The sequence below is a fragment of the Bacillus capparidis genome (assembly GCF_017832095.1).
In the GTDB taxonomy this organism is placed as follows: Bacteria; Bacillota; Bacilli; order Bacillales; family Bacillaceae; genus Bacillus; species Bacillus gobiensis.
The window spans coordinates 57,672-173,014 of sequence record NZ_JAFDST010000004.1; the positions used below are offsets into that span (position 1 = coordinate 57,672).

General features: G+C 39.9%; 103 protein-coding genes, 9 pseudogenes and 1 riboswitch (1 of these 113 only partly in view). Of the genes and pseudogenes, 53 read left to right on the forward strand and 59 right to left on the reverse strand.

The window, feature by feature from the left end; all coding sequences use genetic code 11:
- From JOC74_RS15985 to JOC74_RS24345, 6 genes and pseudogenes are all read left to right on the forward strand, one after another.
- Positions 1-668: the 3' portion of an ROK family transcriptional regulator gene (locus JOC74_RS15985; RefSeq protein ID WP_053601920.1), read on the forward strand. It extends 328 nt beyond the left edge of the window; 668 of the gene's 996 nt are visible here — the last part of the coding sequence; its start codon lies off the left edge, out of view; it ends in the stop codon at positions 666-668.
- Between the two features lie 21 nt (positions 669-689).
- Positions 690-1,895 (forward strand): MFS transporter, encoded by a 1,206-nt coding sequence (locus JOC74_RS15990; RefSeq protein ID WP_053601919.1) that lies wholly within the window; start codon positions 690-692, stop codon positions 1,893-1,895.
- 154 nt (positions 1,896-2,049) lie between these two features.
- Positions 2,050-2,333, forward strand: a pseudogene (locus tag JOC74_RS15995) (IS1595 family transposase); the annotation flags it as partial.
- Between the two features lie 138 nt (positions 2,334-2,471).
- Entirely contained in the window at positions 2,472-2,654 is a 183-nt protein-coding gene (locus JOC74_RS23635) for a hypothetical protein (RefSeq protein ID WP_053601918.1), read from the forward strand.
- A 565-nt stretch (positions 2,655-3,219) separates the two neighbouring features.
- Entirely contained in the window at positions 3,220-3,939 is a 720-nt protein-coding gene (locus JOC74_RS16000) for a glucosaminidase domain-containing protein (RefSeq protein WP_053601917.1), read from the forward strand.
- A gap of 27 nt (positions 3,940-3,966) precedes the next feature.
- On the forward strand, positions 3,967-4,188 hold the full coding sequence (locus JOC74_RS24345; protein ID WP_082363624.1) for an NlpC/P60 family protein: 222 nt from the start codon (positions 3,967-3,969) through the stop codon (positions 4,186-4,188).
- Positions 4,189-4,272: 84 nt separating this feature from the next.
- On the opposite strand, the gene JOC74_RS16010 is transcribed toward JOC74_RS24345, so the two are convergent.
- Both JOC74_RS16010 and JOC74_RS16015 read right to left on the reverse strand, forming a co-directional pair.
- Entirely contained in the window at positions 4,273-4,980 is a 708-nt protein-coding gene (locus JOC74_RS16010) for a hypothetical protein (RefSeq protein ID WP_053601916.1), read from the reverse strand.
- A 546-nt stretch (positions 4,981-5,526) separates the two neighbouring features.
- Positions 5,527-6,568, reverse strand: a pseudogene (locus tag JOC74_RS16015) (polysaccharide pyruvyl transferase family protein).
- Positions 6,569-6,809: 241 nt separating this feature from the next.
- Here JOC74_RS16015 and JOC74_RS16020 point away from each other — a divergent pair.
- From JOC74_RS16020 to JOC74_RS16045, 6 genes are all read left to right on the forward strand, one after another.
- Entirely contained in the window at positions 6,810-7,385 is a 576-nt protein-coding gene (locus JOC74_RS16020; RefSeq protein ID WP_053601914.1) for a TetR/AcrR family transcriptional regulator, read from the forward strand.
- Positions 7,386-7,554: 169 nt separating this feature from the next.
- Positions 7,555-8,034: a purine/pyrimidine permease gene (locus tag JOC74_RS23980; protein ID WP_280882699.1), complete on the forward strand. Its 480-nt coding sequence runs from the start codon at positions 7,555-7,557 to the stop codon at positions 8,032-8,034.
- A gap of 46 nt (positions 8,035-8,080) precedes the next feature.
- Positions 8,081-8,818, forward strand: coding sequence for a purine/pyrimidine permease (locus JOC74_RS23985; protein WP_312883831.1), 738 nt, complete (start codon positions 8,081-8,083; stop codon positions 8,816-8,818).
- Between the two features lie 56 nt (positions 8,819-8,874).
- The gene (locus JOC74_RS16035) at positions 8,875-9,045 is read left to right on the forward strand and encodes a hypothetical protein (protein ID WP_158320278.1); all 171 of its coding nucleotides are present in this window, start codon (positions 8,875-8,877) and stop codon (positions 9,043-9,045) included.
- A gap of 189 nt (positions 9,046-9,234) precedes the next feature.
- The gene (locus JOC74_RS16040) at positions 9,235-10,221 is read left to right on the forward strand and encodes an alpha/beta fold hydrolase (RefSeq protein ID WP_211086222.1); all 987 of its coding nucleotides are present in this window, start codon (positions 9,235-9,237) and stop codon (positions 10,219-10,221) included.
- Positions 10,222-10,230: 9 nt separating this feature from the next.
- The gene (locus JOC74_RS16045) at positions 10,231-10,431 is read left to right on the forward strand and encodes a hypothetical protein (protein WP_148564293.1); all 201 of its coding nucleotides are present in this window, start codon (positions 10,231-10,233) and stop codon (positions 10,429-10,431) included.
- Between the two features lie 156 nt (positions 10,432-10,587).
- On the opposite strand, the gene JOC74_RS16050 is transcribed toward JOC74_RS16045, so the two are convergent.
- The 4 genes from JOC74_RS16050 to JOC74_RS16065 form a co-directional block, all read right to left on the reverse strand.
- Positions 10,588-10,977 (reverse strand): hypothetical protein, encoded by a 390-nt coding sequence (locus JOC74_RS16050; protein ID WP_053601910.1) that lies wholly within the window; start codon positions 10,975-10,977, stop codon positions 10,588-10,590.
- A 226-nt stretch (positions 10,978-11,203) separates the two neighbouring features.
- A complete protein-coding gene (locus JOC74_RS16055; protein WP_053601909.1) occupies positions 11,204-11,824 on the reverse strand; it encodes a hypothetical protein in 621 nt (206 codons plus the stop codon).
- Between the two features lie 838 nt (positions 11,825-12,662).
- Positions 12,663-15,155: a DEAD/DEAH box helicase gene (locus tag JOC74_RS16060; RefSeq protein ID WP_053601907.1), complete on the reverse strand. Its 2,493-nt coding sequence runs from the start codon at positions 15,153-15,155 to the stop codon at positions 12,663-12,665.
- Positions 15,156-15,389: 234 nt separating this feature from the next.
- On the reverse strand, positions 15,390-17,759 hold the full coding sequence (locus JOC74_RS16065) for a polyprenyl synthetase family protein (RefSeq protein WP_053601906.1): 2,370 nt from the start codon (positions 17,757-17,759) through the stop codon (positions 15,390-15,392).
- Between the two features lie 665 nt (positions 17,760-18,424).
- On the opposite strand from JOC74_RS16065, the gene JOC74_RS16070 reads away from it, so the two are divergent.
- From JOC74_RS16070 to JOC74_RS16085, 4 genes are all read left to right on the forward strand, one after another.
- Positions 18,425-18,796: a VOC family protein gene (locus JOC74_RS16070; RefSeq protein WP_225970305.1), complete on the forward strand. Its 372-nt coding sequence runs from the start codon at positions 18,425-18,427 to the stop codon at positions 18,794-18,796.
- Positions 18,797-19,004: 208 nt separating this feature from the next.
- Positions 19,005-19,499, forward strand: a complete 495-nt coding sequence (locus tag JOC74_RS16075; RefSeq protein WP_053601904.1) for a DinB family protein — start codon at positions 19,005-19,007, stop codon at positions 19,497-19,499.
- 563 nt (positions 19,500-20,062) lie between these two features.
- Positions 20,063-20,521, forward strand: a complete 459-nt coding sequence (locus tag JOC74_RS16080) for a MarR family winged helix-turn-helix transcriptional regulator (RefSeq protein ID WP_053601903.1) — start codon at positions 20,063-20,065, stop codon at positions 20,519-20,521.
- 272 nt (positions 20,522-20,793) lie between these two features.
- A complete protein-coding gene (locus tag JOC74_RS16085) occupies positions 20,794-21,225 on the forward strand; it encodes a DoxX family protein (protein WP_512699298.1) in 432 nt (143 codons plus the stop codon).
- Between the two features lie 163 nt (positions 21,226-21,388).
- On the opposite strand, the gene JOC74_RS16090 is transcribed toward JOC74_RS16085, so the two are convergent.
- On the reverse strand, positions 21,389-22,891 hold the full coding sequence (locus JOC74_RS16090) for a malate:quinone oxidoreductase (protein WP_053601902.1): 1,503 nt from the start codon (positions 22,889-22,891) through the stop codon (positions 21,389-21,391).
- A gap of 492 nt (positions 22,892-23,383) precedes the next feature.
- Positions 23,384-23,593: a DUF8606 domain-containing protein gene (locus JOC74_RS24470; RefSeq protein ID WP_488168326.1), complete on the reverse strand. Its 210-nt coding sequence runs from the start codon at positions 23,591-23,593 to the stop codon at positions 23,384-23,386.
- Positions 23,594-23,734: 141 nt separating this feature from the next.
- Here JOC74_RS24470 and JOC74_RS16095 point away from each other — a divergent pair, with 141 nt between their 5' ends.
- Entirely contained in the window at positions 23,735-23,983 is a 249-nt protein-coding gene (locus tag JOC74_RS16095; protein ID WP_053601900.1) for a hypothetical protein, read from the forward strand.
- 25 nt (positions 23,984-24,008) lie between these two features.
- Here the strand turns inward: JOC74_RS16095 and rlmD are convergent, their stop codons facing one another.
- Entirely contained in the window at positions 24,009-25,409 is a 1,401-nt protein-coding gene (gene rlmD, locus JOC74_RS16100; RefSeq protein WP_053601899.1) for a 23S rRNA (uracil(1939)-C(5))-methyltransferase RlmD, read from the reverse strand.
- A gap of 16 nt (positions 25,410-25,425) precedes the next feature.
- Positions 25,426-26,295: a DNA-3-methyladenine glycosylase family protein gene (locus JOC74_RS16105; RefSeq protein WP_053601898.1), complete on the reverse strand. Its 870-nt coding sequence runs from the start codon at positions 26,293-26,295 to the stop codon at positions 25,426-25,428.
- A 224-nt stretch (positions 26,296-26,519) separates the two neighbouring features.
- Between JOC74_RS16105 and JOC74_RS16110 the strand changes: the two genes are divergently transcribed.
- Positions 26,520-27,965, forward strand: coding sequence for an MDR family MFS transporter (locus tag JOC74_RS16110; RefSeq protein ID WP_053601897.1), 1,446 nt, complete (start codon positions 26,520-26,522; stop codon positions 27,963-27,965).
- Between the two features lie 84 nt (positions 27,966-28,049).
- Positions 28,050-28,994, forward strand: coding sequence for a magnesium/cobalt transporter CorA (gene corA, locus JOC74_RS16115; protein WP_053601896.1), 945 nt, complete (start codon positions 28,050-28,052; stop codon positions 28,992-28,994).
- Here corA and JOC74_RS16120 read toward each other — a convergent pair.
- A complete protein-coding gene (locus JOC74_RS16120; protein WP_053601895.1) occupies positions 28,987-29,343 on the reverse strand; it encodes a nuclear transport factor 2 family protein in 357 nt (118 codons plus the stop codon). The genes corA and JOC74_RS16120 overlap by 8 nt on opposite strands.
- 132 nt (positions 29,344-29,475) lie before the next feature.
- On the opposite strand from JOC74_RS16120, the gene comJ reads away from it, so the two are divergent.
- Complete coding sequence (gene comJ, locus JOC74_RS16125) at positions 29,476-29,889, forward strand: competence protein ComJ (protein ID WP_053601894.1); 414 nt, start codon at positions 29,476-29,478, stop codon at positions 29,887-29,889.
- Positions 29,890-29,906: 17 nt separating this feature from the next.
- Here comJ and pdaA read toward each other — a convergent pair whose 3' ends face one another.
- Positions 29,907-30,662, reverse strand: a complete 756-nt coding sequence (gene pdaA, locus JOC74_RS16130) for a delta-lactam-biosynthetic de-N-acetylase (protein WP_053605926.1) — start codon at positions 30,660-30,662, stop codon at positions 29,907-29,909.
- 126 nt (positions 30,663-30,788) lie between these two features.
- Positions 30,789-30,974, reverse strand: a complete 186-nt coding sequence (locus JOC74_RS16135) for an SE1561 family protein (protein WP_053601893.1) — start codon at positions 30,972-30,974, stop codon at positions 30,789-30,791.
- A gap of 95 nt (positions 30,975-31,069) precedes the next feature.
- On the opposite strand from JOC74_RS16135, the gene yfkAB reads away from it, so the two are divergent.
- Positions 31,070-32,188 (forward strand): radical SAM/CxCxxxxC motif protein YfkAB, encoded by a 1,119-nt coding sequence (gene yfkAB, locus JOC74_RS16140; protein ID WP_053601892.1) that lies wholly within the window; start codon positions 31,070-31,072, stop codon positions 32,186-32,188.
- 4 nt (positions 32,189-32,192) lie between these two features.
- A complete protein-coding gene (locus JOC74_RS16145) occupies positions 32,193-33,026 on the forward strand; it encodes a mechanosensitive ion channel family protein (RefSeq protein WP_053601891.1) in 834 nt (277 codons plus the stop codon).
- Between the two features lie 342 nt (positions 33,027-33,368).
- Here JOC74_RS16145 and JOC74_RS16150 read toward each other — a convergent pair whose 3' ends face one another.
- Together JOC74_RS16150 and cax are read right to left on the reverse strand one after the other, a co-directional pair.
- Positions 33,369-34,154 (reverse strand): YfkD famly protein, encoded by a 786-nt coding sequence (locus tag JOC74_RS16150; protein WP_053601890.1) that lies wholly within the window; start codon positions 34,152-34,154, stop codon positions 33,369-33,371.
- 62 nt (positions 34,155-34,216) lie between these two features.
- Positions 34,217-35,275, reverse strand: a complete 1,059-nt coding sequence (cax, locus tag JOC74_RS16155) for a calcium/proton exchanger (protein ID WP_053601889.1) — start codon at positions 35,273-35,275, stop codon at positions 34,217-34,219.
- Positions 35,276-35,406: 131 nt separating this feature from the next.
- Here cax and JOC74_RS16160 point away from each other — a divergent pair, with 131 nt between their 5' ends.
- On the forward strand, positions 35,407-36,585 hold the full coding sequence (locus tag JOC74_RS16160; RefSeq protein WP_053601888.1) for an MFS transporter: 1,179 nt from the start codon (positions 35,407-35,409) through the stop codon (positions 36,583-36,585).
- 222 nt (positions 36,586-36,807) lie between these two features.
- On the opposite strand, the gene JOC74_RS16165 is transcribed toward JOC74_RS16160, so the two are convergent.
- The 3 genes from JOC74_RS16165 to JOC74_RS16175 are packed head-to-tail and all read right to left on the reverse strand — an operon-like array spanning position 36,808 to position 38,445.
- The gene (locus JOC74_RS16165; protein ID WP_053601887.1) at positions 36,808-37,620 is read right to left on the reverse strand and encodes a YihY/virulence factor BrkB family protein; all 813 of its coding nucleotides are present in this window, start codon (positions 37,618-37,620) and stop codon (positions 36,808-36,810) included.
- 5 nt (positions 37,621-37,625) lie between these two features.
- Positions 37,626-37,958, reverse strand: a complete 333-nt coding sequence (locus tag JOC74_RS16170; RefSeq protein WP_053601886.1) for a YtxH domain-containing protein — start codon at positions 37,956-37,958, stop codon at positions 37,626-37,628.
- Between the two features lie 16 nt (positions 37,959-37,974).
- A complete protein-coding gene (locus JOC74_RS16175) occupies positions 37,975-38,445 on the reverse strand; it encodes a low molecular weight protein-tyrosine-phosphatase (RefSeq protein ID WP_053601885.1) in 471 nt (156 codons plus the stop codon).
- A 176-nt stretch (positions 38,446-38,621) separates the two neighbouring features.
- Here JOC74_RS16175 and JOC74_RS16180 point away from each other — a divergent pair, with 176 nt between their 5' ends.
- Positions 38,622-38,840 (forward strand): DUF1128 domain-containing protein, encoded by a 219-nt coding sequence (locus JOC74_RS16180; RefSeq protein WP_082363622.1) that lies wholly within the window; start codon positions 38,622-38,624, stop codon positions 38,838-38,840.
- 38 nt (positions 38,841-38,878) lie between these two features.
- On the opposite strand, the gene JOC74_RS16185 is transcribed toward JOC74_RS16180, so the two are convergent.
- Positions 38,879-39,394, reverse strand: coding sequence for a type 1 glutamine amidotransferase domain-containing protein (locus JOC74_RS16185; RefSeq protein WP_053601884.1), 516 nt, complete (start codon positions 39,392-39,394; stop codon positions 38,879-38,881).
- 282 nt (positions 39,395-39,676) lie between these two features.
- Here JOC74_RS16185 and JOC74_RS16190 point away from each other — a divergent pair, with 282 nt between their 5' ends.
- Positions 39,677-43,993, forward strand: a complete 4,317-nt coding sequence (locus JOC74_RS16190) for a bifunctional 2',3'-cyclic-nucleotide 2'-phosphodiesterase/3'-nucleotidase (RefSeq protein ID WP_211086224.1) — start codon at positions 39,677-39,679, stop codon at positions 43,991-43,993.
- Positions 43,994-44,016: 23 nt separating this feature from the next.
- On the opposite strand, the gene JOC74_RS16195 is transcribed toward JOC74_RS16190, so the two are convergent.
- From JOC74_RS16195 to JOC74_RS16225, 7 genes are all read right to left on the reverse strand, one after another.
- The gene (locus JOC74_RS16195) at positions 44,017-44,931 is read right to left on the reverse strand and encodes an alpha/beta hydrolase (protein WP_053601883.1); all 915 of its coding nucleotides are present in this window, start codon (positions 44,929-44,931) and stop codon (positions 44,017-44,019) included.
- Positions 44,932-45,330: 399 nt separating this feature from the next.
- The gene (locus tag JOC74_RS16200; protein WP_225970304.1) at positions 45,331-45,696 is read right to left on the reverse strand and encodes a DUF2500 domain-containing protein; all 366 of its coding nucleotides are present in this window, start codon (positions 45,694-45,696) and stop codon (positions 45,331-45,333) included.
- 131 nt (positions 45,697-45,827) lie between these two features.
- Positions 45,828-46,544: a trehalose operon repressor gene (treR, locus tag JOC74_RS16205; protein ID WP_053601881.1), complete on the reverse strand. Its 717-nt coding sequence runs from the start codon at positions 46,542-46,544 to the stop codon at positions 45,828-45,830.
- Entirely contained in the window at positions 46,531-48,249 is a 1,719-nt protein-coding gene (gene treC, locus JOC74_RS16210; protein WP_053601880.1) for an alpha,alpha-phosphotrehalase, read from the reverse strand. Before treC ends, treR begins: the two co-directional genes overlap by 14 nt.
- 23 nt (positions 48,250-48,272) lie before the next feature.
- Positions 48,273-49,703 (reverse strand): PTS system trehalose-specific EIIBC component, encoded by a 1,431-nt coding sequence (treP, locus tag JOC74_RS16215; RefSeq protein WP_053601879.1) that lies wholly within the window; start codon positions 49,701-49,703, stop codon positions 48,273-48,275.
- A gap of 156 nt (positions 49,704-49,859) precedes the next feature.
- Positions 49,860-51,164 (reverse strand): FAD-binding domain-containing protein, encoded by a 1,305-nt coding sequence (locus JOC74_RS16220; RefSeq protein ID WP_053601878.1) that lies wholly within the window; start codon positions 51,162-51,164, stop codon positions 49,860-49,862.
- 62 nt (positions 51,165-51,226) lie between these two features.
- Positions 51,227-51,601, reverse strand: a complete 375-nt coding sequence (locus JOC74_RS16225) for a DnaJ family domain-containing protein (protein ID WP_053601877.1) — start codon at positions 51,599-51,601, stop codon at positions 51,227-51,229.
- Positions 51,602-51,797: 196 nt separating this feature from the next.
- Between JOC74_RS16225 and ltaS the strand changes: the two genes are divergently transcribed.
- The 3 genes from ltaS (at position 51,798) to bamE (ending at position 55,041) form a co-directional block, all read left to right on the forward strand.
- Positions 51,798-53,738, forward strand: coding sequence for a lipoteichoic acid synthase (ltaS, locus tag JOC74_RS16230; protein ID WP_053601876.1), 1,941 nt, complete (start codon positions 51,798-51,800; stop codon positions 53,736-53,738).
- 274 nt (positions 53,739-54,012) lie between these two features.
- Entirely contained in the window at positions 54,013-54,249 is a 237-nt protein-coding gene (locus JOC74_RS16235) for a hypothetical protein (protein WP_211086225.1), read from the forward strand.
- A gap of 234 nt (positions 54,250-54,483) precedes the next feature.
- A complete protein-coding gene (gene bamE, locus JOC74_RS16240) occupies positions 54,484-55,041 on the forward strand; it encodes an outer membrane protein assembly factor BamE domain-containing protein (protein WP_053605923.1) in 558 nt (185 codons plus the stop codon).
- Positions 55,042-55,089: 48 nt separating this feature from the next.
- On the opposite strand, the gene JOC74_RS16245 is transcribed toward bamE, so the two are convergent.
- The 5 genes from JOC74_RS16245 to nagE form a co-directional block, all read right to left on the reverse strand.
- The gene (locus JOC74_RS16245; RefSeq protein WP_053605922.1) at positions 55,090-56,397 is read right to left on the reverse strand and encodes a CitMHS family transporter; all 1,308 of its coding nucleotides are present in this window, start codon (positions 56,395-56,397) and stop codon (positions 55,090-55,092) included.
- 232 nt (positions 56,398-56,629) lie between these two features.
- Positions 56,630-57,589, reverse strand: a complete 960-nt coding sequence (locus tag JOC74_RS16250; protein WP_053605921.1) for a tripartite tricarboxylate transporter substrate-binding protein — start codon at positions 57,587-57,589, stop codon at positions 56,630-56,632.
- 20 nt (positions 57,590-57,609) lie between these two features.
- Positions 57,610-58,281, reverse strand: coding sequence for a response regulator (locus JOC74_RS16255; protein WP_053605920.1), 672 nt, complete (start codon positions 58,279-58,281; stop codon positions 57,610-57,612).
- Positions 58,259-59,875, reverse strand: a complete 1,617-nt coding sequence (locus JOC74_RS16260) for an ATP-binding protein (RefSeq protein ID WP_053606228.1) — start codon at positions 59,873-59,875, stop codon at positions 58,259-58,261. Before JOC74_RS16260 ends, JOC74_RS16255 begins: the two co-directional genes overlap by 23 nt.
- 153 nt (positions 59,876-60,028) lie before the next feature.
- Positions 60,029-61,396 carry an N-acetylglucosamine-specific PTS transporter subunit IIBC gene (nagE, locus tag JOC74_RS16265; RefSeq protein ID WP_053605919.1) on the reverse strand — a complete coding sequence of 456 codons (1,368 nt, stop codon included), beginning with the start codon at positions 61,394-61,396 and terminating at the stop codon, positions 60,029-60,031.
- Positions 61,397-61,602: 206 nt separating this feature from the next.
- Between nagE and map the strand changes: the two genes are divergently transcribed.
- Positions 61,603-62,352: a type I methionyl aminopeptidase gene (gene map / locus JOC74_RS16270; RefSeq protein ID WP_053605918.1), complete on the forward strand. Its 750-nt coding sequence runs from the start codon at positions 61,603-61,605 to the stop codon at positions 62,350-62,352.
- A 165-nt stretch (positions 62,353-62,517) separates the two neighbouring features.
- On the forward strand, positions 62,518-62,646 hold the full coding sequence (locus JOC74_RS16275) for a DUF2639 domain-containing protein (RefSeq protein ID WP_082364314.1): 129 nt from the start codon (positions 62,518-62,520) through the stop codon (positions 62,644-62,646).
- Between the two features lie 54 nt (positions 62,647-62,700).
- Here the strand turns inward: JOC74_RS16275 and JOC74_RS16280 are convergent, their stop codons facing one another.
- Positions 62,701-63,354: an MOSC domain-containing protein gene (locus JOC74_RS16280; protein WP_211086226.1), complete on the reverse strand. Its 654-nt coding sequence runs from the start codon at positions 63,352-63,354 to the stop codon at positions 62,701-62,703.
- Between the two features lie 110 nt (positions 63,355-63,464).
- On the opposite strand from JOC74_RS16280, the gene JOC74_RS16285 reads away from it, so the two are divergent.
- The gene (locus tag JOC74_RS16285; protein ID WP_053605916.1) at positions 63,465-63,737 is read left to right on the forward strand and encodes an acylphosphatase; all 273 of its coding nucleotides are present in this window, start codon (positions 63,465-63,467) and stop codon (positions 63,735-63,737) included.
- A gap of 76 nt (positions 63,738-63,813) precedes the next feature.
- Here the strand turns inward: JOC74_RS16285 and JOC74_RS16290 are convergent, their stop codons facing one another.
- Positions 63,814-64,878 carry a nitric oxide synthase oxygenase gene (locus tag JOC74_RS16290; RefSeq protein WP_053605915.1) on the reverse strand — a complete coding sequence of 355 codons (1,065 nt, stop codon included), beginning with the start codon at positions 64,876-64,878 and terminating at the stop codon, positions 63,814-63,816.
- Positions 64,879-64,980: 102 nt separating this feature from the next.
- Here JOC74_RS16290 and JOC74_RS16295 point away from each other — a divergent pair, with 102 nt between their 5' ends.
- A complete protein-coding gene (locus tag JOC74_RS16295) occupies positions 64,981-65,595 on the forward strand; it encodes an SGNH/GDSL hydrolase family protein (protein ID WP_053605914.1) in 615 nt (204 codons plus the stop codon).
- Positions 65,596-65,728: 133 nt separating this feature from the next.
- Here the strand turns inward: JOC74_RS16295 and JOC74_RS16300 are convergent, their stop codons facing one another.
- Positions 65,729-66,358 (reverse strand): homoserine/threonine efflux transporter, encoded by a 630-nt coding sequence (locus tag JOC74_RS16300; RefSeq protein ID WP_053605913.1) that lies wholly within the window; start codon positions 66,356-66,358, stop codon positions 65,729-65,731.
- A gap of 141 nt (positions 66,359-66,499) precedes the next feature.
- On the opposite strand from JOC74_RS16300, the gene JOC74_RS16305 reads away from it, so the two are divergent.
- Positions 66,500-67,327 (forward strand): TrmB family transcriptional regulator, encoded by an 828-nt coding sequence (locus JOC74_RS16305; RefSeq protein ID WP_211086227.1) that lies wholly within the window; start codon positions 66,500-66,502, stop codon positions 67,325-67,327.
- Between the two features lie 49 nt (positions 67,328-67,376).
- On the opposite strand, the pseudogene JOC74_RS16310 reads toward JOC74_RS16305, so the two are convergent.
- The 8 genes and pseudogenes from JOC74_RS16310 to JOC74_RS16345 all read right to left on the reverse strand — a co-directional run.
- Positions 67,377-67,606: pseudogene (locus JOC74_RS16310) on the reverse strand (IS256 family transposase); the annotation flags it as partial.
- A gap of 235 nt (positions 67,607-67,841) precedes the next feature.
- Entirely contained in the window at positions 67,842-68,870 is a 1,029-nt protein-coding gene (gene splB / locus JOC74_RS16315; protein ID WP_053605911.1) for a spore photoproduct lyase, read from the reverse strand.
- A 17-nt stretch (positions 68,871-68,887) separates the two neighbouring features.
- A complete protein-coding gene (locus JOC74_RS16320) occupies positions 68,888-69,133 on the reverse strand; it encodes a transcriptional regulator SplA domain-containing protein (RefSeq protein ID WP_053605910.1) in 246 nt (81 codons plus the stop codon).
- A 137-nt stretch (positions 69,134-69,270) separates the two neighbouring features.
- A pseudogene (helD, locus tag JOC74_RS16325) lies at positions 69,271-71,519 on the reverse strand (RNA polymerase recycling motor HelD).
- Between the two features lie 177 nt (positions 71,520-71,696).
- Positions 71,697-73,337: a M14 family metallopeptidase gene (locus JOC74_RS16330; protein WP_053605909.1), complete on the reverse strand. Its 1,641-nt coding sequence runs from the start codon at positions 73,335-73,337 to the stop codon at positions 71,697-71,699.
- Positions 73,338-73,518: 181 nt separating this feature from the next.
- Entirely contained in the window at positions 73,519-73,866 is a 348-nt protein-coding gene (locus JOC74_RS16335) for a YflT domain-containing protein (RefSeq protein ID WP_053605908.1), read from the reverse strand.
- 117 nt (positions 73,867-73,983) lie between these two features.
- Positions 73,984-74,334: a VOC family protein gene (locus JOC74_RS16340; RefSeq protein WP_053605907.1), complete on the reverse strand. Its 351-nt coding sequence runs from the start codon at positions 74,332-74,334 to the stop codon at positions 73,984-73,986.
- Between the two features lie 589 nt (positions 74,335-74,923).
- A pseudogene (locus tag JOC74_RS16345) lies at positions 74,924-75,100 on the reverse strand (KGG domain-containing protein); the annotation flags it as partial.
- A 370-nt stretch (positions 75,101-75,470) separates the two neighbouring features.
- Between JOC74_RS16345 and JOC74_RS16350 the strand changes: the two are divergent.
- From JOC74_RS16350 to JOC74_RS23650, 4 genes and pseudogenes are all read left to right on the forward strand, one after another.
- A complete protein-coding gene (locus JOC74_RS16350; protein WP_053606227.1) occupies positions 75,471-76,319 on the forward strand; it encodes an MBL fold metallo-hydrolase in 849 nt (282 codons plus the stop codon).
- Between the two features lie 447 nt (positions 76,320-76,766).
- Positions 76,767-78,026 carry a bacillibactin exporter BcbE gene (gene bcbE, locus JOC74_RS16355; RefSeq protein ID WP_053605905.1) on the forward strand — a complete coding sequence of 420 codons (1,260 nt, stop codon included), beginning with the start codon at positions 76,767-76,769 and terminating at the stop codon, positions 78,024-78,026.
- A 169-nt stretch (positions 78,027-78,195) separates the two neighbouring features.
- Complete coding sequence (locus JOC74_RS16360) at positions 78,196-78,693, forward strand: spore coat protein (RefSeq protein ID WP_053605904.1); 498 nt, start codon at positions 78,196-78,198, stop codon at positions 78,691-78,693.
- 372 nt (positions 78,694-79,065) lie between these two features.
- Positions 79,066-79,408, forward strand: a pseudogene (locus tag JOC74_RS23650) (VOC family protein); the annotation flags it as partial.
- 71 nt (positions 79,409-79,479) lie between these two features.
- Here JOC74_RS23650 and JOC74_RS16365 read toward each other — a convergent pair.
- Positions 79,480-80,604 carry a DEAD/DEAH box helicase gene (locus JOC74_RS16365; RefSeq protein ID WP_053605903.1) on the reverse strand — a complete coding sequence of 375 codons (1,125 nt, stop codon included), beginning with the start codon at positions 80,602-80,604 and terminating at the stop codon, positions 79,480-79,482.
- Between the two features lie 167 nt (positions 80,605-80,771).
- Here JOC74_RS16365 and JOC74_RS16370 point away from each other — a divergent pair, with 167 nt between their 5' ends.
- A complete protein-coding gene (locus JOC74_RS16370; RefSeq protein ID WP_053605902.1) occupies positions 80,772-82,328 on the forward strand; it encodes an ABC-F family ATP-binding cassette domain-containing protein in 1,557 nt (518 codons plus the stop codon).
- A gap of 213 nt (positions 82,329-82,541) precedes the next feature.
- Here JOC74_RS16370 and JOC74_RS16375 read toward each other — a convergent pair whose 3' ends face one another.
- Together JOC74_RS16375 and JOC74_RS16380 are read right to left on the reverse strand one after the other, a co-directional pair.
- Entirely contained in the window at positions 82,542-83,327 is a 786-nt protein-coding gene (locus JOC74_RS16375; RefSeq protein WP_053605901.1) for an alpha/beta fold hydrolase, read from the reverse strand.
- A 296-nt stretch (positions 83,328-83,623) separates the two neighbouring features.
- The gene (locus JOC74_RS16380) at positions 83,624-85,513 is read right to left on the reverse strand and encodes an ABC-F family ATP-binding cassette domain-containing protein (protein WP_053605900.1); all 1,890 of its coding nucleotides are present in this window, start codon (positions 85,511-85,513) and stop codon (positions 83,624-83,626) included.
- Positions 85,514-85,738: 225 nt separating this feature from the next.
- Here JOC74_RS16380 and bcaP point away from each other — a divergent pair, with 225 nt between their 5' ends.
- From bcaP to JOC74_RS23655, 4 genes and pseudogenes are all read left to right on the forward strand, one after another.
- Positions 85,739-87,136, forward strand: a complete 1,398-nt coding sequence (gene bcaP, locus JOC74_RS16385; protein ID WP_053605899.1) for a branched-chain amino acid transporter BcaP — start codon at positions 85,739-85,741, stop codon at positions 87,134-87,136.
- Positions 87,137-87,325: 189 nt separating this feature from the next.
- On the forward strand, positions 87,326-88,240 hold the full coding sequence (locus tag JOC74_RS16390) for a class I SAM-dependent methyltransferase (protein ID WP_053605898.1): 915 nt from the start codon (positions 87,326-87,328) through the stop codon (positions 88,238-88,240).
- Positions 88,241-88,423: 183 nt separating this feature from the next.
- Complete coding sequence (locus JOC74_RS16395) at positions 88,424-89,659, forward strand: MFS transporter (RefSeq protein WP_053605897.1); 1,236 nt, start codon at positions 88,424-88,426, stop codon at positions 89,657-89,659.
- 2 nt (positions 89,660-89,661) lie between these two features.
- A pseudogene (locus tag JOC74_RS23655) lies at positions 89,662-90,078 on the forward strand (transposase); the annotation flags it as partial.
- Between the two features lie 87 nt (positions 90,079-90,165).
- Here JOC74_RS23655 and JOC74_RS16400 read toward each other — a convergent pair.
- The 3 genes from JOC74_RS16400 to JOC74_RS16410 all read right to left on the reverse strand — a co-directional run bounded on the left by JOC74_RS16400 (position 90,166) and on the right by JOC74_RS16410 (position 92,362).
- Positions 90,166-90,522 carry a DUF2606 family protein gene (locus JOC74_RS16400; RefSeq protein ID WP_053605896.1) on the reverse strand — a complete coding sequence of 119 codons (357 nt, stop codon included), beginning with the start codon at positions 90,520-90,522 and terminating at the stop codon, positions 90,166-90,168.
- The gene (locus JOC74_RS16405) at positions 90,522-91,478 is read right to left on the reverse strand and encodes a trypsin-like serine peptidase (protein ID WP_053605895.1); all 957 of its coding nucleotides are present in this window, start codon (positions 91,476-91,478) and stop codon (positions 90,522-90,524) included. The genes JOC74_RS16400 and JOC74_RS16405 overlap by 1 nt, the downstream gene beginning before the upstream one ends.
- Before the next feature lie 266 nt (positions 91,479-91,744).
- A complete protein-coding gene (locus tag JOC74_RS16410; RefSeq protein WP_053605894.1) occupies positions 91,745-92,362 on the reverse strand; it encodes a YitT family protein in 618 nt (205 codons plus the stop codon).
- Between the two features lie 152 nt (positions 92,363-92,514).
- Between JOC74_RS16410 and JOC74_RS16415 the strand changes: the two genes are divergently transcribed.
- A complete protein-coding gene (locus JOC74_RS16415; protein WP_053606226.1) occupies positions 92,515-92,955 on the forward strand; it encodes an Lrp/AsnC family transcriptional regulator in 441 nt (146 codons plus the stop codon).
- Positions 92,956-93,082: 127 nt separating this feature from the next.
- Here JOC74_RS16415 and JOC74_RS16420 read toward each other — a convergent pair whose 3' ends face one another.
- The 4 genes and pseudogenes from JOC74_RS16420 to zwf form a co-directional block, all read right to left on the reverse strand.
- Positions 93,083-94,420 (reverse strand): ATP-binding protein, encoded by a 1,338-nt coding sequence (locus JOC74_RS16420; protein ID WP_158320338.1) that lies wholly within the window; start codon positions 94,418-94,420, stop codon positions 93,083-93,085.
- A gap of 173 nt (positions 94,421-94,593) precedes the next feature.
- A pseudogene (locus JOC74_RS16425) lies at positions 94,594-94,944 on the reverse strand (D-lyxose/D-mannose family sugar isomerase); the annotation flags it as partial.
- Between the two features lie 163 nt (positions 94,945-95,107).
- On the reverse strand, positions 95,108-96,010 hold the full coding sequence (gene gnd, locus JOC74_RS16430) for a phosphogluconate dehydrogenase (NAD(+)-dependent, decarboxylating) (protein ID WP_053605891.1): 903 nt from the start codon (positions 96,008-96,010) through the stop codon (positions 95,108-95,110).
- Positions 96,011-96,146: 136 nt separating this feature from the next.
- Entirely contained in the window at positions 96,147-97,598 is a 1,452-nt protein-coding gene (gene zwf / locus JOC74_RS16435) for a glucose-6-phosphate dehydrogenase (RefSeq protein WP_053606225.1), read from the reverse strand.
- A 201-nt stretch (positions 97,599-97,799) separates the two neighbouring features.
- Here zwf and JOC74_RS16440 point away from each other — a divergent pair, with 201 nt between their 5' ends.
- On the forward strand, positions 97,800-98,162 hold the full coding sequence (locus JOC74_RS16440) for a winged helix-turn-helix transcriptional regulator (protein ID WP_053605890.1): 363 nt from the start codon (positions 97,800-97,802) through the stop codon (positions 98,160-98,162).
- Between the two features lie 482 nt (positions 98,163-98,644).
- Here JOC74_RS16440 and JOC74_RS16445 read toward each other — a convergent pair whose 3' ends face one another.
- Positions 98,645-99,313 carry a GNAT family N-acetyltransferase gene (locus tag JOC74_RS16445; RefSeq protein ID WP_053605889.1) on the reverse strand — a complete coding sequence of 223 codons (669 nt, stop codon included), beginning with the start codon at positions 99,311-99,313 and terminating at the stop codon, positions 98,645-98,647.
- 9 nt (positions 99,314-99,322) lie between these two features.
- Positions 99,323-100,201: a carbon-nitrogen hydrolase family protein gene (locus tag JOC74_RS16450; RefSeq protein ID WP_053605888.1), complete on the reverse strand. Its 879-nt coding sequence runs from the start codon at positions 100,199-100,201 to the stop codon at positions 99,323-99,325.
- A gap of 511 nt (positions 100,202-100,712) precedes the next feature.
- Positions 100,713-100,819, forward strand: a riboswitch (glycine riboswitch).
- Positions 100,820-100,987: 168 nt separating this feature from the next.
- Here JOC74_RS16450 and glyA point away from each other — a divergent pair.
- The 9 genes from glyA to JOC74_RS16495 all read left to right on the forward strand — a co-directional run bounded on the left by glyA (position 100,988) and on the right by JOC74_RS16495 (position 109,651).
- Positions 100,988-102,238, forward strand: a complete 1,251-nt coding sequence (gene glyA, locus JOC74_RS16455) for a serine hydroxymethyltransferase (RefSeq protein WP_053605887.1) — start codon at positions 100,988-100,990, stop codon at positions 102,236-102,238.
- 15 nt (positions 102,239-102,253) lie between these two features.
- Positions 102,254-102,766, forward strand: a complete 513-nt coding sequence (locus JOC74_RS16460; protein ID WP_211086228.1) for a serine dehydratase beta chain — start codon at positions 102,254-102,256, stop codon at positions 102,764-102,766.
- Entirely contained in the window at positions 102,766-103,647 is an 882-nt protein-coding gene (sdaAA, locus tag JOC74_RS16465; RefSeq protein ID WP_053605885.1) for an L-serine ammonia-lyase, iron-sulfur-dependent, subunit alpha, read from the forward strand. The genes JOC74_RS16460 and sdaAA overlap by 1 nt, the downstream gene beginning before the upstream one ends.
- A gap of 14 nt (positions 103,648-103,661) precedes the next feature.
- Positions 103,662-104,777, forward strand: a complete 1,116-nt coding sequence (gene gcvT, locus JOC74_RS16470) for a glycine cleavage system aminomethyltransferase GcvT (RefSeq protein WP_053605884.1) — start codon at positions 103,662-103,664, stop codon at positions 104,775-104,777.
- A gap of 256 nt (positions 104,778-105,033) precedes the next feature.
- Positions 105,034-105,429: a glycine cleavage system protein GcvH gene (gcvH, locus tag JOC74_RS16475; RefSeq protein WP_053605883.1), complete on the forward strand. Its 396-nt coding sequence runs from the start codon at positions 105,034-105,036 to the stop codon at positions 105,427-105,429.
- A gap of 1 nt (position 105,430) precedes the next feature.
- Positions 105,431-106,783, forward strand: a complete 1,353-nt coding sequence (gene gcvPA / locus JOC74_RS16480) for an aminomethyl-transferring glycine dehydrogenase subunit GcvPA (protein WP_053605882.1) — start codon at positions 105,431-105,433, stop codon at positions 106,781-106,783.
- The gene (gene gcvPB / locus JOC74_RS16485) at positions 106,776-108,260 is read left to right on the forward strand and encodes an aminomethyl-transferring glycine dehydrogenase subunit GcvPB (RefSeq protein WP_053605881.1); all 1,485 of its coding nucleotides are present in this window, start codon (positions 106,776-106,778) and stop codon (positions 108,258-108,260) included. The genes gcvPA and gcvPB overlap by 8 nt, the downstream gene beginning before the upstream one ends.
- 170 nt (positions 108,261-108,430) lie before the next feature.
- Entirely contained in the window at positions 108,431-109,309 is an 879-nt protein-coding gene (lipA, locus tag JOC74_RS16490) for a lipoyl synthase (RefSeq protein ID WP_053605880.1), read from the forward strand.
- 39 nt (positions 109,310-109,348) lie between these two features.
- A complete protein-coding gene (locus JOC74_RS16495; protein WP_053605879.1) occupies positions 109,349-109,651 on the forward strand; it encodes an iron-sulfur cluster biosynthesis family protein in 303 nt (100 codons plus the stop codon).
- Between the two features lie 465 nt (positions 109,652-110,116).
- Here the strand turns inward: JOC74_RS16495 and JOC74_RS16500 are convergent.
- From JOC74_RS16500 to JOC74_RS16520, 5 genes and pseudogenes are all read right to left on the reverse strand, one after another.
- A pseudogene (locus JOC74_RS16500) lies at positions 110,117-110,607 on the reverse strand (redoxin domain-containing protein).
- A gap of 57 nt (positions 110,608-110,664) precedes the next feature.
- Positions 110,665-111,588: a glycine betaine ABC transporter substrate-binding protein gene (locus JOC74_RS16505; RefSeq protein ID WP_053605878.1), complete on the reverse strand. Its 924-nt coding sequence runs from the start codon at positions 111,586-111,588 to the stop codon at positions 110,665-110,667.
- A gap of 31 nt (positions 111,589-111,619) precedes the next feature.
- Positions 111,620-112,483, reverse strand: a complete 864-nt coding sequence (locus JOC74_RS16510) for an ABC transporter permease (protein ID WP_053605877.1) — start codon at positions 112,481-112,483, stop codon at positions 111,620-111,622.
- Positions 112,480-113,739: a quaternary amine ABC transporter ATP-binding protein gene (locus JOC74_RS16515; protein ID WP_053605876.1), complete on the reverse strand. Its 1,260-nt coding sequence runs from the start codon at positions 113,737-113,739 to the stop codon at positions 112,480-112,482. Before JOC74_RS16515 ends, JOC74_RS16510 begins: the two co-directional genes overlap by 4 nt.
- A 152-nt stretch (positions 113,740-113,891) precedes the next feature.
- Positions 113,892-115,259 (reverse strand): MFS transporter, encoded by a 1,368-nt coding sequence (locus tag JOC74_RS16520; protein WP_225970303.1) that lies wholly within the window; start codon positions 115,257-115,259, stop codon positions 113,892-113,894.
- Positions 115,260-115,343: the final 84 nt, after the last annotated feature.

Sequence of the window (115,343 nt, forward strand, 5' to 3'; positions counted from 1 at the left end):
CCCGGAAAAGTGTGTTACGGGAAGGTCTTCCTTCATTGACAAAGATCATCAAAGATGTCCTATCAAAGTTTCCAAACATTGGTGCGATCGCCTTTGGAGTCCCCGGATCAGTTGAAAACGGACGGATATTTCATATCCCCGATTATGATACTTTTCAAAATCTAGACCTACAAACTCATTATGAAAAGCTGTTTTCCATACCGGTAATCGTTGAAAACGACATGAACGCTGCCGTCATCGGCTTTTACAACACAAGCAAAACGGATAATCAGTCACTGGTATATTTGTATTTTGGAAAAAATGGTCCCGGAGCAGGTATCTTGATTAACGGCGATGTCGTACGTGGAAGCACGTTCTTTACGGGAGAAATTTCATTTCTGCCGCTTTATAACGATATGAATTTTTTTCAGGCACTGCAAAAGACGAACGACTTGAACGCGCACGATGCCACCGCGCGATTAATTGCTTCTTTTGCTGCAATTATTAACCCTTCAGCCGTTATTTTTTCCAAAGATGAGATTCATGAAGAAATTCTGGCTGAAATCAAATCAGAAAGTGCTACGTATATCCCGGAAAAGCATCTGCCGGATTTTGTTTTGAGTGATTGGAAGCAAGACTATCTGCATGGCCTAAATCATCTGGCGCTGGACCGAATGATAGAAGGATAATTAGAAAAGGAGATCTGCAATATGGCTGTCTTTTTTTTAATCATTATATACTTGGCTTTTATTAGTTTAGGTTTGCCTGATTCCTTGCTGGGTGCGGCATGGCCAGTCATGCATATGGATTATGGAGAGTCTCTCGAAACAGCCGGCTTGCTCTATATGGTGATTGCAGGAGGCACCATCGTTTCAAGTCTGATAAGCGGGATACTTATTAAACGTTTCGGTACGGGCAACGTTACGTTTATCAGCTGCATTCTGACTGCATCTGCCCTCATAGGGTTTACGTTTGCCCCGTCAATGATTTGGCTGGTAATTTGCTGCGTTCCATTAGGATTAGGGGCAGGAGCAGTAGATTCAGCCTTAAACAACTATGTCGCAGCACATTACAAAGCCCATCACATGAGCTGGCTGCATTGTTTTTGGGGAGTCGGTGCTACCGCTGGCCCGATCATTATGTCCCAATTCATTACAGGCCACGGTTCTTGGAGAAATGGCTATTTAACCGTTGCCATCATTCAATTTGCTTTGGTCATTATCCTTTTGTTTACCCTTCCTTTATGGAATCGTTTTTCCAAGACCAATCAGGAAACAAACAAGGATATGGTTTTACCGGAACAACCGCGCCAGCAGGTTAACCCTTTGAAAATAAAAGGCGTCAAATTGACTCTTATAGCATTCTTGTTTTATTGCGGTGTGGAAATAACGATGGGATTGTGGGGCAGCAGCTTTCTTGTCAACAGCAAAGGCCTTGCGCCAGGAGATGCCGCTCTATGGGTATCCCTCTTTTACGCAGGCATTACAGTTGGACGTTTGATAACAGGATTTATCACGATGAAAGTATCGAACAAACTACTCATTCGTTCTGGACAAATCATGACAGTGAGCGGCGCATTGCTGTTGATCTTGCCTTTTCCTATTGGTTTTTCCCTGGTGGGTTTCATGATCGTCGGTTTAGGATTAGCTCCGATCTATCCGTGCATGCTCCATGAAACTCCTGCCCGATTTGGCAAGGAAAACTCCCAGACGCTCATGGGTTATCAAATGGCTGTTGCTTACTCAGGGACTACTTTTTTGCCTCCTTTTCTTGGTTGGGTTGCATCGTATTTTTCAATAGGGATTTTCCCGTTATTTATTTTGGTCTATGCGATTACGATGCTTTTGTGTTCTGAAAGGGTGAATTTGCTTACGCAGCTGCAGGTTTATGCGAAAGCTCAAGATACTAGGGTTTAAAGGAAATACTTTTTCAAGAGGGGTTTCACTTCCCTCTTAGCCTAAAAAACCTCAAATCCAAAATAAAAGTATTATCCAATTTTATTAAACGGAAATCTTCCCTGTAACCCAGCCTTTAACAAACTCTTCTTACGAAGGAGAAATCCAATTTCTGCTAGAGCATTACCGAATTAAATCAGACGGTGGCAAACACGAAATTAAAGGCTTGTATCACATTCAAAATGTCAATGGTCTCCATTCTCCTTTGAAACAATGGATAGACCGCTTTAAAGGTGTGGCTCCGAAATATCTTGATAATTACCTTGCTTGGTTCTTATTTGTCGATAGTCGTAGTAACGAGAGCACTAATCAGCATATTAAGAATTTCTTTTAACATCATTTGTATTTGAGATGACGGACACATATGACAGTTTACGACTATCAAAATTTAACTTGTAGTCCTTATTCAACTAAAAGAGACAAAATGAAACTTTAATTTTTCCAAATCGTATATAAGGGTATAGAGATTAATACAACTGGCGCGATAACGGAATAAAGTAAAATTCACATAAAATATAAATTAAGGGGGTGTCAAATATGTCTACAGATGTTATTACCATAGTAGCTATAGTTTCCATTGTTATTTGGATTGCGGTGTCCAGAGAACTTGTAAAATCTTCAAAAGAGACGAACAGACGGAAAATAATCACTTTAATGTTTGCTGGTTCCTTATCAACATTAATACTTACCATTTCACTTTTTCAAAATATCCAATTTTAAAAAATTATGGTATAAAGCAGATTAATGCTTAGAAGAAAGTATGTCGAAAGTTTTTGTAAACCTCCATACTCAAGTGCGTTAGTTGGACAAGAATGAAGGAAACCCTATTAAATTGGGTTTCCTTTTATTTTTACGCAAATTATCAACATCAAATTTTAACAGAGCCTTCTATAAAAAAGTGCGATGTCCCTAAAAGCGTCGCTCCCCATTGTTTATTTTGATCTATGCAATTTCAATGTTTTTGTGTTCCGAAAGGGTAAATTTATCGATCCTTTTTCGATTCAAGTAATTCTTTTATCAGCCTAGTTTCTCGGATGCTATTAATTGGAAAACTATTGGGAAACTATTCATCTTTCGCAATTCCATCTTTATTTGATAGAATAGTGAGGATGAACTCCTATTCTTAATTTTTATTCTAGCTATTTATGTGACCCCAATGGTAAAATATTTAACTCTAGTGGAAGTCATGTTCAATAGTCTTCTATCCACTGAAGGTTATAGGAAAGAGCATCGCAGGATTTGGACGTGTTAAATAAGTAGAAATAGGTGAAATAAAATTAGTAAAATGAAAATACTCCTCCCATTAATCGTAAATATAGCTGTTATTGTCATTCTTCTGCTAATTGATCTTTCGACAGTAAACGACATAAAAAAAGATCGTGATGAAGCACAAGAAAAATTTAACGAGCTATTAAAAGAAAATAACACAAAAATTGTTACGCAAGATGAAAATACTGTTTTACCTTTAACGAACGTTGTTGCTTTACTTGCAGAATCTGAACAGGAAAATAATAAAGGCGGTTTAGCTACTTGCTCAATAGATGAGAACATAGAAGAAGATTTATGGAACAAACAGTTTTCAAGAGCAGGTGTTTTGTCTGAAAAATCGGATGTATTTATTGAAGTCGCTAACCAACATGACATTGATCCAGTCCTATTCGCAGCGATTGCTTTTCATGAGACAGCATGGGGAAAGTCAAGAGCAGTTGTTGAAAAAAATAATCCCGGTGGATTAATGGGATCTAACGGCTTAATGACTTTCCCAACTCTTGAAGATGGAATTGAATCCATGGGACAAACCCTTCACAATCGCATCATAGGTGATGGTTTAACTACCATAAAGGATTTAGGAGGCGTATATGCGCCCGTAGGAGCAGATAATGACCCTAATAATCTTAATAAGAATTGGGTTCCTACTATTACTGATCTTACAAAAAAACTTGGTGGATTAACCATGAATTGTAAAGAAAATGCGATTGGTGATATTGTGACAACGGCAGCATAGATTGCTTGATAGCGTCAATTATAAGCAATATCCTATGTTTTTGGCGGAGATTTTACGGGATTTGATTGTTCAGGTTTGTTGCAATGGTCTGTTTTGACAGCAAAGATCATTCTCCCAAGAACTGCAAATAAACAATACCCTAAATCCACTAAAATCTTATTGGTTTACGTACCATCCAAATCTAAGCAACCATCTAGTGTAGTGATAGGCATGTCACCAAATTTTAAACCAAGCGATAATTTTATATAATTAAATCTGGAAAGATCATTTAGCAGCCTTTAGGCTGCTTTTTTGTCGACAATATCCCTTCCACTACAGAATAAATTTATCCTTTTATCTTTTAACTAACTTCCATAAAAGGTTTTCTTTGATTTCCTTTTCGAGGAAGGTTAATTGAAATATTTCTTTATGGTCCTTATCGGCAAATTCTACTTTATGATTTTGTTTCCAAGATAAAATACCCCAATCTTCAAATAAGTATTGTTCGTACGTATCACTAACTGAAAAAATTTTTTCTGGGTTGATAATACTTCCGTTTTTCTTCTTTATTTCCATGTAAACATCAATTTGAAAAACCCCATGGTCACAAATGATGTTACAAACATAATAGCGATTTGGACTGCTTTTTTTCATTAAAGTATACGTATTCTGGAAATTAAGATTTTGTATTTTTTTATAAATTTCTCTAAATATATCTTTATCCCAATCAAATACATCAACAGCCTTTTCCATCCCTTCTTGAATTATATCAAGTGCGGACTGCTTTTTTTGCAAGTCAGATGAAAGACAAAGAAATTTGTTGACATCTACTTTCACAAAAACGGAAAAGTAATTAAACATTGTATAAAGATCACTATCCATACTATCAATTTTGCTCAAATTCGACACACAATTGATTAAAATCCCTTTATCCTCTTTTATTTTTAAATTAGGGAGCAAACGACTGTATAAAAATGAAATGCTTCTTGTCTGATGAAAAAATATACGATTGGTATCCCTATCCTCAGGGACTAGCAATTGAATGTCTTTGATAATCGGCATACTAACACTCCTTCCCTTTAAAGCACACCTATTTTATAAGATTATATCTGATTTTCATTGAGACTGACTTTTTGCATTTTTCCAGCATGTTGAACGCAAGGCCATAAAAGATCCAATTCTAGTTACGATAAAAAAATAATAGGGCACTTCCTTATTTGCTGTTATGGACAAATACGATAATAACTTTAATAAATTGAAACAAAATGCGAGCAGTTTTCGTACATATATGAGATCCGGGTTTGAGGGAGGTAGTATTTATAATGGAAATAACGGCTCTTATCTTCGCATTAGTAGCCCTAACATTTGTTTTTGATTCCCAATCTAAAATAAAAAAGTTAGAAAAGAGAATTCAAGACTTAGAAGAAGAAAAATAATAAAATCGCATTATTTATAACCATTTTGGAAATTTAAGGAAGAGTACATATTGAATGAGGTACTGATCATTATAAACTATTCTTTTGAAACTAACCGGGGAAATCTGCTTCCCCGGTTTGTGGACATACAAAGGCTGTCAACAAATCAATTTTGTCGACAGTCTCAAATGGTTTACACTTGATCATCTTTAAAAAAATCTTCCAACGGTTTAAAGTCGTTCCGTAAATCAAATTTCATTCGGTTCGGCTTTCAGCAAACGATCGATCATTCGCTCCAGTTCATCAATATCTTGTTCATCTGTATATTCGATGAAGTTTAATTCTTCGAGCCAATCTCTATAAGAATGCTTTGCTTTGCCGTAACTATTTCCAAAAACTAAACAAGGGGTTTTTGTGATAATGGAAAAGATCATCGCATGCAGGCGGTCGGTGATTACTAATTTGCTTGAGCCGATTCGATCTAGCATTTTCAAGAAATATTTTTCTCGATCTTTATAATCAATGGTGTCTATGTCTCTTAAGACCGTATCCGTACGTTCGACAGAGGTTGTTTTTCCTGCCCACCTCATCAATTCTGAGACGAAACCTTCATCCGTAACTTTCTCTTTATCTTCTCTCAAAACAAAGAGCACGCCGCCTCTTTGAATATTTCTAGGCTTTATCATTAATGACAGCACCATATCCGGAGTATAGATTACGTTGGAATCGAATGTTCCTTTCAATCGATCAAATGTCTGCGACTCTCTTGCGACCAATGTTAAATTAGGATTTTGATGATAAGCGTCCTGCGATTTCTTCTTTTCCAATCTTCCTTCTTCTGTATCTTCAAAATGGACGGATTGCGGGAAAGAAATAGTCTTGTAATCTTTAAAAGCACTGATTACTTTTCTTCTGTCTTCTTCAATATCAAGATAGAGGCTTCCTAAATTGCCGCCACCCGTAAAACAGACAATATCGTTTTCTTTAATGATTTTTTTCACAAATTCAATTCCTTCATCTGTTGCATAATCCATAATCTCGATGTACTCGTAGTAAGGAAAGTGATTCCTAATAAATTTTTCTTCCGCATACGCAATCGCTTGATCTCCAATATTCGTATAACTTGGAGAACCAAAAAGAAAGACTTTTCTTTTATTATTGACTAAGTCCTCTGCATCGACGTTTGGAGCAATGCCTTTTACTAGTTCTTCAGCTATTATTTTTTGTCCATCCATACCTATGGTCCTCCTTAAAAACAGGTTGATGATTTCCTTTACCCCCAGAGAACGATAAGTATGCTTGAATTTGCGCACAATTTCACAAATAATGTTCTATAAACTTCTCACTAACGGCTCCCTCATTAGGCCAAGTAAGAAGCGCTCCACAATGTTTATTATGTATTCATCAGAGTTTTTTTCTGGACTCATCGTACCAAAATAAATTATACTATTATCTATACAAAAGGAGGTGCTATTTTTGGGAAGAAGTATCGCGTTTAACAAGGAAGAAGCCTTAAATAAAGCCATGTTTTTATTTTGGGATAAAGGATATGATGCTACATATATTTCTGATCTCATTAAAACGATGGGAATCAGCCGGTCAACGCTTTACGATAGTTTCGGAGATAAGGTTCAATTATTTAAGCTTGTTTTAGAAAATTATCAGAAGCGTGGATCTGAAAAGAAGAAGCTTTTATTTACTGGCAGTACCGCGAAAGAAGCTCTTACAGCTTATTTTTATAAACATATTGAAGATTGTTATTCCAAACAGACGCCAGACAGTTGTCTTATTACTAATTCATCTCTCCTGATTGGGCATATTGATCCTTCCATTGAAGACACACTAATAAAGAATTTTACTGATTTAGAATTAAAGTTTAAACAGGTGATTGAAGAAGGACAAAGAAAGGGAGAAATTTCAGAGCAGGAAGATAACGAATTGATTGCGTACACGTTGTTAAGTTTGAATCACAGCATCAGTCTGATGTCACGATATAAAAAAGAAAAAGATTTAGCATACAAATTAGCAGACAAGACTATTAAAGCTCTATAGTCTTTCTTTTTTAGCCAATACGGAACGATCGTACCAAAATAAATTTAAAAAAAGCGTATCGGGTTTTTTTTAATTACTTATAGAAAGAGGTGAATAAAAATTGAACAATCAGAGAGTAGAAACAGGGTTCGGTTCTATTCAGTGGTTTATTTTTTTACTCGCTAATTCTTTGGCTTTTCCCATTATTATTGGTCAGGTGTATCATTTGTCAGCTGATGAGATTTCCAGCATGCTGCAACGCACTTTTTTTGTCGTTGGTTTAGGTTCCTTTTTGGCAGGGTGGTTGGGGCACCGATTTCCTTTACTGGACGGTCCAGCCGGTGTGTGGCTCAGTGCTTTTATCGTGATGGGTGATGTTGCAATGAGTCATGGTTCCGGCGCACGGCCAACCTTGCAGTTATTAGAAGGAGGTATGATCGCCAGCGGCATCATTCTTGTGCTTATCAGTATTACCGGAACCATGAGGCGCCTGCTTAAATTATTTACACCGCTGGTAACAGGAAGCAGTTTAATGGTTTTAGGCATTCAATTAAGCGGGACATTGCTCAAAGGTATGGTTGGGGCAGATTCTGCCACATCGTCAGTTGATATCGAAAATCTGTTTATTGCGTTAGGAGTATTTATAACGGTTAACCATATGGGGAAATAGATGGCTGAAAACCTATGCTATTTTAATAGGTATGGTCACTGGATGGGTGGCTTTTGGATGGGCAAAAGGCTTTGGGCACTCAATCAGCTCAAGTTCACTCATTCATTTTCCTAAGATATTTGCGTGGGGAGTACCAACGTTCAGTATCGGCATGTTGGTGTCTTCTTTGGTCGTTACTATTGTACTGATAAGTAACATTATAACCAGCGTATCGGCAATGAAATTGGTATTTAGTGAGAAGGAATCTGAATCCAGGGTAAAGTCTAATCATAGTCCATCTGTTCAAACAAGAGGAAACCTTAGCAGGAGCAGCTTCATGAGCGGAGTATCCGGCATTTTATCAGCCCTTTTTTCAACGGTAGGCGTTGTTCCTGTTTCTCTTGCAGCAAGTTTCGTTCAAACGACCAGATATTTCAGTCGAAAACCCTACTTTATCGCTTGTGCTGCTTTGGTAGCTTCATCCTTTTTTCCGATGATTTATCATGCCCTTTCAACATTACCGGGTCAAGTTGCCTATGCCGCATTACTGCCTACATTTACTCAAATTGTAGGGATCGGCCTTAAGATGGTTCTAAAATCACAGCTTGATTCACGAAGGCTGGCCATTCTAGGATTGGCTTTGTCACTTGGCCTCGCTGTTATGTTTATTCCGAGTGAATTGATCTCCGCCTTACCCGTGGGATTTCAATTTATTTTAGGGAATGGGATGATGGTTGGCACGTTGATTGCGTTGTGTCTTGAACACATTTGGCGTACACCTGTCGAATTAAGGAACCAAGCCTAATCAAAAAGGCCATTCTTGCACGCTGAAAAATTTACTTTTAGGGAGTGGCGATGAACATGTTAAAAAAATCAGAAGAAAAAGTGGCTATTGTTACTGGAGGATCGAGAGAGATTGGTCAAAAAATTGTGCGCAATGGAGTCAGTGTCATTGTGAATTTTAAACCACAGCTTAATCGTCTGTCGATGAGTTTGTCACCAAAATCCAAGGCGAGGGTGCGACCGCCCTAGCCGTAAAATCGGATATAGCGAAGGTTTCAGATATAAAAAAACTGTTTCAGCAAAAAAAGATCATTTTGGACACATCGATATTCTTGTGACTAACGCAGAAATGGAATTATGAAGCCATATTTTTTTAATATTACTGGAATGATTGTTCCGGTAATGATGGTTTACTCGACAAATAAAGGAGTGCTAACTATGAGTTCAATCGAAAATCAAAAAAATGAGAAAAACCAAATGGCAGAGGTGAATCCAGAACCTACGCTCCAAACTGAGAAGAGGACGATCGAAGCGCCTCCGGTGTCTCGGCCAGAGCCGTCATTGGACGGCTTCAAGCACCGCTTTCAGACTGTGGACGGCGTTAGACTGCATTATGTAGTCGGCGGGAAAGATGACGGTGACGTGGTTGTGCTTCTCCCCGGATTTCCGGAGAGTTGGTTCACATGGCATAAGGTTATGCCCTTGCTCGCTCCGACCTACAAGCTCATTGTTTTGGATCTGCCTGGACAGGGTGATTCTGATCGGCCGGCGGACGGCTACGATACGAAGACTCTGGCGACCACAGTGCACAAGTTCCTCCAGCAGCTTGGCACGAAACGATATTTTCTTGCCGCTCACGATGTTGGTGCGTGGGTCGCCTATACCTATGCGGCGCTGTTCGGCGATGAGGTTCGGCGTTTAGCTCTTCTGGATGCAGGAATTCCAGGCATCACCATGCCGGACGCTCTGCCAACCGCTCCCGAGCGGGCATGGAAGACCTGGCATTTCGCATTTCACGTAATCCCGGACCTTCCGGAAATGCTGATCGCCGGCCGAGAGCGTGAATATCTCGATTGGTTCTTGCGCCGAAAAGCGGCGAACCCGGAAGCATTCTCAGAGGCAGACATCGAGGAATACCTGCGCGTTTTCAAGAAGGCCGGCGGGCTGCGTGCTGGTCTCGCCTATTACCGCGCCGCCTCCTTATCCGCTCAACAAAATCGCGAACTATGCGCCATGGGGAAACTGAGGACACCCGTTCTCGCTCTTGGTGCGGATCAGGGTTCCATCGCAGACATGGTCACTCCCCTGAAGGCCTTTGCGGAAGATGTACAGGGCGGCACGATAAGCTTCTGCGGTCACTTCCTTCCAGAGGAGCAGCCAGAAGCGGTATCTAGAGAACTGAAAGCTTTTTTCAGTCTCGGCTGAGGAATTTGAGTGTTTATGCGACGCCGTCTCGACGAGTTGCTAGTCTTTCTGGGAGGGGCTTTTGGTTCATTCATAGGAAGCTATAGTTACTTTGAATTCGGTACGGTAACAGCGTTAATCATTGGATTTTCTCTTCCGTTAGCCGCTTTATTTGTTCATATTTTTAAAGGAAATAATGACTCTTCTCATGTGAATGCAGCTTCTTATTGACCATGCAATTGACATGCTGAATTGAATTATAAAAACTGCACCCAATTGTTTAGACCATAACGAACAATTGGGGGGCAGTTCACTCATATCTTGTTGTTATTTTCACTTTGACGCTTCACATTATTTTCAGCACACCACAAATAAGCAGAAAACTCACTATTGCTTTAACACATATCGTTCCGGAGTAATCATATTCTCCTTACCCGGAATGTATAAAGAGATGGTCGGACCTATGATTCTAGTATCAACAATGGAAGGGACGTTAATCTCACCCTTTTCACCGATACAGCGAATCCCCTCCAGATTATTACCCCAGTCTCTTATTCCTTTGTAAAGGACCGCATTTTTTTCTTCATTCCAACACTTTACTTGATCTTCAACCGGAATCGTTTTCAGCATATTGCTAACCAAAGATAAATCATTGTTCGGATCATAAACAGCTGTTCCTTCCCCATGCCAACCTTGTTTATGAACCGTTAGTGATTGAGTTTTACTCCATACTTGCCCTGATATATCCTTTTGGTGCTCTAGATAAAAAGCGAGCATTCCCCAGAAAGGAATACTCACTTTTTATTTTTAGATAATACTCTTGTCGAAATTCCTATTAATAAACCAAATAGAAAGATGATTGGAATTAGATAATTGGTCGGTACTTCTTCTCGAAAGAAAATATAAACAGTTGAAGAGATAACTATCACGAAGAGTAATAAAAACAAGTCAAGCTTGTAGAATTTCACAATAAACCACCACTACCTTTGATGTTTTATTTCTATTATTGATATTTTATTTCCGTTGGTATTATGTGTGGAGATGTTACTATATAATTAAATTTTATTTGTACTCCATGAGGAATTTGTGTTCCTAAATACCCAGCTGCACCTATACTAGCTGCAGATGCTGTATTTATAACGGTTTTGCTCAAATAAACTCTCATCCCCCACCAATAAAAATCCACTTTAGTTACTCCTTCAGAGGCTATTTGGAATCCACCTGACTTACCTGTTATTTCTGAGTCTTTGATAGATAAAGTCATTTGGTTGTTATTCACTGATACAGTTCCTGGATTGCTTTTATCCCTTTTTACAATATCAGCAATATTTTCATTTGCAGATTTGATTTGACTTTTAACAACTGCTAATTCATCTGGGGTTAAAAACTCTAATAATTTTTTCTCAGATGCAATTTTAAACTTTCCGTTACTATTCAGTTTAACATAACGATCAATCTTCTCAACTAATTCATCTGAAAATGGAGTAGCATTACTTGCGTTTTGAGAATCAACGATGGGTTCATTTCGTGAAGAATCGGCATTAGCTTCAGGGGCTGCCATCAATGAAGCAGACAGTAAAGCCGTACATGACGTAACTAGTAAAAGCTTCTTTGAATATTTCATCACTTCACCTCATCCTATAAATTTAATTACAAAATAAGGTTATCGCAATTTTCGCAACCATCGGATGTTATTTTCTAATTTTAACGCAAATCGACAAAATTAGTTGATATTAGTCGATATTAGATGATTTTATTGCTAGTCTGCTAATATTCGATAAATCTCTACAGGATTTTACGATAAATAAAAACAATTAATAAAGGTAGACTAACCTAACTATCCGTTATCGAGTAGTTTACTTGTGAAAAGACTTCTCTGATGATTGATTCAGATTCAGAAGGCAGTTCATTAATTTCTAGCAAGTTAGAAAAATCTTCGTCTATATTGAAATCTAAAAAAGACTTTATTGTATCCTGGAATTCTTTTGCTCTACTCTTTTGAGGGTAAAAAAATATATTCATAATCAGAAAATCGAAACGATTCAATTGGAATAAGAGTTTTATCTAAGCCACCTGTTTGGAAAAAGAAGATCTCCCTTTTTTATTGCTATTTCATTATAAAAATACTGGTATTCCTTAATTCCCCTTAATTTCTTCCTTTTCAAAAATTAAATAACGTTTCTCCTCTTTTTCTTGCATAAAATACGTTTATTATTCAATATATTTTCCATATTACACGTCCAGTATTAACTCATAAATTGTATTATTATTTACTTTATTTATTAGGGAGTTATTTTATTATTGAGTAGTTTCCACGAACAACTGTGCATTAACTTCTTTCGTTTATAAACTCTGCAACTTCGCAATCTTCTCCATTAAATACGATAGTCCCGTTATGAATAACTTCAAGGTCTGAAATGTTTGATCTTCTTACTATGAAATCTCCAAAAGTTTCTTGTGTTTCAATTTAATATATCTTTCTTTCCCTTAAAATGACACTCATCACAAACCCGAAATTGAAACCGTCGAGGAAGGCTTTTCCCGCAAATTTTACACGTTTTCTTTTTTATTTGAACGCCGGCTTTTAATTGGTCATTGATTTTGTCGCTTATTTCTTTCCGAACTCTTTCCCAATAATGGGCTTCTGTTCTTTTCCCTAATTTGTACAAAAATAAGAGATGAAGGCCGACCGCCTTGTATGATAATTCAAGCTCTTCAAGTTTTGTTTCTTTTAAATGCGGTTCAGGCAGTTCTTTACCTTCTACAATTGCTTCCAGCTTTTGCTTCCATTGTGCTCTTAATAATGGCTCCTTTGTTGAAAAAGGCAAATGCAAAAAGTTGTATAAGTCATTGACCGAAAGCTTTGCCTCAATGATCGAATCTTCAATCATGTCATATAATCGCTTTTCTTCATCTAAGCTGGCTTTTTTCGTTCCTTTTGGAAGGTTAAATTGATCCCATAGATAAAAAAACAGGCCTAGCTTACGTGAATATTTCTGAAAGCGTTCAAGTACACTTGTCGTCGGGGCAATGGCAAATCCTTGAAGAGGCTCATCCTTTTGTTCCAACAGTCGGGCCATTGTTTTAGAATTACTTGCGAACGCGACTTTTCCTACATCATAAATTCCTTTACGGCCGGCGCGCCCAGCAATTTGCTTTACTTCCTGTGACGTTAGAAATCTTCTTCTCGTGCCATCAAATTTATCATTTTCCAAGAAAACAATTCGCCTGATCGGCAGGTTTAATCCCATCCCGATCGCATCTGTTGCCACTATGACTGTTGTTTCACCATTAATAAATCTCTGCATTTGCTTTTTTCTCGTTTCTGGCGGCATGCTGCCATAAATCATACTCACCTGTCGCCCTCTTCGCTGCAGCTCTGAAGCCGTTTCAAGGACTCGCTTTCTTGAAAAGCAGACGAGTGCATCTCCTTTACGCGCATGACGCAGACGAAACAATTGGGATTCAACCTCAAGTGGTATGTCCCTGACATATTCATGAACATTAACATCTGATTCACCGAGGAGATCCAGGATCATGGATTTTGCGTTGAAGCTGCAAATAATATGAACTTCTCTTGCATTTGCTTTTGTGATCGCTTTATACCACGAAAAGCCTCGATCTTTATCTGCGAGCATTTGCGACTCATCGATGACGACCACTTCGTAGAAATCCTTCTCATGAAACATTTCGACAGTACAAGCAAAATGAGCTGCATCCTCCACCAATTTTTCCTCTTCCCCTGTTTTCAATGAGCAAGGAACGCCTTCATCGTTTAACTTTTCATAGATTTCAAGTGCCAATAATCGAAGGGGAGCTAAATAAATACCGCTCCTCCCTTCTTTCATTCGTTTAATCGCGCGAAACGTTTTGCCCGTGTTTGTTTCGCCAACATGAAGGACATATTGGATATTGCGGCTTGCGGGAGGATTATATTCCCTTCCGAAAATATCCTCGATCATCCTCGCTTCCTCTTCTTTTTGGCGCTTCATTTCTTCAAGCGCTTGAACGTCTTTCCTCTCTCTTTCCGAGAGATCTTTATCAAATATTTCTTGATGGACAGCTGGGTCAAATGGGATATCAAGCAACTTTGTAAGATCAGATATGTATTCTTCTAACAAATCGTCAAAAAATTCATCACCAAGTTGTAAAAACGGGTCAAATGCAGCTTCTTTTATAAACGAGTCAGGCAAAGCTTCCTTGTATGTATTTTCATATTCAGTAAAAAGGTGTGAAGGAAAGCGGTCTTTAAGCCAATTCGGCCCAAAGTCGAATAAATATGCGGAAATAAGTCCTTCATATTTTTCGATCGCATTCTCAACATAATGATTACTGTTATAGGCAAGCTCCAATTCATGATTTACATAGGCTGATAAGGTGATGTCCTCAGTTGGTAGAGTGATGCTCTTTTGCTCGATCTCAAGCGCAAGATGGCAGCCAAGCAAATAGCGAACATAAAGGTACAGCTCATCATAATGCTCACCAAGCAGCTGTTCGATATAATACTCAAGGCTCATTAACAATTTTTTTCTGACCTCACGCTGCTCTTGAAGCTCGATGCGGGTAAGGTAAGCCTCCCTTGCCTGCATATACCGCTGCTTCCAGTCTTCCACTTGGTTCACAAACTTGCTGTCCAGCCAGCCAATCAAGTCGAATGGCTCGACATCTCTTATTTCATTGCGAAACGTTTGATTGATCAGCTTTTTGTTTACCCCTTCTATTTCAAAGCCCTTATCTGACAGATACGCTTTCTTTTCGGAAATGGAAGCATGGCTAGCCGTATTAAGCCAGGCGTTTAACCAAAGCCGGTCAAGAAATTGACCTCTTGCTCTTACATAATGTTCATATGAAGGGAAGCTTTCTTGATTTTCTAAGTATGTAAAGATATCCTCTAGGACCCTTGTTTTTGTTCGCTCAATCGATTTTGCATAGTAACTTGCTAAGATTTCGTTCATGAAAAAACTCCTTGAATCATGCTTAATTAGGTTCATTCGTCCATTTTATTTTTTTATAGTTTCTTTTGTTTAATGGAATTCATGTATAGCTCAAAAAATGTAATAATATTTATATTGTTTGATTCGCATTCTGACCATTTCAGGGTTAACTGCACCTCCAATTGTTTCGTTTGTATCTTATTGGGGTGCAGCTCATTCTTTTAGGATCCGAAAAAGTCTTGCCAATAGTATCTCTTAATGGTCACGGTTCACAATATAATTCATAAAATGTTTCAAAAAAGTGGTAGTATGCGGCACCTCTTGCAACGCTTCCATTGCAAGACAGTAATGTTCCCACATTTCTTTTCTGGCACCAACAGCACCCAGGATTGACACAAAAGTTGAATTGTCGTTTTCAGCATCTTTTCCAATAGGTTTTCCGAGTAAGGTCAGATCTCCTTCAACATCTAGCAAGTCATCCTTAATCTGAAAAGCAATGCCGGCATGATAGGCAAATTTTTTTAAGGCTTCAATTTCTGATTCATTTGCGCAGGCAAGAATCGCAGGCATTATGAGTGAAGCCTCGAAACCTATCCCGGTTTTATAAAAGCACATCATTTTCAATTGTTCCAGTGTCAGTGGTTTCCCTTTTGAATCCAGATCCATTGCCTGTCCCCTGCACATATTCTCTGTCATTTGAGCCGAATATCGAATCAAGTGAAGTACAGTTTTCGAATCGAACTGGTCAAGAGAGGCTTGTTCCTCAACAGCCTTCTGAGTCAGAAAGAGACCAGTTAATTCTGCTATGGCAATGTTATATACCTGATGCAGGGTTGCCCTCCCCCTGCGAGTGGACGCATTATCCTGGGATGGCAGATCATCGAAGATTAGGGATGCCGTATGCATATATTCCAATGATCTCAGAAGTGGCACGATTGCCGACTGATCTAATCCATATTCGTTAACGCCCATGACCCAGGTCATTATTGGCCTCAACCGCTTTCCGTCACCTTCCAGACTGTAATTTGCAGCATCAATTATTGGTTCTTTCGTCAAAGAAACTTTATCGCTTTTACGGATAGTTAAGATGTTGTTGATCTGATTGCGTACGGTCTCGATAGTTTCTGAAAAGTCTTCCCGTTCCTTCCGTTCATTTTTCAAATTAGTAATCATATGATCCCTAAGCAGTTTATCAAAGAAATCCACATCATCCGCTTTCCGAACCATATTTTGGATGACATGATTGAATTTTGGATTTCCAGAAGCAAATAACTCCATAACCTCATTGTATTTTTTGGTTCCCATTCGTTCTTTAAATCGTTTAAGACCGTTAATCGCCCGATCCAAAATCACCTCACAGGTCTTGGTATCTGACTGATACACATTATGGAGCAAATTGGAGATGACCGTCCAGTATAATTCAAAAGGATTAATAAGATCCGAACGCTTATCATGATATTTCAGATAATAGGTATAGGGTGTTACTGCGCCTTCCTCCATATCATCAAACATATCTGCAAAGTCATCAGCCAGCTGGTTATATATACCATAATAAAATATTCGCTCGTCAATGCTCTCATCTTCTGGAGCACTGATTAATGAACGGACAATCAATCGTGAAGAAGAAGATTTTAAAATGATCGGTATATAAAGCTCTTCATTGGTGTAATTTCCATTGGATAGATCCTTTTTTCGGTCCTCTTCCTGGGAATGAAAAAACACATAGGATCGCTCGAAAAATGATTTCATTGTCTCTTGTTGCTGATGGACTTTAATATACTCAAATGCATCTCGGAGCTCCGAATGAATATATCGGATCAGATCTATGTTATTTCCTGGCCACTCGCCCAATTCCGGCACAGATCCTGTGATAAGGGTAGTACGGATCAAATCGGTATATTGTTTTTCCTCTTTAGTGGATAAGACATTGGCATCCAAAAGATCGTCAATTAAGGGATAGGTTAGACCATAGGAATAACCAAACCTAATCGCTTTATCAAGTTTCTGAGTACGTTCTTCAGGCGATATCTCCTCACCCATCTCTTCTACCTCGTGCATCACTACCCCAGCAATAATTTTAATGATTTTCCGCTGTGCTTGCTCAGCATCCATTCCCTTTGGAATATTGGAGGATACAGTCTTTAGTTTGTTTATCACCCAAATCATGGTCGATTCAACACCATCCTTCTGGGCCATCCGGTACAACCCGGCCTTGCTAAACGTCTCAGTTTTATTTCCTTGGTCTGTAAGATAACTTTTTAAACTGTCAACAACACGCCGAATCCTGGACTGTGTAACAGGTGAGTCCAGGGCTTTGCCAAGATCCCGCATAAAAATATAGGAGATGCTTCGATCCAAGTAATTATCTAGTTTTCCAGTGTGATCCAGCCATTTGATATAATTGTGATACTCCCGAAAATCAGGTTTTCCCTTTCTAACCGAAAAAAAGGATAATAATGAATGATGACGAATATGATTGTGTTTCCAAGATTGTATATCATTTGTTAGGGTAGGGACATAGGTCTTTTCCATAACTTGCATAGAAAGTGATTTAAAATAATGAGCAGCCTTCTGCTCAGCTAGCCGATAGCATGCATCGGCATTTTTTCTTAATTCCTCATTCATACTCTACAATACCTCTACTTCATGTTCTCTAATATATTTTTAGCAGTATTACTCGAACTTATCGTAATAATCCAAGCTTTCATAAACGGCTGTTTCTTTCCCGAACCAAATTTGTTTATGAACCTAATTAATTATCCTTCGTTTAATTAAAACATATTAAATGTCTCGATTGTAATTTCCTCTTTAATTGTGAATTTTGCAAAAAGCCCCTTCAAAAAGTACTTGATAATCTTTTCAGTTTATAAACAGCTGCGACCTTCCTACCGGTTCAATCTCTCCATTAAAAAATTGTTTTGATATTCCGCTTATTACCTTGTTTTTCAGCTTTTTTGATTCTTATTCAACTCCCTCAGTTTAATACGTATATCTCTCGAATGCTTACCAAGAACAGCATGTATCTTACTGTGGCTTTGAATAAAGTTTAACCGTTCGTAAAAAAGTTCGAGCCTTTATAAAAAAGATTAACTGTTTATAAAAAAGTTGCACCGTTTTACCCCTTTGGATGTAATTTGTCTAAAGGGGTTTCTCATGGTAAAAGAAGTAACATAAGGTTATACAGCAAACGGGCCAGATTGTTTAATATAAAAAAATTGAGGTAAAGAAAAATGAAGTTGAATTTTATCCAATGGAAATAACAACAGATTTCGTTGGATAAGAACCCGTTTTTGACGAGAAATTTTAAAGGGTGTTTTTTGTTTTATCGTGATATTCTCGGTTTCGACGTTGGTTGGGGAAATGAGGAATCTCGATATGCTGAATTTAAGGCTGGAGAAACAATTATAGGATTATTTGATAGAAAAGCTATGGCTAAAGCTGTTGGTACGGGAGAACTATCATTAAACTCTAATTCTATGGATAAAACTGCATTAATAATACATGTTGGCAGTGTAGAAGAAACATATCATTCGCTTAAAAAACAGGGAGTAAAATTTATTAATGAACCACATAACCAAGTTGATTGGGGTATTAAAGTAGCTCATTTCAGAGACCCAGATGACAACTTAGTTGAAATTTATGAGGCAATTGAAAGCGAGTAAGAAAAGTACAATTGAATACATAGTTTCTTCAACTATAGGGCGCGTTCATCGAGCAACGCGTCTTTTTGTATAGGGCAGATTGTGGAGTAAGGGAGGTAATTAGATGGTTCATCTTGAAATTGTAAGTTATGCCAGAACAACACGCCGCAAATAAAGTTTTGACCAAAGAGATTATCTACTAAAGGGATTAAATTGGAGGGAATAGAAAATGGATGTAAAGACACTTTTGTTACAACAATGGGCAAGCTGCTTAGATGAAGAAGATTGGTTTCCACCACTTGAAAAAGTGCTAGAGGATATCACTGTTGAACAGGCAATTTGGAAACCAGCTGATGGGGCAATGAATTCCATTTGGGAATTAGTTTGTCATTTACTTTTCTATGAAAAGAGATTTCTGATGCGATTTCTTGGTGAAACAGCGAATGAACCACAGGCAGAAAATAATGAATCTACATTTCGATTACCAACTGAGACGTTAGAAAATTGGAAGGAAACAAAACAAGAATACTTTTATGTTCATCGTGAACTTGGAAAAATACTAGCAAAATCAGAACATGAAGATTTATATAGAAAGATCCCAGGAGAAGATAATTCATTAGTGCTTGAACTGAAGAGTTTGGCAATGCACGACGCATATCATATTGGGCAAATTGTATTCCTAAGTAAAATGCAAGGAGCTTGGCCAGGGAAACGCAGCTTTTAAAAAAGCTTCATTAGCTTTACAGTTATTCAATTATAAGGCGCGATTGTTGAGCAACATAGGTAGAAAATGATCAAACTTTTTTATAAAAACCAAACTTAAATCTGCTAAAGAAGAATCCTTTTTGATCAATCTCCTTTTTTCAAAATGGATTCTTCTTATTTATCGTAAAATAAGGATCTGTGAGGTATTTTTGCTCAAACTTTATTTCAAAGCTACAATTGATTTGTAATCATTTGTTAAGATAAAATTTTTTACGGATTCATTCTAATTCTCAAACTTTAACTATTCATAACTTCTTCGACCTTTTCTTCGATAAACCATTCTGAAAACGTCATTGTGTCATACTCACGCTCATGGCGAGAGTTACACCGAGTCACTTCTATCTCGTTTTCCAAGCATTTTTCTAACACACCAGAGCACTGTAGAGACTTTCGTTATTCGGATTTAAAAGTTTGACCGAAATAATCATCTGATTTAATAAGAATTTTAGAGATTTGATCAATCTTTTTACCCGCTCCCTGGATTATATTGAAAAAAGTGTATAGATACTATATACTTTTCATATGATGAATAACGAAGAAATCTTACAAGAAAAGATCAGCAATGTCCTTTTAGATGTGATCAATACGTTCTCTAAAGTAAATCGGAAAAAAAGAGACTACGGGATCGGGGAACCTTTATTTCATTCAGAGATCTATACGCTTAATGAAATAAAAGAACATGAAGGCATCCATATTACAGCGCTGGCTGAACAATGTGGAGTGACCAAAGGCGCCGTATCCCAAGTACTAAAAAAACTTGAGCAAAAAGAATTGATCACAAAAGAGAAAGATATTCGCAATCAGTCGAGGCTTATCTTGAAATTAACCGCTAAAGGTGAAATTGCCTATGCTCATCATTTGGAACATCAAAAAGAATTTAAGAAAATGGTTGTAGGAATTTTACAGGATGGAAATGATGAAAACATAGACTTTGTAAAAGACTTTTTAGTAAAGGTAGAAGAAAAATTAAATAGCTTTTAATAGGGTTCCACAAGGGATCTTTTTTTTGAGAATAGTGTATAGTATCTAAACACTTTGGTACAATCTATGAAATTTCCGGATATATCCGTGAAATATAAAATTTCTAAAATTATTGGAGGTTATTCAATGGAACCACTTATCGCACTCTTGTCATACTGGCGATCCTCGGCGCAGGAGCCGCGGGGGTGAGTCGTCTAAAGCCATGGCCGGTTGCTCTTCGGGGCGGACTTGCGGCCAAGTTCGTGCTGACCGGCGCCGTTCACTTCGTCTGGATGCGCGCAGAACTCATCAGCATGGTCCCCCCAGCCCTGCCAAACCCTGGCTTCATTGTGACTATCACTGGTGTGTTGGAGCTGGCCGGCGCTGCAGGATTGCTGTGGAGGCCGACTGCTCCTTGGGCAGCCGCCGGGCTCTCTCTCCTGCTTATCGTCATGTTTCCGGCCAATGTTTATATTGCTCTCAATGGACTTACAACGAACCCGGCAGATGCTCTAATCCCTCACACCTTGATGCAGATTGTCTTCTTGTCAGCGACCATTGCAGTCGTGGCATCATACATGTGTCATCGGTCCAGCCAGCGGCCGACAACTGCACGGACAACTCGCAGCGCTGACCTAAAGAGTCACAGGGATTGCTGCACTGGCTGGCTTCCAGAAATCACACAATGGCAAAAAGGAGAGTCGATCACTTTATTTAATGATTGACTCTCCTATTCTTGTATTAAGCACATACTGTAAGCAGGCCAACTGGTAAATTTTGAAAATAACCTTCAATCCAAAGAGAGATCAAAGGTTCTATGTTTATTTTCAATGATATTCTTTATTTACTCAATTCTTAATGTTTTTTTCAACCATTACCTTTTAAGAATTAACTAAAGACTGGTTCTTTTTCACTTAGACCAAGTGTCTCCGCTGTTGAAGTATGAATTTCTTGGAACAGTTCTGGGTTTTCCACTAGTGACACACCATAAGAAGGAATCATTTCTTTAATTTTTGATTCCCACTCGTTCATATGTTGCGGGAAGCATTTTTCTAATACCTCAAGCATAACATGAACGGCAGTAGAAGCACCCGGTGAAGCGCCGAGCAATGCAGCTATCGAGCCATCCCTGCTACTCACAACTTCCGTACCAAATTGAAGTGTTCCTTTTCCGCCGGCATTAGTATCTTTGATCACTTGCACACGCTGGCCTGCTTCCACGATATCCCAATCCTCGGTTTTGGCGTTCGGAATAAACTCGCGCAGTTCTTCCATGCGCTTTTCATTCGATAATATAACTTGCTGGATCAGGTATTTTGTCAATCCCATCTCTTTTACGCCTGCCGCCAACATCGTGAAGACATTATACGGTTTTACGGAACCGATCAAATCAAAATTTGAACCGGTTTTTAAGAACTTTGGTGAGAAGCCAGCAAACGGACCAAACAACAATGACTTTTTGCCCGCGATATATCTTGTATCAAGATGCGGAACAGACATTGGAGGAGCGCCAACCTTAGCTTTACCGTATACTTTTGCATGATGCTGCGCTACAACTTCCGGATTGTTACATACCATAAATAGTCCACTTACCGGAAATCCTCCAATATGTTTCGACTCAGGAATACCGGTTTTTTGCAGTAAAGGCAGACTTCCGCCCCCACCGCCGATAAAGACAAATTTTGCAGTATGGTATTCAATTTTACTGCTGTCGATGTCATGCACTTTCACTTCCCACAAGCCATCGCTTGTACGTTGAATATCCTCGACACTATGCCTGTAGTTTATCTCAACGTTTTTATCCTTTAAGTGGTCAAACAACATGCGTGTTAAAGCACCAAAGTTGACATCTGTTCCAGAGTCGATTTTTGTTGCCGCTATCGGTTCATTCGATGTACGGCCTTCCATGATAAGCGGAATCCATTGCTTCAGTTTTTCAGAGTCATCAGAAAATTCCATCCCTTGAAAAAGGGGATTATTTGACAGCGCTTTAAAACGTTCTTTCAAAAAAGTTACATTTTTTTCTCCTTGTACGAAACTCATATGAGGGATTGGCATAATAAAGTCCTGCGGATTACGAATCAGATTGTTGTTTACAAGATAAGACCAAAACTGTCTTGAAAGCTGAAACTGTTCATTAATTTTTATCGCTTTGCTAATATCTATAGATCCGTCAGATCTTTCAGATGTATAGTTAAGCTCGCAAAGTGCAGCATGGCCCGTACCCGCATTATTCCATTCGTTAGAGCTTTCTTCTCCGGCATTTGCGAGTTTCTCAAACACTTTGATTTCCCATTCCGGTGCTAATTCTTTCAGTAACGATCCCAAAGTCGCGCTCATGACTCCGGCACCAATTAAGATAACGTCTGTTTTTTTCGGTATGTTGCTCATTATAACCTTCCTTTATCCCCTATATTTGCATAACAGAGCAGGCGCTCCTGCTTAGGTGTCACAAAAAGCAAGGCTCAACTAGGAACACACCTTTTCTGTCTGAATTTTAACCACATTATAGTCTATTATAATATTTTATTGATTAAAATATCTACTATTATCTGATTATTTCAAACTATTTACAGGTGGTAATAAAGTGAGAAGTCCGTCTACAAAGATAAAGGAAGATACAAAAACCAAGGACAAAACTTTAGCATCTTGCAAGGGTTAAGGCTTTTGTGGAATGAGAGTTTAAATTCTTAAACAAATAAATCTTCTCCTAACTTTTCATTTTAATTACACTACTCATTTAGCAAAAATCAAGAAAGTATACATTAAAGGAAGTCAGCCGAGAAAAACTCTTCTTATAACTGTCATAAATGTAGATAGTAATTATTTATTCTGTATCAAGTCCAAAAAACTCCAAAACTTTATCAATAGTGTATTGACTTCTTAATTTATAGGCCTGTTCTGATTAGCTTTTAAGCCTTTCACCCAGTATGCTTCCTCTTTAGATACATTTGCTAACCATTCTACTTTAACAACATATTCACACTTCTCGGATTCCTCTACGTCATGAAACAAATTGGTTGCTTTGAGGTCTAAATCTACTCGACACCTCAATTTAAAATTTTTCAAGCGAAAAAATATCAATTTGTGCACATAATTTTGCAATATATTATTACCATAATATTCCAGAAGAAAGGTGGGCAAAGTTGTCTAAAGCAACAAGTTTAACACGACGCAATAATGAAAGCTTTAGAATGTTCTTATGATAATCCAATTAATGGTGACATCCCTAGAATGGATACATTTATAGAATTAGCTGATTGCTACTTACAAAAAAATAGGACCTTAGATGAAAAAGCAAAAAAATTTAATACTATGGCAAAATACAAAAGTGCTACTAGTGGATTATTAACAGGTTTTAGCGGACTTATAACATTACCTGTCGCTGTACCTCAAGTCTTACACTCATTGATGAATATAGTAGTCTGTAGCATTGATGGTAATCTACGTATTCATTACAACTTCGTAAATTTTTTCGTATAACAAGAATAGGCAACAACCACAAGGGTTAGTTGCCTTCTTTTAAAATGAGTTGCGAGATACACTCCACATGCGCCGTCTGCGGAAACATATCAACCGGCTGAATATACTTCACCTCATACCCCTTAGACAAATACTGCAAGTCCTTCGCCAAAGTAGACGGATTACATGAGACATAAACAAATCTCTTTGGCTTTACCTTTAAAATTGTATCCAAAAACGATTTTTCGCAGCCTGTTCTTGGGGGGTCCACAACGACGACATCTGGGCGGTAGCCTTCGTTTGTCCATTTTGGCAGCCATTTTTCGGCTGTTCCTGTGACGTAGGTGGCGTTTTTGATGCCTTGGTTTTTGGCGTTTTTGTTGGCATCGTCGATTGATTCTTTGATGACGTCCATGCCTCTGATTTCTCCCGCTCCATCCGCAAGCCACATTCCAATTGTTCCTACGCCGCAGTAGGCGTCGACTACTTTTTCCTTGCCGGTGAGCTGTGCGGCTTTTTTTACTTCGTCGTACAGCTTGACGGTTTGGATCGGGTTGAGCTGGAAGAATGCCCGCGAGCTTAGCTCAAAGGAAATGTCTCCGAGAAATTCCTGGATGACCATGTTGCCGGCTAGGTGCTTTGTTTGTTCGCCAAAGATGACAGAGGTTTTCGCACCATTAACGTTTTGAACAATTGACGTCACTTTTGGCAGGCGGTTTTTGATTTCTTTTACGATCGCATCTTTTTTCGGCAGTGTTTCTTTTGCTGTGACGAGAACAACTTGAACCTCGCCGCTTTCAAAGCCTACCCTCGTTACGATTGTCCGCACATCCCCTTTTCGTTTTCGTTCGTTATAGACCGAGACGCCGTTATCTTCGAGGATTCTGCGGATAACTCCGGTTGTTTTGTTCGTCTCCGGATGCTGCACGATGCATTCAGTAATTGGCACGAGCTTGTGTGAATCCATTCCGTAAAGGCCGGCAATAATTTTTCCGCTTTCTGAGCGTCCGAGCTGGAATTGGCTTTTGTTTCGGTAGTGCCACGGATTTTCCATGCCAATCGTCGGCCTTATATCCATTTTATCGACCGCAAATCGGGTATGGCGCTCCAGTGACTGCACGACAATGTCCCGCTTTTCAACGAGCTGTCGTCCGTAATCCAGGTGCTGAAGCTGACAGCCGCCGCACGCTTCGTATATAGGGCATGGTGCCTCTACGCGATGCTCTGAGCGCTTGCGGATTTTTTTCACTTTTCCTTCTGAAAATTTCGGCTGCACCTTGGTTGCTTCGACGACTACTTCTTCTCCTGGGAGTGCCCCGGGGACGAAGACGACCTTCCTTTTAAAATAGCCGACGCCTTCACCGTTGATTCCGAGCCGTTTGATCGTCAGCGGGAAAGTTTGTCCCACCTTCAGTTCTGCTTGCGTTTGTGATTTCTGATGTTTCATGCTGCTCTCTCCATTTCTATTCGATGCTTCTCCATAAATATAGGGACGCATAGCTTAAGAAAGGATGCCATTCCTTGCTCCATTCCAGCATCTCTTCCTTTGTTGGTTTCTTTTCTAAGCCAAAATGCTTTTTTAACGCGTTTTGAATGCCTATATCTGCTAGCGGAAACAAATTCGGCCGCCCGAGTCCAAATAAAAGCACGTTTTGAACCGTCCACGGGCCGATTCCGCGAATTTTTACTAGTTTCTCCATAATTTCTTCATCCGATAACGATGGCAGTTCCTCCAACCGGAGCTCGCCGCCTGCAATCATTCTTGACGTATCGATGACATATTCCGCTTTTCTCATGCTGAATTGCAGCTCTCTCAGCTGGCTGTAGTCGAGCCCCGCGATCGATTCCGGTAGCGGATAAAACCAGACCCCGTCTTTTTGCTCTCCGAAGGTTTGAACAAAGCGGGCCGTCAGCTTATGCGCGAATGACAAATTCAACTGTTGATGAATCATGCATTTTACCAGGCAATGATATAAATTAAAATCGAGAACGAGCGGGGTTCCAGCATGCTCTTCAAAAATCGCCGCTAAATTGGACAGCTTAAAATGCTCCATGACTGGCAGCAGATTCGTTTCCCATTGAAAGATGCGTTTCACTTCTTTCAACAAATCGTCTTTATCCGCTTCTTTCTCTCCGCTTACTTGGAAAACCGGTTGTTCGATCGTCCCAATCGCTTTCACTAAAACAATTGATGGCTCTTGGTCCTTGTTTCTCAAAGGCAGTGAGATAGAGCGGTTGTCCAAATCAATTACATTTAAAGGGTCTGACGTAAGCCGTTCAAGTATACGTTCAAAATGATAAGGGGCTGTAACATCTATTGTTTCCATCCACATCGGTTTCGCATCCTTTTTCTTCTTTCTTTGTTCGCATTATATCATGTTTACAGCCCTTTCATTGTACTTTGGGCATAATAGGGTATTTCCATTTCCCGAAGATCGAGGTATAATTAACTGGGCGAATATTTCGTCTTGCTAAATAATATATCCCATCCATAATGAATCGTATGATGAATCTATGGATGTTTTGCTATGAAATAAAAAAGATAGAAGGTTATGCGATGAATCAAAAAACTAACAATTTACCAATTGTAATCGTTTTGCTTACGGGGACGTTTATTGCAATATTGAACCAAACGCTGTTAACGACGGCCATTCCGCATATTATGAATGATTTAAAAATCGATGCAAATATGGCGCAGTGGCTGACTACGGCGTTTTTGCTCGTCAACGGGATTATGATTCCAATTACAGCATTTTTAATTGAAAAGTTTACGACTCGAAAGCTTTTCATTTCAGCCATGTCTCTATTTGCTATCGGTACATTGATCTGCGCGACAGCGCCATCTTTTCCGGTGATCATTATCGGCCGTGTCATACAGGCAGCCGGCGCTGGAATTGTCATGCCGCTGATGCAGACCGTGTTTATCTTAATTTTTCCGAAGGATAAGCGGGGATCGGCGATGGGAATGGTTGGGCTGGTGATTGCCTTTGCCCCTGCGATTGGACCGACACTTTCCGGATGGATCGTTGACAACTATGCTTGGGAGACAATTTTTTATATTCTCTTGCCATTTACGTTGATTAACATTGGATTTGCCTATTTTATTTTACGAAATGTAACGGAACAAACCAATCCAAAGGTAGATGTTCTATCGATTATTCTATCATCTGTCGGGTTTGGCGGAATTCTTTACGGCTTTAGTGTCGCCGGAGGAAGCGGATGGGGAAGCATGGAAGTACTCGGCGCCTTTTTTGTCGGAGGGCTCTCTCTTTTCTTATTTATTTGGAGACAGCTTCATTTGCCGCATCCTATCCTTGAATTCCGGGTGTTTCAATATAAAATTTTCACCCTTTCAACCGTTATTGGGATGATCCTTTTTATGGCGATGCTTGGGGCTGCAACGATTATGCCTATGTACATGCAAAATATGCGCCATTTTTCCGCGATGGAATCTGGCATGATGCTACTTCCGGGAGCGATTGCGATGGGGATCCTGTCTCCGGTGACCGGGAAAATTTTCGATAAGATCGGCCCGAAAATTTTATCTGTCGTCGGCTTAAGCTTGGTTACCTTGACCAGCATTCTGATGACGAATTTAACCGAATCGACTCCGTTTCTTTATATGTCTATCGTGTATGCCTTTCGGATGATGGGGCTTGGGATCGTGTTAATGCCGATTACTACAGCCGGCCTTAATGTGCTTCCGCGCCACTTAATTCCCCACGGAACAGCGATGAACAATACGATGAGACAAATTGCCGGATCGATCGGAACCGCACTGCTGATTACAATAATGACCCAAGGTGCGCATACAGCCGCGAATGCCCCTTCGACGGAGCTTGCGATGATTCACGGTGTCAATCTTGCTTTTGTCGCTTCGACTATTATTTCTGCAGTCGGGCTGATATTGACTTTCTTTATTCAAAAAGATGACTCAAATCGTTATTTGAAAGAAAAAAAGCAAAAGTTGAGTAGCAAGGTGGCTTTTGCTCAAAATAAGTAAGGTACGATATAATAATCTTAAGGCAAATAAGCCCTTATCCACAGATTGGATGAGGGCTATTTATTTAAGAAAAGAGCGGTGACGATGCTTCGAACAATTGCATTTACTAAAGACGGAGAAATGATCCATACGAATGAATTTTCAAACCCTGACATTGAGTGGTATTGGGTCGATTTGCATAATCCGACCGTAGAAGAAGCGTCTATTTTGATGAAGCATTTCAAATTTCATCCGTTGGCGATAGAAGATTGTTTCTACAATTTGCAGCGCCCTAAAATTGACGGCTATGGCAATTATCATTTCTATGTTATTCACGAATTAAATCAGGAAACCTATGCTGCCGATGAGGTCGATATATTTCTCGGCGACAACTATATAGTCACCTTTCATTTACATGATTCAAGCGGCTTGGAAAAGGTCTGGGAGAAGGTATCTGCTAATAAGGAAAAAATAAATGGGACAAACCATGCGGCGTACCTTATTTTCGACCAACTGGTTGATGATTATTTTCCGGTGTTGTATCAAATTGAAGACCGGCTTAACGAAATCGGCAGTAAGGAAAGGTATGAAACATACGGAACGTTGATGAATGAAGTTTTTGATATTCGAGGAGACCTGTTAAAGCTCAGGCGAACGATTATTCCAATGAGAGATCTGCTGTACCGGATTTTAAATCTGGGACATCTGGATACGTCAGAACGAAAAGCCTATTTCAATGATATTTATGACCATTTATTAAAACTGACCGAGCTCATTGAGTCGAACCGGGAAGTAACGTCCGACATGAGAGACAGCTATCAAACGGTAAGTACGAATCGAATGAATGCAATCATGATGACCTTAACGATCGTATCGACCATTTTTATTCCACTCACATTTATCGTCGGAATTTATGGCATGAACTTTGACAACATGCCTGAGCTGCATTGGAAATACGGCTACTTTTTCGTCATGGGTGTGATGGGTATTATTGTCATTTTCATGCTCTTTTGGTTTAAAATGAAAGGGTGGTTTAATATTTTTAAGTAGTCGTCGGTGTTCCTTGGTGAAACACCATTTGCCACCTGTCATCTATGTATTTCCAGATCGAGCTGCGCAAAGTCTGCTGCTTTCTGATTTCGTCGTTTACCCGGTAAGTGGTTAACACGACATTCGGAGCAAGCAATTTGATTTCAAAGCTAAAGAGTGTCATTTTCCTTACACCTAGCCCGCCTTCACCGATGCAATCCTTTTTAACAAATACAGTACCTGAGCTGCCAAATTCGAAAAATTCATCTGCGAGTAGCAGTGAAATCTCTTCCGGCGATGTGCGGGTTTCTGGTGTTAATAGCTTTTTTTCGAGGTCGTGTAACGTTTCTCTTACGGATTCAAGTTCCATTTTTTCCTCCTCTTGTTTATTGGTCAGAAATTAAGTATGGCACAATGAACGAGTGTTTCCTATTCTTTGGTAAGAAATTGTTTCATTGAAAACAGTTTAGGGTATGACATTATCAAAAAGGAGTGAGGGCACGTGAAAGCTTGGGAGCCGAAAGAGCTAACTGTTTCCTATCATCAAATTACAGTGCATCCTAAGGGTGAAAAACCGCCCGTTATCAATTGGACGAAAGAAGCAATGAAAAATGGGTTTGCTATTGCAGAAGGAGCCGTTTCTTTTCAAGCGCCGGTCAATGCAAAAGCTGTCATTGAAGTGTCATTGGATGTCCCCGGAGAAGTTTGGCATTCTGACCGGCACATCAGCGTTCCCTTTGAATTAAAGCAGGACGGGCTGAGTATTCAAAGCGATATGACAAATAAGCTGGACTATGACCTTCCTCCAGGATCGTTTCTGCTTACCTGTTACATCATTCCTTTAGAAGTCCACCTGATAAAGTATTTATTTGCTTTTCAAAGCTTGAACGATGAAAATTCCGCCATCTTAGGATGACGGAATTTTTTTATGGGCTATAAAGCAGGAAGCAGCAGCTGTTTTTCAAACAATAAGTCATCCAAGCTTTTAAAGGTGTAGCCTTCCCTTTTCAGATCTGTTATTGCCTGATCGAGTGCCTCTGCATTATCTTTAGATACCGTATGAAGAAGGTATATGACACCAGGATGGGCTTGTTTCATAATATTATCATAGGCGTACTTCCAACCTTTTTGCGAATCAATTTTCCAGTCGACAAACGCAGCTGACCAGAATACCGTTTGATACCCCAGCTTCTCGGCTTCATTTAATACCCTCTCACTGAATACTCCACGCGGAGGCCTCAAGTACAGATTATCCGTTTTTCCTGTGACCTGAAAAACCGCTTGATTCACTGTTTCCAGCTCTTCAGAAATGGTCCTCGCTGTTTTGGTCGTTAAATCTGGATGATGATAGGAATGGTTTCCAATAATATGCCCTTCGTCCGCCATCCGTTTGATAAGCTTTGGCTGATCCGTTACAAAATGACCGGTCACAAAAAAAGCAGCTTTTACTTTGTGCTTTTTTAATACATCCAAAACCTTGTCTGAGTAACCATTCTCATAACCGTTATCAAAGGTGAGATAGATTGTCTTTTCTTTCGTATTGCCATGATAAAAAGCTCCGTACTTTTTGATTAGTTCATTGAGCCTTCTCCCTGCGTCTGCCGGCTCGTGATTTTTGCTTTTCGAAAAGCCCCAATTTATCTTATCGTTGGAGATCGCTTGAACCGGCAAGGTACATGAAATGAGCATAAGAAAAACACTGCAAAATAAAAAGAATCCCTTCACTACACTCGCTCCTCCGTTAATTCTTTCTTTTATTTTCTAATAACGAAGGGTATTTCATGCAGAGCGGAGAGATGCAATACTTACCAGCTGCTACTCCCAATCCTTTTTAAACCGCTTGTATTTTTCTTCAATCTCATCCACCATTTTTAAGAGTCGATCGATATCCTCAACATCTGTAGATTCCGGGTCTATTGAATCAATTACGGTCATAAACATTTCCAATCTGTTTTTCAAGTAATCGATTTGCCGATCTTGGTCTGTCACTGAGTTTCCCATTTTCTCACTCCTTACGTGTTGCGAATTCGTTCTCACAGGTCTACAATTATAAATTGGACGTTGTTATATTGTCCACTAAAGGAGTTAGATGTATTATGATTAATCAAACATTACAACCGATTTCCCCGGACTACGATCCATGGGAAGCATATATGGATGTCGAGCAGTACGGCGGACTCCATTTGACGAATATCGAATTCACAACCACGAATCTTTGTAATATGAGATGCGCTCATTGCGCAGTCGGATATACCCTGCAAACGAAAGACCCGGATGCTTTGCCTGTCGATTTGCTTCTGAAACGTCTCGATGAAGTCCCGCTTCTTCGGTCGATCAGCATAACCGGCGGAGAGCCGATGCTTTCTTTAAAGTCAGTGAAAGAATATGTTGTGCCTTTATTGAAATACGCCCATGAACGGGGAGTCAGAACACAAATCAATTCCAATCTGACCCTCGACATCAGCCGCTATGAAATGATTATTCCCTATCTTGACGTGCTTCATATTTCTCACAACTGGGGAACAATAGAGGAGTTTGCTGATACTGGCTTTAAAATGATGGATCGAAAGCCGTCCATGAAGCAGCGAGCTGCATATTTGAATAACATAATTGATAACAGCCGGACACTGGTGAAAGAAGGCGTTATGGTGTCTGCAGAAACGATGCTGAATAAACAAACGCTTCCATACTTAGAACAAATCCATAACCAAATTGTCCATGAGATGAAGTGCCAACGCCATGAAATCCATCCGATGTATCCGAGCGACTTTGCAAGCGCGCTTGAGACGCTTAGCCTGGATAAAATGCGGGAAGCCATTGATTACCTCTTAGAAATTCGCGATCCATCAACCTGGATGCTTTTCGGCACGCTTCCTTTTTATGCATGCAGTCCAAATGAAGCAGATCAAGCTTTGCTTAAAAAGTTGAGGAATGCGAAAAACGTAACCGTACGAAATGATCCTGACGGCAGGTCAAGACTGAATGTCAATATTTTTGACGGAGACGTGATTGTCACTGATTTTGGCGACACACCTGCTCTTGGAAACATCAAAACGGATACACTACAGTCTGCCTATTCGAAATGGCAGGAATCCCGCCTTGCAAAAGAGTTGAATTGCCATTGCAGTGAGGTTAAGTGTCTCGGTCCGAATGTTCTTGTGAAAAATAGCTACTATCAAGGCGTAGACTTTACAAAACGCCGTGCAAGAGGGTGAGTAAATGGTTGAGGCTTTAAAAGAATGGAAAGTCGTAGAAATGGTCGTCGTCGGGCTGATCTTATGGGCAAGTGTATTTATTATTAATAAATTGGTTCATAAATTTTTTGTTCGTACCGATTTTATTGCCGAAAGAAACGAAAAAACAATTGAAAGCCTCATACGCTCGGTTACGAGATATACGGCTACCTTCGGCTTTGTCCTTTACGTCATCTCGCTATTCATCGATGACTTCGGCAAAATCCTGGCTGGTGCGGGGATTGCCGGGATTGTAATCGGCTTTGGAGCCCAATCGCTAATCAAAGATATTTTGGCAGGAATTTTTCTCATTTATGAAAGGCAGCTCCATCAGGGCGACGTTGTGACGGTCAACAACACCTTTACTGGAGCTGTCGAAGAACTTGGATTACGTTCCCTTAAAATTAGAGAGTGGAGCGGAAAGCTTCTAACGATCAGCAACGGAGAAGTCCGGCAAATCCAAAATTATAATATCCAATTTATGAGGATCACAGAGCGGGTAGTCATCAGCTTTAAAGAGAATCCTGAACGGGTATACCAAATCCTTGAAGACCTGTGCGAGGAATTGAATGAGGAACTGAAAGCAAGCCTGAAAAATGATCACCTCGGCCAGCCAACTGAACCCTTTCAAGTACATGGGATTACAAGCATGAATTCTGTAAATCGGGGAATTGAATTTACAATTAAAGGGGTAGTCAAAGATGATGACTACTTCGAAAGCTCCCTTTTTGCAAGAAGAAAGCTTGCCCAGAAGCTGTACGAAAACGACGTGCAAATGCTTGAAGAAGCAGTAAGGATTATGCCGCAAAAGAAGAATTGATGAAAAGCCTGTCTTATTTATGGACAGGTTTTTTGTATGTCTGGGTTATATTGGTATAGTGCCGTTACGGCAGTATGTGCCGGTTGCCGTGGTTTATGTGCCGGCTCGTTATTTTATGTGTCGCTCGACATGGTTTATGTGCCCTCCTCGCCTTTTTTTGTGCCACTCAACGTAGTTTATGTGCCTCCTCAGCATTTTTTGTGCCACTCGACGAAGTTTATGTGCCCTCCTCGCCTTTTTTTGTGCCACTCGACATGAATTATGTGCCACTTGCCTCGGTTTATGTACCTCCAACAATCTCTTCCAAAAAAAAGCAAGCCGCTAATTTCGCGGCTTGCTTCATTAATTTCCGACATGAAATCCGAATGTTACATGGTCTTGAACAGGTATCCAAGCTCCGATGCCTTGCGAGGTTACATTTTTAACAACGAGCTTTCTTTTATTGCCTCGAAGGACCAGGTAGACCTCTCCATAGGTGACTTTTCCTTTTTCGTTGATGGCCGGTGCATAGGCATAAAGGTAACCTAATTTCTCAGACGGCACATTATAGATTTGGTCCCGTTTTGAACCGGCACCTACGATCGTTTCAAATGCAAGCGGGAGCTTCGTACGTTCCATCGCCTTTTGCATCATCATGCTTTTAACATCTTCAGCGTTCGGAACCTTTGCAGTCAGACCACCTTTAATGACCTGCCTCTTTTCTTGGGAATATCTGATTTCCTGAGTTTTATTCCCACCGCGATTATCAGCGCGGTTGATATTAATTTTTCTATATTCCCAATTAGCGACTGTTTCATTGGATTGATACCCGAGTGCCCATCTTCCTAAATAAATCGTCGCCCTGTAGCCTAAAGCGAGAGGCGTTCCGGATACACTTGATTCATTGAGCATCTCAACCAGATGCGGATTCTCAATCGGAATGCCTGCTGATTCAATTAGTTCCTTGGACAATGCGCTGGGCTGAAGAGTTGGCTGATCTTGGGATGAATTCGGGTACGTGTTCTCCTTTGAAATATTAGTTACTGAGCTGGGAATTTTTAAGGATTGATTCGCAGCATTCGTTTGCTCAACTAGTAAAGGGTTAGCAAATAAAAGCAAGACAATGGTAAAATACAGTACTTTTTTCATTTCATCACTCTTTCTGCTTTTCCCTTATTCTTTTCATCCTGTCTTAAAGTTATCCAAATTTCTTAAAGCAGGAAGAATCCTATGGCCATTATCAAATAGGCGGCAAGCAGGGTTGCCCCTTCAAACCAGTTGGAATCACCGTCATTCGAGATAACAATCGCCAAAAGAACCGCGGAAGCCATGGAAATAAGCTCGGGCAGCGTGAAGACGAGAGACATTCGCTCCTCAAATAATACTGAGATAAGCACGAGAATTGGCGCGACAAACATCGCGATCTGCAGCGTAGATCCAATCGCTATTTCCACCGCGATATCCATTTTATTTTTATACGCCATAATGATTGCCGATGCGTGTTCTGCCGCGTTTCCGACGATGGCAACGATAATGACCCCGATAAACAGCTCACTCCAGCCGAATTGCTCTCCCACTGTATCAAACGTATGGACAAGATTTTCTGAAATGTATGCAACCGCAATGGTAGAAAGAAGCAAAACGAGCACGGCCATTTTTCCTGACCATTCCGGTTCCTCATGTTCTTCATGAGCTTTTTGCTCGTTTTTTGACTGGTAGACCCCTCTATGCGTCACAAGCTTAAAATAAAGGGCAGCGACATACAATAGGATCATAATGATACCAATTCCCGCACTCAGGCTGAATCGTTCGCCTTCTGACATGTTCATGGAGAATACCTCAGGAATGACAAATGCGACGAGTACAGCAAACATTAAAAGCCCTGAATTATGCCGGGCATCAAAAACGTTAAACTTCTGCACTTTATATTTAATTCCTCCGACAAAAAAGGATAAGCCCGCTACCAAAAGCAGGTTTCCTAACACGGAACCTGTTAACGAGGCAAGAACAATTGCGACCAACCCTTCTTTTAACGCAAAAATCGAAATGATCAGCTCAACTGCGTTTCCAAACGTAGCGTTTAATAGTCCGCCAATTCTCGGTCCGGCAACGATCGCAAGACTTTCTGTTGCCCTTCCCATGAAGCTTGCCAACGCGATGATCGTCAAGCAATAGATCAAAAACAAAAGCGTCGAGGGCCAGTGCATCAGGCTGCCGACAACAGACAGCGGTACGCCGACAACTGTTAAGATTAAAAAAATTCGATTCATAATGAGTCCTCTCCTTTTGGTTATATATACATCTTGTGCGATCACCTTTTGAACTATACTCTAATTCACTTGTAGAAAAACCACATTCGTTGTAGGATCATTTTAGATTACTTTAATTAGGAGAATCCATCATGTCACGGTTTCATTTTTTTGTTTTAGTATTAATTGTTGCGATTTCAGGATTTTCACAAGGCATGCTTCTCCCTGTTATCTCTATTATTTTCGAACAACAGGGTCAGCCTTCCGGATTAAACGGGCTGCACGCTACTGGATTATATATCGGCGTTTTGCTCGCCTCGCCATTCATGGAAAAACCGTTACGAAAATTCGGCTACAAAAATATGATTATCGTTGGCGGCCTGCTCGTCGTATTAAGCTTATTTAGCTTTGTTTTCATCAATTCGTTTGTCGTATGGTTTTTCTTTCGGCTGCTTGTCGGAATTGGTGACCATATGCTTCACTTTTCCACTCAGACTTGGTTGACAAACTCCGTTTCAAAAGAGAATAGAGGACGAAGCATTTCATTGTATGGGCTGTCCTTTGGTTTAGGGTTCGCCTTGGGCCCTTTTTTAGCGCCGCTTACAGAATACAGTGAGTCTCTCCCGTTTATTTTATCGGCTTCCCTCAGTCTGCTGGGCTGGATGTTTATTTTTAAAATAAATAATGAGTACCCGGAAATAGATATACAAAGCAAAACAAGTGACAGCAGTATCAAGAGATTTGCAAAAGCGTTAAAATACGGATGGGTAGCGTTTTTGCCGCCGTTTGGCTATGGCTTTTTAGAAACGACCCTCCATGGGAATTTTCCTGTATATGCCCTGCAAATGGATATGTCGGTAAATGATGTAGCCGTGATTCTCCCCGCTTTCGCGATCGGAAGCATTGTTTCGCAATACCCTTTAGGATTGCTAAGTGATAAATTCGGCAGAAAAATGATTCTTTCAATTGTTTTATTTACCGGTGCAGCATCTTTCTTTTTGGCAGGCTTTACGACTTCAACCATTTTGCTTTTCGGCTGTTTTTTTCTGGCTGGAATGGCTGTTGGCTCGACTTTTTCTTTAGGCATCAGCTATATGACCGATCTGCTGCCGAAATCTCTTCTGCCAGCCGGCAACCTGATGTGCGGCATTTGCTTTAGTATCGGAAGCATATTAGGCCCTGTTGCTGGCGGTTACTATATGGAATTTTTTGAACATGCCAATCTTTTTTACTTTATTACCGTTGTTTTGGCTGCAACAGGAATTGCCATTGTGTTTGGCAAAACAGAAAGCATGAAGCAAAGCTATCCTTTGGGACAACACCTATCATGATATAAAGGAAAGGACCATCCTAAAGGATGGTTCTTATTTTAATGATAGCCGTTTTGGCCGTTAGCTGATCCGCTCGTTTTATGTTTCGGTTTGCTTTTTGAGTTTTGTTTGTTATGGCTCCCGCCTTTTTTTGAATGTTTGCTCATCAGTTTTCCTCCGCAATCCGTATTTGAAATACCTTTGGCAGGTGTTCTTCTTTAGGATGTGCAAATTCACTTATTTTCATGAAGCCTGAATTTTTCGTTTATAGATCAACGCGTTTATTTCTCCGCCAATCAGAATCATTATTCCACTCAGGTACAGCCAAGTCATCAGGACAATAATCCCTCCGATACTTCCGTAAGTGGCGCTGTAATTGCTAAATGAGCTGACGTAATAAGAAAACAGCGTACTTACAACGATCCATCCGACGGTTGCGATAATCGCTCCCGGAAAAACATAAGCGAAGTGCAGGCGTTTGTTCGGCGCAAAGAAATAAAGCGCAGAAAAAATGACGAGTAGAATCGTGATACTAATGATGTATCGCAATGCTTCCCAAACCGTTATAAACGTACTTGAAGCACCGATAAAATCTGAAACAAACATACCGATTTCCCTGCCGAAAACCGGCAATAGCAAAGCGATAATGATCGTAAAAACCATCGCTACAGTCAAAATGATCGAGGTCAGCCGAACGACGATAAATGACCGGTTTTCTTCAACTTCATAGGCAACATTAAATGACCTGACAATTGCTTCTAATCCATTGGATGCAGACCACAAGGCTGCAAGAATACCAAAGGAAAGCAGCCCGCCGTTTCTGTTGTCAAGCGTCTCCGTCACATTCGACTCAAGCATGGAAGATACTTCTCCAGGCGCATATTGCTTGATCACTCCCAAGACATCTTGCGGACTGAGAGGAAGATACGCTGTAAAAGAAAGAAGAAAGATCATAAATGGAAAAAGAGAAAGCAAAAAATAGTAAGATAGCTCTGCGGCCTTACTCGGCCCTTCATGCTGAATAAATCTCGCAATAAGTTCTTTTATAAAATCCAAATCATTCACTCCAAACGTTTAGGGGTATTCTTTGAAAAATGCTCCTTCGTTTCTTCAATGAGCTCAATCACTTTCGGTGTCGTCTTCTTAAGCTCTTCAATTTGCCCATTGATAAAACTGATATTTTCTGAAACTGTTCGTGCAGCATCTTTGACTTCATCCAGCTTTTGTTTTGTCTGTTCAGTCAGAAGCTCTGGATTTTTTCTGTAGGTGGCAAACATTCGTTTTGCCTCAGAAACCTTTTCCCCGCATGCATTTCTCGTCGGCTTATGTAAAAGAGATAATACAGCTCCAAGCGTTGCACCGATCAACATATTTTTGCAAATCACATTTTTCATTATCGATCCACTCCCTTTATAAGTTGTGTTCTTTCACGATTCGATCCAAAAGCTTTTCGCATCCTCGGGTAACAAGGCTGTATACCTCTTCAAAATTGCCGGTATAATAAGGGTCAGGCACATCCTTCGTCTCGGATTCATCGACTAAATCAAGCAGACGTGAGATTGCAGCATTTCCTGAATACCGCGCTATTACCTTAAGAGCACTGATATTTTCAGCATCCATGGCAATCAGGTAGTCAAATTTTTCTAAATCTTCCTCTTCAACAACTCTGGCAGCCATTCCTTCTGTACTTATTCCCTTTTCCTTTAAAAGAGAACTAGTTCCTTCATGAGGGGGATTGCCAACATGCCAGCTTCCTGTACCTGCCGAGTCGACGCTTATTTTCCCCTCTAATCCTTTTTTCTTTACTAAATCTCGAAACACGGCTTCAGCCATAGGGGATCTGCATATATTCCCCAAACAGATAAATAAAACTTCAATCATTTCTTTAGCCTCCCTTAGTCTTACCCCATCTTCATATAAAAGAAAACTTATTTCTCTCGCCAAATTTCATTCTAAGTTTTTTATTAAAGGTTGACAAATCCTCTTAACTTTTGGAACAATGAGTCATAATATTAGCTTGGATTGGACTGGCAAACAATCATAAAGGAGGACTTAAGTTGTCCGAAAAAAAAGCAGAACAAATGAATCAAATGGTTGAAGAGATTAGCCAAAAGATTAATATGCTGAATGTCGGCATAATAAAAGTAGAGGATGTCAGCGATGAAAAGCTGGAGAATATTACTGACCTTCATCAAATGGTGATGAAAAAGGACTCTTTCAGTCCAAGTGAAATGCAAGCAATCATTGAAGAGCTAGCTACACTAAGAAAAAAATAGGAAAACTCCCGTGTATGGAAATCACGGGAGTTTTTCGCTTAAGCAAGAAGCTTCAAAGATTCTCTCGTAAACGCAGGGATATCATCCGGAACACGGCTTGTAACTAATTGATTTCCGCAAACAACAACCTCTTTATCCTGGAAGTTAACACCTGCATATTCCATATCAACCTGGATGGATTTATAGCCCGTGGCGCTTCTGCCATCCAATGCTTTTGCCGTAATTAATAACTGAGGGCCGTGGCAAATCGCAAATACCGGCTTGCGATCATCCATAAACGCTTTGGCAAAGCTCACAAATTTGTCGTCTGCCCTTAGTTGGTCGGGGGAAAAGCCGCCAGGGATCAAGAGAGCATCGAAGTCAGAAGGGCTGACATCATCTATTGCTGCGTCAATGGTAACGGAAGCTTCTCCCTGCTTTCCAGTCACAGACTTTCCTTTGACATTCTCAATGACGGTTAATTCATGCCCTGCTTCTTTAAAGGCTTTCGCCGGTTCTGTAAACTCTACATCTTCAAATAAATCGGTTAACACGACTGCAATTTTCTTACTCATTTGAATTTCCCTCCTCTAGTTCTTTGTCTAGTTGAAAATTTCCCTAACTTTTTTAAATTAAACATTCTAGAAAACAATCGTCCCATAAAAAATAAAATCGACAAGTCCAAATACCTATTATAACGAACGAAATTCCCTATCTTTCTCCAAAAAACGGCACATTGTCAATTCATATGACAAGGTTTTTTCATTTTTTACAAGTTTTTTATAAAAATAACTTTAATTGTTTACAAAATATTTTTAAAATAATACTGTGTGACAATTTGGAAAGGTGGGAAAATAGTGGGGAAAACGAAAGGCCATTTTGGTTGGCGAAAAGTACTACATATCATTGTAAGCTTTGCACTAATTGCTAGTTTCTTTCTTCCGGGAATCGCTTCAGTTCATGCAGAAGAAAACGCTGGTAATAGCCCTGAAATCGATATGCAAATTTTGGGGACGTCGGATATTCACTCGTACATTATGGATTACGATTATTACAGTGACAAAGCCATTACTTCTTCCGGTCTTGCAAGAACGGCGGAGCTGATTGCCCAGCACAGAGCGCAAAACGCAAACACGCTGCTTGTCGACAATGGAGATCTCATCCAGGGAAATCCGCTTGGAGAGTATGCCGTAAAGAAAATGTCCGAGGACATTAAGAACGGCTCTGTCGTTCATCCAATTATCGATGTAATGAACAAATTAAACTATGACGCTGGAACTCTAGGAAACCATGAGTTTAACTACGGCCTGGACTTCCTTGAAGGTACACTTAAAGGAGCAAAGTATCCTATCGTAAATGCAAACGTCCTAACAATGGACGGCAAGCATAAGTACGAGCCGTACAAAATTGTCGAAAAAACGTTTAAGGATAAAAGCGGAAACGAGCAAAAAGTTAAGGTTGGCTATACAGGCTTCGTTCCTCCCCAAATCTTAACCTGGGACAAGCAGAACCTCCAAGGGAAAGTACAAGCTGAAGACATTAAAAAAGCTGCTGAGAAAGTTGTTCCGGAAATGAAGGCGAAAGGCGCAGACATTATCGTTGCCCTTGCACATACAGGAATTGAAAAAACAGAACAACCTGAGGGCTCGGAAAACATGGTGTTCGATCTCTCGAAGGTCGACGGCATTGACGCCATTGTTTCCGGTCACCAACACGGGAGATACCCGGATCCGAAGTTTAACGGAGTAAACGGATTTGATGTAAATAAAGGAACGATCAACGGAGTCCCTGTGGTTATGCCGAAAAACTGGGGCAGCCACCTTGGTGTTATTGATCTTAAACTAAAAAAATCTGACAATAAATGGACGGTTGCTGATTCCTCTGCGAAAATCGAGGCAATCACAGGTGTTACGACAAGCAATAAAACCGTAACAGATGCGATTTCTGATACACATAATAAAACACTTGAATATGTAAGGACACCTGTCGGAAAAACAGAAGCCGACATTAACAGCTTCTTTGCCCAAGTCAAAGACGATCCATCGATTCAAATCGTAACAGATGCACAAAAATGGTTTGCTGAAAAAGAAATGAAGGACACACAATATAAAGACTTGCCTGTCCTGTCAGCAGGAGCACCGTTTAAAGCCGGCGGACGCAACGGCGCTGATTATTATACAAACATTAAAGCCGGAAATCTTGCCATTAAAAACGTGGGTGACCTTTATCTTTACGATAATACAGTATATGTTGTAAAGCTAAAGGGATCTGAGGTTAAGCAATGGCTGGAAGCTTCAGCAAAGCAGTTTAACCAAATCGATCCGAACAGCCCAAATGAACAGGCATTAATCAATCCGGATTTTCCATCCTACAACTTTGATGTCATCGATGGCGTGACTTATCAAATTGACGTCACAAAGCCGGTAGGCGAAAGAATCACCAACTTAAAATACAACGAAAAAGCGGTTGATCCAAATCAGGAATTTTTAATCGCAACGAACAACTATCGCGCGTCCGGAGGAGCAAACTTCCCGTTCTTAACAAGCGATAAAATAGTTTTATCAACGGCGACTGAAAATCGTCAAGTATTGATTGATTACATTACTGAAAAAGGAACATTAAACCCTGCTGCCGACAACAACTGGTCAATTGCACCTATCAAAGGGGCAAATGTTACATTCGAATCTTCCTTAATGGCCAAAGAGTTTGCCGATAAAGCAGACGACGTAGATTTTGTCAAAAACTCAGAAACTAGCGGACTTGGAGTCTATAAGCTGAATTCTGACGGTGCAACTACGCCGCCGGAAGAGGACGATACGTGGGATTTGACAGTCATGCATACGAACGATACGCATGCCCATGTTAATAATGCGGCACGCCGTTTGACAAAGGTAAATGACGTACGCTCACAAGCTGAGAACAGCATTCTTCTTGACGCCGGCGATGTGTTCTCGGGAGATCTTTATTTTACAAAATGGAACGGCCTTGCTGATCTGAAGTTTATGAATATGATGGGCTATGATGCTATGACGTTCGGTAACCATGAATTTGATAAAGGCCCGAAAGTATTAAGCCAATTCATTAAAGGCGATTCATCTGTGGTGGATCCAAACAACACGTACGGGTTTGAAGCTCCTACGTTCCCGTTTGTTTCTGCGAACGTTGATGTATCAAAGGATCCAGACCTTAAAGGATTCCTAAGAGAGCCTGCCACGCTTACTGCAGGTGAAAAGAAAGATCCTGGAATTTACCCTTACATTCTTCTTGATGTAAATGGTGAAAAAGTAGCTGTATTTGGTTTAACAACTGAAGATACTGCATCTATTTCAAGCCCTGGTCCAACAATCAAATTTAACGAAGCCACAGCAGCAGCTGAAAAAACAGTAAAAGAAATTCAAGATAATGAAAAAATCAATAAGATCATTGCCCTTTCTCACCTTGGCTACGAACGTGATCTTGAGCTGGCTGAAAAAGTGAAAGGCATTGACTTAATTGTCGGCGGCCATACTCACACGAAGGTAGAAGAGCTTAAAGTCGTTGAAAACGAAGAACCAACTGTCGTTGTCCAAGCAAACGAATGGGGAAAATTCCTCGGAACAGTCGACGTTGCTTTTGATAAAAACGGTGTCGTAAAAACGGATCAATCCGACATGGAATTACTCCCAATTGACGAAAATGTTCCTGAAGATACTGAAGCTAAAGGTGAACTTGATGAGCTTAAAACTGCTCTGAGTAATTTAAAAGCAGAAACTGTCGGAAAAACAGATGTAGCCCTAGACGGTGAGCGCAATCACGTACGCCGCAAAGAAACAAATTTAGGAAACTTAATTGCTGACGGTATGCTGGACAAAGCAAAAGCAAATGGCGGCGCTGACTTAGTCATTACAAACGGCGGCGGAATTCGCGCCAGCATTGATAAAGGGGATATCAGCCTTGGTGAAGTACTGACCGTTATGCCATTTGGCAATACGCTTTCTGTCGTAGAGCTTACAGGTGCACAGGTCAAGGAAGCTCTCGAACATGGAATAAGTTCATTACAGCCTGGATCGACTGATCTGAAAGGAATGTTCCCTCAAGTAGCAGGTGCAAGCTTCACCTATACATTAAGCAAAGAGCCTGGCCAGCGTTTACTTGATGTACAAGTAAAAGATAAGAATGGAAACTTGATACCAATCGATGAAAAGAAAACTTATAAAGTGGCAACCCTTAGCTTCATGGCAAGCGGCGGAGACGGCTATAGCGTCTTTACTGAAGGAAAAGAAACACCGCTTGGTTTTTCCGATTACGAAGTTTTTGTTGAGAAGCTTCAAAAAGGAACTGTTGCTCCTGAAGTAGAAGGCAGAATTAACGAAGTGCTTATTCCTAAGAAGACTGACGGGGTTTGGACATTTGATGATGCTGCCTTTGAAGATTACGTGAAAAACGCAAATGATGTAATCTTTGATTTAACAGGTACAGAAAAAGACAAAAATATTGAATTAAAGCTGACTGCTGATCAAGTGAAGCTTTTGAAAGAATATCAGAAATTCTTCACGATCAGAAATGATTTAATCGGCATGGAGGTTCCGGTTTCTGAACTGAGAGACGAAGAAGCCTTGATCAAGATCGGTATGACCGAGCCAATCGATGAAGCAATAACAAATGTTTATGATTTCTCAATTACCCAAGGGAAAGACACAATCTCTGAGTTTAGTGAGCCAGTTGGTCTTTTCTTCCGCATTGATCCAAACAAAGCTACCGAGCCTTCTATCTATTTTGTTAATCGAGAAAAGGAAGAGCTGACTGAAATTGAATCAATGTATGAAGAAGACGTTGTTTACGGATATGTCGATCACTTAAGCGAATATGCGGTATTTAATAAACCTGATGATTCTGAGCAGCCAGTAGATAACGAACCTAATGATCCGGGTGATGGAAATGACCCAGGAAAAGATAACGATCCAGGGAATGGAAATAAACCTGGTGACGATAACGATTCTGACAATGATAACACCCCTGGTAACGACGACAATTTAGGCGATGATAATTCAGACAACTCATCAGATAATGGAAACCAGCTTCCAAGTACTGCAACAACAATGTACACTATGCTTGCGATTGGTATAACTGTGTTACTGCTGGGCGCTGTCATGTATTTCTATCAACGTAGACAGGCCAAAACAAAAGAGCTGTAAAAAGAACTTAACCCTTGCTGAACTCAGCAAGGGTTTTCTATGTTATTATTCAAAAAGTCTTTTATGGATTGATAATACAATTCAGGATTCAGACTAAACCCTTTTACATGGCCAGCTCCTTCAACCATGATCAGCTTCTTGACTCCCTCAGCTTTTTCATACAATTTTTTTGCCATTTCAGCCGGAATCAGCTTGTCTTTCGTCCCATGAAAAATTAACAGCGGCGTATTGACCTTCTCCAGATACTTGATAGGCGAAACATCCTCAATTCCCCATCCGTACCGCTTCTTAATCAGGCGGCTCGTCAGACGGACAAACAAAGGTATAGGCAGCCTGGTCACTGATTTTATTTGAAATTTGCACAGTTCTGAGAGATCGCTAAAGGAAGAATCTGCGATGCAAAACTTAATCCGGCTATCCTGCCTGATACACTGAACAGCTGAAGCAGCTCCCAACGATTCTCCTAAAATGCCGATGATGGCTCCACCTTCTAGCTTTACTTCAAGCACATCTACCCATTTTGATAAGTCATCCTTTTCATAGTACCCATAGGAAATATGTTTTCCCCCGCTTAAGCCGTGGCAGCAAAGGTCACAGAGCAAAACATTGTAGCCAAGACTATGAAAAAGCCTCACATACTTATAGCTTCCAAACAAAGACCATCTGATGCCATGGGCGACGATGACTGCCTTATTGCTGTTCTCGACTGGAAAATACATCGCATGGAGCTGATAACCATGAGTGGAGTACACAAACAGCTCCTCTTTCTTTATTGTATTGAACACCCCTTTACTAATTTCTCCTTTGGCCACACCTGCCAAAAAGGTTTTTTCATAAGCTGTACTTTTAGGCAATACAAATAGGAAGCTGACAATTATACTGGCTGAAATAAACAGGATGGAAATCCCCACGCCCATTAATAAAAATCCAACCCACATGTGATCACCTTCATCATAATGTTTCTATATTTTATTCTCAGATCACCGGGGTGTGATTGGATTCTGGAAATTCCACCTTGCTATTGATCCCGCATTAACGGTCAGTAAGACCCCCCACCTCGAAAGACTTAGTTCACACTCTCAGAAGTCTGCCTGCCCGTAAAAGCTAGGATTGTTTCAGTGGAGGACGGGCAAAAACCCCCTACTGATTGAAGGTTCACTTTATTCGAAAGTGATTTATACTTAATTGCACAGTTCCAGAGTTTAAATGCACAATGCTTGCTAGTATTGCACAGTTCTATGCCATAATTGCACAGATGCCTGCTAGAATTGCACAGTTTTATGACTTATTTGCACAGAACCCGTCTCGATTTGCACAATTCTAGATTAGTTACTTGCTTATCGATCTCTCTCAAAATGCAAAAATCTAGTCCCCTGAAATGAAAGAGAGCCTGAATCGTCTTCCGCAAGTTCGGCATACTGTTGTGCCTTTACTTGAAGCTCCATCCTATCCCCGCTCTCCACTTCAAATGTGGCATAGTTATAAGATCTTGAGGAAGAATCACCAGAGCCGCCGTGTACTTCTGTCCTCTTTCCTGTCACTTTAGCTCGTACAGTTAACTTAGGCTGCTGATTGTTGTGATTCCATGTGGAAATTCCTTTAACAGCAGTAAAAATTATGATTCCAAAAACACAAATAACCCCAATAACAACGATAGTAAATACAATGTTGAATATACTATCCTGGAAATAAAAATCAGACACCAACTGCATCTCTCCCGTGTTCTCTTACTCTATTTACGTTTTACCTGAAAAAAAGTTTCATTCGGAGTATAGCGCTATATGTGTAATCCCGCCAAAACAAAAAAAGCAGCCTATCACTAGAGCTGCTTTTCTCATCTTCCCCGTCTGGCAAAATCTACGAATCTGAATTTATCCAGCCTGTGTCTGCTTTCCGTATATTGAAATAATGTCGCATCTTCTAAAAAAACAAAATTCCGTACGACTACAATATGATCGAAGCCATTACGATCTAAATATTTTTCATCTTCATCCGTGCAAGCTTCGACGACAAATTCTTTCTGAGCAAAGCCGATTTTCATTCCAAGCTCATCTTCAATGTATTCGTAAATCGAGTTTTCACATATTTCCTGTGTCAGCATTGGGACACATTTACGGTAAATATAATCCTTGTCCAGAATAACATGCTCGCCGTTTATTTCTCTGGATCGTATAATGCGCCAAATTTCATCGTCCGGCTCTGCCTTCAGCTGCTTACAAAGATACGGATCCGGATGAATTAATCCGAATTCGTGTACCTTTGTGCATGTTCGTCTTCCAAGGGTTTTGCTCAGCTCTTTAAAACTAACAAGGCCCGAGACAGGAAATCTCATTTTCTCTACATTTAAAACGACCGATCCTTTGCCTCTGATCTTTTGAATGTATCCATTTTGCGCCAACAGATTGAGAGCTTTTCTTACCGTTTCTCTAGATGTTTCATATTGAAGCGAAAGCTCATTCTCAGAAGGCAGAATATCCTCTGCCTTCACAATCCCTTGATCAATTTTTTTCGCAAGCTCTTGATAGATTGAATCGTATTTATTTGTTGTCATCTTTCGCACCTTGTACTTTTAAATGGAAAATGACACTTTCGTATGGCTTTAGCTGAAAGGACGAGAATGGCTTCGGTTCTTCTTTATAGTTTGATAGCAATACATTCGCTTCATAGCTGCCCTCATCCAAATGCTCCGGCCAAGCAAAGTCCGCTTCTGTTTCGTAGAAGTTATTGATGACGAGGAGCTTTTCATTTTCACTATTTCTGAGATAAGCAAAAATATTCGGGCTTTCTTCTAAAATCAGCTCATAATCACCTTCAGTGATAATTTCGTATTCTTTTCTCAGCTCATTGAGCGCTTTGTAATGGTAAAACACACTGTCTTTGTCAGCCAATGCTTGCTCCACGTTGATTTCCCGATACTTTTCTGCCAGGGGAATCCACGGAGTACCCGTTGTAAATCCGGAATTTTCTTCTGCATTCCATTGAACAGGAGTCCGCGAATTGTCCCGTGATTTTTGTTTGAGAATCTCAATAATTTCGTTTTCTGCCATTCCTCTTTCTTTTAAAATCCTGTGGACGTTTCGTGACTCCACATCCCGGTAAGAGGTAATTTCTTCAAAGCCGGGATTGGTCATGCCAATCTCTTCCCCTTGGTAAATGTACGGCGTCCCTTGCATCATATGAATCGTTGTGGCGAGCATTTTTGCCGATTCACGATGGTATTTCCCGTCATTTCCATAGCGCGAAACGACTCTCGGCTGATCGTGATTGCACCAAAACAACGCATTCCATCCACCGCCTTTATTCATCTCAACCTGCCATGTTGACAGAATTCTCTTTAATAGAGAGAAATCAAAGTCCGCTGTGACCCATTTTTCTCCGTTTGGATAGTCTACCTTTAAATGATGAAAATTAAAGGTCATATCTAGTTCCTGGCTCTTAGGATTTGAGTATTTCACACAATCTTTTATTGTTGTCGATGACATTTCGCCTACGGTCATGCTTTCATATTTTGAGAAAACCTCGCGATTCATTTCATGGATATACTCATGGGCTCTTGGGCCATCTGTGTAAAATCTTCGGCCGTCTCCAGGAGGGATTGAGCCATCATCATCCGGAAAGGTCTGATTCTTGCTAATTAGATTGATAACATCGAGCCTAAAGCCGTCGACTCCTTTTTGAAACCAAAAATGCATCATCTCGTATAGCTTTTTCCTCAGCTCCTCATTTTCCCAATTGAGATCGGCCTGAGTCACGTCAAATAGATGTAAATAATACTCTCCTGATTCTTTATCTAGCTTCCATGCGCTTCCCCCGAATTTGGATTGCCAATTGTTCGGTTCAGTTCCATCTGATTTCGGCTCCTTCCAAATATAGAAGTCCCGGAAAGGGCTTTCTTTTGAGGAGAGAGCGCTCTTAAACCATTCATGCTCCGTTGACGTATGGTTGATTACAATATCCATAATCACCTTGATCCCGCGGTTATGTGCTTCATCTAGCAGTCTCTCGAAATCCTCCATTGAGCCGTATTCCTCTTGAATCGAGAAATAGTCACTGATGTCATAGCCATTATCGTTCTGCGGAGATTGATAGATTGGTGTGAGCCAAATGACATCTACGGAAAGCTCTTTTAAATAATCCAGTTTTTCAATAATTCCTTGTATATCTCCAACACCGTTTCCTGTCGTGTCGTTAAAGCTTTTTGGATAAATTTGATAAACGACTGATTTTTTCCACCAAGGCTGCTGATTTGTTTTCATACAAGCACCACCATTAGACAAATTTATGAAAGGGACTGATCTCTTGTCCCATATTTCACGTCTTTTTTCTTCATTTTAGCAAAAAGCAACGTACTGACGAAAGGAAGAACCAAAACGATCAGCATACCTATCGCAAACGGAAGCCAATACTCCCTTAAAATCGAGAAAATCCCAGGAATCCCGCCTACACCGACTGTTCCAAGCACCCCCTGGCTTGAAATATACATTCCAGCTATGGAAGATGAAGCCATCGCGATGATAAATGGAAAGCGATGCCTGATATTGACCCCGAATATGGCCGGCTCAGTAATTCCGAGATACGCAGAAATTCCCGAAGTAAGTGAGAGCCCTTTTTGCTTTTGATCCTTTACGATAAACATCATTGCAAGTGCAGCCGACCCTTGGGCAATATTAGATAATGCTAACATCGGCCAAAGGAATGTGCCCCCTAAAGCGCTTCCTTGCAGCTGCAAATCCACGGCAAGAAATGTATGATGCATTCCTGTCACAACAAGCAGGGCATAAAAACCGCCGTAAAGTAATCCCCCAAGCCATGAGGCATGATCAAAAATGCCTACCAAACCATCTGTTAAAGCGTTTCCAATTGCAAATGTTAACGGTCCGATCACGATAAATGAAAGAAATCCAATGACCAAAAGTGCAATTGGCGCAACAAGCAAAAGCTGGATGCTTTCCGGAATTTTTTTGTTTAAAAACTGCTCAAACCTGGCTAACAAATAGGACGCAACCAGAATCGGAAGCACCTGCCCCTGGTAGCCGATCTGTTGAATTTCTAGGCCAAACAGGTTCCAGGTCGGAATTTCTACTTTCCCGAAATCCCATGCGTTAATGAGAGCTGGATTAACCAAAATCAATCCTAAAACAATACCGAGCAGCGGATTTCCGCCAAATCGTTTCACTGCTGACCAGCCGATTAATGCCGGCAAAAACCCAAATGAGGTATTGGCGATCAGACTTACCATGGTGGTAAAATCTGCCCACGCAGGATACACTTCAATAACTGGACGGCTGAAGAATATTCCTTTACTTGTTAATAAATTATTAATCCCTAGGAGCAGACCCGCTGCAACAATTGCCGGCAAAATAGGTATAAAAATATCAGCAAGCGTTTTCACGGCACGCTGCAAAGGATTTAAATTTTGCTCAGATGCCTTTTTCACGTCATCTTTGGACGCTTCGCCTACCCCGGTTTCTTTCACTAATTCAGCATATACTTTATTGACTGTCCCTTGGCCGATAACGACTTGAAATTGCCCATTCGTTGAAAATGATCCCTTGACGACATCGATTTGATCGAGCGCCTCTTGATCCACCTTTCCCTCATCCTTTAATGCTAGACGAAGTCTGGTGACACAATGGGTTGCTGCTGCTATGTTGTCTTTTCCACCGATCGCTTTCACAATCTGAATGGATGACTGTTTGACATCACTCATATGACTACCCCCGTAATCGTTTTCATTTCTCGCTGTCCCCTTGTATATACAAGTTATACTTTTATACTACTCTTGTATATACAAGTAGTCAAGAGAAAAATTATAGCGCTTCCAAAAAAATAATACCCTAATGCTGATTTTCATTAGGGTACTCGTTTAATAAATATCAAATTTCATTTGCCCTGTCGGAGATTCTTCTTGTTTCGTTTCATCGTTCGACACCAGCCCTTTTAGCACGTTTGCAGTATTACGATTCGCTTTTTCAATATCGACAAACGGCGCTGGATAATTTAATTGGAAGAATCCCGGATACTTCCAAGGCTCGTGAATATATTTTTGCGGCAGATGATTTAATTCCGGTACGTATCTCTTAATAAATTCTCCGTTCGGATCTTCCTTCCGCCCTGTTTTCACAGCATGGGGAATACTCTGCTTTCCTGATTCCCCTGCGGCTTTTCGTATCATAGTGTAATGGACTTCTGGCCTGTAATCTATCAAAAGCTTGGCCAAATCAAGTGCTGGCCTCCTCCAATCCCACAGCATCGTGCAGCAAAGAAACGAAACGATCATTTCCTTGAAAGAATTCTCCATCATCCCGGTTTTTCTAGCGCACCTCATTGCTGCATCAATAATGGGTATTCCAGTTCGCCCAAGGAACCACCTTTCGTAATATGCCTCTTCTGTTTTCTTTCTCACTGGATCAAGGTCTGTTTGATTGGACAATAAAGAAGGAACGTCTTGTTCAACTAAGGATTTGGCGTATAACTTCATTAGAGAACGGATTTTTGGTTGATTCTCGACTTCCTTAATGATCTGTCGTATGGACAGGTTTCCCCACGCTAAATAGGCGGACAAGCTATCGAGGTTAATATTTGGCAGCATTTCATGCGCCTTGTCCTCTCCGCCAACCTGTCCGTATGAAACCGGCTCTCCTTTTACGTGAAATGAATAGAGCGGTTCAATCGAAGTGAAGAATTCCTTCGGTTCATACCCAGGACAGGTGATCCTTTCCGAAGGTTCAAGCGGATCCTTACTGATGTACTCCTTCCACATTTGATTAAACCTGTGACTTTGCCCATCAAATTGCGTAATTTCATAAAACGGAAGTTCATGCGCTTCCATCCATTCTCTCACCAACTGATTTCTTTCTTCCGCTTCATATGTTTCATTTTCTTTATGAGTAAAAAGCTGAAATGGTCCGTAAAATTCATAAATCAAACGAAGTGCTTCATCCATTTCCCCGATAAAGAATAATAAGTGTCCGCCCCTTTCTTCCCATTCCTTTTGCAGCTCTTTCAAGCTTTCCAGGACAAATCGAAAATGCCGGATACTTAGATCCGGCTTTCTCCATATTGAAGGTTCTGCCACATAAATCGGCAAAACCTGCCCAGTCCGTGAAGCAAATTGTAAAGCTTCATGGTCTCTTATACGCAAATCCCGTTTATACCAAAGTACGTTCATTTGATCACTCCGAGAAAAGGTTTTCATAAAAAAAACTGTTCAAACCAATGAACAGCACGATTTTACCATCCCAGCTTCTTATTTACCCTGTTTTTATAAAATGATGAAGCAGGTGAGCCGAACGTATTCTTCTTTTTGGTAATCTGATCCAATCGAAGCTGTTTCTCACTTTTTAATTGGTTAAGCTTCTCCCGTTCACTTTCGTCATAGCATTTCGCGATAAGATCATCGATGGTCATCATTTCTTTTTTTAATGCACCTTCGTCTTCGATCATTCCAGCATTTTTCATCATCCTGTATCCCATCCGCAAATGCTCCGGCACATGCGAAAGATCATCAAGCTTTAACGGTTTTCCCATACCTTGAATATTTTTGAATTCCCCATTTTTAATGGCTTCTTTTATTTTGTTCTCTGCAATAATATGTGAAATATCCATCCCCTGTCATCCTCCATTCCACATGTTTAACTTCATTATAGCAAGTAAGCTGAAAATTAAAAACCTTTTCACTTTATTACATTTTTTATATTAAAATATCATTTTACCATTCTGCTTTGCTAATTGGATATTTTATGCTATATTATTAGACGATCATTTTTCATGCATTTTGTTCTGTGAAAAAGGAGCGTATATTATGAAAACGTTTTTACAAAGAAATGGTCTTAGATTGTTTGCAGCAGCCACAATTCTTTTATGGATAAAAACATATGCAGCTTATTTAATAGAGTTTAAATTAGGGATTTCAAATGTCATTCAAGTGATATTGTTATTTATCAATCCGCTTAGCTCCAGCCTGTTTTTTCTGGGATTCGCCCTATTATTTAAGCGGAGGGGACGTAAAATAGCACTCATTGGCATTCATTTTTTAATGTCTTCATTATTATATGCCAATATCGTTTACTATCGATTCTTTAATGATTTTATTACAGTCCCTACCCTTATGCAGGCAAAAGTTAACGGCGGCCAATTGGGCGACAGTGTGTTTTCTTTAATGAGTCCATTTGATATTTTTTATTTCGCGGACACTATCTTACTCATAATCCTTGCGATGAAATTGAGAAAAGCAGATGAAAAAGCGGAGAAAAAACCTTTCAAAGTAATAATGGCAGCATCAATCGTCGTTTTTCTTTTGAATCTAGGTGCTGCTGAAATTGACCGTCCTGAGCTTTTGTCACGTACGTTTGACCGTAATTATTTGGTTAAATACCTTGGTGCTTATAATTTTACGGTATATGACATCATCCAAAATACTAAATCAAACAGTCAGAGAGTTTTTGCAAATTCCAATGATATTACAGAAGTGGAAAACTACATGAAAGCCACTTATGACGAGCCGAATCCGGACTATTTCGGCAAAGCAAAAGGGATGAATGTCGTCTATATTTCATTAGAATCCCTGCAAGATTTTATCATCAACTATAAAATAGATGGGAAAGAAGTGACTCCGTTTCTAAACTCTCTTGTGAATGAAGATAGTGAGACCCTTTATTTTGACCATTTTTACCATCAAACGGGACAAGGCAAAACGTCAGATGCCGAATTTATGATGGACAACTCATTGTATCCATTATCACAAGGCTCTGTGTTTGTAAATAATGCCCAAAACACATATCAGTCAGCACCCGCCATCTTAAAGCAAGACGGTTACACTTCCGCAGCTTTCCATGGCAATTACAAAACCTTTTGGAATCGCAATGAAATGTTTAAAGCGATTGGTTATGACAAGTTTTTTGATGCAGACTATTATGATATGAGCGAAGGCAAGACGAAAAATTACGGTATGAAGGATAAGCCTTTCTTTAAAGAGAGCATGCCTCTATTGACAGGATTGAAGCAGCCGTTTTATTCGAAATTCATTACCCTATCTAACCATTTTCCGTTTCAAATGGATTCAGGGGATACGGAATTTCCTGCAGGCAATTTTGACGATGCCGTCGTCGACAACTACTTTCAATCTGCCCACTACATGGATGAGGCGATTGAACAATTCTTTACTGATTTAAAGAAATCTGGTCTTTACGATAATACAGTCATCGTAATGTATGGGGATCACTATGGAATTTCAGAAAATCATAATAAAGCTTTGGAGAAAGTTACCGGAAAAGAAATGACGGATTACAACAATGCTGATATGCAGCAGGTTCCGCTCTTTATCCATGTTCCTGGTATCGAAGGGAAGACTGTGAGCAAATACAGCGGTGACGTTGATGTGGCTCCTACCCTTCTTCACCTGTTAGGCAAGGATACGAAAAATTATCTGATGTCTGGTTCTGACATTCTTTCTAAGGAGCACCGGGAAGTGATTCCTTTCAGAAACGGAGATTTTGTTTCACCTGAATATTACAAGATTGATGGAAATTGCTACGCAGCTCCAAGCGGAGAACCAGCAGTTGACAGCACTAAGTGCGAAAATTATTCAGAGCAAGCAAAAAAAGAGCTTGAAGTGTCAGATCAGATTGTGAACAGCGACCTTCTACGCTTTTACAATCCACCGGGCTTCAAGAAAATCAATCCTGCAGAATATGACTATACTCATCCAGATAAAAAAAATGAAGAACAACAGACAAAAAAATGATCAGAAAAGAATTCCAACTGGCCAAAAAGGTAATCGCCTTTTTGGCTGGTTTTTTGTGTTTGTGGGTTTTTTCCTGTTACTTTTGTTAAACTGGCGATCCATTGGGTTTCGACGATCTTGAGCTAGTTTTGTATGTATGACCTTTTGATCTTGGTACCGTTATGGGGTGATTTTTTCGATTTATAAGCGATCTTGGGCTGCTTATGCACGGTCTTTTCGGTTTATGAGCGATCTTGGGCTCGTTATGCGCGATCTTTCCGATTTATGAGCGATCTTGGACTCGTTATGCACGATCTTGCCGATTTATGAGCGATCTTGTACCGTTATGCGCGATCTTGTACCGTTATGCGCGATCTTTCCGATTTATGAGCGATCTTGTACCGTTATGCGCGATCTTGTACCGTTATGCGCGATCTTTCCGATTTATGAGCGATCTTGGGCTCGTTATGCGCGATCTTTCCGATTTATGAGCGATCTTGGGCTCGTTATGCGCGATCTTTCCGATTTATGAGCGATCTTGGACTCGTTATGCATGATCTTTCCAATTTATAAGCGATCTTGGTACCGTTATGCGCGATCTTTCCGATTTATAAGCGATCTTAGTTCCGTTATGCGCGATCTTTCCGATTTATAAGCGATTTTGGGGTAAGCCGCAATGATTGAAGAAAGTTGTCTATTTTCGACGAATGCTACTTATGATAAGCTGAATATTCAGGTATCAGTCATGTAGGGAGTGGATTAAAAATTGAAATCTAAAGAAAATCTATTGTGGGGTTTACTTTGTGTATACGGTATTCTATACGTTTTATTATATATGGGCTACTACCTCATAATTAACATTCTGCATTCTTCTTACAGTGTCATTAGTACAACAGCCATTATATTGCCTTTCGTTTTTTTGCTGCTATTTCTTTTGATTTTATGGAAATATACTGAAATAAGAAAGGCTAAATTTCTGGCCATGACCGCGATTGGTATAATTCCGCCGCTGTATTGTGCAATTATTTTAGGGGTTAACGAATATAGATCAAATTTCACTGTCGAAAAATGGGTAGATCACGAGAATGAAAGAGTATATATGATTGATGATTTTTTTAATACATATGACCTAATAGGTATGGAAAAAGACGAAGTCAATTCGCTATTGGGAAAGCCAACTGTAACAGAGTATTTTAAAGAAGATGATAATATTGTTTATTACCTTGGAGATGAGCGGGGGCTGATTAGGATAGATAGTGAGTGGTTAGTCTTGCGGTTCAACGATGAAGAGCAGGTTGTGAATTATGAGATACGAACGGACTAATATTATTGAAAAAGGACCAAAACAGGTCCTTTTTCAACAGGGCTCTAATTAAAAAGTAATTACGCCTGTAAGCAGCGCGATCGCAATCATTACAAAACAAGAACCTAATGCCCATTTAAATATGAACTTTTGATGGTCCCCGAACTCGACACCTGCCATACCAACAAGTAAATAGGCAGAAGCCATTAAAGGACTCATTGCATGGACTGGCTGGCCCAAAATGGATGCACGGGCAATTTCTGCTGGATCTACGCCATAAGCTTCTGCAGTTTGCGCCAAAATCGGCAGGACACCGTAATAGTAAGGATCATTTGCCATGAAATACGTAAATGGAATACTCGTGACTGCTGTAATCACTGCAAAATATGAGCCTAGTGACTCAGGAATAATGGCAACTAAACTGTTCGCCATTTCATCAACCATTTCTGTTCCGGATAATATGCCTGTGAAAATCCCGGAAGCAAACACTAAGCCTACAACAGCCAGAACGTTTCCTGCATGATTAGATATTCTCTCCTTCTGGTCATCCAATTTAGGATAATTAATCATGAGGGCGATGACAAAGGCGATCATGAATAAAATAGGCAGCGGCAATACTGACGTAATTAAGCAAACGAGTAATGAAACTGTTAACAATAAATTTATCCATAAAAGCTTGGGTCGCTTGAAGCTTTCCGTTTCTAAAGCTGCACTTTGCTGACTTATTGTTAGTTTATCCTCCTCTGAATATTGAATCTCGGCAACTCCTATTCTTTTACGCTCTTTTTTTCCAAGAATATATGCTGTAAATAGCGTCCATAATGCTCCGCCAGCCATTACAGGAATAAGCGGTGTAAATACATCCGCAACATCAAGCTGCAGTGCGCTTACTGCTCTTGCAGTCGGCCCTCCCCATGGTGTCATGTTCATAAAGCCAAATGACAGCATCGCTATACATGTTAAAATAAGCGGATTCATTCCTAATCGTTGATAAAGCGGCAGCATAGCTGATACCGTAATCATATAGGTTGTCGTTCCATCCCCATCAAGTGCTACCATCATGGAAAGGAGTGCTGTACCGATTACAATTTTTAATGGATCTCCCTTTACTACAGCTAAAATTTTGCCCACAAGAGGGTCAAACAACCCAGCATCAATCATTATCCCAAAGTAGAGAATGGCGAACATTAACATCACACCAGTCGGAGCAACCTGCTTTACGCCTTCTAACATCATTTCACCGATACCAGGTCCAAATCCGCCGAATAATGCAAACAAGATCGGAATCACAATTAACGCTACCAGGGCGGACATCCGCTTTGAAATAATTAAATACATAAATACGATGATCATTGAAAAACCTAAAAACGCTAACACAATGATTTCCCTCCCCTTTTTAGAAGCTTTAATATATGACATATTCTGGTGTAATTAATTCTTGTTGAATGCGCTTTCAAAAAGTTCTAAAGCTGCTAATCCTTTGCTTCTTTTCATCTTACGAGAGGGGGGCATTCAAGTAAATATTATTTAATTTAAATGATTTAAGATTTATAAATGCATTTTGTTCTTTTTGTTCAATTTCGAAAAATCGCTGCATCGATGCCGGCAATTACGGTGTGCCTTCAATTTCCCTGTGATAATACTTGTTCTGCTCTTTGAGAAAATCCTTAGATTCCCAACTGTTTTTATAAAAGGGCTCCCAGTTGTTTTTTTGCAAGAGTTTCTCCCACTCTTCTTTTTTCACCATTTTGTTCATCACGTCGTCCCAAAACATAATCTCTTCTTTGGTCATTTTGTCAGATCCCATGATTCCTCTCCAATGTGCAAAGACAAAATCAATTCCTTCCTCCCTCCAGGTTGGAACGTCTGGGAGGCTTTCTATTCGTTTTTCCGATGTAGTAACCAGAATTTCGATATGATTGGCTTTAAAGTGTGCCAGCGCTTCGTTCACTGATCCAGACGCCACGTCGATTTCATCATTGGCCAAAGCATCGAATAAATCATTGCCGTTGTTATATTGTAAAAACTGCAGTTTATCAGTAGAAATCCCGGCCTTTTCTACTGCTTTGACAAAAGACAGCTGGTCATCATTTCCGATGGAGGGTGCAAATCCTATCTTAAGCTGTCCTGGATTTATTTTCAGAACTGAAATTAAATCAGCTGCAGACTTCAGCTTCGAATCTTTAGGCACAGCGGTTACATGCCACTCTTTTGTGAGAATTGCCAGAGGATGGAACTCATCATATCGGACGGTGCCTTTTCCTAACAGATTATTACTTAAAAGCAAGCTGGAATTTAAACTAATAACATGTCCATTTCGTTTCTGAAGATACTTCCACCCTTCATCTTCTCCGGTTATGTACTTGATTTGAATTGGTTTTTTAAAAAAATGATTGGAGTCGATTACGGTTTTCATCGCACGTGCTGTCATATCCCAGCTGCCTCCTGGCTCAGCCGGAACAACAATTTCCATCGGTGAATTAGAGAACGGAAGCTGAAAGGACGGCATTTGGCTGCCGCCGATGAAAATGAATCCTATGAAAAACATTGATGTCCATATTTTTTTCATCGTGATCCCCCTGTTCTTCTTTAGGAAAGATAGTATCTTCGTTCCGGTCTGCCGATAATGCCGTATTCCAGCTCTGCTTTTGCTTCTCCTAAACTGACAAGATACTCCACATACCTTCTTGATGTGGTTCTTGAAACACCCATTTTTTCTCCGATTTCCTCTGCTGTAATGCCCTCTTCAGTACCCTTTAGAACACGCTTTACCTTTTCAAGTGTGATTGAATTAATCCCCGTAGGCAAATAAGATTTTCTCTCTTCTTGATTTTGGGTACCAAAATACAAATCAAGATCGGCTTGATTGATATCGGTTTTTGAATCTATAAACTGCTTTTTTTTCTTATATTCTCCCATCACTTGGGCGAATTTTTCAGATGATACAGGTTTTATTAAATAATGGAAAACCCCTGAGCGCAGTGCATCCTTTAATAAAGCTGTTTCTGTTGCTGCGGTGATCACAATAACATCTGTTTTCGGATAGTCTTTGCGAATGTCTGGAAGAATCTTCGTCCCTAATTCATCCGGCATATACAGATCCAACAGAAGCAAATCAACCTTGAAACGAGAGAGAAGTTCAATCGTTTCTTTTGCATTAAGCGCTTTTCCTTTAAGAGCGAACCCCTCCATTTGGCTCAGGTACTTCTCATGAATAGCTGCAATGCGAAAATCATCCTCAGCTATGACCACGTTGAGCATTCAAAATCCCCCTATTTCTTTCTTTCGGTAAATAAACAGTAAAAACCGCGCCTCCGTTTTTTAAGTTGGAATATTCAATAAATCCTTTAAGCTCTTCTACAACTTCCTTCACATTGGCAAGGCCATACCCTCTTTTTTCCCCTTTAGTTGAAAATCCTTTTTTAAAAATGTCATCGTCGTGCCTCTCCGAAAACCCTTGTCCACTGTCAGACACTTCAATAATAATATCTCTGCCGATATCCGTAATAAAAAAAGAAACTTCTCGTGTCTCTGAAAGGCGTACTGCCTCTATTGCGTTATCAATCAAGTTCCCGATGATTGTGATAAAAGGTGAAATTCCTAAATGCTCCGGCAAAGACTCTAGATAGCTATTTTCATCGATCAGTAGATGGACCTTTTTTTCAGAGGCTTTCCCTAGCTTACCGAGCAAAATAGCTTGGATTTTTTGCGAATGAATATTCTGCAATAAAAAATCATGCTGCTTTATTTGGAAAGCGTATTCATTTTTTATTAACTCAATAGCTTCATCGTATTCTCCGAGCTCGAGAAGTCCCAGAATAACATACAGCTTATTTGAAAATTCATGGGTCTGCGCTCTTAGGTCTTCCGAATATTTACTGACCTCCGTCAGTGTGTCAATCAGTTTTTTTAATTCTGTCTTCTCTCGAAAACTTACAACGACCCCATGGATTTTATTTTTGTCTTGAATCAGCTTCGAATTTAAGATGAACGTCTTTTCACGATAACGAACCTCTTCATTCGATTTTGACTTCCCTTGCAAAATTACTGAGGTCAAGCCTGCATCTGGCATAATATTGTCTATGTGCTGGTGGATCGGTGCCTCATTTAATTCGAGCAATTCTTCTGCAGAAGTATTTGTCATTGTAATCGTCCCAGAGGTATCAATAGCCAGAATGCCTTCTTTAATTGCTTGAAGAATGGCATTTCTTTCATAAAACAGGGAGGCGATTTGCTGCGGCTCTAAGCCGAATGTATCCTTCCTTATGTTTCTTGCCAGCACAATTGCACCCATCGCACCGATCAAAAGCACGATTACTGCCAAGTATCCAAGAGTTGTCAGATGACGGATGATGCTTTTATTGATTTGAGACTTTGAAATATCTACATATACTCCGCCAACGACTTGATTGTAATTTTCATACTCTATGATAATTGGAGCACTTCCCCTGATCATAGTGTGATTTTCATTAGAAGCTTCAGCTACAGTTGAAGCACCAAACACCACAGTTTTACTTAGCTCCTTGTCATTGATACTGGCTGCTTTTTCCTCGGCATTCTCATTTACGCTTGCAAAAACAATCTGTTCTCGATCGGTTATGTAGATTGCACTTGCATCAACCTGTGTCATAATCTGCGTGATGTCGGCATCGAGATTATCCAATGAATCATCTGCTTTAAATGACAGTTTGAGAGGCGTCATATATGAAATCGTTTTCGCAGTTTGCAACGCCAATTGCTCCGCCTGCTTTTGTCTATCCTTTGATTGAAGGTAGGCAAAAATCGATGTGAGCAGTGTAATGACGACAAGAAGCAGTACGATAACCAGGAGCATGATTTTTTTTTGAAGCGTCATCTTTTTTGTCTGCACGTTAACCGCTTCCCTTCCATCCCAAGCAGCTGCCTTCTATTATCATATCATGTTTAGGAAGCTTTGAAATTGCGAAAAAAGGCTTACCCTAAGTAGAGTAAGCTCTCTTCATTTTGATTCATCGCTCTTTGCCAAATCTCATTTGATTGATTTTTTCAATTCTTCAGCGGCAAACTCTACATTGGTACCGATAATTACCTGAAGCGAATTTCTTCCCGTTCGTACAGTTCCTTTGGATCCGGCTTGTTTAAGGAGCGATTCATTGACCATTGTTAAATCATGAAGTGTCAGGCGTAATCTGGTCGCACAGTAATCAATTGTTTCTATATTTTCCGCTCCTCCGAGGCCGGTAAGAAGAATGTTTTCACCAGCGACTGCGGCGGCAGCTTCATTTTGAGACAATACCTCGTCTTCTACTGCATCATCTTCCCGTCCTGGAGTTTTTAAATCCATGGCCTTAATTAGGAAGTAGAACACGACAAAGTAAACCACTCCGTAAATGAGACCAACTAAAAGCAATAGTATCGGCTTTTCGGATATGCCGAAGTTTAATAGGTAATCAATTCCTCCGGCTGAAAACGTAAAACCGCTTCGTATATCCAATACATTCACGATAAAGAGAGAAAGTCCGGTTAATATGGCATGAATAAAGTAGAGAAAAGGGGATAAAAACATAAAAGTAAATTCAATGGGTTCGGTTATGCCCGTAATAAAAGAGGTTAAGGCAAGACCTAACAAAAAGCCGGCTGTTGCCTTTCGTTTTTCAGTTTTGGCCGTTATAATCATCGCCAAGCATGCACCTGGCAGACCAAACATCATGACTGGGAAAAAGCCCGTCATAAAGGTTCCGGCAGAAGGGTCATTAGCAAAGAAACGTGAAAGGTCGCCGGTCACACCGTTATATTCACCAAATTGAAACCAAAAGATATTATTTAAAACATGGTGCAAGCCAAGCGGAATTAATAATCGGTTAAAAAAGCCAAACAGGCCGGCACCGACTGGTCCCAGGCTCAAAATCCAATTTCCTAAACCATCGATGGCGCTTTGAATAGGCGGCCAGATATAGCCGAATATTCCAGCCAAAATGATCATTGTAAAAGCAGTCAAAATAGGAACAAGCCTCCGCCCGCTGAAAAAACCTAAATAATCGGGAAGCTTCGTATCTTTAAATCGATTATAAAGAAAGCCGGCAACGACGCCTGAGAGGATGCCTCCAAGAACAGCCATGTTGTTTGCTTCATTGATTGTAGTTATCCCAGCCGTCAAAATAAAGTAGCCAATTGCTCCCGACAGCGCGGCGGCACCATTTCCATCCTTTGATAGCCCAAAAGCGATTCCAATCGCAAAAATGAGCGGCAAATTCCCCAAAATGGCATTACCCGCTTGAAAAATAAAAGGGATATTGAACACATCCTCGCGCCCGAGCGATAATATGATCCCCGCAGCAGGTAAAACAGCAACAGGCAGCATAAATGACTTTCCTAATCTTTGAAGAAATTGAAGCATAATCTTTCCCCACTTTCCTTTTATTTTCAAATATATCACAAAGGTGTCTAGTGATATAGACCAGTTTTCATAGACAAACACTTAATTTTTTCAATTTTCATATAAAGAAAGAGGTGATAATAAATACTGAGCATTTCCAATTCGGCCATTCCGTATGGTAAGCTTATTTAAAAGAAAATTTACGATAAAGAAAGCGGGATCGAAACGTGATAGTAAGAAATGATGAAGAACTAGAAGGATTAAAAAAAATAGGAAAAATCGTAGCCTTGGCCAGGGAAGAAATGAAGAGCAAAGCTGTGCCGGGCATGACAACTCTAGAATTAGATTTAATCGGAAAAAAGGTTCTTGAGGAACACGGAGCCGTTTCAGCACCGATTAAAGAATATGATTTCCCAGGAAACACCTGCATCAGCTTGAATCAAGAGGTGGCGCATGGGATTCCAAGCAGCAAGACCATTTTAAAAACAGGGGATTTAATTAATATTGATATTTCTGCTGCCTTGGATGGCTATTATGCAGACACTGGCATTTCTTTTGTATTGGGTGAAGAAAACGAACAATTGCAAAAGCTATGTCTTGCCGCCAAAGCTGTATTTGATAAAGGCCTGCTTCAAGCAAGGGCAGGGAAACGCCTTAATCAAATTGGCAGAGCCGTTTTTAATGAAGCCAGGTCACAGGGCTTCACCGTTATAAAAAATCTGACCGGGCACGGAATCGGCACTAGCCTTCATGAGCCGCCGAATCACATTATGAATTACTACGATCCTTTTGACAATGAACTACTGAAAGACGGAATGGTCATTGCATTTGAGCCATTCGTTTCAACAGGAGCCGAACACATTGTCGAGGGCGGCGACGGCTGGACATTTAAAACCCCCGATGGAAGCTTAGTAGCGCAAATCGAACATACCATTGTCATTACAAAAAATGAACCGATTATTTTAACAGAGCTTTAGAAGAAATTTCTTTCTGCTTTCCGGGTAAATATAGGTCAAAAGTCTCAGTTTTAAAAAATCACCACTCATCCCTTTTCATACATTTTTTATAGATGTTACAATGCCCCCATGCCAAAAATCATGATGTCTATTATCATGCAATTTTTTGTAAAGGAGTGTTGTTTCATGCATTACGGAAGCAAAGGCTGGTATGTGGAAGAACTAAGAAAAATCGGAGTCTCCTCATTCGAAGGCAGAAAAACTCAAAGCTTCAAAAAATATTTTTTAGCTCGCCTTCTAGAGCAAAAAAAATAAATTATTGATATAACTCCTTTCAGCAAAGAATGAGTGCTGAAAGGAGTTTTTGCTTTAAAGGCTGGCTGCCATTTTTTCAAAAGAAGCTCTCCAGCTTTCAGATAGTGCATCCACTTTAAGGACCTTTTCAATTCCTTCTCGATTCTCTTTATCATGATATTTGATATGATTGGCAAAATGAACGGAAATTTGACTGGGATCTCTGGAAATTCGCTTAAGGACAGAAGCAGGAGTAACCTTGCCTTCATTGAGTACGCGAAAATAAAAGCCAGTAAAACCAGACATCTGGACCTTTAACGGCATATCCTTTACGTCATACTTTTTTGCCAGCTTAAAACACGGCTGACGAGGCTGGCTAATTTGTACAACAGCTTCCCCGAGAGCAAATACGTCCCCGATATATACGTCTTTTTCAGTTAAACCTTCGACCGTCAGATTCTCGCCAAATGCAGAACCTTCAAGTGTTTTGTTTAATTGAGATTCCCAGTATGGATAGTGATCATACGGATAAACACATACTGCTTTATCTTGGCCCCCATGATAAACAAGATCCGCTTGTCTGTCTCCTTCAAAATTAACCTCTGATAAAAACACGGGCTGATCAACACGATGTTTATAAATGCTTGTCTCAATCTGTTTTCCATTAAATTCGTAGGTCTTCGGTTTTCCGACATGAATAGAGTGAATACGAAACGACTCATTTTCCATGTGACAGTACCTCCTTCTCTCGTATGCTCATATTCTATCCAATCCCGCTAAATTTTGTCTATCACCCTGGCGTTGTGATAGTATGAAAGTAAAATTAAGAGGTGTTTTCTATGCTTCAATACCATATCGTTGTAGAAGGTCGCGTACAGGGTGTCGGGTTTCGCTATTTTGTCCAGAGTGAAGCAGAGAAAAACAAGCTGACCGGTTGGGTAAAGAACCGCATGGACGGAGCCGTTGAAATTTTAGCGGAAGGACCTGAAGAAAGCCTTGCTGACTTTGTTGAATCCGTTCAGAAGGGCAATCGATTTTCACGCGTTAGAAATGTAACAGTAGAAGAAGCAGCAGCAACAGAATCATACAAAAATTTCGCAATTGCTTATTGAAGGTGATTGGCAGGCTTACATGCCCCTGTTGATGTCTTCTTTTTTCAGGTTACAGGGCGCGCTGGCTATTGTACAGCTACGGAGACTTTAAAAAGTTCGGTGACAACCGGGTGTTGTCATACGACTTATGAAATACGTGAGTCGTTGACGGAGAAAGCGGCGGGATCAGCCACTTCCAATCTCCTGTAACTTTTCTGTTGTTTGCTGCTTCCGTTTTTTCGAATGTATGGAATTGGGCATCTGCTGTATGATGATCAACGATACTCACTCCTTCTTTTCGATAGGAATGGAGAACGGCTGCTGTTAATTCAACGAGGGCCCGATCCTTCCAAAGCGTGCTGTTTCTTTGTGTATTCAGTCCTATAGCGGCTGCTGTTTTTTTCAACAGGTTATAACGTTTTTCATCAGCCAGATTACTGACCCCGATCTCCGTGCCCATGTACCAGCCGTTGAACGGAGCAGCCTGGTAGTGAATACCCCCAATTTCGAGAATCATATCGGAAATGATAGGAACGGCATACCATTTCAAATTCAATTTGTTAATTGCTTTGTAGTCTGGATGGCTAATCGGAATTTCCTTTACCAGCTCATTAGGAATTTGATGCCACACAGGAGGAGCGTTTCCAATCTGAAAAACGAGCGGCAGTACGTCAAAATTCGTTCCTTCGCCTTTCCAGCCCATCTCTTCGCACTTTTTCGTTAATTCAATCGCAGCGGGATCTCCGATGATTCCATTTGATGTTTCATATCCCGCATATCGGATAAGCTGGTGGTTGTATATTATTATATTGGTCTCGTTAAACACAGAAATGACCGGGCGGATCCTACCGTTATTTGTTGCATACTCAATATGGAATAACAAACTCTTTAGAACCTCTTCTTCCGTTCGGTCCTCGCGCCGGTCAAATACTTGGAGGGAAGCCCAAAATAATCTTCCTATGCAGCGGTTGCTGTTTCGCCAAGCCATTTTCGCACCATGATCGAGCTCTTCTTTCGTATGTACATAGCTTCCGCTAGATTGAATATCCATTTTTATGCTTTCGATTCTGCTCTTCGTTTCATGTGGAGTTTTTTCTAATTCTTGATAGCACGTCTTTATAAATGCAGATGCTGCTTCTAGCAATTTATTTTTTCTATCCACTTGCTTTCGCTCCTCGTTGAAATTTTTTCAGAAATACATTAGGATGTACTCTCTTTTTTCTGTATAATGAGTAGGTATAATGCTTTCATAAGGAGTGCTTGTATGTTTAGTGTTGGAGATAAGGTGTTATTTATCGGTGACAGCATTACAGAAAGCGGTAAATTCGGAGATCCTGAAGGAATCGGGAATGGATATGTAAGCATTATTAATATGTATGTCAAAGAACATTATGAAGATGTAACAATTTTAAATAAAGGCATCGGAGGAAACCGTGTAACTGATTTGGAGAGGCGCTGGGAACGGGATGTTTTGCAGGAAAATCCAGATTGGCTTTCCATTTCGATCGGGATCAACGATGTGTGGAGACAGATCGACAACCCGAAGGCAGAACAAATTTATCCGTATATGTTTGAAGAAATCTACGGAAGGCTGTTAATTGCAACAAAGCGGCGTTTGACCAATACGAAAATCATTTTAATGGAGCCTACTATTATCAAGGAAGATATTAATAGCAAGGGCAATAAGCTGCTTTTGTCTTATGTTGAAATTGTCCAAAGCCTTGCAAGACAGCACGAAGCTACCCTTGTGCCTGCTCATCGCATTTTTTTAAAGGAACTACAAAAAGAAAAGCCGCAAAAGCTTACGTCAGACGGAGTTCATATGAATGAAGCTGGCAATAAGCTTCTTGCAGACTGCTGGATTCAAGCGGTTTTATAGAATACTTTTCGCAAAATAGAAGTTTTTTAAAAATGATAACAATAAATGACCCCGGAATTGTACCGGGGTCATTTTAATTGAAGAGGAAATTTTAAAAAAGGAGAGAATCAATTAGGTGTGTTAGTAAATGAATTTAAATTCCTGTTTTTATGCCAAAACCTACCAAAATTAAGCCAGTTGATTTTTGGAATGCCTTCTGGAATTTGGAGTTGTTCAACCATTTTTTTGCGTATTCAATTAGAGAAACAAGAAATAGAAACCACAATACAGCGAGTAAGGTTAGGATGAAGGCTAATACAATCAATTGCTGGTTTACATTTCCGTTCAAAATGATAAATTGCGGCATGATTGTTATATAAACTAAAACAGTCTTTGGATTAAGAATATTACTAAGTAACCCTTGCATAAAGGAACTTTTATTATGCCGATTTGAATACTTCGTAGGTGTATTTGCTTGAGCTTGAATTTCTTTTAAAGAAAACACGCTTTTAGCAAAAAAACTTTTTATCCCTAAATAAATTAAGTAGGCAGCTCCCAAATATTTGATAATGCTGAAAAGAATGACTGACTTTGCAATGACAACAGATAAGCCGAGGATCGCAATCAGTGTCCAAAACGAAAGTCCCGTTACCATTCCAAGAACCGTATAGCGTCCAGCTTTTGGACCATAGCTGAGCGTGTTTTTCACCAGGAGCATTGTATCTGCTCCTGGTATAATAACCATCATTGCAGCTATTGAAATGTATGTTAGTAAGTTATCCATACTATTTCTCCCTTCCCCTATTAATAGTGACTACTAAGGTAACTACTTGTGTAAGTATATCAGCTGATCTTAGAAAAAATCAACAGATTTTGCTAAAATATTAATTACAAAGGTAGCGACTAAAGTTGTGTTGGAGGATTTATGAAAGATAACATTTTAGAAACATTAAAAAATCTAAATTTTACCGAATATGAAGCGAAAGCATATCTTACCTTATTGGAAGAATCGCCATTAACCGGTTATGCAGTAGCAAAAAATTCCGGTGTACCACGTTCAAGAATATATGAAGTTTTGGACAGTCTCGCCATGCGCGGAGATATTCTCGTAAGTCCTGGAAACACACCACAGTATACTCCTGTTCCTGCAAAGGAGCTAATTAAAAACCGTCGAATGAAAGCAGAAGAGAATTTTGAACTGGCAGAACAATCATTAGCGGAGTTTGAACGTTCTGCAAATGACCGTGAAAATATCTGGAATATCACGGGACGCAATGAAATACTCGATAAGGTAAAAACTTGTATATCATCTGCTAAAAAAAGAATTCTCTTAGAGATTTGGAAAGACGAATTCGAGGAATTGGAGTCTGAACTAAGACAGGCAGCAAATAGAGGAGTCAATGTAACAATTATTGCTTATGGGGAAATCACCTCTGATTTTGCTAATGTTTACCTTCATTATATGGGTCATGAAATTACAGAAGAGTATGGTGGACGATGGCTTGTTATTAGTGGGGATGACTCAGAAGTAGTAGCAGGTATTGTCTCGCTGGGGAAAGATAGCCGTGCAGCATGGACAATGCATGTAGGTTTAGTAATGCCAATTACAGAAGTCATGATTCACGATTTGTATCTCATGGAAATTATGGAGAAACATAGAGAACTTTTAGAAGAAAGTTTTGGGGAAAACCTCATCAATTTACGTCGCAAATTTTCTATCCACCCAGATTTTAAAAAACATTATGTAAAATAGATTTGTACTATTTTTGTCGAGTTTGTCAAATAAAGTGTGTAAGTAAAACTTACTCAAGATACTTTAAAACCCTATTTTTTAACTTATCATGTAGAAGAAGCTGGTTCATAACTATTGCCCAATTTTGGATATGGCGCCTTCCCATTTTAATTCCAGTTCTTGTATACGCAAATATAATCAGAGCGTTCTCGTTGGGGAATGCTCCTTTTTTAGTTACTTTTCTGAAGCTCGGGAATGGATGCTTTCCACTGCGTTGGTCGTGTACATGACTTTACGAATGGCGCTGCTCTAATCAGAAAGTTAATTTTCCAGAATTCGATTCCTACAGATTTTCGATCTCGTTTTGATTTAGCCAGAGTGTAAACCTCCCCATTCATTTGTTTCCACTCTACCAATAAAAAAAATAAACTGGGAAGCAAGTGCCGTACGCTCTCTCACTTACACAGTTTAGTTTACACTCTCAAAAAGCAGTTGGCTCTGGTGTTTAATCTCTAACAAGCCGCCTGCTTTCATGTTATGTGAAATATTCTAATTTCGCATTAGGAAAAAATTTCTTCATATAGGAGTAAAGATGCTGTTTAATATCCTCTTCTTCCTCTTTCTGATAAATGTATTTACCAATTCCATATTTGCCCCATTTATATCTTCTGGCTGATTCATCTAATTCTAATTTGGTCATTGGATAGTTTTTTTCAATCACTCGTTTGGCAGGCTTTGTGAACCGATGCTGAATGAATTCAAATGTTATGTCATTCCTTGTTTCAATCGGCAATTCCGCATCAAGGCGCTCAAACATTTGATAGTAGCCGTCCTCCCATCCTTCATGCAGGTAGATAGGGGCTACAATAAACCCAAGCGGATACCCGGCGTTTGCTACTTTTTTTGCTGCTTCAATTCGTTTCGTAAGTGGAGATGTTCCTGGTTCAAAGTTTTTAATGATATACTCGGCGTTAATGCTGAATCGAAATCTCGTTTTTCCGTTATGCTTAGCATCAAGTAAATGGTCGACGTGATGAAATTTCGTGACAAACCGGAGCTTCCCGTATTCCGATTCTCCGAAATGTTCGATTGCTCGTTTTAACGTGTGTGTTAAGTGGTCTATTCCGACAATATCAGAGGTACAAGCTGCTTCAAATCTTGTGATTTCAGGCACTCGTTCTTCCATATAATGATTAGCAGCGTCTAGAATTTCATCAACATTCACATATGTACGGATATACGGCTTATTTCCCATCGTTGTTTGCAAATAACAATAATGACAATGCCCCATACAGCCTGTTGCAAAAGGAATCGCATATTCAGCAGAGGGCTTTGACGTATCAAATTTGAGCGTTTTTCTTATACCGACTACAAGTGTTGACTTAGCGATCCGATATTTCTGAAAATCGCTCTCTCCTGGAAGATTTCTCACTTGGTTGTGAGAGGTTGTATAGCGAATTTCAACATCCATTTTTTCAAATTTTTCTTTGAGCATTTTTCCTAACGGATAATCCAGCGCGTTCGGTTCGAAATATACAAGTTGAGGCGTAAATGGTTTGATCATTAAACATCCACCTTTTTTTAAAAGTGACCAAAATATTGTTGATAGGCTTGTTCAGCCTCAACTTCGCTGGCATACACAGCAATGTCATCTGTCAAAGGATAGTATGTATCATACAGAAACAGAGCTAGTTCTGTAGGATCCTCAGGGTTATTTACGACTGCAGCCTCCTGTATATTTGCTACGTCCTGAGTATGCGGGTTTCGATAAAAAACATAAACAATATCACCGGCAGCATAAGGATTATACTCGTTATGTACCACCATTATCATCACCTTCCTATCCTTTTCGTTATTATTTTTCCTATCGTTTAAAATTATGATTACATCATTTTGGAAGCACAGATTAAAAAAACCCGAATATAGAGCACTTTCTCTTTTGTGCTCTATATTCGGGTTATCGTTTATTGCGGAAGAAAACGACTTGGCTCCCCTGCGCTGAAAAGTTCCAGCTCATGCATCGCCCTTGTACAAGCTGTATAAAGCAGACGGGAATCATACCAGCTGGAATAGCTTTGATCAGATGCGTTATAAATAACGACCGCATCGAACTCAATCCCTTTTGCCAGGTACACTGGAATGACGATGATTCCTTTTTCAAAAGCGGTTTTTTCATTGTCAATTAATTTTAGATCAATAAACGGTTTAAGCTCTGAAAATGCTTTTTGGCTATCCTGTGCGGACTTACAAATAACAGCAATGCTCGTATGTTTTTTATTCATCCGGGTAAGCGTATCTGCGATCGATTTGATCATTTGTTCGTTTGATTCAAAAACGGTGACCACAGGTTCTTTCCCTGAACGATTAAACGGCTTGATCTCAAATTCCCCTTTGATAATTCGACTCGTAAACTTTGTAATTTCCTTCGTGGAACGATACGTTTTTTTCAGCGTTAATCTTTCTGCTTGTTTAAAATTAAATAATTCACCTGCAAGCAATGAGTCTCTTTTTATGCTGTGAGCGAAGACAGTTTGATTGAAATCGCCAAGAACCGTCCACTTACTTGAAGGAAACAGCTGTCTGAGATAAGCGAGCTGAAAGGCTGAATAATCCTGAGCCTCGTCAATAAACAAGTGGCGAATGGCGGTATTCTTCTTTGAACCCTTTAGTAAATCATTTAAATATAGATAAGGTGTCGTATCTTCATAATACAATTTGTTCTTTTTAAGATTTTCGACCGTAATTGCACCGATTTCAGTCTTTTCCTGTTCAAAAAACTGGATGTAAATCGATTTGATGTCAAGAAACCGTAACAGCCTGATCGCTTTTCGAATCGGTTTAAAATACTGGCCAACCACTTGCTTTGCCATCAGACGCTCCTCTGCCTTGGCAAATTCAAATGAGTCTTCATCGTACCCTTTTTCCTGCAATTTCTTGTAAACGTTCAGGTAATCTTCCTTTGATAGTAGAGCGATTTCATCGATGACCCAATTTCTTTCTCTTTCCTTCAATTCTTCTTTTTTCACTTTTTTCAAAAGCCATTCGGAGGTTAATGTGATACGATTCGGTATTGAAATATTTTTGTCTAATGAGTAAAAGTAGGAGCCGATCTCTTCAGAAGAAATAAGAACAGCGCCTCTGAATGAAATATTACGGAAGATCATCCCTGATTCTGAAAGTTGCTTGATGTATTGATCAAGATGTGAAATGAATTCGTTACTTGCCTTGTACTCAATGGCCGCTCTTCTTGTGCGATAATTGTTATCCCCTTCAGCGGTAATCATATATTCTGTTTGCTCAAATGGCCCTTCAAGGTCGAATTCACGGCCGAGCCTCTTGTTGGTATATTCCTGAAAGGTCGTTTGCTCCATATTTTCCTCGCCGAGCTCCGGAAGCACGGTCGACACATAGCTGTTAAATAAAAAATTGGGTGAAAAAAGCATGATGTTTTCCGATTGGATTTCTCCTCTGTACCTGTACAGCAAATAAGCTACCCGTTGAAGGGCAGCAGAGGTTTTCCCGCTTCCTGCAGCACCCTGGACAATCAATAAATCTGCTTTCTCATTACGGATAATTTCGTTTTGCTCCCGTTGGATGGTAGACACGATACTCTTCATTTTTTCATCCGCGCGTGAAGCAATGCATCGCCGATTGTCACTTCTGCATCAAACATGGATTGAAGCTTCCCGTTTTTAATGACGTATTGCCTTTTCAAGAGCATTTCTCCGGTTATCGTTTCCTTTGGAGCTGTATACATCGCTTTTCCCGGCGAGTAATTATAATAAAGACTGGAGATTGGAGCCCTCCAATCGTAAATGATAAAGTTTTCATCCTTTTCATCCATCACGGAATGGATTCCTATATAAATCACGTCTTTTGACTGGTCACCGTCTTCGAGAAAGTCGACACGTCCGAAATAAGGCGTTCGCTTCACCCGATCCAGTGCTTTCAATTCGTTCTCAATTTGCTTATGGCTTCTTTCTCTTTCCGAAAGGAATTCCGTTTGCTGCTTGACGCTGGTCATCGTTTCTAATGCTTCCTCTGCATCCTCAAAATTCAGCGTCACATCATCCCAAAAGGTTTTTTTGATGCCTAAAACATCTTCCTTTAATGTGCCAGCTCTTTCGTTCAGATCCAATCCTTTTCCCTCAATGACGCGCAATACTTCGTTTAAATAGCTTTGTTCCTCCTGCCAGCCCTTTTGATTGTCCATAAAAACCTTCCTTTCAAAAAAGTGTTGACACCATAATAATTATGCGCTATACTTATAATAGATAATTATAAGTATTTTTACCACCGGTATATGAATCAATATATAATATTACAGTATGCGTAAATGAAATGCAATAGAAAAAATCCTCCTCAATATTTTTGATGGAGGATTTTTTGGTTATTCGTTGATGTTCAATGCTTTCCTGTCGAGTACAAATCGATAAACTGGCAAGGTTTGTCCTGCTTCAGATGGGATGAATCCCGTACTGACGTAGCTGTCAATGGATTCAGGCTCCAATGAAATCGACAGCAATCCGTTTTGCTGCTGGGAAGTAAAATAGATCTTCGTTCCCTTTGGAAATTCCCTCTGTTCATTAACAAGCTCTGTCGCTATATTGATCACTGGCCGGCCTTCTGTTATACCGTCTTGTTCTTTTGAAGTGACTTGAAATGCTTCAACAGGCAATTTCATTTTCTTATGAAGAGTATAGCCTTTTACTCCTTGGACAGCCAGCTTTTCTTCAACTTCCTCATGTCCAGGCAGAACGAGATAAGCCGTTGGTCTTTTTCTTGTTAATGTTGCTTTTGCATCTGTGGCGCTATAGTATTGGACAGGTGCATCAATGACATGTCCTTCAGCAATATCAACCAATTTTAATGTGTCTTCCTTTGGATCGGCAAACTCGCTTTTGATCACCACATCATCTTGATCATTAGGATTAAGACCTTTAGCTATCAGATTAAATCGTTCATAAGTGACCAGCTTTTTGATTTGATCAGCATGCTCGGCAGTCAGATTAAGAATTTCTTCATGAGTCGTTACTTGTGCTCCAACCCTGCGGGCAAAGTTCTCACGGCCAATGCCGATCCCTCTGCTTTCTACTAAAAAAGAGAGCGCAGGCTGCAGCCCGATGGCATTTCGCCCAATTCTGGCTTCTGTTCCGCCTTCGTAAATATTGATTGCTCCATTTTCGTCTGAACCGCTCGTCGTATAATACGGATCACTGGAAAATCCTTCGTCTTTCAGCTTTTCCATTACAGAATGAATATATAAATCATCTGACGTGCTGCGAATTTTTTCAGGAATGTTTAAATTTTTCCCCGAGAGAATTAGCAGATCATGATATTTCAAAGCACCTTCTGAACCAATTTCTGCAAAAGAATTCTCACCAATGCTATATTCATGGGCATCAATGACAACCTCTGGAGAATATCTATTAAATTCTCTGTGGACGGCCTGTACCTCTGCCGAATCAAGCTTGACATGGTCCCGGTTTCCATCGAGCCCGCTTGCAAGCCTCCTGTTAAACGCATAGGATCCATCAGGGTTTATTCTCGGAACGATAATGACATTGATTTTATCTAGAATGTTTTCTCCGTAGTCACCGGCAAGCTTTTCAGCTATCGCAAGCGCTGATTCTCCACTCGCCGGTTCATTTCCGTGAATCTGGGCTTGAAGCCAAACAAGCGGTTTATTCGATATCGAGTGGATCCTCTTGTCTTTTGTAAAATAAAGAGCTGGTATGTCTCTGTTTTCAAGTGATGCGCCGATATTTTTAATCGATACATACGGACTTTTATCTGCAATGGTATGTAAGTACTCTATCATTTCTTCCTGTGTCGTAAATTCATCGCCTTCTTTAACGAAAGCAGGAGTTTGAAATGTTTCTTTCGGATCAGGGTAAAGCTTTAATACCTGTTCAGGCTGGGAATAGTTTTTTCCATAATACGGCGTTTCAGCTTGGACTGTTTGAGAGATTCCTATTCCACTAAATAAAAGGGATGCAGCTGCTATAAATTCAATTTTCTTCGTTTTCACTTGCTCACCACTCTCCTCTCTCTCTATCTATTTCATTATAAAGAAAGTGAGAATAGATTTGTCTCCTTTTTTCAAAAACGAAACTATTGGTATACGAAAACATAGAATTGATAGACCAATAGTCAATATGATTCATTGCATTAAAAAAGCTTCCCCTTTAAAGAGGAAGCTTTATCTGTTATTAAGACCACAGACTTGCTTTTTCATTATCCGTAACAAACAACAGCAGTTTACCTTCATCTAGCCTTTCTTCAAAGCTAGCTGATTCCGCTTCGGAAAATCCAATATCATACATTTTATTACGAAGTTCATCGCCTTTTTTGCTAAAAATGTTGCCGACTGCATCGGCCAGCCCTGTTTCAGCAGCGCCAATCGTATTGGCATTCGCATGTGTAGCAACTCTATTCGTTCTGTCATCATCATGGGAGAGAACATAGATATCCTCCCTATTGACTCCTAAGCGCTTTAATTCTTCAACATCCTGAATAAGCTTTTCGTCATTTGTATATTCTCTTACTACGGGTTTCATAATCTATTCCTCCTTGTTTATGATTCTACTTTTTGTTTACCCGCGATTTTTATGAATAAACATTTGGCTGCTTTTTCAGGAGAAATAAAGAGACTGCATGCGGCAGCTTCTTATCGCTTAACACTTACAAACCATTAAATGGTTCCCGTCCGGATCTTTAAAATTAAACCAATGGTCATGCTCGATACTAGATGCTAATTCAACCTGTTTATTCTTCATATATTGATAGGCTTCCTTGATATCGTTTGTGTTTAAATGAAAGAGAGGCTTTTTAAACACCACATCCTCTGAAAAAATCTTGCTGTCCAATACGATACTTGTTCCAACCATGGGCAGAACATACAAGTGGCCATGGAGAATATCACCATCTTCAGGCAAGCCAAGAATGTCACAATACCAGCTTCTCGCTTTTTCAATATCACGTACAGGGATAAACACTGTGCCGATTTGATTTAAAATTGGGGGCATGATCTCACCTCGAAAATTTGTTTGATAAACCATTCTCTATTTTTCAATCCATTCCTTTTTTCCCAGGCATAGAAAAAAGGCCGTTAAACGGCCTTCATCTTGTTGAGTCTATATACTGTTTCTTTTTTTACCACTTCTTTTTAAAATTTTCATAAATATTGGTGAATAAACGAACAAAGCAATCAATGTTAATATACTCTCGGTTATCGCAATTTTATTCGTATAGGTAAGAACTATTAATAGCTTAAATAAATCGCTAAATAAGTGTATTCATACATTTTTAAATTTTTCGGAAATAACGGCGCTAAATATATATAGCCAGCTTGCCCAAGCAGCATAATAATTAAGACCATTTATATCCCCAACTTTTATATAATAGATTACCATCTATTATAACAAAAAACGGGTATACTCCGAATACATTCCGTTTTTCTTCGTGGAATTTCTTTTCTTTATCCCCAATATCAACGAACTTCATACAATACTGGTCACTTTTCGAAAGCTGGAATAAATCTAGAAATAAAAACTAAACTGTGGAACTCACTTCCACAGTTTAGTTTACACTTTAATTTGCTTTTCTTTATTTGCTACCGCCTTTACGGCCTATTTCCTCATAATGTTCTTTATCGTGGTTCTTGCTTGTTTGCTCTCCGCCTTTTTCTCCAATATCTTGATAGAATTCTTTATCGTGATTCTTACTCGTTTGTTCCCCACCTTTTCTGCCTGCTTCTTCACGACTCATTTTGTTATCATTATTGTTTGCCATTTTTCTTACCTCCTTAATTTTTGTTATATTTTGTTGTTACCACGTATGAATTGAATAAAACATATATAGCCCATTTAAATCTTTAATATTTTTTCATTTTACCTCTTTGTTCATAGTGCTCGCTTTTGTGGCTTCAATGCCCTAACTTTGAAGATCACACTATAAATGCTCTATATGCTTAAGATGGGACTGATATTTAGCTAGTGCAACCTCAGAGACAAAAAATAAAAAGAAATTAACAAAGAAAATGAGCACTCTAATTTTTTCCAACGTGAGGACGATTGTATATAAGTCGTTTTGAAACCGCAATACTATATATTACGGAGAAATACAACGATCGAGGAAGAAGGGAACATTCATGGACAAAAACTTGCAAGATGATATGAGGGACACCATGGAAAATAAATTCATGCCTTTGACCTCCCTCAGAAGTGGTATGGGACAAATTGTAATGCAGGATCTTTATTGTTATACGAATCAGATTGTCAATTTATGTTTTGTGGGAAGTCCTGAAAAACCAAATGAATGGGTTTTAATTGATACAGGAATGCCCGAATCGGTCAACCATATTCTAGATGCTGCAAAAGAGCGATTTGGTGAAAATAACAAGCCGAAAGCGATTATACTGACACATGGACATTTTGATCACGTTGGGGCAGTGGTGGATTTGGTTCAGAAATGGGATATACCCGTGTTTGCTCACGAGGCAGAATTACCCTATCTAACGGAGAAATTAAGTTATCCAGAACCTGATGGATCAGTTGAAGGAGGACTAGTTGCGAAAATATCACCGTTATTTCCGACTGAACCTATCGACTTGGGAAATCATGTAGAGGCTATTCCTTCCGATGGCAGTATTCCATATATGTCTGGTTGGCAATGGATCCATACACCTGGACATTCACCTGGTCACATTTCGCTATTCCGAGAAAAGGACCATTGCCTCATTGCGGGTGATGCTTTTGTTACGGTGAAACAAGAATCGCTTTTCAATGTGTTGACTCAAGAGTTAGAAGTCAGTGGCCCTCCGAGATATTTAACGACAGATTGGGGTGCAGCGAAGAAATCCGTTCAAAAATTAGAAGCATTAAAGCCTGTAATGGCCATTACAGGGCACGGACAACCAGTGTCCGGAGACGAACTTGCAAAAGGACTCGAAAAATTAGTGAAGGAATTTGATCAGATCGCAACCCCAGATTATGGACGATATATTAATTAAAAACACTGACCTTCTAATAACTCGGATCATAAACATTTTGACAAACATAAGTTATGTAGCCTTGTTTAATCTTGAAAAACAAAGAAAACTAATATGAAATGAATGAATTTATGCCACTAGGAGAAGATAACCGGAGGGAACATTAGACAGATACTAATATTGTAAAATAACGGTAAACAAAAAGGTGTTCTTGGGAAGGAGTTCAAGATGTAGATACAAAAACGAGATACAATGACCTCAGGAACGACAACTCAAAACGCATTGAAATGAACGACAGTTATACTTTTGTAAATCTTGAAGACATTCAAGGAAATATAACAGAAAAATATGCGTTACCCACCTTTAGCAACCCATCCTCATGTCAAGGGGTTACTTTTATTTTCTGCAACATCCAAATCGTTATGAATGTTAATTTAGAGTGATTCGAAGTACATATTGGAGGACCATATGGAATCTAAAAAAAGGTTAGATTTAATATCTCTTACATCAATTCCGCTTGTGATGACCCTTGGGAATTCTATGCTTATACCTGTTTTGCCTTTAATTGAAAAAAAACTTAAGATATCATCTTTTCAAGTGTCCATGATTATTACGGTGTATTCCATTGTTGCTATCCTTCTTATTCCTATTGCAGGATACTTATCTGATCGAATCGGACGAAAAAAAGTAATTATTCCCAGTTTAATTATAACAGGCATTGGAGGACTTGTGACTGGATGGGCTGCATGGAAAATAAATGATCCGTACTGGATCATACTGTTAGGACGTCTATTACAAGGCATTGGCTCTGCAGGGGCAGCACCGGTGGTTTTGCCTCTTGTAGGAGATATGTTTAAAAATGAAAAAGAAGTTAGTGCAGGCCTTGGTCTCATTGAAACCAGTAACACATTCGGGAAAGTCATAAGCCCTATTGTAGGAGCTGTATTAGCCTCAGTGATCTGGCACTTGCCGTTTTGGTTTATCCCACTATTTTGTATCGTTTCTATTGTTCTTGTTTTTTTCTTGGTCAAAGTTCCTAAAGCAGATAACAAAAAACCTCCGTTGTTTCATGACTTTGTAGAGTCATTCAAAAAAACCTTTAAATACAACAATAGGTGGCTGGTCGCCATTTTTTCGATTGGTGGAATTATCATGTTTGTCCTCTTCGGTATCTTGTTCTATTTATCCACCACACTCGAGGAAATGTTCGGTATAACCGGTATTCAAAAAGGCTTGGTACTCGCCATACCTTTGTTAGCTTTGTCCATTGCTTCCTATATTGCTGGGAAAAAAATAGGACAGAATAAAACCGTAATGAAATGGCTGACCTTTAGTGGTAGTCTGTTGCTCAGTATCTCTTTACTGAGTGCCATCTTTACCGATGAGATCTATTTTCTTCTAGGCATTCTTTTTATCAGTGGTATTGGGATAGGCACCACCCTGCCTTGTCTGGATGCCTTGATAACGGAAGGAATAGAAAAAGAAGCGAGAGGAACCATTACGTCATTATATAGTTCAATGAGGTTTGTAGGCGTAGCCCTTGGTCCACCAATCTATGCAATCATAATGAAGTCAGATCATAACATGGTTTTTTATATTTCAGCAGCTGCGAGCTTTATTGCCTCGACTTTTGCGTTCTTTGCCATAAAACCTGAAAAAGAGAAAGGTGAGAACATAAAAGAAGAAAATCTAATGGAAAAATCACCATATCGTCTTTCTGATTACTAAAAATTTATACACACGTGGTAATCGTAGTAAATAGAAACAAAGAAGCGAATACTTTACTCGCTCTATGAAATTATTGGTAATAAAGCCCAAATGAAATGAGACAAAGTCCCATAATTCCCCTACTGAATATGTTTATTAAGAATATTTTTAACAGGAGGAACATTGATAAATGGGTAAATCGTATGAATCACCCCAGCACCTCGCCTGGCATGAGACATTGGAAGTTCATGAATTAGTTGCTTTTCAATCGATCGGACTTATGAAATTAAAAACAGCGTATCCTGAAGTGAGCGAACCAGTATTGCAAGATATATACAAACAAGCTATAAATGATTTGAGTAATAACATACGTGAACTTCTTACTTTTTATCCTATGGCGCCCCGCCCTGAAAGAGAAGAAGAGCGTAACGATAATCTACCGTTTTATGCGGGTGATTTGTTGGCTTTATCCAAAACGGCCGTTCGTAATTATTCTATTGCCATCACTGAAACAGCAACACCAGCATTAAAACAGATTTTAACAAAGCAGATAATTGGTGCAATAGATATGCATACAAAAGTTTATCAATACATGTATGAAAGGGGTTATTACCCTTCATACGATTTGAAAAGACTACTCCAAAATGATGTGAATCTGGCTAAAAAAGCTCTTTCTAAACCGTTTTAAACCAGGGTTGAAATTCTAGTACTATTCGCCTTTGGTTAACCGTTATATGTTCGAACGAAAGAACCTATTAATCGAAAAAAGCATCCAATTTAGAAGCTCTTTTTATAAACAATCAATAATGGCTCAACACTGCATTTATCGGATTTAGATAAGTTTGACATCCATCCTCACCAAACCCGTCTAGGTATACAAAATCAACGTTTAAAAAGCTTGGAAAGGCTACCGTTCACATCGATTTATTTGTCCTATGGTAGCCTTTCCATAGGTGTTTCTGTTTCTATAAGTTTATGATACAGAAAAAAATGAGGACAAGATCGAAAGCAAGATTGATAGCAAAAAACACAATAAAACGGCATTGCGACACTATCAATAATGTATTTCATGAAAATGGGACAAGCAAATTTGATTATTTTATATGGACTGGGGCTACCGACACAAGGAATAATTGGCAAAAAAATTCAAGAATAGTGCTGTTGCTTTTTCGACTTACAACGCCCACGAGGCAAAGATCATTTAGACGGTATCAAACCTTATCGAATTTACTATTGGTCACAATGCAGACAGTAAAGAAGAGGTTGATAAGGACTTGGAACAGACAAAAAAGCTGGTGCTATAATAACAGGCCCAGTGAACGATGTCTTTTTGGGCGGATACTCTGGATACTTTCCAAGATCTAGATGGACATTTGTGGGAGGTAGTCTGGAATCCACATTGGGGAGTTTTCAGATTAACTACAATTTCCTTTTTTCGCAGGCATAGAAAAAAGGCCGGTAAATGGCCTTTTCATTATTTCTTCAGTAGCTGTCCTCTTGTATATTGCATTTCAACGAGCTCAATCCCAAGCTCCTTTGCCATATTTCTTAGTTTTTTCTCCTCAGGAGGTGCAGCAAGTGTCAGCACTTTTCCTTCCTTGCCTGCTCGTCCAGTTCTGCCTGAACGATGGGTATATGCCTCTTTGTCGTCTGGCAGATCGGCGTGAATGACATACGGGAGATCCTTAATGTCAAGTCCGCGAGCGGCAATATCTGTCGCAAGCAGCAACGGAAACTCCTTCGATTGAAACGCCTCAATGACTTTGGAACGTTCGAGTTTCTTTGCTTCGCTGTGAAGAATGCCGACATCGACGTGATGAAAATTAAGCTTTTCGGCATACACACTCAAATTTCCAATGTCTCTGATAAAAACGAGCGCCTGCATGCCATCAAGCCTTGACAGCTTTTGCAAGAGCTTTACTTTATCACGCTGGTCGCAAACAAGTACTTGGTGTTCTACTTTTGACAATTCCTCTTTCGAACGACTGACACGTACCACCTTCGCTTCTCCGTTTGTCCATTCGAGCAGCTGTTTTCCAATCGGCTCGCTTAACGTCGCGGAAAAACAAAGGAGCTGCCGGTCCCGCAAGGTAGTTTTTATGATGCTTTGGATCGTTTCTGTATGCTCAGGCACCAGCAGCTGATCGGTCTCATCTAGAACAATCGTTTTGACCTCATGCATTTTCAGTTTTTTTGCTTTAATCAGCTCGTGAATACGACCGGGAGTTCCGACAATCACCTGGGGCTTCTTTTTCAGCTTCTCCTGCTGCTTTTTCACATTTGCACCGCCGATTAGAGAAGCTGCTGTAAGCTCAGTCCCCCCAATCCACTCGGTAACAACTTGAAAAATTTGCATTGCAAGCTCTCTTGATGGCGCTAGGATGACCGCTTGGACATTTTTCACATCCCGATCTAATTGATTCACAATCGGCAGCACATAAGCAAGTGTTTTCCCTGTGCCTGTAGGTGATTCCGCAATCAGGTCGCTGCCGTCCAAAATCAGGTCTGCCGTATTTTTTTGAATATCTGTCGGGCTTTCAAAATTCCATTTATCTTGAAGAAAAGGCTGAAGTCGTTTTAATACTGGCCAATCTGTCATTTTTTTCCCTCAATTCCATTTAAAATCTAAGCATAAGTATCTCAGAAACATGCAGATAACGCAATTCACTTCTGCCTGACTCCTTTTAAGATTATCCAGACTTCGGTATAATCAGATAGATATGACTTTGAATTTACGCGTTTAGCTTTGAAAATAGAGGTGGAAAAATGAGTATTTTAACAGTGAAAGATTTAAACCATGGCTTTGGGTCAAGAGCTATTTTTCATGACGTGTCGTTTCGGCTTTTAAAAGGTGAGCATGTCGGACTAATCGGGGCAAACGGCGAGGGAAAGTCGACCTTTATGAATATCATTACCGGGAAACTTGAGCCTGACGAAGGAAAAGTAGAGTGGTCGAAAAACGTCCGCATAGGCTACCTCGATCAGTATGCAGTATTGGAACGCGGCCAATCCATCCGAGATATTTTAAAAACAGCTTTTAATTATTTATTTACGATGGAAGAGCAAATGAACGGCATGTACGAAAAAATGGGAGAGGCCGATCCTGATGAGTTGGAGAAGCTTTTAGAAGAGGTTGGCGTCATTCAGGATGCACTCGACAACAACGATTTTTACACGATTGACAGCAAGGTAGAGGAAATTGCCCGCGGGCTGGGGCTAAGTGATATTGGGCTCGACCGTGACGTGACTGACTTAAGCGGAGGGCAGCGGACAAAGGTGCTATTGGCAAAGCTGCTATTGGAAAAACCGGAAATCCTTCTTCTGGATGAGCCGACTAACTACTTAGATGAAGAGCACATCGAGTGGTTAAAACGCTACCTTCAGGAATATGAAAATGCATTTATTCTTATTTCTCATGACATTCCGTTTCTCAACAGCGTAATTAACATTATTTATCATGTAGAAAATCAAGAGCTTACCCGCTATGTGGGAGATTATGATCAGTTTAAACAGGTCTATGAAGTCAAGAAGAAGCAAATGGAAGCTGCCTACAAAAGGCAGCAGCAAGAGGTTGCCGAGCTGAAGGACTTTGTCGCCAGAAATAAAGCACGGGTCAGCACTAGAAATATGGCAATGTCCAGACAGAAAAAGCTAGATAAGATGGATATGATCGAGCTCGCAGCAGAAAAGCCAAAGCCGGAATTCCATTTTAAGCCGGCGAGAACGTCAGGGAAGCTAATCTTCGAAACGAAGGATTTAATTATCGGATACGATGAACCCCTTTCCCGTCCATTAAACTTGCGAATGGAACGCGGTCAAAAAATTGCTTTGTACGGGGCAAATGGAATTGGGAAAACAACTCTGTTAAAGAGCATACTTGGAATCATTCCCCCTGTATCGGGAGAAGTCGAGCGCGGTGAGCACCTTCATACCGGTTATTTTGAACAGGAAGTAACGGATGAAAACGGGAACACCTGCATCGAAGAAGTATGGAATGAATTCCCTTCCTTCACCCAATACGAAATACGGGCAGCACTTGCGAAGTGCGGTCTCACCACACAGCACATCGAAAGCAAGGTTTCCGTATTAAGCGGAGGAGAAAAAGCAAAGGTTCGGCTTTGCAAGCTTGTCAATAATGAAACCAATCTGTTGGTCATGGATGAGCCGACCAATCACCTCGATGTTGATGCAAAAAACGAATTAAAACGCGCACTAAAGGACTATAAAGGCAGTATTCTGCTTATCTCGCACGAGCCTGAATTCTATCAGGATGTAGCAACAGAAACGTGGAACTGCGAATCGTGGACGACGAAGGTATTTTAAATTCTCTGTTTTTGCTTAAGGATGATATCGGCGAAATTGGAATTATATCAGCGGAATTTCTATTTTATCGTCGATATTTTGAATATATCGGCGAAAATTACTGATATATCAACGAAAATTTCGATATATCGATTATTCGACAGAATCTGTATGTTTTCGACAATAACATGTTTCGATGCTAAATATAAGAGAGCTTGCCTAAACGGCAAGCTTTTATTGATTAAGCAGAATACCCGAGAGCACCGGCAGCAACACCTCAGGGTTAGCCATGTGGTCTTGGCCTGTAAGTTGACTGTACTGTGCATCTGGAATCGCTTCTCTCAATTGACTCGCGACCTCGTGTAAGGAAGCAGGACTATCTTCACCAACAATAATCAGCGCTGGCGTCGTAAGTCGGCAGGCTCGTTCAATAGGTGGTAAATCGCTTGCTAAAGTAATGTCATAGACAAGTGTTGGCGCAAGCGCTGCCATAGTTGCCCACTGAGGTGATTGTTGCATACCGGCAACTACTTCTTTAGGAATGCCGATACCTTCTAAAAAGAGACTTATCGCTTCGTCATTTTTGCCACTATCAAGAAGTTTGTACAGCCTTTGACTAAGCTCATTGAATTCATTCTGGTCTACCTCGTTATTTGCATAGGACGGGTCATACATAACGAGCTTATTCACTTTTTCGCCCAGTTTCAATGTCGCTTCAAGTGCAAGAATAGCACCAGAAGAATGACCGTACAAATAAGCCGTACCACCTGCTGCATCAATCATTGCTTCTATGTCTTCTAGTTCACGCTCTATTGCATACGGCAGTGTGTTACCGCTGTCACCGCGCCCGCGTCGATCATAATTGTAGACGGTAAATTGCTCTGCAAATATTTGGGCATCATACAAGACCGGTTCAAATGAGCGAAAACAGGTGGCTCCTGTTATGAATATAAGTGCGGGTCCGTTGCCATAGACATCATAAGCTAACGTTGTGCCGTCTTTTGATTGGGTTGTGTTCATGATTTACCATTCCTTCTTTGTTATATATTTTTCCTGCTTTGGCGACATTGTTCCTTAAAAACCACTAAGTACTTGGCAGCCTCCTTTTGATAATTGTTTTCAAATTGAGGCTTAGAGCATTGTACAAACTTATAATATCTTAACTGGACATATTTCGTTTCTTTTGGATTGCTATTTTATAACAAGACAAAAAGGCGATGTTTCCTCGTGAAGGAAGTATCGCCTTTTTGTTTGAAATGTATCTTACCCGCTTTGTAAATGGTATCAGTTCCACTGGTATTTTTCTCAACAAGCTCTTATTGATTCATCTCCTCAATCTTCAAAGACAGCTCTGTCCAGCGGTCCATGGCTTCTTCTAAGCTGGTTTCAACCGCACGTTGTTCGTTCATGAGCGTTTGAATTTTATCGTAGTCGCTTCCCGCTCCAGCGATCTCACGGCCAATTTCCTCCAGCTTACTCTCAAGTTCCGCAATTTTATCTTCGATGCCGTCCCATTCGATTTGTTCATTGTAGGAAAGCTTTTTCTTTTGTTTTTTTCGCTCAGGCTGTTTCGGCTGAGCTTTTGCTTCCGGACTGATTGATTTTTTCTCTTCTCTGGATTTCTCCAGCCACTCACTGTAGGAGCCGAAAAAGTTCTTGATTGTGCCTTCTTCTTCAAAGACGAGGAGGCGTTCGGCAACCCTGTCTAAAAAATAACGATCGTGGGAAACAGTAATCACAACGCCGGGAAACTGCTCTAAATAGTCCTCAAGTATACTAAGTGTTTCCGTATCCAGATCGTTAGTTGGTTCGTCTAAAAACAGAACGTTCGGCTCTCCCATTAGAACGTTTAACAAATACAGCCTGCGTCTCTCGCCGCCGGAAAGCTTATGAATAAACGTTCTCTGTGTGGATCGCGGGAAAAGGAAGCGTTCCAGCATCTGCTCTGCTGTGATGACTTGACCGTCCGACGTTTTTACGATTTCAGCTGTATCTTTCACGTAATCTATGATTCTCAAGCTTTCATTCATTTCTTCATGATCCTGAGTATAATAGCCAATCTTGACCGTCTGTCCGATCGTGATGCTTCCTTCATCAGGAACCAGCCGGCCTGCCAACAGATTTAATAGTGTTGTTTTCCCGGTTCCATTCGGCCCGATGATGCCAATTCGGTCTCCAGGAATGACAAGCTCTTGAAAATCAGAGATTATTGTCTTGCTGCCAAAGCTGAGGCTGATGTCCTCTGCTTCTATTACTTGGTTGCCCAGCCTGTTCGATCCAATCGCAAAGTCGACGGCACCAGTTGTTACAGGACCGTTTTGTTCCTGCAGGTCTTCCACTCTCTGAATCCTTGCTTTCTGTTTCGTAGAACGGGCTTTTGCTCCTCGTCTGAGCCATGCGAGCTCTCTTCTCAAAAGATTTTGCCGTTTCGCTTCACTTTGTACAGCCACCTGTTCCCGCTCCGCACGTTTTTCCAAAAACACCTCGTAGTTTCCTTTATACGTATAAAGCTGACCTCGTTCCAATTCATAAATCCGATTGGTGACACGGTTCAAAAAGTAACGATCATGGGTTACGAGTAAAATCGATCCTGAATAATTGCTCAAATACATCTCGAGCCATTCGATCGTTTCATGATCCAAATGGTTCGTCGGCTCGTCCAGAAGCAATAAATCAGCAGGCTGAATGAGCGCCCTGGCAATGGCCACCCGTTTTTTTTGTCCGCCTGAAAGCATCGTTACTTTTCTAGAAAATTCAGTGATTCCAAGCTTTGTCAAAATTGTTTTTGCTGCAGTATTTGCATCCCAGGCATCCAGCTGATCCATTTTTTCTTGGGCTGAAAAAAGTCGATCCTGAATTTTGCTGTCATCAGGATGCTCTGTGATCATTTGCACTGCTGCTTCATACTCTCTCATCGCCGCTATGATTGGATGATTTCCGGAAAAAATATACGCCAGCACAGTTTCATTCTCGTCAAAAACCGGCTCCTGCCCTAAATATTCGATAGACGGCTGCCCCGCTTTATTGATTTCTCCTTGTTCTGTTGAATCAAACCCGGCAATCACCTTTAACAGTGTTGATTTTCCGCTTCCGTTTGCCCCGATCAAACCGATGCGTTCTTTCTCTTCAATATGAAAAGATAGATGGTCGAATATCGTTTTTTCACCGTATGTTTTGTATAATCCTTCTGCTTTTATGATACTCATGATTTGCACGCCCTCATTATAATCTCATTCATCTATTTTAATGCAGAAGAAAAAAGAAAACCAGTGAAGCTTCTTGATATGAAAAAATCAGCTTTGTACATACTACATCATAAGGCATTGATACTTCACCAAAAAATGTTATTGACTCATTTATTATTCTCAAATATACTTCTTTAGTCTATTAGTATAATTATTAGAACATTTCGGTTTTTCAGGAGGATTTACATGAGCTCGCTTTTTCGTAAAAAACCAATACAAACCTTATTGGCACAAAGCCAAAATAAAAGCTTGGACCGCTCACTCTCCCTATTTGATTTAATCTTGCTCGGGGTCGGAGTTGTCATCGGAACCGGCATTTTTGTAATTACCGGGGTTGTTGCAGCTGAGAGTGCAGGGCCGTCAATTATTATTTCGTTTATTTTAGCAGGTCTTGCGTGTGCATTAGCTGCTTTTTGCTATGCGGAATTTTCGTCATCGATTCCTGTGTCCGGCAGCGTGTACACTTATACCTATGCCACTCTCGGCGAATTAATCGCCTTTCTGATCGGCTGGGATTTAATGCTGGAATACGTCATTGCCATGTCTGCAGTTGCAGCTGGCTGGTCTTCTTATTTTCAATCGCTACTTGCCGGATTCCATATTTTACTACCTGACAGTCTCACGTCGGCTCCAGGATCAGAAAGAGGAGGCATTTTTAACCTCCCGGCAGCGGTTATTATTTTGCTTATCACCTTTATCGTCAGCCGCGGTGTTAAAGAAAGTACAAAATTCAATAACATTATCGTAATATTGAAAATCGCAATTATTTTATTATTTGTAGTAGTTGGGATATTCTACGTCAAACCCGAAAACTGGACGCCATTTATGCCATTTGGAGTAGACGGAATTGTCGTTAGTGCAGCGACGGTGTTCTTTGCCTATCTCGGCTTTGATGTCATAGCCAATGCATCGGAGGAAGTGAAAAACCCCCAGAAATCCATGCCGATTGGAATTATCGCATCGCTGGCCATTTGTACAGCTCTTTATATGCTGGTTTCTTTCATTCTCACCGGAATGGTCAAGTATACAAAGCTAAATGTAGACTATCCGGTCACATTTGCGCTTGAACAAGTGGGCCAAAACATGGTTGCGGGCATTATCTCTTTAGGTGCCCTTATTGGGATTACTACCGTTATCCTGGCATTGGTCTTCGCCCAGGTACGCCTGACTTATGCGATGAGCAGGGACGGTTTGCTCCCGGGCTTATTTTCAAAGGTACACAACAGATATAAAACACCTTTTGCAAATACGTGGCTAACCGGTTTCGTAGCGGCAGGGATTGCAGGGTTTATTGACCTGTCTACCCTTGCACATCTCGTAAATATGGGAACACTCGCTGCATTTACTTTAATCTCAATTGCGGTCATCGTACTGCGAGTGAAGCAGCCTGAACTAAAGTCCTCATTCAGAGTTCCGTTTGTTCCTGTCTTTCCAATTGTGAGTGCAGGGCTTTGCCTGTTTCTAGCTTATAGCCTGCCGGGCATCACATGGATATCCTTCATCATTTGGATTGCCGCAGGAGCGATTGTATATTTTCTATATTCTAGAAGGCACAGTGCTTTAATTGACAATAAAGCAGATTGATTAAGATTTTTTTATTCGACAGACTTATTTGTAAATATTTGCACAAAAATAGTTCAGATCATCGTTAATAACTTGACAAAAAAAATTATTCATGCTATAATTTACCGTTATTATTTTAAAGTGTATAATAGGATTCTCCTGGCCAGGGGAATCCTATTTTTTTGCTCTAAAATGAAGGAGTGTATTTGCATGAAAAAAGGCGAGTCCAGTTTAACTTCATTAGTATCAGCTTTTAGCAGAGCTTATCATAGTCAATTCGATACCCCCATCATCTTTAATGACTTTATAGCCAAAGATTTAATTTCACAAAAAGAATTTAATGACATCAAAGAGAATATGATTCAAGGCATCCAGTTCTTTAACAAAGAAATAGCTGAAAAATATAAGGGAAATACAGAAGAAATATTAAAATGGATTACTCAGATTCAGCTTTCACCAACGCCATTGGCACGCGCTGCGTATTGCGAAAAAGTATTACTTCATGAAGTTATGTTAGGATTAAAACAATATGTCATACTTGGTGCTGGCTTAGATACTTTTTGTTTCCGACATCCAGAATTGAAAAACCGCTTAGAAATATTTGAAATTGATCATCCAGCAACACAGGAATTTAAAAAGACCAGGCTGGATAAAGCTAATTTAGAAATCCCGAGTAATCTGCATTTTGCTCCTATGGACTTCACCAAAGAGTTTTCTTATCAAAATCTAATAGATGAAGGGTTTGATAACAAAAAAACTTTCTTTAGTCTTTTAGGTGTTTCTTATTATTTAACTAAAGAGGAAAATTCAAGCTTGATAGATCATTTATTTGCCGAAGTCCCACAGGGGAGTTCCATAGTTTTTGATTATGCAGACGAAAAATTATTTAATGAAAAAGGAATCTCTAATCGAGTGGAAAACATGGTAAAAATGGCATCAGCAAGCGGAGAACCAATGAAATCGTGTTTTTCTTATGATGAAATGGAGAATATGTTAGAAAAATCAGGTTTACTCATTTATGAACATCTATCACCGGCTAAAATTAATGAGCTTTATTTTGACGATCGAAAAGATTACTTAACAGCCTTTGAAACCATCCATTACATTCATGCTGTAAAAAAATAAAACATCCATAATTCACATTACGTGGTATGGAACGATTTCACATCATCGTAAGAAAATAAGCCTAACAGCCTCGCTGATCAAACAGCGAGGTTTTTTCTTTTGACCTATTGTAAATTCGTTTCAGTTTATGAATAATTAAGTATGTATTTCGTATCTCTAAATGTATTTGGAAAGGACACATTCATGGCTTTATCGACACCTTTAAAAAAACAACCGCTCGTTAAAAAACAAGAAACAGTATATTATGTATTATTTGTCATTGGGATCTGCCATTTATTAAATGACTCGCTGCAAGCGGTTATTCCAGCTATGTTTCCTATTCTAGAACGTTCAATGAACCTGACATTCACCCAGCTGGGCTTTATTGCTTTTGCATTAAATATGATTTCGTCTGTCATGCAGCCTTTGATCGGCTGGTATACGGATAAACGGCCTGTTCCTTACGCTCTGCCGATAGGCCTTTCAAGCAGCATGTTTGGCATCCTCGGCCTGGCTTTTGCCCCGAACTTTGAAACAATATTGCTCTGTGTCGTTTTCATCGGAATAGGTTCTGCCGTTTTTCATCCTGAAGGCTCCCGAGTCGCTTTTTTGGCGGCCGGTCCGCGGAGAGGACTGGCGCAGTCCATTTATCAAGTCGGCGGAAATACAGGACAGGCACTGGCACCGTTAATAACCGCACTCGTGTTAGTGCCATTCGGACAGCTTGGAGCCGCATATTTCACCTTAGTCGCCGCTCTTGCTGTCATCTTTCTAATGTATATTGCCAAATGGTATTCATTCAAGCTGGACACGATTTCAAAAGAACCGAAGAAAATAAAGAAGACCAAGGCAGGCTCCGGTGCAAATAGAAAATCGATTCGATTTGCACTTGTTATCATTATTTTTATTATCTTCGCCCGTTCTTGGTACATAAGCTCAATTTCCAATTTTTACGCGTTCTATGCAATAGAAAAATACGGCTTAAGTATTCCCGAATCGCAAGGTTATGTATTTTTGTTTTTAATTGCAGGAGCTGTCGGAACCTTTTTAGGTGGTCCTTTTGCAGATCGTTTTGGCAAGCGCACGGTAATTATTGCTTCTTTAGCCAGCTCCGTTCCGCTTGCATTGGCGCTTCCTTTTGCAGGACCTGCTCTTGCTTATATTTTAATTGCCGTTATTGGCCTATTCTTAATGTCGAGCTTTTCTGTCACTGTTGTTTATGCACAGGAGTTGATTCCCGGAAAAATCGGCATGATGTCGGGGCAGACGGTTGGTCTTGCATTTGGGATGGGCGCCATCGGATCAGTCGCCCTTGGCTTGATTATTGATACATTCGGTCTTACAGCAACGATGATATCGATTGCACTTTTACCTATCCTCGGCACCGCTGCCTTTATGCTTCCAAGCGACCAAAAGCTGAGTGAGTGGCAAAAAGCTTAAACACGAAAGGTCCTATTCCCAAATGGAAATTTCAATTTAATGAAGCACCAAATGTTTACGTATGTCCAAACCACCAAGAACTAACCTATCGAACTTCGCCCCGAGAGGGTATAGAAAATATATATCGAATTCAAAAATTTGCGAGAATTGTTCCCTCCTTTCCCGATGTATAAGATCTAAAAAATAAAAGTGAAAGTCATTACATATCATGTGTGGGAAGTTCATAAAGAAAAGGTAAAAATGCTTTATAAATTTCGAAAAGAAAAAATGGCGCGAAGCTTCGCAGACTCAAAAGAGCTGCATGGGCTTCGTTATTGCCGGTTACGGGGGGATTAAAGAACGCAAGTGAGCAGGTTCTACTAACTGCAGCGTGGCAATCCATATCGATTCAAAAGTTCATTAAAATTTCCATCGATTAAGAAACCCATAGAAAAAGCTTGTCGAGAAAAATACCCCTTTCTCGACAAGCTGAAGGCCTCTCTTTAAAAAAGGACCTTTCTTCTAATTTATGATTTATAAACCAAATGAATTGTTGTGGTATCTTCTGTTATATTAATCGTGTGCTCAGAATCATTTCCAGCTTTTACGTCATATAGAATGACATCATATTTCCCAGTCTGTGTCTCCCACTTAATGTTTCCATCTTTATCAGTAGTACCGATCTCATGCCCAATGTCATTGCTGGTATGCAAATCTTCTGTTACTTTTATATTTTTTAGCGGTTTATTGTCTTTATCGCTCACATTAATAGTAACTGTTGCCATAACGGGCTGTTCCTCTTCTTTATTATTGGCACTGCTGCAAGCAGAAATGAGTACAAAGAACAAAGTGAAGAGTAGACAATTCGAGATGAATTTTAACATTATAACCCCTTCCAGTAGCTTAAATTATCAAACTTAGCCTCTGTAATTCGAGTGCCTACGTTGTAATAGGATGAATAACCCCCTGAATGAATCCCGACTGCATGATTAGTTGACTTGTATACAGGGGCTCCACTTTGACCACCATGCGTATCAATATGATATCCAATCCGATTCGATAAAGACCACTGTATGCTCCCAGAATGCTCCCACATTGTACCCATAGGTTTATCAACTGGATATCCCTGAAGAATTACTCCGGTTCCATTAAGGGATGACAATTGCCAACTATAACCTAACCATCCAACTGTGTTCCCTAAACTTTTTGCAACTTTGATCGCTCCATAGTCATAGTCAGAATTTTCGTTTTCTGTCCAGCCTTTTACAGAGTAAAAAGTGGTTCCCATAGTATAGCTAAATGGATTACTCCTGCCGGTTTTGCCTGGAATAACTGTTATAGATGTTGCCCAGCCGCCTTTACTTTTGTCATGTACACAATGGCCGGCCGTAGCGACTGTATCAGGGTCTATAAAAAATCCTGTGCATCGATAAGAACCAGGAGCTTTAGGGTACTTTACATCAAGGAATGTAACTGTTCTATTGGGATATGTTGTAGTGGGATTGACTCTTGTTCTGTTATCTGTTCCGATAACTACGTTTGTGTCGATTTCTTCAGGAGAGTTTGGTTTTTCGTTTTCATCATAGGATTCATCCATAGTAGGGTTTAATTTTCCTGTTCCTTCAAAAGGAGGGGAAGAACTTTTCTCTCCCATTGTTCTCTTAAATTCTTGCATTTTTTCTTTCGATACTTCTTTCCCATCACTCGATACAGGGAGATCACGATCATCAAAAACCGGTACGGTGTCAGTGGTAGAAGCAAAAGATGTAAGGGGTAAAATCAATGAAACTAGCAAGAAAACGGTGGCCAAAAACAGACTAACATTTAGCTTTTTTAACATATTCCTCCTTGAATTCATTTTCCAAAAAAAAGAAATATGGGTATGTCTAATTTTAACAATACAAAGCGAGCGTTTTCAACAAAAATCTGATATATTAACATTTTTTTACAAATACCAATGTCTTCAATGTGTAAAGATTAAAAGAAAAAAAGGTTACGAAAGACAATGAAATTGATGGAGGGGGAATGGTGTAAACGCTTGTCCAGCAACCAGATATTGCTTGCTCTCAGGCCTAAGAACACCCTGATTTTTGGTGTTCTTTTTTCTTAGTTCTGCATTGTAGTCACTCCAGGCTGTATAGCAGGTTTCCTTTGAACATTTCCTGAGGAAATTTGATGTTTATAACAGCTAATGACGATTGATGTAGTAACGATCGATAGAATCGAGGATAGTCCATTGCTGAATCCTACTGTGTACATACCACTGCAAACGACAACCATATCAAATATCAAGTTAACTTTGCCAGGATTCCAGCCGTATTTTCTTTGTAAAAATAATGCCATTATATTTGCCCCGCCAAGAGATGCCCCATTTTTAAACAGTAAAGTGAGTCCAAATCCGATGAAAAGCCCGCCTATTATGGCGCCAAAAAGCAGCGGAATCGTAAATCCCGGAAGAAAAGCGTCGAACCATGTTAGCACTGATAATAAGGATACAGAAAAAAGAGTCATTAACGTAAATCGCCAGCCCATTTGTATGATGGAAAACAAATAAAAAGGTAAATTAATAACGAAGAAAATAACGGCAAACGGAAGGTGAAAAAAGTAGGACAGATTTAGGGAGAGCCCTGCTGTACCGCCTGTGATTAAATGAGAATGTCTCAATATGATAACTCCCAAAGCAGTTATTATGCATCCCAATATTATATATGAAAGCTTTCTCACCAATCCCACCACCTGTTACTCATTTTGTATATTATTAATGGTACATTTTTGATACGATGATTTACATAGAATAGTGAAGGTAATTAGGATGTCTAACATTTAAAATGAAGAAAAAAATTGAAATAAGCATTCAATTTGAAGGGATGATTTTTGTGGATCAATTGGACGTGAAATTGCTGCAGCTTTTGCAGGAGGATGGGCGGATTACAATAAGTGAGCTTTCCAAACGATTGGCATTAAGCAGGCCGAGCATTTCAGAACGAATAGCCAAGCTGCAAGAGAGCGGGGTAATTGAAGGCTTTGGCGCAAGAATTTCTCCAGCAAAACTGGGAAAGGATACATTGATGATTATTCGGATCACAGGGCTTCAGGTAACTCCGCAAAAATTTGAAAGCTTTATTCAAGAGCAGGAAGAAATCATAGAGTGCCACCGGGTGACTGGCGAGGTATCTTATTTTATGAAAGCAGCTGTCAGCGGAATCGGTGCCATGGGACTGCTTATCGACCGGTTGATTCCTTACGGGATTCCGAATACGTCGATTATTATTTCATCACCTGTTCCATTTCGTCACATGCTGCCTGAAGAGGGTTGAACGATAAAGTGAATCTTCACCGTTCGACAAAGCTGGACAGAAAAAGTGATATATCCGAGTCAGTCACATGTTTTCTGTACTGCCAGGTTTTGAAGCAGGAGCTTGATTTAGTTCCTGCTCCGAAAGCTCATAATACTTCGGCCTTGTCATAAACAGCAGTTGCATTAATCATTAATAAAGGCAATTCGATACAAAAAGTGGTTCCTACATCCTTTTTGCTGGTGACTGAAATCGTACCGTTCATTTCTTTAATAATATTGTAAGTGATAGTTAAACCGACTCCGGTTCCTTTGATTTTTGTTGAATAGTATGGCGTGCCGAGATTCTGGATTTGTTTTTTTGTCATGCCTATCCCGTTATCAATAATTTCAATACACACATTATTATTTTTTTTATACGTATTTATCGTTAACGTGCCATTTGAATCTATGGCCTCTACCCCGTTTTTCATAATATTTAATAGAGCCTGCTTCAATTCACTTCTATTTCCTTTAATAAACAGTCCTTCCTCAATTGATGAAAAGATAGCAATATTATGAGTATTAGTATAGGAGGTAATTATATCTATTGCCGATTGGACTTCAAAGGAGATTTGTATCTCTTCTTTCACCTCTTTGCCTGGTTTGGCTAAAGATAAATAATCGTTAATGACTCCCTCTGTTCTTTTCAATTCTTCTAAAGAAATAGCAATATACTTCATCTGCTTTTCATTTAAATTGTCGTTCGTTTTCATCAATTGCAAAAAACCTTTGACAGATGTCATCGGATTTCTTACCTCATGGGCAACCGAAGCTGCCAACTGACTGATCGTATTCAGTCTCTCTGAGTCGATAATTTGTTTTTTATAAACGATTTGAATATCTAAATTTTCAATGATGAGTACAAGGATTAAGAGAGTTACATAAGTCAGGAAGGAGAAAAGCATCATGGAAATCAGTTGTGCCAGCTCGTTTAACAATAGCAGGCTGATTGCTCTTGTGAACGCAATTCCCCAGAAAAAGAGACTAATGCTATATAATTTTTTCCTCAAAGGATAAGAAGAAAAGTTTCTGCTAATTAAAATAAGAGCCACTGCTGCAATGAAATAATTAACCAACGTAACATAAAAACCATTCCCTCCAAACCAATAACGATACATAAGCATGAGCCCCACAAGCATTACACCTGGCTTCACCCCGTCATACAAGAAAGCAATGATGATCGGAATAACCCGAAAATCATAATGGTAACCATCAGAAAATAATACTGGATTTGTCATGGTTAAAAACAGAGAAATGAACAATGTTCCAAACAAAAAAGAAATGAATTTCTTCCTATTAAGTTTGTCTTCTTTGATGAATAAATGGTAAATAACCATTGGTAGGATCATGACTAAAATATGGTAGGAAACCTGTTCGATTGACTCGATCATTGCATCAGTCCAGTCTTTTAGAGCATTAATGAAAAAATAATTCTTTAGTCTCATAATACTCCAAAACATATACTAAACCCTGCTAGGATATTTTATTTATTTTTCTTACAAGTCTGTTCACTTGTCTACACTACATATACCTTTTTAGTTTCCATACTTATACATTAACTAAAAAAACAACCTGATCCCCCTTGTTACAGGAACTTAGGCTGCTCAATTATTCGTCCTTATCGCTTTACACGAACATCAGTAAACACATCCGATGCATCATCACTGTTCGAGGAAAACTCAGAGATGATCGCTCCGAGCTCACCAGCTTGAAACCAGTGGAGCGTATCGGGCTCAATTGTATATTGCTCACCAGGATGAAGAATAATTTCCTTCTGGGCTGTATAATACTCAAGGTCTTCCACTGGCGGCAGAACAGTCGGTGGCACAATTGCCTCGCCTTCCACAAACAAATGGATACGTCCAAAGCGGCAGCGGAATGTTTCTTGCTTCCCAGGAGTTCCATCTTTCCGCCTTGGGTGTTTATGCTCAGGGCATGTTTGATAAGGGAACGGGACAAGTTCTTTTGCATGCGTTGTTTTCCCTTTAGGAAGTATCCCCATTAGTGTACTGACACGCGTCCTTTTTTAATCGAATGCTTGGAGTTCGTTACCTTCCATAGTGAGCAGTAACTACTTACTGAAAACCTTCTCTTCTTAAACAATCTTTTAAAACAAATATTGTCACAATCGTTTATCGTATTCTCACTTTTTCTACAGCATGTCCTCCGAATTCATTACGTAGAGCAGCTACTACTTTTCCTGTAAAGGTATCAACTTCCAAAGAGCGGTAACGCATTAATAGGGACAAAGCAATAACAGGCGTGGCTGTTTGTAGATCGAGAGCTGTTTCAACAGTCCATTTCCCTTCACCTGAAGAATGCATAATCCCTTTTATTTCTTCTAATTTTTCATCTTTAGAAAAGGCCCGCTCTGTTAACTCCATGAGCCATGAACGAATCACTGACCCATTGTTCCATACTCTTGCCACTTTTTCGTAGTCATAATCAAATTCGCTTTTCTCTAAAACATCAAACCCTTCACCAATAGCAGCCATCATCCCATATTCAATCCCATTATGGACCATTTTTAGAAAGTGACCGCTTCCTGCTTTTCCTGCATATAAATATCCGTTTTCTATTGCAGTGTCACGGAAAATAGTTTCTACAACATTCCAAGATTCAGGATCGCCACCAACCATGTAACAAGCTCCGTTACGGGCACCTTCCATCCCGCCGGATGTTCCAACATCCATAAAGCTAACACCATATTGCTTTAACCGATTGTACCGGTTAATGGATTCCTTGTAGTGAGAATTCCCTGCTTCAATGACGATGTCCCCATTATTTAATAATGGCGTAAGTTCATTAATCACTGAATCAACAACTGTATGGGGAACCATTAACCAAAGAACTCTTGGCTGCTCTAATGATTGAACAAGCTCTAACAAACTAGAAGTACCTTTAGCTCCGTACTTTTCCATTTCTTCTACAGCCCGTTGATTTAGATCAAAAGCCGTGACTTCATGCTTAAGATCAATTAAATTCTTACCTATGTTCAATCCCATTTTTCCTAAACCGATTAAACCGACCTTCATATTGACGTCTCCTTTAAGTAGTTTTATAAAAAGATTTTTGGCTTTTTTGTCATTCATCTTTTTTCTAGGAATTATCTATGGTTAACAGTAAAACAACTTTTTGCCCTTTAACATCCAGCCCTTCACATCCAAGAATTTAGTCCCACCAAATAAAACCATCCTCTTGCAATAAATGATGTGAAGCTTCAGGACCCAATGAGCCTGAACGGTAGGGATGAAGCGGAAGGAGATTTTCCCCAAATGCTTCGAGGACCGGCTGTACCCATTCCCACGATAGTTCAACTTCTTTCCAATGTGCAAAGAACCTTGAATCACCGCGGAAAGCATCGAGCAACAAAAGTTCATAGGCCTCTGGCATATCATTAGAATTAGCTGAAAAATTTACAGTGATAGGCTCAATTTGATTCGTTAATGAGTTTTTCATATTTAATTGCAGTGAAACACATTCGTGCGGACTAATTTGGATGATTAGAAGGTTAGGAGCTATTGCATTTTGTTGAGACATATCTTCCGATGCGTTTTTGAATTCAATTACGATGCGTGTTGATTTTTCCTTCATTCTTTTTCCTGTACGGATATAGAATGGGACCCCGCTCCAAAAACGATCATCAATCCATAAACGAGCAGCAATGAAAGTATCATTTGTTGAATAATCCCCAATTCCAGGCTCCTCTGTATATCCAACAACCGCTTTGCCATCAATTTCGCCTGAGGAATATTGCCCGCGTATAACATTTGTTAGGACACTTTCCTTCTCTAAAGGCCTAAGAAACTCCATAATTTTTCTCTTCTCATTCCTAATCTCTTCGGCATTGATGTTGTTAGGGAGATGCATTGCGATCATCATTAGAAGCTGTAGCAAATGGTTTTGAAACATATCTCGGACGGCCCCTGCATGGTCGTAATAATCGGCTCTATCTTCTACTCCAACTGTCTCACTTGCCGTAATTTGCACATTGGCAATGTGCTGATTATTCCATAACGCTTGAAGCACAGGATTAGCAAATTCTAATACCTTAAGGTTTTGGATCATGGGCTTTCCAAGATAATGGTCTATGCGATAAATCTCCTCTTCTTCAAATGCCCGGCTTAATTTTTCGTTTAGCTCTAAAGCTGAATTTAGATCATGTCCAAATGGCTTTTCTATAATGAGGCGTTTCCATCCTTTTTTAGGGCTTAACCCACTTTCGTTAATATTTGAGGTAATGACATCCACAAACTCCGGTGCAACCGATAAATAAAACATGCGGTTTTCAGGGATATGTAATTGCCCTTCGCGTCTTTCAATAATTTCAAGTAAACTTTTATAATCTTCATTCTTTGTTACGTCCAAGGAACAATATCGAAATGCATCAAGAAACTTTTCCATTTTGGAAGTATCGTTGATTGAACGCCTAGAGAATGTTTTAACTGATTGTTCAACATGGGTTTGAAATGAATAGTGAGACCATACTCTTCTTCCTAAACCTATAATCGAAAATGCATCAGGCATCTTGTCATTAATAAACAAATTATATAAAGCAGGAAAGATTTTCCTTTTAGCCAAATCCCCTGTTGCCCCAAACAAAACAAAGGTCATAGAATCCAATTCCATCGTCTTTATGACATCAAGAGCATTCTTATCAATTGGAATAGTTGAAGTATTCACTCGATTTCCCTCCTATGTTTTTTTCCTCTTGTTAGAACTAAGTATACTGTTTATAATAATTATGTGTAAGTACACACTTTATTTTTACATAGTGTCTAAAAGTATACTTTGATTAAGATGAATAAATAGGGAGGGGAACTAATGGGGCATCTTTGTAATAAGACGTTTAACTGTGAAAAGGAATTAACACTTGCTGTTATTGGTGGAAAATGGAAAATGTTGATTTTATGGCATTTAGGCAAAGAGGGAACAAAGCGCTTTAACGAGCTAAAATCTCTCATACCGAGTATCACTCAAAGAATGCTTGTAAACCAATTGAGAGAATTAGAAGAAGACCTTATTATTCATCGTGAAGTCTATCCCGTTGTACCTCCTAAAGTAGAATACTCACTGACTGAACAAGGAAAAACCCTACTGCCCATTCTCGAATCAATGTACCAATGGGGTAAAAACTACATGGAAACTAACATGAAAATCGAGGAAAAAAACGAATCTATACAATAGAACTACTTGAGTTAAATTATAGGATGGCCAAACACACCACGTGCAGCAACTTTTTTATAAGATTGTTGCATGTGGTATTTTAATGTTTCTTCTTACCTAATTCCTTTATGCTTCCCTCCCCTGCAAAAGCAGCCACTGACTGAATCAATTGTTCTACATCATGTCATCTCTTTTTTTCTTCTTCACAAACGCCATCTTTCATGGTTTCAGATTTTTTCTGTGGGTGATCCTGCCCTCATTCACTTAATCGTTCCAGGCAATTTTTCTTAGCTATTTTAGATTCTGTATAAAATTATATTTTTTATTAATTCGACTTTTTATGAAAGGAGTCAGACATCAAATAAGCTGCCGCCAACGCCCCTTCTTAGATACCACACCGTGCACAACTTTTTGGCAAAGTACGTAAAAAAAGCTGTTGAAAATATTTTTCAACAGCCTGACAATTAAAAAATTTTTTTTATAAAGACTCCTTCTCAAAATATTCATGTATAAAAAGGATTTCTCCACTCCATTAGTGTTCCGTAATTACATGATTCTTGGTCCTCTAAATAATTAGCTATTACTTGAATTGGGGTGCGGCCACAACGAAGCAAAAATGTAATTACCGGATCCTTTAATTCGCCTTTTATGACAGCTTCTAGGTATTGCTCTGGCGTCATTTCCTTTGCTTTTTTATAATATCCCGGCATTCTTCCACCACCTAACAGCCGTTCCAGTTGCTTATATATAACAACGTCATACATGGATGACATCAGCCATTTCCCCAAACCTAATTTCCGGAAGGAGGGACGTACGCCAATATCAACAACATAGAGCGTATTGCCATTTGGGTTATGGTTTCGAATATATCCATTATCTGTGATTTCTTCCCATGTATGTTCAGGATTAGTTGGATCAAAATCAACCAACAAAGCGGTTATTGAGCCGGCAATTTCTCCATTAACCTCTATACACAAAGCTCCTTCGGAAAACAAGGTAACATGGTTTTTCAACTGTTCTGTTTTCCACCATAATTCAGACGGGAAAGGAGGAGGAAAACTTTCTTTCTGAATAAGAATTAAGTCAGGAAAGTCTTTTTCTTCATAATTTCGGATTACTGCAGGAATGGGATGATTCTGGTCAAATACGAAAAAATCCTTGAAATATGCCATACTTCCTCCTTACGCTTGGATAACAGATTCTTTTTCCCAATCTGGATAAAGATCAATACGTCGATCACGCCACGTGGTCACCGAGCCATTTTCCCGAACTTGATATAACAGTTCTAAATCAAGATCTGTAGTCACAACCATATCTTCATTAACCTCTCCTTCTACTAGGATGCCACGAGGAGGAAAGGGGATATCATTTGGTGTAATCACAGCCGCTTGTCCGAAGTTCGCTCTCATAAAATCTACAGTAGGAAGAGAGCCCACTGTACCAGTGGAGACAACATAGACTTGGTTTTCGACTGCCCTCGCATGGCTGGTGTAACGGACACGGTAGAACCCATGACGATCATCTGTACAAGAAGGACAGAAAATAATATCGGCCCCCTTCGCTTTTGCCATTCGAACAACTTCTGGAAATTCAATGTCGTAGCAGGTTAAGATGGAGATTCTTCCTTTTTTAGTCTCAAACACTTCTAGGCTTTCACCAGGAGTCATGTTCCATTCTGCCAATTCAGTTGGAGTGATATGAAGCTTTGCTTGTTCCTCTATTCTTCCATCTGGATAGAATAAATGGGCAACATTATATAAACGCCCCCCTCTATTAATGACATGTGTTCCTCCAATAATATGTATCTGGTTTTTTATCGCCAAACTCATAAATAAAGAACGATACTGATCAGTAAAATGTGGGATATCCTGGATGGTCAAGGGTTGACCTAGTTGGTTGCCTATGGACATGAGTTGAGTTGTGATAAATTCAGGAAATAGGACAAAATCAGCTCCGAATTCTTCTGCCGTTTTAACATAGTGTTCCACTTGATTTGCGAATTCATCAAAACATTGTATGGTATGAAGATGATATTGAACTGCCGAGACTCTTAGTTTCATAAGCTCCTCCTTCTTCTTACAATTATTCCGGTAAAATTTCTTTGCATCTATATTATGATTTAGTGATGTAAATATTATTAGAAAAACAATAACCTTTAACAAGTACGCACATTTGTTTTACTTAGTAACAAAAAATACACTAAAGGAAATCGTTGTGAAAATATCGACGATAATTTAAATCGAAAAATAGTCAATCCATTCATTCGATTCCCTCCTATTTTCTATAACGCTTCACATTCTTCAAATTAAAAAACTCTGTGAGTCTATCTAACAACTTAGTATAAATATCATTAACTAATCTTTACTTTAAAATATACAAGTTGCTAATTCTACTAACGGAGATTAGGAAGAAAGGTAAAGTATGATCTTTTAAATGCAAGTTAACTTAATTTGTTAGTAAATACATATCGCGGATGACAGTTGTGGGAGAGTGCAAATTTTAAAGCCGCCGAAGGAGCAAGTTCCAAAAAGACCCTTGGAACAAATCTCTCAGGTAGATGGGACCACAAGTGGACGCAACTCTGGAGAGCGCGTATATAGTATGACGCCACCAAAGGGGAAGACTCTATGAAAAATGAATGGAGTTAAACTCTCAGGTAAAAGGACAGAGAAGGGTAGAGACGCTACACTACCCTTCTCTGTCTTTTTTTGTATGCAAAAAAGTTTTCACAGAAAAGTAAGTCAGTAGCAAGAAAGAATGTTAGTGTCTCTAACTATACTAATATCTTCAAGTTATAGTTTGGTACAGCCAATGGAATCTAAACAAAATTTCAAGGAGGAGTAAAAATGGGTTTACGACAAAATGATTCCACCATTTTTGAAGCCATTGAGAAGGAGCGACATCGTCAACATCAAACACTGGAGTTGATCGCATCAGAAAACTTCGTAAGCGAAGATGTATTAGAAGCAATGGGAAGCGTGATGACAAATAAATATGCAGAAGGCTATCCAGGGAAGCGTTACTATGGCGGATGCGAATTTGTTGATGTGGCAGAACAAGCGGCTATTGAGCGCCTAACCAAGCTGTTTGGTGCCAAATATGCAAATGTCCAGCCACACTCGGGTGCACAAGCAAACCTTGCTGTTTTTTATGCATTGCTTCAGCCTGGTGATAAAGTGATGGGAATGAATCTTTCACATGGTGGCCACTTAACTCATGGAAGCCCTGTCAGCATTTCAGGAAAATGGTTTGAGATTGTGTCCTATGGCGTAAGAAAAGATACTCACTTGATAGATTTCGATGAGCTGAAAGCCATGGCGAAAAAAGAGAAACCAAAATTGATCATTGCAGGAGCAAGCGCCTACTCAAGAACGATTGATTTTACACGCTTTAGGGAAATTGCAGATCAAGTTGGAGCCAAACTCATGGTGGATATGGCTCATATTGCAGGACTTGTCGCAGCAGGTCTTCACCCATCTCCAGTACCATATGCGGATGTGGTGACAAGTACGACGCATAAAACATTGAGAGGGCCGCGCGGCGGTATCGTTTTAACAAATGATGAGGAGATTATGAAAGATATTAATAGAGCCGTGTTCCCAGGGATTCAAAGTGGACCGTTAATGCACATCATTGCAGCCAAGGCGGTTGCCTTCAACGAAGCTTTGCAGCCAAGTTTTAAGGCTTATGCCCAACAAATCATGGAAAACGCAGTAACACTTGGCGAAACATTAAAGAAAGAAGGGGCAACGCTTGTCTCTGGAGGCACTGATAATCATATTGTCCTTTTAGATGTGCGTCCGTGGAACTTAACAGGAAAAGAAGCAGAGAAATTATTAGAAGAAGCGGGTATTACCGTCAATAAAAACACGATTCCATATGATCCTGAAAGTCCGTTTGTCACAAGCGGGATTCGTATGGGAACAGCAGCTTTAACAACTCGTGGCATGAAGCAGGATGAAATGGTGAAGATTGGGAAAGTGATCGCTGCTGTTCTAAAAAGCAAAGGAGACATAGAAGTTCTTGAACAAGCAAAAGAAACGACTAAAGCGATTTGTGGGTCATATCCGTTATTTCAACAGCTAATCACTGTATAAGAAGGAGGCATCGTCATGGAATATCAAAGTTGTTTTGATATAATCGGCCCAATTATGGTGGGACCGTCGAGCTCTCATACGGCAGGTGTCGTGTCAATCGGAAAATTTATTCATGACCTGTTAGGCGGTTGTCCAGAGGAGGCTAATATTGTATTTTACGATTCCTTCTCTGAAACTTATCAAGGACATGGAACGGATAAAGCACTGCTTGGTGGATTGCTTGGAATGGATGCAGATGATCCACGAATTAAACAATCCTTAGAATCGGCAAAAGAGCATGGAATGCAGTACTATTTGGAGTTTGAAGACAGATGCGTCTATTTTGACCACCCAAATACAACAATCGTGACAGTCAAACGCGGTGATTGCATTGTAAAAGTTGGCGGTGTATCACTTGGGGGTGGCCTATCTAAAATCTTTATGATTGACGAAGAGATGATAGATATTCGTCTAAGCGCTAGTGATGACTTTGGAGATATTGCCAATCAGTATCAACTAAGTAAGAAATTACTTATGGAGGAAATGTAATGGAAGTAAAATCCATGGTGGAGTTGATTGAAGCTTGTGAGCGTGAGCAAAAAACCATTGGTGAAATGATGCTGATGATGGAAGTGAAAAAGTCAGGAAAAGACGAAGAAACCATTATCAACATGATGGAAGAGCGATTGATCAAAATGAAAGAAGCCGTTGATAGTGGGATGAACGATGCCTCGACTGCACCAAGTGGTATTTCCGGCGGGGATGCTGTGAAAATGTATGACTACATCAATCAAGGAAAAACGCTGTCAGGAAATTATATTAGTGATGCAATGACTTTCTCCCTGGCAACCTCTGAAAGCAATGCACGAATGGGCGTTATTGTGGCTACTCCAACAGCTGGAGCAGCCGGTATTTTGCCCGGTGTATTATTTTCATTGCATAAAAATGAGGGTGCCTCTTATAAAGACTTAGTCATGGGCTTGTTTACGGCTAGTATGCTTGGTTTTGTGATTGCGAATCGTTCCTTTATTTCAGGAGCAGCCGGGGGGTGTCAAGCAGAAGTAGGATCTGCAGCGGCTATGGCTGCGGGGACAATCGTAGAGCTAAAAGGAGGTACACCAAAACAAGCCGTGAATGCGACAGCAATTTCCATGAAATCACTATTAGGTTTAGTCTGTGACCCAGTTGCCGGTCTTGTTGAAGTACCTTGCATAAAGCGAAATGCGATTGGCACATCGATTGCCTTTTCAGCTGCAGATTTATCTCTTGCTGGTGTGGAAAGCCGAATTCCATGTGATGAAGTCATTGAAGCGATGTATAGGATTGGAAAAGATATGCCTCGAACACTTCGGGAAACGGCACTTGGCGGTCTCGCCATGACCGAAACAGGTAAAAAGGTAAAAGAACAGTTATTTTGTAAAAGATTTTAATCGGAGGTGAATTAATGAGCACAGGAACAGTATTAAAGCGAACACCGCTTTTTGAAAAATATATAAAATACGGTGCAAAGGTCATTAATTTTTGCGGATGGGAACTTCCGGTACAGTTTTCAAGCATCTTAGAAGAGCATGAGGCTGTCCGAAAGGAAGCAGGACTCTTTGATGTCTCTCATATGGGAGAAGTGCTTGTTGAAGGTAAAGGTGCGGAGAGTTATATTAATCACCTTGTAACAAACGATGTAACAAAACTGAGTATCAATCAGGCACAATATACAGCTATGTGTTATCCGGACGGTGGTACAGTCGATGACTTGGTTGTTTACAAGTTAGCGAATGAAAAGTACCTACTTGTGATTAATGCAGCAAACATTGAAAAAGATTACGAGTGGATGGAGCTACATCTAAGAGGAGACGTGACGCTTCATAATATTTCAAGTGACCTTGCACAGCTTGCTATCCAAGGTCCAAAGGCAGAAGGCATCTTACAAAAGTTAACGGCAACAGACTTAACTGAAATTGGTTTTTTCCGCTTTGCTCAACATACCAATCTAAATGGGATTACAGATGTGCTTATATCCCGAACAGGTTACACAGGGGAGGACGGTTTTGAACTTTATTTGGCAGCGGATAAAGCAGAAGCACTTTGGGATAATCTTCTAGAAGTGGGAAAGGAAGATGGCTTAAAACCATGTGGACTTGGTGCGCGTGACACTCTTCGCTTTGAAGTACGTCTTGCGCTGTATGGCCAAGAACTCACAAATGAAATTAGTCCGCTTGAAGCAGGAATCGGTTTTGCCGTTAAAACGAACAAAGAAAGTCATTTTATCGGCAAAGACATCCTTACGGCTCAAAAAGAAGAAGGGTTAAAACGGAAATTAGTTGGGATTGAAGTAACAGGAAGGGGCATACCTCGTCATGGTTACAAAGTATTCTCAGCGGGTGAAGAGGAGATCGGCTTTATTACATCCGGTACCCATTCCCCGTCTCTAAAGAAAAACTTAGGTCTTGCAATCATATCGGCGGAACATGCTGAAGCCGGGACGCAGCTAAAAGTTGAAATCCGTAATAAGATGATTGATGCCATTGTTGTCAAAGCGCCATTCTATAAAAATGGTTCTTGAAATTTTTAATAGGATTAGAAAGTCTCTCTTTTTTAACGAGTTCATGTGTCTAGCTCCAAGCGTAATCGACTCTCGGATCTAGCCAAACGTTTGTTGACACTTAAGGACGCCTTACGCTTTTCTTAATAGAGTCATAGGATAATATTCAGGGATTTCAAGTCACCTTACATGCAGTCATGTGAAAGAAAAAATCTCTCGAATAATTTTATAAATAATCATAATTTTACAAAAAGATATTATGAAAGGAATAAAAATAATGACAAATACGACAGCAAACTTACTATACAGCAAGGAACATGAGTGGGTATTACAATTAGACGGAAATCGAGTACGAATCGGAATCACTGATTATGCACAAAAGCAGTTAGGAGATATCGTCTTTGTTGAAAACCCTGCAGTCGATGATAAAGTAACAGCTGATGAATCCATGGGAACAGTTGAATCAGTTAAAGCAGTTTCTGAACTTTACGCTCCAGTATCAGGTTCGGTTCTTCGCGTAAACGAGGAACTGTACGATACTCCTGAGACGATCAACGGACAGCCATATGAAGAAGGTTGGTTAGTAGAAGTAGAAATATCCAATCCGGAAGAGTTAGAATCGCTTTTAAATGAGGATGAATATCAAGCATTTATTAATGAAGGAGAGGCATAAGATGACCAATACTTATAGATACCTTCCTGATACGAAACAAGATCAAGAGGAGATGCTCGCTCTTTTGAATATTTCTTCCATAGATGAGTTATTTGAAGATATTCCATCTGACATTCGGTTAGATGGTGAGCTCAACATTCCGAAAGCTGTTCCTGAATCGCTTCTTTTGAAAAAAATGCATGGACTTTCTTCACGAAACAAAAATGCCAATCACTATCCGACTTTTCTCGGTGCCGGTACATATGATCATTACATTCCAAGTGTAGTAAATCATATGATTTCACGTTCCGAATTTTATACAGCGTATACTCCCTATCAACCAGAAATCAGCCAAGGTGAGTTACAAGCCATTTTTGAGTTTCAAACCATGGTTTGTGAGCTGACAGGAATGGATGTAGCCAATTCTTCGATGTACGACGGCTTTACTTCACTTGCAGAAGCTGCATCACTTGCCGTTGCCTCAACAAGACGTTCAAGAGTGCTTGTATCAAAGGCCGTTCATCCTGAATCCCGTGCCATTTTAAATACGGTAGCAGATGGACAAGGGTTTACAGCGGATGAAGTGAATCTTGCTGCTGATGTTACAGACTTGGAAAAGCTGCAAGAACAAATTGAAAAGGACACTGCTGCCGTCATTGTTCAATACCCGAACTTCTTTGGTTCCATTGAAGATTTATCATATATAAAGAAAATTACGGAGGCAAAAGGAGCACTTTTCATCGTCAGTGCCAACCCACTGGCATTAGCGCTTCTGCAGGCACCAGGTAAACTCGGGGCCGATATAGTTATCGGTGATATGCAACCTTTAGGAATACCAATGGCCTTTGGCGGTCCACACTGCGGGTATTTTGCGGTTCATCAAAAATTTATGCGCAAAGTACCCGGTCGTATTGTAGGACAAACGAAAGATGAGCAAGGAAACCGTGGATTCGTGTTAACATTGCAAGCACGTGAACAGCATATTCGCCGCGATAAAGCGTCGTCAAATATTTGTTCCAACCAAGCTTTAAATGCTCTTGCCTCTTCTATTTGTATGGCAGCACTCGGAAAGCAAGGAATTCGTCAAATGGCACAGCTGAATGTTGAGAAAGCTGATTACATGGCAAAGTCCCTACAAAGGAAAGGATTTATTATTGTGAATCAGGCACCATTTTTTAATGAATTTGTGGTGGAACTTCCCCATCCAGTCAAGGAAGTCAATGAAAAACTTCTTGAAGCAGGAATCATCGGAGGATTTGACTTAGGAAGTGATTACGGCGTTGATAATCAAATGCTCATTGCAGTGACTGAACAGCGAACAAAAGAAGAGATTGACAAATTTGTAGAGGTATTGGAGGCGATTGTAAATGGTTGAATATAAAGAGCTAATCTTTGAAATCAGTCGTCCAGGGCGTGTGGGGTCAAGTCTTCCGGAAAGTGACGTGGAAAGCATTGATTTAAATGATAAATTTCCGAAACATTTGATTCGTGATCTACCAGCCGAGCTCCCGGAAGTATCAGAGCTTCAGCTTGTGCGCCATTATACAGCACTTTCTAATAAAAACCACGGAATCGATAATGGTTTCTACCCGCTTGGTTCTTGTACGATGAAATACAACCCGAAAATTAATGAAGACGTGGCACGTTTCGAGGGCTTTAGCCGTATCCATCCGTATCAGCCAGCTGAAACGGTACAAGGGGCATTAGAGCTTTTATATGAATTACAGGAAGAGTTGGCTGAGATCACAGGCATGGATTCGGTGACATTACAGCCTTCTGCAGGGGCTCAAGGGGAATGGACCGGTTTAATGATGGTAAAGGCTTATCTTGAGCAAAAAGGAGAAAAAAGAACAAAGGTACTGGTTCCGGACTCAGCACACGGTACAAATCCTGCAAGTGCAACCGTTGCCGGTTTTAAAACGGTCACTATTCCATCCAATGAAAATGGTTTGGTGGATTTAGAAGAATTAAAGAAGCACGTTGACGATGATACAGCCGCATTGATGTTAACTAACCCTAATACACTTGGATTGTTTGAAAAAGAAATTGTGGAAATCGCTAAAGTTGTTCATGAAGCAGGTGGCTTATTATACTATGATGGCGCAAATGCTAATGCAATTTTAGGAAAAACAACACCAGGTAAAATGGGCTTTGACATCGTGCATTTAAATCTTCATAAGACGTTTACCACGCCTCATGGCGGCGGCGGCCCGGGCGCCGGTCCAGTCGGTGTGAAAAAAAAGCTCCTTCCGTATTTACCAGTGCCACGTATAGAAAAAGATGGTAAGAAATATGTGCTGAATTCTACTTATCCGCTATCAATCGGCCGTGTGAAAGGGTATTATGGAAACTTTGGTATTTTGGTTCGTGCGTATACCTATATACGCACAATGGGGCCAGATGGACTACGTCAAGTATCTGAAGGTGCAGTGCTTCATGCGAACTATCTTCGTAAAAAGCTTGAGCCGTATTTTGAAGCACCGTATTCGCAAATTTGCAAGCACGAATTTGTGTTATCTGGTTCCAGACAGAAAAAGCTGGGTGTAAGAACACTTGATATGGCAAAACGTCTACTTGATTTTGGCTATCATCCGCCAACGATCTACTTCCCTTTAAATGTAGAGGAATGTTTAATGATTGAACCGACCGAAACAGAGTCAAAAGAAACCATGGATGCCTTTGCAGATGTTATGATTCAAATTGCCAAAGAAGTGGAAGAAAATCCTGGTGTCGTATTAGAGGCGCCGCATACAACAGTCATTGGCCGATTGGATGAAGTGCGAGCAGCTAGACAACCAATCTTGCGTTATACAAAAGAGGAAGCAGCAGAGAAAGAAACCGCAAAAGCATAAACTACTTTTTGGGTTGAAAATGAATCACCAGGAATGGAGGTAAAGAGAAACATATTTTCTCGCTTGTTCATTCTTGGTGGTTTTAAATAAATCAACGTCAATACTGGATAGATATCATATGCGTGACTGGTTTCAGTCGATTTTATGGTCCGCACTTAGGAGTGAATGATATGACCACCGATTATGTTCGTAAACCAGAATGGCTCAAAATTAAATTAAATACGAATGAACAATATATAGGATTTAAAAAAATGATGCGCGAAAAAAAGCTCCATACGGTCTGTGAAGAAGCGAAATGTCCTAACATTCATGAATGTTGGGCTGTACGTAAAACGGCAACCTTTATGATTTTAGGAAGTGTATGCACACGTGCTTGCCGATTCTGTGCGGTTCAAACAGGGCTTCCGACAGAGCTTGATTGGGAAGAGCCGGAACGTGTGGCAGAATCAGTGGAACAGATGGGCTTAAAGCATGTCGTGATTACGGCTGTTGCCCGAGATGATCTAAAAGACGGTGGGGCTCGAGTTTTTGCGGAAACGGTACGGGCAGTGAGGCACCGCAATCCGTTTTGCAGCATTGAAGTCCTTCCATCTGATATGAATGGGGAACTTGACAACTTAAAAATATTAATGGATGCAAGACCAGACATATTAAATCACAACATTGAAACTGTGAGACGCTTATCACCGTCAGTTCGTGCACGTGCAACATATGAACGTTCACTTGAGTTTTTGAGACGCGCAAAACACATAAACGCCATTATTCCAACGAAATCAAGTATTATGATTGGTCTGGGAGAAACCAAAGAAGAAATCATGGAAACGATGGATGACCTTCGGGCTAACGATGTTGACATTATGACAATAGGTCAATATTTGCAGCCGACCAAACGTCATTTGAAAGTACAAAAATATTGGAATCCACAAGAATTTAAGGAATTGAAGGAAATTGCATTGTCAAAAGGGTTTAGCCACTGTGAAGCAGGTCCACTCGTTCGTTCTTCCTACCATGCTGATGAACAGATTCAAGCAGCGAAAGCGAATGTGTAATCAGGTAAGATAAGACATTGGTGAGAAGGAGAGGATTCAATGGTTATAACATTAACAGAGACAGCAATGGACAAGCTACAAGCAATAGAGTTGAAGGAGGAACAATTTCTTCGGATTGACGCTGATATAGCAGGCGGCTGCGGACTATCTGTCAAATTTGCGATTGTTCTTGATAAACCGCGCTGCAACGATACAGTTATTGAATGTGATGGAATTCAATTTCGAATGGATCGTTTTACTAAACGTTATTTAGATGAAGAGGTCCAAATTGATTATACAGATGAACGTGGCTTTCTTATTGGAGAAATCTTAACTTCAAGTGCATGTGCAGGGGGCAAATAAGTACGTTCTCATAGATTCTAAGCAGGAGAAAGACAAGCAATTCAGTATGTTCTATGCAGCAGACAATATAATATAAACGAAGATTGCGGAGGGTGAGGACATTGGCAGGAATGGAGATCGTATCAAATTTCAATTCCCGCTCTTAATGAAGACCCTCAGATTCCGGAAATCACCATTAAGAATTTTCGTAATTTCCCCATTGGATTTATCCACCTTTCAATATAAACGTTTATTCTTATAAAAGTGAAGATCTAATTATATAAAAGAGCATATCAAGTGTTGAACGACCACTAGATACGCTCTTTTTTTATTCTCTATTAAAACGAAAGATACTCTGAAATCAAGAAATCAGCAGGCAGCTAAGTTTCATGCAGCGTACTTGGTTGCTTGCTGATTCCTTAATTCACATAGAGTAATAAATTAAAGCTATTCCTTTTTGTCTCTACTACAAGATAAACAAGCACCTTAGTTTCTTAATAATTCTGTCTTACTGTCTCCTTTGATTAACTCTTGGTTATTATCATTTAATACACGTTCAATGCGTTTACGAAGCATTTTCATACCACTCCCTCCGGCTTGAAAATGACGAAGCTTTCCTTCTTTATCAAATACGTAGTAAGCTGGAACGTACTTATTTTCAAATACATCCGTTAATTTAAGTTCACTGTCTACCAAAATAGGCTGTATAATATCATGCCCCAGCGCCATTGCTTTAATCACATTTAGATCCAAGTCATCTTCTGATCGAGGCATATGAACTGCTACAACATTCAAGTGATCCGTATATTCATCGCGTAGTTTATTTATATCCGTCATAGCTTCTTTACATAAAAGCAGCTTACAGACCAGAAATGAATTAATGTTACTTTTTCTCCAACCAATTGTTCTTTTGTTATTTCTCCATTAATCCAGGAAGTGCCACCTGTTAACTCTGGCATTTGTTCTCTTAACTTCATAATTCCATCCCTCCTCTAAGTTTTTTATGCTTAATTTTAAATACACTTTTACAATCATTACTCCACCCAAGCTTTTGCCACACTTCTATTCTTAGAAATCCATTTTTTTACGCCTTCTGCTTCAATTGTGGAATTTTTAATCTCAGATTCTAGCTTCGCTAACTGATCTGAGGTAATTGTAAACTCTCCAAGCCATTTAGCGACTTCAGGGTAATCTGCTGAGAATTCTTTGCGGCTAACCGCTTGAAGCTCTTCAGCTCCGTTTGGATTCATAAGTTTTTTAGGGTCGTCTAAATAACGCAGATTGTATTTTTCGAATGCCCAGTGAGGACGCCATAATGTAACCACAATCGGTTCTTTATTCGATACAGCTTTGTCCAGTTCTGCTAACATAGCTGGTGTACTGCTTCCAACTAAAGCCCAATCATTTAATCGATAACCAGGTAATGCTTTTCTACTGACGCCCATTAAACCGGCCCCCGGTTCAATCCCGATGATTTTTCCTTTTAATTTATCCTTATAGTTCTTTAAATCTTCTATTGATTGCACATCTAAATAGTCAGGTACCGCTAGTCCGTTATCCGCTTGATCATACCACGTTCCCAGCACTTCCAAATCATCACCAAACTTATCCATATAAGAGCCGTGTGTAGACGGCATCCAAACATCTAAAAATAGATCAACATTTCCTTGGGCCATTCCAGAGAAGATAGGGGCGACATCTGCCTGAACAGCTTTAACCTTGTATCCTTTTTTCTCTAACAACTCTTTCCATAAAAAAGTGACAGCTACATCTTCATCCCATGGTATGTATCCAATAGTTATTTCCTTTTCCTTATTTCCCCCTTTATTTGACTTACCCTGGTCCGTATCTGTTTCTGTATTGCTCGTACTACTACTATTACTACTCCCACATGCCGTTACAAACACCATCATTAATATGGTTGTAATAATAATGAAAAGTTTTTTTGTTTGTTTCAATGAAATATCACTCCTATCCGTTCTGTTTTTCCTATTGAATGCCCCTTTTTTTCTGAGCAGCAAGATGTGTCATTCTATCCAAAATAATCGCGATAATCACAACAGAAATACCTCCAATAAAACCTAATCCAACATTTAGCATACTAATACTTCTTAATACCTCTGCTCCTAAACCACCTGCTCCGACCATTGATGAAATAACGACCATGGAAAGAGACAACATAATGACTTGATTTACACCGGACATAATCATTGGCAAAGCTAAGGGTAACTGCACTTTGATTAACTTTTGCCATTCTGTTGCTCCAAATGCTTCGGCTGCTTCCACAGTCGTTTTCGGAACTTGTTGAAGACCTAATAACGTTAATCGTACAGCCGGAGGCATCGCAAAAATACAAGTAGCAATAAGAGCTGTTGCGTTCCCTAACCCGAACAGAAGAACAGCGGGTATTAAATAAACGAAAGCAGGCATTGTTTGCATAATATCGAGCGAAGGATTTACCACCGCTCTCACCCTGTCAAAACGATAGGATAGAATACCTAACGGAACACCGAAGAGAAGAGAAATCATGGTAGAGGCTAAAACGAGAGACAATGTAAGCATAGATGCCTCCCATAAATTTAAGCTTATAATGAGGAGCAATCCTAAACCTGTAAAAACAGCTATTTTCCAGTTCGTTAACCAGCCGGCAAGCGCCACAAGAATGATTACCATTACTAACGGAGACGGGGTCGTTAATAGCCATTCAAGCCCCCCAATTACAATTGTCATGGTGTCATTTATTACATTAAATACCCCCGAAAAACGATTTGTCACAAAATCTACTAAATTATTAGCCCATTGATCTAGAGGAATACGAGGTATAAACGAAGAAGTCATAGTTATCTTTGTCATCTTTGTACCCCCTCCATTTGATAAGAGTCAAAATCTTGCTCCTCATCCCCTTTTATTTGCTCTGTTAAACTCGCAATCAGTGTACTTTGTGTGATCATTCCTTCTAAACGGTTTTGATAATCAACAACCGCTACTGGAAGATCGTTGTTTATAAATAGAGGGAGAGTTTCTCTTAAAGGAACATCCAGATGAACACGATGCATTTGGTTTTCCACTTTTCCTATTAAACTTTGTTTATGAAACTCAACTAGTTCTGCTACTTCGTGAATGTTTAAAATACCTAATAAATGGTGCCGTCTATCTAGAACAAAAATGTTTGATAGTTTGTTTGTTTTCATTCTCCGTAATACAACTTGCGGTGACTCGTTTTCATATGCAAAAACTTCAACAGGTGTCATGGCACTCTTTGTCAGGCGAATTTTGCTGTAATCAACATCTTGTACAAGCTGTTTTACATAATCGGTTGCAGGCCGGCTCAAAATCTCTTCAGCTGTTCCAAGCTGTACAATTTCCCCATCTTTCATCACTGCCGCACGATGCCCTAAAGTGAGTGCTTCATCTAAATCATGAGTCACAAAAATAACGGTTTTTTGAATTTCTCCTTGAATATCAAGAAATAACTTTTGCATCTCTCGGCGAATAAGAGGATCCAGAGCTGAGAAAGGTTCATCCATTAGTAAGATTTCTTGGTTAGAGGCAAGCGCTCTTGCTAAGCCGACACGCTGCTGCATACCTCCTGATAATTCATAAATACGCTTATACGCCTGACCGTTCAATCCCACCAGCTCAAGCGCATCTTTCCCTTTTTTCTCTCTCACACCTGCAGGTACACCTTGCAGTTCTAAACCAAACGTAACATTATCAATCACTGTGCGATTTGGTAAGAGCCCGACGTTTTGGAAGACCATACCAATTTTGTTGCGTCTAACTTGCTGAAGCTGCCTATTAGCCATATGTGCAATATCGTCATTTTCAAGAAACACCATGCCTTCTGTTGGTTCGATAAGTCCATTTAAACATCTAAGCAATGTGGATTTTCCACTGCCAGACAGTCCAATTAACACAAATATTTCTCCCTTTTTTACTTCAAAATTAGCATCGAATATGGCAACAGTTGTTTTTGTTTCTTGTTCGACTTCATGCTTGCTTTGTCCTAACTTTCGTAGTTCAAGTGCTTGTTCCTTTTGACGTCCAAATACTTTTGAAACATTGGAGACACGAATGATGGGTTCTGCAAATCCGGATTCTCGTTGCATGTTTACTCTCCTCTCATAATAGCCTCTCGGCATTTGTTGATCCTTGATATTTTTGAATTTTTGTTCACTGCTTCCTCCTACTGTTGGAGCGTTAATTTCCCTTTTGATTTTATTAAATTCTCATTTATTCCAATAGCCTATTAAACAATCATTTATATAATCCCTGTCTTAGAATCAGGTTTATTGCTAAGTTTATCGTTAGATTTGTTTAAAGCACTTGTCTGTTCCAGAGTCATATTTCTGGTCTCTGGAGCCATCACTAACGAAATCAGAAACCCAGCAAAAAATAGGCCTGCACAAACATACAAAGTCATTTCCAACCCGTAATTAGCCAATATCATGGGAAACAAAAATGTACTCAGAGAGGCACCAATTCGACTCATGCCGGTGCCGAATCCTACAGCTGTTCCTCTAATCTTTGTCGGAAACAATTCATTCGGATAAATCCATTGGTGGATATTCATACTGGTGTTAAAAATACCGTAAATGACAAATAATGTAATACTGTAGGTAAATGACATCTGCCAGCTGGACGTTATTCCCAAAATCACTAAAATAATCGCAGAGACTAGAAAGGGCCAAATTAGCACCGGTCTCCTTCCAATTTTCTCCACCAAGTAGACAGCTGGTATTAATCCTACTAAATAGAAGAGGCTCATGATCGTAGAACCCAGATACTCCTTGTTTCCATCCGCAAATCCTAATTGCCCTAATACTTCAGGGATGAAGGTAGCAATCGCAAAGGCAGGAGCCACTTGAAGCGTCCAGAATAGGGCGATAAAGAGGGTCCATTTGCCATACCCATTTTTAAACATGTCCATAAATGACGTCTTTTCTTTAGCCTCGAAGGACTCGGAGAGGACCACATCTTTTCCAAAGATCCCTTGAATGATAGCGTTGGCTCCTTTTTCTTTTCCTTTACTTGCTAGCCAAAGAGGGGATTCTGGCATCTTTATGCGAGCCAGCAAAATAATGATGGCCGGAATGGCACTGCTTGCCAGCATCCAACGCCAGCTATCCTCACCCAGAGCCAACATCCAATACCCCACCAAGAAGGACATGCCGTAGCCAACATACCATAGAGCGATTAGTCCACCAAGCAAGGCGCCACGGTGCTTACTAGGAGCAAACTCCGCCATATAAGTGGCGGAAATCGGATAATCAGCTCCAGCCGCGAATCCTAAAATAAAGCGTAAAATGACAAGCTGCATCGGGTCAGTCACAAAATACTGGGGAATCGAGGCAATTACAAAAATGGATAAATCGAGAATAAACATCTTCTTTCGTCCAATAAGATCCGTTAAATATCCCCCCAGTATTCCACCAAAAAACATGCCAACATACATAGCCATTGCTATCATACCGACTACGGTTAACGACATATCAAACTGGGGTTGTAAAACGGCCAAGGCTACTGCGATAATGCCAATGATGTACCCGTCAATAAAGGCTCCCCCGCCCGTGTAGAAGAACATTTGAAAGTGAAATTTACCTAAAGGCATTTCTTCCAGTGTACGCACTTCATAATCCCCCCTCCATTATTCTAATATTAATAAATTCATCTCCTTTTCATCCTCCCATTTTTCCAATTACACGAAGTTTCC

Coding starts and splice junctions, on each gene's coding strand:
- lipA (WP_053605880.1), top strand. CDS start 108,431: ATGACCACCGATTATGTTCGTAAACCAGAATGGCTCAAAATTAAATTA.
- JOC74_RS16085 (WP_512699298.1), top strand. CDS start 20,794: ATGCGCGCAGAACTCATCAGCATGGTCCCCCCAGCCCTGCCAAACCCT.
- JOC74_RS16185 (WP_053601884.1), bottom strand. CDS start 39,394: ATGAGTAAGAAAATTGCAGTCGTGTTAACCGATTTATTTGAAGATGTA.
- JOC74_RS16335 (WP_053605908.1), bottom strand. CDS start 73,866: ATGAAACCCGTAGTAAGAGAATATACAAATGACGAAAAGCTTATTCAG.
- JOC74_RS16370 (WP_053605902.1), top strand. CDS start 80,772: ATGAGTATTTTAACAGTGAAAGATTTAAACCATGGCTTTGGGTCAAGA.
- treC (WP_053601880.1), bottom strand. CDS start 48,249: ATGAAAACAAATCAGCAGCCTTGGTGGAAAAAATCAGTCGTTTATCAA.
- gcvPA (WP_053605882.1), top strand. CDS start 105,431: ATGACCAATACTTATAGATACCTTCCTGATACGAAACAAGATCAAGAG.
- JOC74_RS16405 (WP_053605895.1), bottom strand. CDS start 91,478: ATGTTAAAAAAGCTAAATGTTAGTCTGTTTTTGGCCACCGTTTTCTTG.
- JOC74_RS16195 (WP_053601883.1), bottom strand. CDS start 44,931: ATGTGGGTTGGATTTTTATTAATGGGCGTGGGGATTTCCATCCTGTTT.
- JOC74_RS16090 (WP_053601902.1), bottom strand. CDS start 22,891: ATGAGCAACATACCGAAAAAAACAGACGTTATCTTAATTGGTGCCGGA.
- JOC74_RS16440 (WP_053605890.1), top strand. CDS start 97,800: ATGGGGCATCTTTGTAATAAGACGTTTAACTGTGAAAAGGAATTAACA.
- JOC74_RS16495 (WP_053605879.1), top strand. CDS start 109,349: ATGGTTATAACATTAACAGAGACAGCAATGGACAAGCTACAAGCAATA.
- JOC74_RS16420 (WP_158320338.1), bottom strand. CDS start 94,420: ATGAGACTAAAGAATTATTTTTTCATTAATGCTCTAAAAGACTGGACT.
- JOC74_RS16250 (WP_053605921.1), bottom strand. CDS start 57,589: ATGAAAAAAATATGGACATCAATGTTTTTCATAGGATTCATTTTCATC.
- sdaAA (WP_053605885.1), top strand. CDS start 102,766: ATGGAAGTAAAATCCATGGTGGAGTTGATTGAAGCTTGTGAGCGTGAG.
- JOC74_RS16080 (WP_053601903.1), top strand. CDS start 20,063: ATGATGAATAACGAAGAAATCTTACAAGAAAAGATCAGCAATGTCCTT.
- JOC74_RS16075 (WP_053601904.1), top strand. CDS start 19,005: ATGGATGTAAAGACACTTTTGTTACAACAATGGGCAAGCTGCTTAGAT.
- JOC74_RS16375 (WP_053605901.1), bottom strand. CDS start 83,327: ATGAACACAACCCAATCAAAAGACGGCACAACGTTAGCTTATGATGTC.
- splB (WP_053605911.1), bottom strand. CDS start 68,870: ATGATCAAACCATTTACGCCTCAACTTGTATATTTCGAACCGAACGCG.
- yfkAB (WP_053601892.1), top strand. CDS start 31,070: ATGATTAATCAAACATTACAACCGATTTCCCCGGACTACGATCCATGG.
- JOC74_RS16135 (WP_053601893.1), bottom strand. CDS start 30,974: ATGGGAAACTCAGTGACAGACCAAGATCGGCAAATCGATTACTTGAAA.
- gcvT (WP_053605884.1), top strand. CDS start 103,662: ATGAGCACAGGAACAGTATTAAAGCGAACACCGCTTTTTGAAAAATAT.
- JOC74_RS16220 (WP_053601878.1), bottom strand. CDS start 51,164: ATGAACGTACTTTGGTATAAACGGGATTTGCGTATAAGAGACCATGAA.
- treR (WP_053601881.1), bottom strand. CDS start 46,544: ATGACAACAAATAAATACGATTCAATCTATCAAGAGCTTGCGAAAAAA.
- JOC74_RS16010 (WP_053601916.1), bottom strand. CDS start 4,980: ATGCCGATTATCAAAGACATTCAATTGCTAGTCCCTGAGGATAGGGAT.
- JOC74_RS16260 (WP_053606228.1), bottom strand. CDS start 59,875: ATGACGCTTCAAAAAAAAATCATGCTCCTGGTTATCGTACTGCTTCTT.
- JOC74_RS16340 (WP_053605907.1), bottom strand. CDS start 74,334: ATGCCCCCAATTTTAAATCAAATCGGCACAGTGTTTATCCCTGTACGT.
- JOC74_RS16000 (WP_053601917.1), top strand. CDS start 3,220: ATGAAAATACTCCTCCCATTAATCGTAAATATAGCTGTTATTGTCATT.
- JOC74_RS16035 (WP_158320278.1), top strand. CDS start 8,875: ATGTTAAAAAAATCAGAAGAAAAAGTGGCTATTGTTACTGGAGGATCG.
- JOC74_RS16450 (WP_053605888.1), bottom strand. CDS start 100,201: ATGAAACTAAGAGTCTCGGCAGTTCAATATCATCTTCATACCATACAA.
- JOC74_RS16400 (WP_053605896.1), bottom strand. CDS start 90,522: ATGTTAAAATTCATCTCGAATTGTCTACTCTTCACTTTGTTCTTTGTA.
- glyA (WP_053605887.1), top strand. CDS start 100,988: ATGGGTTTACGACAAAATGATTCCACCATTTTTGAAGCCATTGAGAAG.
- JOC74_RS16160 (WP_053601888.1), top strand. CDS start 35,407: ATGTCACGGTTTCATTTTTTTGTTTTAGTATTAATTGTTGCGATTTCA.
- JOC74_RS16170 (WP_053601886.1), bottom strand. CDS start 37,958: ATGAAAAATGTGATTTGCAAAAATATGTTGATCGGTGCAACGCTTGGA.
- bcaP (WP_053605899.1), top strand. CDS start 85,739: ATGAGCTCGCTTTTTCGTAAAAAACCAATACAAACCTTATTGGCACAA.
- JOC74_RS16275 (WP_082364314.1), top strand. CDS start 62,518: ATGCATTACGGAAGCAAAGGCTGGTATGTGGAAGAACTAAGAAAAATC.
- JOC74_RS16150 (WP_053601890.1), bottom strand. CDS start 34,154: ATGAAAAAAGTACTGTATTTTACCATTGTCTTGCTTTTATTTGCTAAC.
- pdaA (WP_053605926.1), bottom strand. CDS start 30,662: ATGCTCATTTCATGTACCTTGCCGGTTCAAGCGATCTCCAACGATAAG.
- JOC74_RS16040 (WP_211086222.1), top strand. CDS start 9,235: ATGAGTTCAATCGAAAATCAAAAAAATGAGAAAAACCAAATGGCAGAG.
- JOC74_RS16225 (WP_053601877.1), bottom strand. CDS start 51,601: ATGGATATTTCACATATTATTGCAGAGAACAAAATAAAAGAAGCCATT.
- JOC74_RS16445 (WP_053605889.1), bottom strand. CDS start 99,313: ATGGCATATTTCAAGGATTTTTTCGTATTTGACCAGAATCATCCCATT.
- JOC74_RS23635 (WP_053601918.1), top strand. CDS start 2,472: ATGTCTACAGATGTTATTACCATAGTAGCTATAGTTTCCATTGTTATT.
- gcvPB (WP_053605881.1), top strand. CDS start 106,776: ATGGTTGAATATAAAGAGCTAATCTTTGAAATCAGTCGTCCAGGGCGT.
- JOC74_RS16110 (WP_053601897.1), top strand. CDS start 26,520: ATGAATCAAAAAACTAACAATTTACCAATTGTAATCGTTTTGCTTACG.
- JOC74_RS16095 (WP_053601900.1), top strand. CDS start 23,735: ATGGATACATTTATAGAATTAGCTGATTGCTACTTACAAAAAAATAGG.
- ltaS (WP_053601876.1), top strand. CDS start 51,798: ATGAAAACGTTTTTACAAAGAAATGGTCTTAGATTGTTTGCAGCAGCC.
- JOC74_RS16295 (WP_053605914.1), top strand. CDS start 64,981: ATGTTTAGTGTTGGAGATAAGGTGTTATTTATCGGTGACAGCATTACA.
- JOC74_RS16390 (WP_053605898.1), top strand. CDS start 87,326: ATGAAAAAAGGCGAGTCCAGTTTAACTTCATTAGTATCAGCTTTTAGC.
- JOC74_RS16300 (WP_053605913.1), bottom strand. CDS start 66,358: ATGGATAACTTACTAACATACATTTCAATAGCTGCAATGATGGTTATT.
- bcbE (WP_053605905.1), top strand. CDS start 76,767: ATGGAATCTAAAAAAAGGTTAGATTTAATATCTCTTACATCAATTCCG.
- JOC74_RS16060 (WP_053601907.1), bottom strand. CDS start 15,155: ATGAACGAAATCTTAGCAAGTTACTATGCAAAATCGATTGAGCGAACA.
- JOC74_RS16360 (WP_053605904.1), top strand. CDS start 78,196: ATGGGTAAATCGTATGAATCACCCCAGCACCTCGCCTGGCATGAGACA.
- JOC74_RS16145 (WP_053601891.1), top strand. CDS start 32,193: ATGGTTGAGGCTTTAAAAGAATGGAAAGTCGTAGAAATGGTCGTCGTC.
- JOC74_RS16050 (WP_053601910.1), bottom strand. CDS start 10,977: ATGCTCGCTTTTTATCTAGAGCACCAAAAGGATATATCAGGGCAAGTA.
- cax (WP_053601889.1), bottom strand. CDS start 35,275: ATGAATCGAATTTTTTTAATCTTAACAGTTGTCGGCGTACCGCTGTCT.
- JOC74_RS16175 (WP_053601885.1), bottom strand. CDS start 38,445: ATGATTGAAGTTTTATTTATCTGTTTGGGGAATATATGCAGATCCCCT.
- JOC74_RS16105 (WP_053601898.1), bottom strand. CDS start 26,295: ATGTGGATGGAAACAATAGATGTTACAGCCCCTTATCATTTTGAACGT.
- JOC74_RS15990 (WP_053601919.1), top strand. CDS start 690: ATGGCTGTCTTTTTTTTAATCATTATATACTTGGCTTTTATTAGTTTA.
- treP (WP_053601879.1), bottom strand. CDS start 49,703: ATGAGTGATGTCAAACAGTCATCCATTCAGATTGTGAAAGCGATCGGT.
- JOC74_RS16395 (WP_053605897.1), top strand. CDS start 88,424: ATGGCTTTATCGACACCTTTAAAAAAACAACCGCTCGTTAAAAAACAA.
- JOC74_RS16280 (WP_211086226.1), bottom strand. CDS start 63,354: ATGGAAAATGAGTCGTTTCGTATTCACTCTATTCATGTCGGAAAACCG.
- JOC74_RS16120 (WP_053601895.1), bottom strand. CDS start 29,343: ATGGAACTTGAATCCGTAAGAGAAACGTTACACGACCTCGAAAAAAAG.
- gnd (WP_053605891.1), bottom strand. CDS start 96,010: ATGAAGGTCGGTTTAATCGGTTTAGGAAAAATGGGATTGAACATAGGT.
- JOC74_RS16515 (WP_053605876.1), bottom strand. CDS start 113,739: ATGCAACGAGAATCCGGATTTGCAGAACCCATCATTCGTGTCTCCAAT.
- JOC74_RS16510 (WP_053605877.1), bottom strand. CDS start 112,483: ATGACAAAGATAACTATGACTTCTTCGTTTATACCTCGTATTCCTCTA.
- JOC74_RS16255 (WP_053605920.1), bottom strand. CDS start 58,281: ATGCTCAACGTGGTCATAGCTGAGGATGATTTTCGCATTGCAGCTATT.
- JOC74_RS16285 (WP_053605916.1), top strand. CDS start 63,465: ATGCTTCAATACCATATCGTTGTAGAAGGTCGCGTACAGGGTGTCGGG.
- JOC74_RS16055 (WP_053601909.1), bottom strand. CDS start 11,824: ATGAAATATTCAAAGAAGCTTTTACTAGTTACGTCATGTACGGCTTTA.
- JOC74_RS16380 (WP_053605900.1), bottom strand. CDS start 85,513: ATGAGTATCATAAAAGCAGAAGGATTATACAAAACATACGGTGAAAAA.
- JOC74_RS16305 (WP_211086227.1), top strand. CDS start 66,500: ATGAAAGATAACATTTTAGAAACATTAAAAAATCTAAATTTTACCGAA.
- rlmD (WP_053601899.1), bottom strand. CDS start 25,409: ATGAAACATCAGAAATCACAAACGCAAGCAGAACTGAAGGTGGGACAA.
- corA (WP_053601896.1), top strand. CDS start 28,050: ATGCTTCGAACAATTGCATTTACTAAAGACGGAGAAATGATCCATACG.
- gcvH (WP_053605883.1), top strand. CDS start 105,034: ATGACAAATACGACAGCAAACTTACTATACAGCAAGGAACATGAGTGG.
- JOC74_RS16065 (WP_053601906.1), bottom strand. CDS start 17,759: ATGAATGAGGAATTAAGAAAAAATGCCGATGCATGCTATCGGCTAGCT.
- JOC74_RS16365 (WP_053605903.1), bottom strand. CDS start 80,604: ATGACAGATTGGCCAGTATTAAAACGACTTCAGCCTTTTCTTCAAGAT.
- nagE (WP_053605919.1), bottom strand. CDS start 61,396: ATGCTTCAATTTCTTCAAAGATTAGGAAAGTCATTTATGCTGCCTGTT.
- JOC74_RS16320 (WP_053605910.1), bottom strand. CDS start 69,133: ATGGTGGTACATAACGAGTATAATCCTTATGCTGCCGGTGATATTGTT.
- JOC74_RS16460 (WP_211086228.1), top strand. CDS start 102,254: ATGGAATATCAAAGTTGTTTTGATATAATCGGCCCAATTATGGTGGGA.